This window comes from Roseinatronobacter bogoriensis DSM 18756 (genome assembly GCF_004366635.1).
In the GTDB taxonomy this organism is placed as follows: domain Bacteria; phylum Pseudomonadota; class Alphaproteobacteria; order Rhodobacterales; family Rhodobacteraceae; genus Roseinatronobacter; species Roseinatronobacter bogoriensis.
Genome location: NZ_SORN01000002.1, coordinates 557,293 through 671,572 on the forward strand (window position 1 = coordinate 557,293; position 114,280 = coordinate 671,572).

At 58.9% G+C, this 114,280-nt stretch carries 108 protein-coding genes, 2 tRNA genes and 2 pseudogenes (1 of these 112 cut by a window edge); 45 read left to right on the top strand and 67 right to left on the bottom strand.

The window, feature by feature from the left end; genetic code table 11:
* Together EV660_RS18820 and EV660_RS07470 are read left to right on the top strand one after the other, a co-directional pair.
* Positions 1-288: pseudogene (locus EV660_RS18820) on the top strand (hypothetical protein); the annotation flags it as partial.
* An 83-nt stretch (positions 289-371) separates the two neighbouring features.
* A tRNA-Pro gene (locus tag EV660_RS07470) sits at positions 372-448 on the top strand.
* A gap of 45 nt (positions 449-493) precedes the next feature.
* On the opposite strand, the gene EV660_RS07475 is transcribed toward EV660_RS07470, so the two are convergent.
* Positions 494-772 (bottom strand): sll1863 family stress response protein, encoded by a 279-nt coding sequence (locus tag EV660_RS07475; protein WP_071481064.1) that lies wholly within the window; start codon positions 770-772, stop codon positions 494-496.
* Positions 773-923: 151 nt separating this feature from the next.
* On the opposite strand from EV660_RS07475, the gene EV660_RS07480 reads away from it, so the two are divergent.
* Both EV660_RS07480 and EV660_RS07485 read left to right on the top strand, forming a co-directional pair.
* A complete protein-coding gene (locus EV660_RS07480; protein WP_071481065.1) occupies positions 924-2,006 on the top strand; it encodes a 2'-deoxycytidine 5'-triphosphate deaminase in 1,083 nt (360 codons plus the stop codon).
* A 4-nt stretch (positions 2,007-2,010) separates the two neighbouring features.
* Positions 2,011-2,670: a MarC family protein gene (locus tag EV660_RS07485; protein WP_232727284.1), complete on the top strand. Its 660-nt coding sequence runs from the start codon at positions 2,011-2,013 to the stop codon at positions 2,668-2,670.
* 33 nt (positions 2,671-2,703) lie between these two features.
* On the opposite strand, the gene EV660_RS07490 is transcribed toward EV660_RS07485, so the two are convergent.
* The 3 genes from EV660_RS07490 to prfA form a co-directional block, all read right to left on the bottom strand.
* Positions 2,704-3,492, bottom strand: coding sequence for a DUF4167 domain-containing protein (locus EV660_RS07490; RefSeq protein ID WP_071481066.1), 789 nt, complete (start codon positions 3,490-3,492; stop codon positions 2,704-2,706).
* Positions 3,493-3,717: 225 nt separating this feature from the next.
* Positions 3,718-4,554: a peptide chain release factor N(5)-glutamine methyltransferase gene (gene prmC / locus EV660_RS07495; protein WP_375781717.1), complete on the bottom strand. Its 837-nt coding sequence runs from the start codon at positions 4,552-4,554 to the stop codon at positions 3,718-3,720.
* Complete coding sequence (gene prfA, locus EV660_RS07500; RefSeq protein ID WP_071481068.1) at positions 4,554-5,609, bottom strand: peptide chain release factor 1; 1,056 nt, start codon at positions 5,607-5,609, stop codon at positions 4,554-4,556. The genes prmC and prfA overlap by 1 nt, the downstream gene beginning before the upstream one ends.
* Positions 5,610-5,736: 127 nt before the next feature.
* On the opposite strand from prfA, the gene EV660_RS07505 reads away from it, so the two are divergent.
* A complete protein-coding gene (locus EV660_RS07505) occupies positions 5,737-7,065 on the top strand; it encodes an HlyC/CorC family transporter (RefSeq protein ID WP_071481069.1) in 1,329 nt (442 codons plus the stop codon).
* A gap of 22 nt (positions 7,066-7,087) precedes the next feature.
* Here EV660_RS07505 and EV660_RS07510 read toward each other — a convergent pair whose 3' ends face one another.
* Complete coding sequence (locus tag EV660_RS07510; RefSeq protein WP_071482181.1) at positions 7,088-8,023, bottom strand: ABC transporter ATP-binding protein; 936 nt, start codon at positions 8,021-8,023, stop codon at positions 7,088-7,090.
* A 103-nt stretch (positions 8,024-8,126) separates the two neighbouring features.
* Here EV660_RS07510 and EV660_RS07515 point away from each other — a divergent pair, with 103 nt between their 5' ends.
* Positions 8,127-8,324, top strand: coding sequence for a zinc-finger domain-containing protein (locus EV660_RS07515; RefSeq protein ID WP_071481070.1), 198 nt, complete (start codon positions 8,127-8,129; stop codon positions 8,322-8,324).
* Between the two features lie 32 nt (positions 8,325-8,356).
* Positions 8,357-11,182, top strand: a complete 2,826-nt coding sequence (gene polA, locus EV660_RS07520; RefSeq protein WP_071481071.1) for a DNA polymerase I — start codon at positions 8,357-8,359, stop codon at positions 11,180-11,182.
* A gap of 60 nt (positions 11,183-11,242) precedes the next feature.
* Here the strand turns inward: polA and ade are convergent, their stop codons facing one another.
* The 4 genes from ade to EV660_RS07540 all read right to left on the bottom strand — a co-directional run bounded on the left by ade (position 11,243) and on the right by EV660_RS07540 (position 16,655).
* Complete coding sequence (ade, locus tag EV660_RS07525; protein WP_071481072.1) at positions 11,243-12,931, bottom strand: adenine deaminase; 1,689 nt, start codon at positions 12,929-12,931, stop codon at positions 11,243-11,245.
* Positions 12,932-12,993: 62 nt separating this feature from the next.
* Complete coding sequence (locus EV660_RS07530; RefSeq protein WP_071481073.1) at positions 12,994-13,602, bottom strand: hypothetical protein; 609 nt, start codon at positions 13,600-13,602, stop codon at positions 12,994-12,996.
* Between the two features lie 363 nt (positions 13,603-13,965).
* Positions 13,966-15,912, bottom strand: a complete 1,947-nt coding sequence (locus EV660_RS07535) for a glycosyltransferase (protein ID WP_484334501.1) — start codon at positions 15,910-15,912, stop codon at positions 13,966-13,968.
* A 134-nt stretch (positions 15,913-16,046) separates the two neighbouring features.
* The gene (locus EV660_RS07540) at positions 16,047-16,655 is read right to left on the bottom strand and encodes a CDP-alcohol phosphatidyltransferase family protein (protein ID WP_071482183.1); all 609 of its coding nucleotides are present in this window, start codon (positions 16,653-16,655) and stop codon (positions 16,047-16,049) included.
* A gap of 293 nt (positions 16,656-16,948) precedes the next feature.
* Between EV660_RS07540 and EV660_RS07545 the strand changes: the two genes are divergently transcribed.
* Positions 16,949-18,760, top strand: a complete 1,812-nt coding sequence (locus tag EV660_RS07545) for an aminopeptidase P family protein (protein WP_071481074.1) — start codon at positions 16,949-16,951, stop codon at positions 18,758-18,760.
* Between the two features lie 90 nt (positions 18,761-18,850).
* Positions 18,851-19,189: a DUF427 domain-containing protein gene (locus tag EV660_RS07550; protein WP_071482184.1), complete on the top strand. Its 339-nt coding sequence runs from the start codon at positions 18,851-18,853 to the stop codon at positions 19,187-19,189.
* Positions 19,190-19,316: 127 nt separating this feature from the next.
* Here EV660_RS07550 and aroB read toward each other — a convergent pair whose 3' ends face one another.
* Together aroB and EV660_RS07560 are read right to left on the bottom strand one after the other, a co-directional pair.
* Positions 19,317-20,438 carry a 3-dehydroquinate synthase gene (gene aroB, locus EV660_RS07555; RefSeq protein ID WP_071481075.1) on the bottom strand — a complete coding sequence of 374 codons (1,122 nt, stop codon included), beginning with the start codon at positions 20,436-20,438 and terminating at the stop codon, positions 19,317-19,319.
* Positions 20,435-20,980: a shikimate kinase gene (locus EV660_RS07560; RefSeq protein WP_071481076.1), complete on the bottom strand. Its 546-nt coding sequence runs from the start codon at positions 20,978-20,980 to the stop codon at positions 20,435-20,437. Before EV660_RS07560 ends, aroB begins: the two co-directional genes overlap by 4 nt.
* Positions 20,981-21,124: 144 nt before the next feature.
* Between EV660_RS07560 and EV660_RS19015 the strand changes: the two genes are divergently transcribed.
* Genes EV660_RS19015 through EV660_RS07570 form a run of 3 tightly spaced genes read left to right on the top strand, consistent with a single transcriptional unit; the run spans position 21,125 to position 23,783 of the window.
* Positions 21,125-21,259, top strand: coding sequence for a hypothetical protein (locus EV660_RS19015; RefSeq protein WP_260162105.1), 135 nt, complete (start codon positions 21,125-21,127; stop codon positions 21,257-21,259).
* A gap of 44 nt (positions 21,260-21,303) precedes the next feature.
* Positions 21,304-22,842, top strand: coding sequence for a hypothetical protein (locus EV660_RS07565; protein WP_134013881.1), 1,539 nt, complete (start codon positions 21,304-21,306; stop codon positions 22,840-22,842).
* Positions 22,839-23,783 (top strand): site-specific tyrosine recombinase XerD, encoded by a 945-nt coding sequence (locus EV660_RS07570; protein WP_071481078.1) that lies wholly within the window; start codon positions 22,839-22,841, stop codon positions 23,781-23,783. The genes EV660_RS07565 and EV660_RS07570 overlap by 4 nt, the downstream gene beginning before the upstream one ends.
* On the opposite strand, the gene lpxB is transcribed toward EV660_RS07570, so the two are convergent.
* The 13 genes from lpxB to pyrH all read right to left on the bottom strand — a co-directional run bounded on the left by lpxB (position 23,740) and on the right by pyrH (position 36,181).
* Positions 23,740-24,900 (bottom strand): lipid-A-disaccharide synthase, encoded by a 1,161-nt coding sequence (lpxB, locus tag EV660_RS07575; RefSeq protein WP_071481079.1) that lies wholly within the window; start codon positions 24,898-24,900, stop codon positions 23,740-23,742. The genes EV660_RS07570 and lpxB overlap by 44 nt on opposite strands.
* Complete coding sequence (locus EV660_RS07580; protein WP_071481080.1) at positions 24,897-25,724, bottom strand: LpxI family protein; 828 nt, start codon at positions 25,722-25,724, stop codon at positions 24,897-24,899. The genes lpxB and EV660_RS07580 overlap by 4 nt, the downstream gene beginning before the upstream one ends.
* A complete protein-coding gene (gene lpxA, locus EV660_RS07585; RefSeq protein WP_071481081.1) occupies positions 25,721-26,515 on the bottom strand; it encodes an acyl-ACP--UDP-N-acetylglucosamine O-acyltransferase in 795 nt (264 codons plus the stop codon). The genes EV660_RS07580 and lpxA overlap by 4 nt, the downstream gene beginning before the upstream one ends.
* 7 nt (positions 26,516-26,522) lie before the next feature.
* Positions 26,523-26,993, bottom strand: coding sequence for a 3-hydroxyacyl-ACP dehydratase FabZ (gene fabZ / locus EV660_RS07590; protein WP_071482185.1), 471 nt, complete (start codon positions 26,991-26,993; stop codon positions 26,523-26,525).
* A 132-nt stretch (positions 26,994-27,125) separates the two neighbouring features.
* Positions 27,126-27,734, bottom strand: a complete 609-nt coding sequence (locus EV660_RS07595; protein ID WP_084634931.1) for an OmpH/Skp family outer membrane protein — start codon at positions 27,732-27,734, stop codon at positions 27,126-27,128.
* The gene (gene bamA / locus EV660_RS07600) at positions 27,734-30,088 is read right to left on the bottom strand and encodes an outer membrane protein assembly factor BamA (protein ID WP_375781713.1); all 2,355 of its coding nucleotides are present in this window, start codon (positions 30,086-30,088) and stop codon (positions 27,734-27,736) included. The genes EV660_RS07595 and bamA overlap by 1 nt, the downstream gene beginning before the upstream one ends.
* Before the next feature lie 213 nt (positions 30,089-30,301).
* Positions 30,302-30,442 carry a hypothetical protein gene (locus EV660_RS18605; protein WP_157798941.1) on the bottom strand — a complete coding sequence of 47 codons (141 nt, stop codon included), beginning with the start codon at positions 30,440-30,442 and terminating at the stop codon, positions 30,302-30,304.
* Positions 30,443-30,691: 249 nt separating this feature from the next.
* The gene (gene rseP, locus EV660_RS07605; protein WP_071481082.1) at positions 30,692-32,026 is read right to left on the bottom strand and encodes an RIP metalloprotease RseP; all 1,335 of its coding nucleotides are present in this window, start codon (positions 32,024-32,026) and stop codon (positions 30,692-30,694) included.
* A 30-nt stretch (positions 32,027-32,056) separates the two neighbouring features.
* Positions 32,057-33,220 (bottom strand): 1-deoxy-D-xylulose-5-phosphate reductoisomerase, encoded by a 1,164-nt coding sequence (dxr, locus tag EV660_RS07610; RefSeq protein ID WP_071481083.1) that lies wholly within the window; start codon positions 33,218-33,220, stop codon positions 32,057-32,059.
* A 10-nt stretch (positions 33,221-33,230) separates the two neighbouring features.
* Entirely contained in the window at positions 33,231-34,031 is an 801-nt protein-coding gene (locus EV660_RS07615; RefSeq protein WP_071481084.1) for a phosphatidate cytidylyltransferase, read from the bottom strand.
* Positions 34,028-34,771 (bottom strand): polyprenyl diphosphate synthase, encoded by a 744-nt coding sequence (gene uppS, locus EV660_RS07620; RefSeq protein WP_071481085.1) that lies wholly within the window; start codon positions 34,769-34,771, stop codon positions 34,028-34,030. The genes EV660_RS07615 and uppS overlap by 4 nt, the downstream gene beginning before the upstream one ends.
* 25 nt (positions 34,772-34,796) lie before the next feature.
* The gene (gene frr, locus EV660_RS07625) at positions 34,797-35,360 is read right to left on the bottom strand and encodes a ribosome recycling factor (RefSeq protein ID WP_071481086.1); all 564 of its coding nucleotides are present in this window, start codon (positions 35,358-35,360) and stop codon (positions 34,797-34,799) included.
* A 95-nt stretch (positions 35,361-35,455) separates the two neighbouring features.
* Positions 35,456-36,181: a UMP kinase gene (gene pyrH / locus EV660_RS07630; protein ID WP_071481087.1), complete on the bottom strand. Its 726-nt coding sequence runs from the start codon at positions 36,179-36,181 to the stop codon at positions 35,456-35,458.
* 112 nt (positions 36,182-36,293) lie between these two features.
* On the opposite strand from pyrH, the gene miaA reads away from it, so the two are divergent.
* Both miaA and EV660_RS07640 read left to right on the top strand, forming a co-directional pair.
* Positions 36,294-37,205 (top strand): tRNA (adenosine(37)-N6)-dimethylallyltransferase MiaA, encoded by a 912-nt coding sequence (gene miaA / locus EV660_RS07635; protein WP_071481088.1) that lies wholly within the window; start codon positions 36,294-36,296, stop codon positions 37,203-37,205.
* Positions 37,206-37,320: 115 nt separating this feature from the next.
* A complete protein-coding gene (locus EV660_RS07640) occupies positions 37,321-38,160 on the top strand; it encodes a helix-turn-helix domain-containing protein (protein ID WP_071481089.1) in 840 nt (279 codons plus the stop codon).
* 23 nt (positions 38,161-38,183) lie between these two features.
* Here EV660_RS07640 and EV660_RS07645 read toward each other — a convergent pair whose 3' ends face one another.
* Both EV660_RS07645 and EV660_RS07650 read right to left on the bottom strand, forming a co-directional pair.
* Entirely contained in the window at positions 38,184-38,345 is a 162-nt protein-coding gene (locus EV660_RS07645; RefSeq protein ID WP_084634934.1) for a DUF2256 domain-containing protein, read from the bottom strand.
* Positions 38,346-38,380: 35 nt separating this feature from the next.
* Entirely contained in the window at positions 38,381-39,793 is a 1,413-nt protein-coding gene (locus EV660_RS07650) for an MORN repeat-containing protein (RefSeq protein WP_071481090.1), read from the bottom strand.
* Between the two features lie 195 nt (positions 39,794-39,988).
* On the opposite strand from EV660_RS07650, the gene EV660_RS07655 reads away from it, so the two are divergent.
* The 10 genes from EV660_RS07655 to EV660_RS07700 all read left to right on the top strand — a co-directional run bounded on the left by EV660_RS07655 (position 39,989) and on the right by EV660_RS07700 (position 50,150).
* Positions 39,989-41,647, top strand: coding sequence for an NAD+ synthase (locus EV660_RS07655; RefSeq protein ID WP_071482188.1), 1,659 nt, complete (start codon positions 39,989-39,991; stop codon positions 41,645-41,647).
* A 269-nt stretch (positions 41,648-41,916) separates the two neighbouring features.
* Positions 41,917-42,894 carry an SPOR domain-containing protein gene (locus EV660_RS07660; RefSeq protein ID WP_071481091.1) on the top strand — a complete coding sequence of 326 codons (978 nt, stop codon included), beginning with the start codon at positions 41,917-41,919 and terminating at the stop codon, positions 42,892-42,894.
* Positions 42,895-42,923: 29 nt separating this feature from the next.
* Complete coding sequence (locus EV660_RS07665; RefSeq protein ID WP_071481092.1) at positions 42,924-44,114, top strand: D-alanyl-D-alanine carboxypeptidase family protein; 1,191 nt, start codon at positions 42,924-42,926, stop codon at positions 44,112-44,114.
* Entirely contained in the window at positions 44,111-44,758 is a 648-nt protein-coding gene (gene tmk, locus EV660_RS07670; protein ID WP_071481093.1) for a dTMP kinase, read from the top strand. The genes EV660_RS07665 and tmk overlap by 4 nt, the downstream gene beginning before the upstream one ends.
* Positions 44,755-45,864 (top strand): DNA polymerase III subunit delta', encoded by a 1,110-nt coding sequence (locus EV660_RS07675; protein WP_071481094.1) that lies wholly within the window; start codon positions 44,755-44,757, stop codon positions 45,862-45,864. Before tmk ends, EV660_RS07675 begins: the two co-directional genes overlap by 4 nt.
* Positions 45,865-45,884: 20 nt before the next feature.
* Positions 45,885-46,670: a TatD family hydrolase gene (locus tag EV660_RS07680; protein ID WP_071481095.1), complete on the top strand. Its 786-nt coding sequence runs from the start codon at positions 45,885-45,887 to the stop codon at positions 46,668-46,670.
* A complete protein-coding gene (locus EV660_RS07685; protein ID WP_071482189.1) occupies positions 46,670-47,467 on the top strand; it encodes an MBL fold metallo-hydrolase in 798 nt (265 codons plus the stop codon). The genes EV660_RS07680 and EV660_RS07685 overlap by 1 nt, the downstream gene beginning before the upstream one ends.
* Position 47,468: 1 nt before the next feature.
* Positions 47,469-48,398 carry an AEC family transporter gene (locus EV660_RS07690; protein ID WP_071481096.1) on the top strand — a complete coding sequence of 310 codons (930 nt, stop codon included), beginning with the start codon at positions 47,469-47,471 and terminating at the stop codon, positions 48,396-48,398.
* A gap of 71 nt (positions 48,399-48,469) precedes the next feature.
* The gene (gene hemB, locus EV660_RS07695) at positions 48,470-49,468 is read left to right on the top strand and encodes a porphobilinogen synthase (protein WP_071481097.1); all 999 of its coding nucleotides are present in this window, start codon (positions 48,470-48,472) and stop codon (positions 49,466-49,468) included.
* A 121-nt stretch (positions 49,469-49,589) separates the two neighbouring features.
* Complete coding sequence (locus EV660_RS07700; RefSeq protein WP_071481098.1) at positions 49,590-50,150, top strand: lipid-binding SYLF domain-containing protein; 561 nt, start codon at positions 49,590-49,592, stop codon at positions 50,148-50,150.
* Positions 50,151-50,233: 83 nt separating this feature from the next.
* Here the strand turns inward: EV660_RS07700 and fabD are convergent, their stop codons facing one another.
* The gene (gene fabD, locus EV660_RS07705) at positions 50,234-51,163 is read right to left on the bottom strand and encodes an ACP S-malonyltransferase (RefSeq protein WP_071481099.1); all 930 of its coding nucleotides are present in this window, start codon (positions 51,161-51,163) and stop codon (positions 50,234-50,236) included.
* Positions 51,164-51,356: 193 nt separating this feature from the next.
* Entirely contained in the window at positions 51,357-51,785 is a 429-nt protein-coding gene (locus EV660_RS07710; RefSeq protein ID WP_071481100.1) for a SufE family protein, read from the bottom strand.
* Between the two features lie 210 nt (positions 51,786-51,995).
* Between EV660_RS07710 and EV660_RS07715 the strand changes: the two genes are divergently transcribed.
* The gene (locus EV660_RS07715) at positions 51,996-52,463 is read left to right on the top strand and encodes a hypothetical protein (protein ID WP_071481101.1); all 468 of its coding nucleotides are present in this window, start codon (positions 51,996-51,998) and stop codon (positions 52,461-52,463) included.
* Between the two features lie 104 nt (positions 52,464-52,567).
* Here EV660_RS07715 and EV660_RS07720 read toward each other — a convergent pair whose 3' ends face one another.
* Entirely contained in the window at positions 52,568-53,518 is a 951-nt protein-coding gene (locus tag EV660_RS07720) for a Gfo/Idh/MocA family protein (RefSeq protein ID WP_071481102.1), read from the bottom strand.
* Positions 53,519-53,643: 125 nt separating this feature from the next.
* Here EV660_RS07720 and argS point away from each other — a divergent pair, with 125 nt between their 5' ends.
* From argS to EV660_RS07745, 5 genes are all read left to right on the top strand, one after another.
* On the top strand, positions 53,644-55,389 hold the full coding sequence (gene argS, locus EV660_RS07725; RefSeq protein ID WP_071481103.1) for an arginine--tRNA ligase: 1,746 nt from the start codon (positions 53,644-53,646) through the stop codon (positions 55,387-55,389).
* A 459-nt stretch (positions 55,390-55,848) separates the two neighbouring features.
* Positions 55,849-56,724, top strand: coding sequence for an SPOR domain-containing protein (locus EV660_RS07730; protein ID WP_071481104.1), 876 nt, complete (start codon positions 55,849-55,851; stop codon positions 56,722-56,724).
* Positions 56,721-57,740 (top strand): beta-N-acetylhexosaminidase, encoded by a 1,020-nt coding sequence (gene nagZ / locus EV660_RS07735; protein ID WP_071481105.1) that lies wholly within the window; start codon positions 56,721-56,723, stop codon positions 57,738-57,740. The genes EV660_RS07730 and nagZ overlap by 4 nt, the downstream gene beginning before the upstream one ends.
* A gap of 22 nt (positions 57,741-57,762) precedes the next feature.
* Positions 57,763-58,647, top strand: a complete 885-nt coding sequence (locus EV660_RS07740; protein ID WP_071481106.1) for a LysR family transcriptional regulator — start codon at positions 57,763-57,765, stop codon at positions 58,645-58,647.
* An 88-nt stretch (positions 58,648-58,735) separates the two neighbouring features.
* Positions 58,736-58,825 (top strand) — tRNA-Ser (locus EV660_RS07745).
* A 153-nt stretch (positions 58,826-58,978) separates the two neighbouring features.
* Here EV660_RS07745 and EV660_RS07750 read toward each other — a convergent pair.
* A pseudogene (locus EV660_RS07750) lies at positions 58,979-59,509 on the bottom strand (recombinase family protein); the annotation flags it as partial.
* On the opposite strand from EV660_RS07750, the gene EV660_RS07755 reads away from it, so the two are divergent.
* From EV660_RS07755 to EV660_RS07765, 3 genes are all read left to right on the top strand, one after another.
* Entirely contained in the window at positions 59,485-59,694 is a 210-nt protein-coding gene (locus EV660_RS07755) for a hypothetical protein (RefSeq protein ID WP_375781714.1), read from the top strand. The pseudogene EV660_RS07750 and the gene EV660_RS07755 sit on opposite strands and share 25 nt — an antisense overlap.
* 83 nt (positions 59,695-59,777) lie before the next feature.
* A complete protein-coding gene (locus EV660_RS07760) occupies positions 59,778-60,032 on the top strand; it encodes a ribbon-helix-helix domain-containing protein (RefSeq protein WP_071481109.1) in 255 nt (84 codons plus the stop codon).
* A 4-nt stretch (positions 60,033-60,036) separates the two neighbouring features.
* A complete protein-coding gene (locus tag EV660_RS07765; RefSeq protein WP_071481110.1) occupies positions 60,037-60,354 on the top strand; it encodes a type II toxin-antitoxin system RelE/ParE family toxin in 318 nt (105 codons plus the stop codon).
* Positions 60,355-60,981: 627 nt separating this feature from the next.
* Here the strand turns inward: EV660_RS07765 and EV660_RS07770 are convergent.
* The 13 genes from EV660_RS07770 to EV660_RS07830 all read right to left on the bottom strand — a co-directional run bounded on the left by EV660_RS07770 (position 60,982) and on the right by EV660_RS07830 (position 74,164).
* Positions 60,982-61,428: a hypothetical protein gene (locus tag EV660_RS07770; RefSeq protein ID WP_100319169.1), complete on the bottom strand. Its 447-nt coding sequence runs from the start codon at positions 61,426-61,428 to the stop codon at positions 60,982-60,984.
* Positions 61,429-61,438: 10 nt separating this feature from the next.
* Complete coding sequence (locus tag EV660_RS07775) at positions 61,439-62,878, bottom strand: GMC oxidoreductase (protein ID WP_100319170.1); 1,440 nt, start codon at positions 62,876-62,878, stop codon at positions 61,439-61,441.
* A 305-nt stretch (positions 62,879-63,183) separates the two neighbouring features.
* Positions 63,184-64,068 carry an intradiol ring-cleavage dioxygenase gene (locus tag EV660_RS07780; RefSeq protein ID WP_071481112.1) on the bottom strand — a complete coding sequence of 295 codons (885 nt, stop codon included), beginning with the start codon at positions 64,066-64,068 and terminating at the stop codon, positions 63,184-63,186.
* Between the two features lie 11 nt (positions 64,069-64,079).
* Positions 64,080-65,831 (bottom strand): FAD-dependent oxidoreductase, encoded by a 1,752-nt coding sequence (locus EV660_RS07785; RefSeq protein ID WP_071481113.1) that lies wholly within the window; start codon positions 65,829-65,831, stop codon positions 64,080-64,082.
* Positions 65,824-66,909, bottom strand: coding sequence for a branched-chain amino acid ABC transporter permease (locus tag EV660_RS07790; RefSeq protein ID WP_071481114.1), 1,086 nt, complete (start codon positions 66,907-66,909; stop codon positions 65,824-65,826). The genes EV660_RS07785 and EV660_RS07790 overlap by 8 nt, the downstream gene beginning before the upstream one ends.
* A complete protein-coding gene (locus EV660_RS07795) occupies positions 66,909-67,772 on the bottom strand; it encodes a branched-chain amino acid ABC transporter permease (RefSeq protein WP_071481115.1) in 864 nt (287 codons plus the stop codon). The genes EV660_RS07790 and EV660_RS07795 overlap by 1 nt, the downstream gene beginning before the upstream one ends.
* Complete coding sequence (locus tag EV660_RS07800) at positions 67,769-68,476, bottom strand: ABC transporter ATP-binding protein (RefSeq protein WP_071481116.1); 708 nt, start codon at positions 68,474-68,476, stop codon at positions 67,769-67,771. Before EV660_RS07800 ends, EV660_RS07795 begins: the two co-directional genes overlap by 4 nt.
* A complete protein-coding gene (locus tag EV660_RS07805; protein ID WP_071481117.1) occupies positions 68,476-69,195 on the bottom strand; it encodes an ABC transporter ATP-binding protein in 720 nt (239 codons plus the stop codon). Before EV660_RS07805 ends, EV660_RS07800 begins: the two co-directional genes overlap by 1 nt.
* A 64-nt stretch (positions 69,196-69,259) precedes the next feature.
* Positions 69,260-70,540: an ABC transporter substrate-binding protein gene (locus EV660_RS07810; RefSeq protein ID WP_071481118.1), complete on the bottom strand. Its 1,281-nt coding sequence runs from the start codon at positions 70,538-70,540 to the stop codon at positions 69,260-69,262.
* Between the two features lie 44 nt (positions 70,541-70,584).
* The gene (locus EV660_RS07815; protein ID WP_071481119.1) at positions 70,585-71,655 is read right to left on the bottom strand and encodes a maleylacetate reductase; all 1,071 of its coding nucleotides are present in this window, start codon (positions 71,653-71,655) and stop codon (positions 70,585-70,587) included.
* Positions 71,652-72,311 (bottom strand): alpha/beta hydrolase, encoded by a 660-nt coding sequence (locus tag EV660_RS07820; RefSeq protein WP_084634935.1) that lies wholly within the window; start codon positions 72,309-72,311, stop codon positions 71,652-71,654. Before EV660_RS07820 ends, EV660_RS07815 begins: the two co-directional genes overlap by 4 nt.
* 3 nt (positions 72,312-72,314) lie before the next feature.
* Entirely contained in the window at positions 72,315-73,274 is a 960-nt protein-coding gene (locus tag EV660_RS07825; RefSeq protein WP_071481120.1) for a VOC family protein, read from the bottom strand.
* Positions 73,274-74,164 (bottom strand): dioxygenase family protein, encoded by an 891-nt coding sequence (locus tag EV660_RS07830; RefSeq protein ID WP_071481121.1) that lies wholly within the window; start codon positions 74,162-74,164, stop codon positions 73,274-73,276. Before EV660_RS07830 ends, EV660_RS07825 begins: the two co-directional genes overlap by 1 nt.
* Positions 74,165-74,274: 110 nt before the next feature.
* Between EV660_RS07830 and EV660_RS07835 the strand changes: the two genes are divergently transcribed.
* Positions 74,275-75,225: a LysR family transcriptional regulator gene (locus EV660_RS07835; RefSeq protein WP_071481122.1), complete on the top strand. Its 951-nt coding sequence runs from the start codon at positions 74,275-74,277 to the stop codon at positions 75,223-75,225.
* Positions 75,226-75,257: 32 nt separating this feature from the next.
* Here EV660_RS07835 and EV660_RS07840 read toward each other — a convergent pair whose 3' ends face one another.
* Positions 75,258-77,093: an SLC13 family permease gene (locus EV660_RS07840; protein WP_071481123.1), complete on the bottom strand. Its 1,836-nt coding sequence runs from the start codon at positions 77,091-77,093 to the stop codon at positions 75,258-75,260.
* Between the two features lie 327 nt (positions 77,094-77,420).
* Positions 77,421-77,717 carry a hypothetical protein gene (locus EV660_RS07845; RefSeq protein WP_134013879.1) on the bottom strand — a complete coding sequence of 99 codons (297 nt, stop codon included), beginning with the start codon at positions 77,715-77,717 and terminating at the stop codon, positions 77,421-77,423.
* Between the two features lie 484 nt (positions 77,718-78,201).
* On the opposite strand from EV660_RS07845, the gene EV660_RS07850 reads away from it, so the two are divergent.
* The 10 genes from EV660_RS07850 (at position 78,202) to EV660_RS07895 (ending at position 90,836) form a co-directional block, all read left to right on the top strand.
* Positions 78,202-78,927: an ABC transporter ATP-binding protein gene (locus EV660_RS07850; RefSeq protein ID WP_071481125.1), complete on the top strand. Its 726-nt coding sequence runs from the start codon at positions 78,202-78,204 to the stop codon at positions 78,925-78,927.
* Positions 78,924-81,284, top strand: coding sequence for an ABC transporter permease (locus EV660_RS07855; RefSeq protein WP_071481126.1), 2,361 nt, complete (start codon positions 78,924-78,926; stop codon positions 81,282-81,284). The genes EV660_RS07850 and EV660_RS07855 overlap by 4 nt, the downstream gene beginning before the upstream one ends.
* 20 nt (positions 81,285-81,304) lie before the next feature.
* Positions 81,305-82,507, top strand: coding sequence for an efflux RND transporter periplasmic adaptor subunit (locus EV660_RS07860; RefSeq protein ID WP_071482192.1), 1,203 nt, complete (start codon positions 81,305-81,307; stop codon positions 82,505-82,507).
* A 257-nt stretch (positions 82,508-82,764) separates the two neighbouring features.
* Positions 82,765-83,934, top strand: coding sequence for an ABC transporter substrate-binding protein (locus tag EV660_RS07865; protein WP_232727408.1), 1,170 nt, complete (start codon positions 82,765-82,767; stop codon positions 83,932-83,934).
* A complete protein-coding gene (locus EV660_RS07870) occupies positions 83,918-85,606 on the top strand; it encodes an ABC transporter permease (RefSeq protein WP_071481128.1) in 1,689 nt (562 codons plus the stop codon). Before EV660_RS07865 ends, EV660_RS07870 begins: the two co-directional genes overlap by 17 nt.
* Before the next feature lie 44 nt (positions 85,607-85,650).
* Positions 85,651-86,241, top strand: coding sequence for an ATP-binding cassette domain-containing protein (locus EV660_RS07875; RefSeq protein ID WP_232727286.1), 591 nt, complete (start codon positions 85,651-85,653; stop codon positions 86,239-86,241).
* A 204-nt stretch (positions 86,242-86,445) separates the two neighbouring features.
* Entirely contained in the window at positions 86,446-87,429 is a 984-nt protein-coding gene (locus EV660_RS07880; protein ID WP_084634939.1) for a TAXI family TRAP transporter solute-binding subunit, read from the top strand.
* Complete coding sequence (locus EV660_RS07885) at positions 87,426-87,884, top strand: DUF1850 domain-containing protein (protein ID WP_071481130.1); 459 nt, start codon at positions 87,426-87,428, stop codon at positions 87,882-87,884. The genes EV660_RS07880 and EV660_RS07885 overlap by 4 nt, the downstream gene beginning before the upstream one ends.
* Before the next feature lie 12 nt (positions 87,885-87,896).
* Entirely contained in the window at positions 87,897-89,927 is a 2,031-nt protein-coding gene (locus EV660_RS07890) for a TRAP transporter permease (protein WP_071481131.1), read from the top strand.
* Between the two features lie 282 nt (positions 89,928-90,209).
* Positions 90,210-90,836 (top strand): hypothetical protein, encoded by a 627-nt coding sequence (locus tag EV660_RS07895; protein WP_071481132.1) that lies wholly within the window; start codon positions 90,210-90,212, stop codon positions 90,834-90,836.
* Positions 90,837-90,852: 16 nt separating this feature from the next.
* Here EV660_RS07895 and EV660_RS07900 read toward each other — a convergent pair whose 3' ends face one another.
* The 15 genes from EV660_RS07900 to dusB all read right to left on the bottom strand — a co-directional run bounded on the left by EV660_RS07900 (position 90,853) and on the right by dusB (position 107,203).
* Positions 90,853-91,299: a YqaA family protein gene (locus EV660_RS07900; protein WP_071481133.1), complete on the bottom strand. Its 447-nt coding sequence runs from the start codon at positions 91,297-91,299 to the stop codon at positions 90,853-90,855.
* An 87-nt stretch (positions 91,300-91,386) separates the two neighbouring features.
* Positions 91,387-92,247 carry an ATP-binding protein gene (locus EV660_RS07905; RefSeq protein WP_071481134.1) on the bottom strand — a complete coding sequence of 287 codons (861 nt, stop codon included), beginning with the start codon at positions 92,245-92,247 and terminating at the stop codon, positions 91,387-91,389.
* A complete protein-coding gene (gene tatC, locus EV660_RS07910) occupies positions 92,244-93,125 on the bottom strand; it encodes a twin-arginine translocase subunit TatC (protein ID WP_071481135.1) in 882 nt (293 codons plus the stop codon). The genes EV660_RS07905 and tatC overlap by 4 nt, the downstream gene beginning before the upstream one ends.
* Complete coding sequence (gene tatB / locus EV660_RS07915) at positions 93,122-93,670, bottom strand: Sec-independent protein translocase protein TatB (protein ID WP_071481136.1); 549 nt, start codon at positions 93,668-93,670, stop codon at positions 93,122-93,124. The genes tatC and tatB overlap by 4 nt, the downstream gene beginning before the upstream one ends.
* Before the next feature lie 92 nt (positions 93,671-93,762).
* Positions 93,763-93,990, bottom strand: a complete 228-nt coding sequence (locus EV660_RS07920; protein WP_071481137.1) for a twin-arginine translocase TatA/TatE family subunit — start codon at positions 93,988-93,990, stop codon at positions 93,763-93,765.
* A gap of 131 nt (positions 93,991-94,121) precedes the next feature.
* Positions 94,122-94,961 carry a GGDEF domain-containing protein gene (locus tag EV660_RS07925; protein ID WP_071481138.1) on the bottom strand — a complete coding sequence of 280 codons (840 nt, stop codon included), beginning with the start codon at positions 94,959-94,961 and terminating at the stop codon, positions 94,122-94,124.
* A gap of 224 nt (positions 94,962-95,185) precedes the next feature.
* On the bottom strand, positions 95,186-96,496 hold the full coding sequence (gene hflX / locus EV660_RS07930; RefSeq protein WP_071481139.1) for a GTPase HflX: 1,311 nt from the start codon (positions 96,494-96,496) through the stop codon (positions 95,186-95,188).
* Positions 96,497-96,504: 8 nt separating this feature from the next.
* Positions 96,505-96,738: an RNA chaperone Hfq gene (hfq, locus tag EV660_RS07935; protein WP_071470717.1), complete on the bottom strand. Its 234-nt coding sequence runs from the start codon at positions 96,736-96,738 to the stop codon at positions 96,505-96,507.
* A 158-nt stretch (positions 96,739-96,896) separates the two neighbouring features.
* A complete protein-coding gene (locus tag EV660_RS07940) occupies positions 96,897-98,405 on the bottom strand; it encodes a TrkH family potassium uptake protein (protein ID WP_071481140.1) in 1,509 nt (502 codons plus the stop codon).
* A gap of 31 nt (positions 98,406-98,436) precedes the next feature.
* Positions 98,437-99,813: a Trk system potassium transporter TrkA gene (gene trkA / locus EV660_RS07945; RefSeq protein ID WP_071481141.1), complete on the bottom strand. Its 1,377-nt coding sequence runs from the start codon at positions 99,811-99,813 to the stop codon at positions 98,437-98,439.
* 92 nt (positions 99,814-99,905) lie between these two features.
* A complete protein-coding gene (gene ntrX, locus EV660_RS07950; protein ID WP_071481142.1) occupies positions 99,906-101,291 on the bottom strand; it encodes a nitrogen assimilation response regulator NtrX in 1,386 nt (461 codons plus the stop codon).
* Positions 101,288-103,543: a sensor histidine kinase NtrY-like gene (locus EV660_RS07955; protein ID WP_100319171.1), complete on the bottom strand. Its 2,256-nt coding sequence runs from the start codon at positions 103,541-103,543 to the stop codon at positions 101,288-101,290. Before EV660_RS07955 ends, ntrX begins: the two co-directional genes overlap by 4 nt.
* A 149-nt stretch (positions 103,544-103,692) precedes the next feature.
* Entirely contained in the window at positions 103,693-105,084 is a 1,392-nt protein-coding gene (locus EV660_RS07960) for a response regulator (RefSeq protein WP_071481144.1), read from the bottom strand.
* Entirely contained in the window at positions 105,084-106,178 is a 1,095-nt protein-coding gene (locus EV660_RS07965) for a two-component system sensor histidine kinase NtrB (protein ID WP_071481145.1), read from the bottom strand. The genes EV660_RS07960 and EV660_RS07965 overlap by 1 nt, the downstream gene beginning before the upstream one ends.
* A complete protein-coding gene (gene dusB, locus EV660_RS07970; protein WP_071482194.1) occupies positions 106,175-107,203 on the bottom strand; it encodes a tRNA dihydrouridine synthase DusB in 1,029 nt (342 codons plus the stop codon). The genes EV660_RS07965 and dusB overlap by 4 nt, the downstream gene beginning before the upstream one ends.
* A 192-nt stretch (positions 107,204-107,395) precedes the next feature.
* Here dusB and EV660_RS07975 point away from each other — a divergent pair, with 192 nt between their 5' ends.
* Positions 107,396-108,559: a bifunctional 2-C-methyl-D-erythritol 4-phosphate cytidylyltransferase/2-C-methyl-D-erythritol 2,4-cyclodiphosphate synthase gene (locus EV660_RS07975; RefSeq protein WP_071481146.1), complete on the top strand. Its 1,164-nt coding sequence runs from the start codon at positions 107,396-107,398 to the stop codon at positions 108,557-108,559.
* 132 nt (positions 108,560-108,691) lie between these two features.
* On the opposite strand, the gene EV660_RS07980 is transcribed toward EV660_RS07975, so the two are convergent.
* The 7 genes from EV660_RS07980 to EV660_RS08010 form a co-directional block, all read right to left on the bottom strand.
* Complete coding sequence (locus EV660_RS07980) at positions 108,692-109,201, bottom strand: MarR family winged helix-turn-helix transcriptional regulator (RefSeq protein WP_071482195.1); 510 nt, start codon at positions 109,199-109,201, stop codon at positions 108,692-108,694.
* 274 nt (positions 109,202-109,475) lie between these two features.
* Complete coding sequence (locus EV660_RS07985) at positions 109,476-109,907, bottom strand: DUF934 domain-containing protein (RefSeq protein ID WP_071481147.1); 432 nt, start codon at positions 109,905-109,907, stop codon at positions 109,476-109,478.
* Complete coding sequence (locus EV660_RS07990; protein WP_071482196.1) at positions 109,904-110,635, bottom strand: phosphoadenylyl-sulfate reductase; 732 nt, start codon at positions 110,633-110,635, stop codon at positions 109,904-109,906. The genes EV660_RS07985 and EV660_RS07990 overlap by 4 nt, the downstream gene beginning before the upstream one ends.
* Positions 110,625-112,286, bottom strand: coding sequence for a nitrite/sulfite reductase (locus tag EV660_RS07995; protein WP_071481148.1), 1,662 nt, complete (start codon positions 112,284-112,286; stop codon positions 110,625-110,627). Before EV660_RS07995 ends, EV660_RS07990 begins: the two co-directional genes overlap by 11 nt.
* Positions 112,287-112,328: 42 nt before the next feature.
* Positions 112,329-112,640 (bottom strand): DUF2849 domain-containing protein, encoded by a 312-nt coding sequence (locus tag EV660_RS08000; protein ID WP_071481149.1) that lies wholly within the window; start codon positions 112,638-112,640, stop codon positions 112,329-112,331.
* The gene (cysG, locus tag EV660_RS08005) at positions 112,637-114,016 is read right to left on the bottom strand and encodes a siroheme synthase CysG (RefSeq protein WP_071481150.1); all 1,380 of its coding nucleotides are present in this window, start codon (positions 114,014-114,016) and stop codon (positions 112,637-112,639) included. The genes EV660_RS08000 and cysG overlap by 4 nt, the downstream gene beginning before the upstream one ends.
* Before the next feature lie 244 nt (positions 114,017-114,260).
* Positions 114,261-114,280 carry the end of an ABC transporter permease gene (locus tag EV660_RS08010; protein WP_071481151.1) on the bottom strand. Its footprint extends 754 nt past the window's final position, so the window shows 20 of its 774 coding nt (coding positions 755-774); the start codon falls outside the window, past its right edge; the stop codon is at positions 114,261-114,263.

Below are 114,280 nucleotides of genomic sequence, written 5' to 3' on the forward strand. Positions count from 1 at the left end.
GAGGAAAGTCGCCCCTCCCCTGCGCCCGCGCAACCAGATTCCGCGGCGAAAGCCGAGGTGTTGCCATTCCCCGTTCCCGCTGCGCCAGCGCCTGCCCCGGTGCCGGAAGCCGGACCCCGAAATGCGTTTGCCAATCTGAGCCGTCCAAAACCTCGCGCGCCCGCGCGACCGGCGGAACTGGCACAACGGATCAGAGCGCAGCCACCCTCTGCCGAACGGCTGCGCCAAGCCGCACCCTTGGTCACAAGACTGGAAGCGCTGCTTGAGCGTATGGGCAAAGCGAACTGAAATCTTGGACGGAAATTGACAGTCGCGCCGGAATTCGCCCTTGCCCTCAGGTGTGAATCGGGTAGATAAGCCGCACAGAGCGTCGGGCTATGGCGCAGTCTGGTAGCGCGTCCGTCTGGGGGACGGAAGGTCGCAGGTTCAAGTCCTGCTAGCCCGACCACTTATAAACAGAGTCACCTTCTTGCTTGGACGCGGCAGCGCGCGATCAGCGTTTCATTGCGCTGTCAAAAGCTGCGGCCATGTCACGCCACGCTTTTTCGAACCCGTCTTGAATATCGCCCCAAGCTTTCTCGTTGCTGTCGCGCGCCTCACGCAACTTGGCCTCAAACGCGTCGCGTTGCGCCTTCATCTCTTCAAGCTGTTCTTGATATTTTAGCGTCATATCGGCCTGAGCAGCGCGCGCCTTTGCCTCTTGCTTGGCAATCTCGGCGTTCCATTCATCAATCTTGGCCTTCATCTTTTCGACATACGCATCGCGGTCCATATCATGTCCTCCTCTCCATGAATGAGGTTGATGCTACGACCGGGGCATTCTTCTTGCAACCGGGCTGTGCTTGTCCAGCGCGCTTGGGCTTCCATGAACAGCCTTGCTTGTATATGCACAGGAACAAGCAACAGTGTATCGGGAACATACCATGTCGGATTTCGGGGTCCTGCCCGCACAAACCTTGCGCGAGATGGTCGCTCGCGGGGTCATCAGTGCCGCGCCTGCAGTGACCGAGGCACAGATTCAACCCGCCAGCCTCGATTTGCGGCTTGGGACGCGGGCCTGGCGGGTGCGGGCCTCGTTTCTGGCTGGTAAGGGGCGGCGCGTGGCAGATCGGCTGTCCGAGTTGGAAATGCACCAGATGGATCTGGCGAATGGGGCAGTTCTGGAAAAGGGCTGTGTCTATGTTGTGCCGCTGATGGAATCTTTGAACCTGCCCGCCGGGATACAGGCCGTTGCGAATGCCAAAAGCTCGACCGGGCGACTGGACCTGCTGACCCGCGTCATCACTGATGAAGGGGTGGAGTTTGATCGCGTTGCAGAAGGGTATCAAGGCCCGCTTTATGCGGAAATCTGTCCGCGCTCCTTTTCGGTGCTGGTGCGCCCGGGGATGCGGCTGAACCAGATCCGGTTTCGGAACGGGCATGCGGTGCTGAGCGATGCGGAATTGCACGAGCTGCACAAGGCAGAAACCCTTGTTCCGGATGTGCCGGTGATTTCCGAAGGGCTGGGGTTTTCGGTCGACCTGCGCCCGGCGGCGGGCACCTTGGTCGGCTACCGCGCAAAGCCTCATACCGGCGTGATCGATATGGACCGCATCGGGGCCTATGATCCGGCAGAATTCTGGGAAGAACTGCACAGCCGGGATGGCCAGATCATCCTTGACCCCGGTGCCTTCTATATTCTGGTCAGCCGCGAGGCCGTGCACATTCCGCCCGATTATGCCGCTGAAATGGCCCCTTATCTGGCCATGGTCGGCGAATTCCGCGTGCATTATGCTGGTTTCTTCGACCCCGGTTTTGGGCATGTCGCAGCCGGTGGCGCCGGGGCGCGCGGGGTTCTGGAAGTGCGCTGCCACGAAGCGCCTTTCGTGCTGGAACATGGCCAGATCGTGGGCCGCCTTGTATATGAACGCATGGCCAAGCGACCAGAACGGCTTTATGGCGCGGATATCGCGTCAAACTATCAGGGCCAAGGTTTGAAGCTGGCCAAGCATTTCAAGGCGGTTTAGTCGGGTGCTGGAACTTGTCGATATCGCCTTTGTGATTACCGCCTTCGTCACCCTGTTCGTGGTGATCGACCCTATTGGCACCGCCCCCTTGTTTTTGGCTTTGACACAGGGAATGAACCCCGCCAGACGGCGCGCAATCGGGCTGCGTGCCTGCATTATCGCGGCAATCCTGCTGGCATTATTCGGCGTAGCAGGCGAGGATTTTCTGCGCTCTATCGGCATTTCCATGCCTGCTTTCCAGATTGCAGGCGGCATCCTGCTGTTCCTGACAGCGCTGGACATGCTGTTTGATCGCCGCACACAGCGGCGCAAGGATCACGCCGATGAAGGCAGCGGTGTACAGGCCGATGACCCTTCGGTTTTTCCGCTCGCCATGCCGCTGATCGCGGGTCCGGGGGCAATGGCGACGATGGTGCTGCTGATTGGCGAAGCAGGGCGCACAGCACAGGGCGTGGCACTTGTGACCGCCGTGATGTTGGTTGTGATTGCGCTGGTGCTGCTGGCGTTTCTATCTGCAGGCTTGATCGAGCGGTTGTTGCGCCGCACTGGAACAATGGTGATGACGCGACTGTTCGGCCTGTTGCTGGCCGCACTATCGGTTCAATTCGTATTGAACGGCGCTACGGCAATCGGAATTCTGCCAGCGGCCGCCATGACAATGTAAGGTCGGAACCCGGCGTGACTCCGGGTGCCTGCCTTATTCAGCCGCCGAAGACGTCTTGTCCTTATCTTCCGCCTCAACCTTGGCTTCAGCCTTTCGCGGTTTTCTTGGGGCGCGGCGAGGTTTCGGCTTTTCCTCGGCCTCGGCGGGCTGTGGTGCTGGCGCATCTACGGCAGGCTCTTGCACAGGTTTTGCAGTCTTGGGTTTGCGGCGATTGGCAGGCTTTGCTTCGGCCTTGGGTGCGGCCTCAACTTCGCTGCTGGCTGGGACTTCGGCCACATTCTGCGAAGACTTGCTCTCTGGTGTTTCTACCAGCGTTGCTTCATCCGCGTCCTGATTGAAATCCTGCACAGCAAACGCGCCCTGCGCCCCATTGCCGCTGGCATAGCCAGAAGGCTGAGATTGCTGCCCGTTGTCATCATGCTGACGTCGATTATCGTGCCGACGTGACGATTGCTGGCCCCGATCATCGGAGTGACCATTGCGGTTGCGATCGTCACCCTGTGCCCGATTGCGCTCATCATGCTGGCGGTTGCGATCATCCTGCTGCTGCTTGCGCGCTTCCTGTTCGGCCTGCATCTCGCGCTGTGCCTGCGCCAGCATACGCGTGTAATGTTCGGCATGCTGCTGGAAATTCTCTGCCGCAACACGGTCGTTGGACAATTGCGCATCGCGCGCGAGGACCTGATATTTTTCAATAATCTGTTGCGGCGTTCCCCGGACCTTGCCTTCCGGGCCGGAACTGTCGAACACGCGGTTGACAATATTTCCAAGCGACTTGGGGCGGTTCGTTTTAGAACGCGAGCGTTTGTTGGTAGATCTCATGCTTTAATATATCCTGCCTGTCATGGCATGAAGCGCAGTCTTGGCCCAAGCAAATCGTTGTCGAAATACCCAGACTGCTATGAGGGATTGCAAGGCACGGCGCATCCCCGCGGCCGCGTCTTACCTGTGCATGTTGCACGGCACAGAGCCTAAGACAAGCCCCCGCGCAATAAAATATGGATTAATGGCGATATAGTGCGGATTTGCGCCGGTTTTTCACCATTATTACGCCTGCGCCACAACAACCCGACCGCGCCCCGACAGATCTGGCAGAATTTGTCCTCGTTTCAGCCCGGCTTGTGTAAACAGCGCCAAGACATCAGCCCCCTGCCCCACGCCGATCTCGACCATCAGCCAGCCTTGCGCAGCCAGATATTTCGGCGCCTGCGCCGCAATCACGCGGTATGCAGCAAGCCCGCTACCGTCGCATCCATTGGGCACAAGTGCCATATGGGGTTCCCAGTCGCGCACTTCTGGGGCCAGCCCCGCGAAATCCGTGGCAGCAATATAAGGCGGGTTAGAGACAATCAGATCAAATTCGCCCTCAACCTCGCTGAACCAGTCTGAATGCACAAACCGTGCGCGCGCTGAAAGGCCCAGCGCCTCGGCGTTTTGTCTGGCCACCTCCAACGCGTTTGGCGACAGATCGACACCCAGACCTGTTGCCTCCGGGCGCTCTGCCAACAGGGTGAGCAAGATCGCGCCGCTGCCAGTGCCCAGATCAAGAACACGCCCGACAGGGTGTCGCAAGGCCGCTTCGACCAGGGTTTCCGTTTCCGGGCGCGGGTCCAGAACATCCGGGCTTACTTGAAATGACCGCCCCCAGAACAGGCGCGCCCCAATAATCTGGGCGACAGGCTGGTGACGCGTGCGGGCCATGATTGCCTGCCGGAACAGGGTTTCCTGATCCGCTGTTACGGGGTCATGCAATGCCAGAGTCAGTCGGTCGCGCTCTATGCCCAGCGCATATGCCAACAGCCAGCGCGCGTCACGCGCACTATCTTCGATGCCCGCAGCCTTCAGCGTGTTGATACCCTCGGCCAGCAATGCCTGCGCATGCATCATGCCTCCATCTCGGCCAGTCTTGCGGCCTGATCGGCGGCGATAAGCGCATCAAGCACTTCGTCCAACTCGCCTTGCAAGACGGCATCCAGCTTATACAGCGTCAGATTGATGCGATGGTCCGTCATGCGCCCTTGTGGGAAATTATAGGTGCGAATGCGTTCTGACCGGTCACCGGAACCGACCTGAGCCTTGCGCACATCTGCACGATCAGCCGCCGCGCGCTGGCGCTCCATGTCATAAAGTTTTGCCCGCAAAACCTGCATGGCAATGGCCCGGTTCTGGTGCTGCGACTTCTCAGAGGAGGTCACGACAATCCCGGTGGGAATATGGGTAATGCGAACGGCGCTATCGGTCGTGTTCACATGCTGCCCCCCTGCCCCAGAGGCGCGCATCGTATCGATGCGGATATCCTGCGCGGGGATGTCTATGTCCACCTCTTCCGCTTCGGGCAGCACAGCAACTGTCGCGGCGGATGTGTGAATCCGCCCGCCAGATTCCGTGACCGGCACGCGCTGCACACGGTGCACCCCCGATTCGAATTTCAACCGCGCAAAGACGCCTTCACCCTCGATCCGCATCACGGCTTCGCGCAGCCCGCCCAATTCGGTTTCGGAATGGCTGACCATCTGCACCTGCCATCCACGCGCCTCGGCGTAGCGCTGGTACATACGCAGCAGGTCGGCGGCAAATAGGCTGGCTTCCTCTCCGCCAGTGCCGGGGCGCAACTCGATCAGCGCGGGGCGTGCATCGGCAGCGTCCTTGGGCAAAAGGGCCAGACGCAAATTCTGCTCCAGCCGGGGCAGTTCGTCGTCCAGTTGCGCCAATTCTTCTTCTGCCAGCGCGCGCATCTCGGGGTCGCCGCGCATCTGTTCAGCCTCAGCCCGGGCCGTTGTCGCCTGCCGATAGGCTGCAATCTGGGCCACAACTGGTTTCAGTTCCGAATACTCGCGCGTCAGCGCCGCAATATCAGACGGCGCGACCCCCTCCATCAGGCGGGCCTCAAGGAATTGGAACCGTCGGGTTATCTGGTCGAGCGTGTCATCGGAAAACATAGCTGTTCTAGTGACCAAACTCTCGCACAGGGTCAAGCCATGAAGGACTTGTGCTGGACGCGAGCGCGTCAAGGACTTAATACGAGGTTGGACGTAATTGCGTCTTCACATCGGGATTTTTGAACACATGGGCGAATACGCCGCGTATCTTGATACGGCATTCTGGGTCAGCGTCGGCGCGATTCTGTTGCTTCTTGTGATCTCGGGCTTCTTTTCAGGGTCTGAAACAGCACTGACAGCCTCAAGCCGTGGCAAGTTGAAAGCACAGGCTGACAAGGGTGCGACAGGAGCAAGAAAAGCACTGGCCCTGACAGATGACAGCGAACGCATGATTGGTGCGATCCTGCTGGGCAACAATATGGTCAATATTCTTGCCGCTTCACTGGCCACAGCCCTGTTCACGCGCATCTTCGGGGAAAGCGGGGTTGCGCTGGCCACCTTGGTGATGACGCTTCTGGTGCTTGTCTTTGCCGAAGTCTTGCCAAAGACCTACGCCATCTCGAACCCGGAATCTGCGGCCACGCGTGTCGCGCCACTGCTGCGCTGGGTGGTCGCGATATTCTCGCCGATCGTCAGTGTCGTGCGCTTTGTGGTGCGCCGCGTGCTGGCGCTTTTCGGCGTCACGATCGACCCGGACAGCCAGATCATGTCTGTGCATGAGGAGATAGCAGGCACATTGGCGCTTGGACATTCTACAGGGTCCGTGGAAAAGGAACATCGTGACCGTTTGCTGGGTGCGCTGGACCTGTCAGAGCGCACAGTTGAAGAGATCATGCGCCACCGCTCTCAGGTGGAAACCGTGAATGTTGATGACCCGATAGAAGAAGTCATCGCGCAATGCATCAATTCTCCGCATTCGCGCCTGCCCATGTATCGCGAAGACCCCGAGAATATTATCGGAATTCTGTATGTCCGCGATCTGGTGCGCGAAATGCACGGGCTGGTCACGCAGGCGGGGGGCAGCTATTCGGCCATCGCCAAGCTGGACCTGGATGCGCTGGCCCGCCCGCCTTATTTCGTGCCCGAAACCACCCCGCTGGATGAACAGATGCAGGAATTCCTGCGGTTGCGCCGACATTTTGCGTTGGTGGTGGATGAATATGGGGCCTTGCACGGGCTGATCACGCTCGAAGATATCCTCGAAGAAATCGTGGGCGAGATCGAGGATGAATACGATACCACACACGCCCCAGAGGTCGAGCGTGGCGAGGGTGGTGAGGTGCTGGTGGACGGGGCCATGACCATCCGCGACCTGAACCGCACACTGGACTGGTCACTCCCCGATGAGGAGGCGGTCACAGTTGCGGGACTTGTCATTCATGAAGCCCAGTCCATACCCGAGGAAGGACAGGTGTTTTCATTCCACGGCTGTCGCTTCAAGGTTCTGGCCCGCGATGGCAACCGGATCACCCGGATCAGCCTTAGGCGCTCTGATGATCAGTCAGGGACGAGCTGAATGTCCGGGCTGAAGCTTGCCATCAGCCCGCTGTTCCAGAGGTGAGCGACAGGAACACATCTTCCAGATCAGGGTCTTCGCTGGTTACATCGAGGATGACCCCACCCGCCGCAGAAACCGCACCCAGAATATCACCTGCCGTGTTCATGCTGCGCCTGTATGTCAGTGCAAGTAGCCCGCTCTCGCGCTGTTCCTGCCGCACCTGAGGGGGCAATTGCAGGTTTTGCAAGGGCTGTTCCAGCCGGAACAGAAGCGTCTTGGCATCCAGCCGGCCCACCAGTGCCGAGGTTTTGTCGCGTACGATCACCTGCCCATGATTGATGATGGCAATCTCGTCACACATCTGTTCGGCTTCTTCCAGATAATGTGTGGTCAGGATGATCGTCATTCCCTGTTCATTCAGCTTGCGGACATTGGACCACAGCATCTGGCGCAACTCGATATCCACCCCGGCGGTCGGTTCGTCCAGAACAAGCACATGGGGCGCGTGCACCAAAGCTTTGCCCAGCAGCAACCTGCGCCGCATCCCACCCGACAATGTCCGCGCATAGGCTTCGGCCTTGTCCGCAAGCCCGATCATCTCAAGAATCTGGTCCGTTCGGCGCTGGGATTTCGGCACACCATACAGCCCTGCCTGTACCTCTAGCGCGCCGCGCGGGGTAAAGAAGGGGTCCATGTTCAACTCTTGCGGCATCACACCAATGGCAGCGCGCGACTGGCGCGGGTTGATGTCCTGATCAAAGCCCCAGATCCGCACTTGCCCGTCAGTCTTGGTAACCAGCCCGGCAAGAATATTGATCAGCGTCGATTTGCCTGCACCATTTGGCCCCAGCAAACCGAATATGCTGCCCGCTGGAATGGACAAGTCGACACCTTTCAACGCGTCTTTCGGGGCCGCCCCCTTTTGTCCTGCATAGGTCTTGCGCAGGCCGGTGATTTCAATGGCCTGTTGGGTCATCCTTGCCTCGTCTTTCCTTGCCCCGCTCTTGTCGCGGCTTGCGTTTTCAGTATGATGCAGCATCTAAGGTACAAGCCGCTCAGCGACAAGGACAAGACAGATCATGACATCGCCGTTTTCCCACGACGCCCCGGAAACCGAAATCGTCACTGCGATGCGCGTCTGCTGCGATGGCGGCGAAGGCGCGTTGGGGCATCCGCGCGTCTGGCTGTCACTCAGCCATGAAACAGGCGCGGTCGAATGCCCATACTGTGACAAGCGCTTCATTCATCGCGATTACGCAGAAGATAACGCCGCATAAACCGCAATGGACAAATATAAAAAAGGTCAGCCATGAGCAATCGCGAAACGGGCTTTGGAAAAGGCTGCCATCTGCATCTGATCGACGGATCAGCCTATATTTTCCGCGCTTACCATGCACTGCCACCGCTTACGCGCAAATCTGACGGGCTGCCGGTGGGGGCCGTGGCCGGGTTTTGCAATATGCTCTGGCGTTACCTCGGCGAGAATGGCGCCAGCGCCGACGCGCCGACACATGCCGCCGTGATCTTTGACTACTCGTCCAAAACCTTCCGCAACGAGATTTATGAACTCTACAAGGCCAACCGACCAGAGCCGCCCGAAGACCTGCGCCCGCAATTTCCGCTGACGCGCGATGCCAGCCGCGCCTTCAACCTTGCCACGATAGAGATCGAGGATTACGAGGCCGATGACATCATCGCCACCCTTGCCCGACAGGCGAGAGAGGCAGGCGGGCGCGTCACAATCATCTCCTCCGACAAGGACCTGATGCAGCTTGTGGGCGGCGGGGTCGAGATGCTGGATGCGATGAAAAACAAGCAGATTGGCGTCGATGAGGTACGCGAGAAATTCGGCGTCGGTCCCGAGCGCGTGGTCGATGTGCAGGCGCTTGCAGGCGATTCGGTAGATAATGTGCCCGGCGCACCGGGGATCGGGATCAAGACCGCCGCCCTTCTGATCAATGAATATGGCGATCTGGAAACGCTGCTGGAGCGCGCAGAGGAAATCAAACAGCCCAAGCGCCGCGCAGCGCTGATCGACAATGCCGAGTTGATCCGTATCTCGAAACGGCTGGTCCTGCTGGACGACCAGACGCCGCTGGATTTCACGCTCGATGATCTGGAAGTGCGCCCACCGGACGAGAAAGCGCTTCTGGACTTCCTCAATGAAATGGAGTTCCGCACCCTGACGCGGCGTGTGGCAGACCATTTCGGAACCGAACCACCCGCTGCCCCGACCTTATCGCCGACCGCGTCAGAGAGCGATGCCGCGCAGGCTTCGACCGAACAGCCGGATTTCAAGAGCGCGGACTACGTCTGCATCCGTGATCTGGACACGCTCAAGACATGGATCGCAAGGATTGAGGAAATCGGCCATGTGGCAGTCGATACAGAAACCACATCGCTGGATGAAATGCGCGCGGAACTGGTGGGTATTTCGCTATGTATTGACGCAGGTCATGCGGCCTATATTCCGCTGACACATCGCGCCGGCGGTGGGGATCTGTTTGGCGCAACCGAACTGGTCGAGGGGCAATTGCCGCTGGAACAGGTTCTTGAAATACTCAAGCCCGTTCTGGAAGACCCCGCCATCCTCAAAATCGGCCAGAACATGAAGTATGACGCCAAGATTTTTGCAAATCGCGGCATCACGATCACGCCGATAGATGACACGATGCTGATGTCCTACGCGCTGCACGGGGGCTTGCACGGGCATGGCATGGACACACTTTCGGACCGCTATCTGAACCATCAGCCGATTTCGATAAAGTCGCTTCTGGGAAGTGGAAAATCTGCCATCACATTCGACCGTGTCGGAATAGACGACGCGACGCGATACGCCGCCGAGGATGCCGATATCACCCTGCGCCTGTGGCAGATGTTCAAGCCGCGCCTGCATGCCGCACAGGTCACCCGCGTTTATGAAACACTGGACCGCCCCCTTGTGCCGGTTCTGGTGCAGATGGAACGCAGTGGGATCAAGGTCGACCGGGATGTGCTGTCGCGCATGTCGAACGCCTTTGCGCAGAAGATGGCCGGTCTGGAAGCGGAAATCTACGATCTGGCGGGCGAGCGTTTCAATGTAGGCAGCCCCAAGCAGCTTGGCGAAATCCTGTTTGACAAGATGTCACTGGAAGGTGGCAAGAAAGGCAAGACCGGCGCTTATGCGACGGGCGCGGATATTCTGGAAGATCTGGCCGCTGAAGGCCATGACCTGCCCGCGCGCGTTCTGGATTGGCGGCAGCTTTCAAAACTGAAATCCACCTATACGGATGCACTGCAAGATCATATCCACCCGGACACAGGCCGGGTGCATACATCCTATGTGATCACTGGCGCCGTCACAGGGCGGTTGGCCTCAACCGACCCGAACCTTCAGAATATTCCGATTCGCTCCGAGGAAGGCCGCCGCATCCGCACTGCCTTTGTCGCCGAAACAGGCCATAAACTGGTCGCCCTCGACTACAGCCAGATCGAGTTGCGGATTCTGGCACATATTGCCGGGATCGACAGTCTGAAACAGGCCTTCCGCGAGGGGCAGGACATCCACGCCATGACAGCATCAGAGATGTTCAATGTGCCGATGGAAGAAATGACCCCCGAAATCCGCCGACAGGCCAAGGCCATCAATTTCGGTGTGATCTACGGAATTTCCGGTTTCGGGCTGGCACGCAACCTGCGTATTCCACGCAGTGACGCACAAGGGTTTATCGACCGCTATTTCGAGCGTTTTCCGGGCATCCGTGCCTATATGGACGACACGGTCGAATTCGCGAAACGCGAAGGCCGGGTCGAAACACTGTTCGGGCGGCGCATTCACACCCCCGAGATCAATGCCAAAGGCCCCGGCGCAGGCTTTGCCAAACGTGCAGCGATCAATGCGCCGATTCAGGGAACCGCCGCCGATATTATCCGCCGCGCCATGATCCGCGTGCCACAGGCCATAGCCGATCTGCCCGCAACGATGCTGTTGCAAGTCCATGATGAACTGGTCTTCGAGGTGGCAGAAGACGCCGTTGACACAGTAACAGCACGCGTGCGCGAAGTCATGGAGGCCGCGGCCGAGCCGGTTTTGCGTCTGGATGTGCCGCTGGTCGTGGATGCAGGTATGGGCGATACTTGGGCTGAAGCGCATTGATACAGCCCCGGGGCGCTGCCCCGGACCCCGGAGTATTTTCAGCAAGAAAATGAGGTTGGATCAGAGGACTTCGAAACGGTCAACATCGACCATGCCGAAATCGGTGATCTTCAGATGCGGGATAACAGGCAAGGCGATGAAGGCCAGTTGCAGGAACGGTTCCTGCAAGGTGACGCCCAAAGATTTGGCGGCTTTGCGCAGATCGACCAGCGTGGCATGCACGGATTCGTAGGAGTCCAGCGACATCAGCCCGGCAACAGGCAGGGGCAGTTCGGCCAGGACCTTGCCCTGAGACGCCACGACGAACCCGCCTTCGATGTCTGACAGGCGGTTCACCGCCAAAGCGATGTCGTCATAATCGGCACCGACTGCGACGATATTGTGGTGATCATGCGCCACTGTGGCTGCGATTGCGCCCTGCCCCATACCAAAGCCGCGCACGAACCCGGTGGCGATGTTTCCGTTCTTGCCATGGCGTTCCACCACAGCAACGCGCAGCAGATCGCGGGCAGGATCGGGGCGTTTGTCGCCCTGATCCGGCACAATCGTTTCGCGCAGATGTTCAGTAATGATTTTGCCTTCGATCACGCCGATGACAGAGGTTTCCGGCGTATTGGCAGCATGGCGAAAATCTTGCGCCACCACCTTTGGCGCGCGGACCGAATTTCGGGCGACAGGGTCAATCACCTCTCGTGCAGCGAAACTGGCATCGTTTACCACCCGCCCTGCGCACAGGACCAGAGAGGCGCGGCACTCCGCAAGGTTTGGCAGCGCAACGATATCGGCGCGTTTGCCCGGCGCGATCTGGCCGCGATCTTTCAGTCCGAAAGCTTCGGCGGCCGACAGTGTTGCCGCGCGATAGACCGCAAGCGGGTCACACCCCAGGGCGATCAGCGATCGGATCATGTGATCGAGATGGCCGTGCTCGGCTATGTCCAGCGGGTTTCGGTCATCTGTGCACAGGCACATGTAAGGGGCAGTGATTGGCGTCAGCAGCGGCGCAAGTGCGACCATGTCCTTGCTGACAGAGCCTTCACGGATCAGGCAGCGCAACCCTTTCTGGAGTTTTTCGCGCGCCTCCTCTGCGCTGGTGGATTCATGTTCCGTGCGGATACCTGCCGTGACATAGGCGTTCAGGTCACGCCCAGAAAGCAGGGGCGCATGTCCATCTATATGACGCCCGGCAAAGGCATGCAATTTTTCCATACAGCCCGGGTCGCGGTGAATGACACCGGGGAAGTTCATGAACTCTGCCAGACCGATGACTTTCGGATGATCGGACAGGGCGATCAGCGCCTGCGCGTCCAGATCAGCGCCTGCCGTTTCCATATGCGTAGACGGGACACAGGACGACAGGTTCACACGAATATCCATGACGGTCCGCAAAGCTGCGTCAAGAAAGTATCGGATCCCCGCGCTTCCTGCGACATTCGCAATCTCGTGGGGGTCACAAATCGCTGTTGTGACCCCGCGCGGAGCCACGCAGCGGTCAAACTCGAACGGAGTGACCAGCGAGGATTCGATGTGCAGATGGGTGTCGATGAAACCCGGCACCAACACCTGCCCTGACAGGTCGATCACCTCGCGCCCGTCATAGCTGTCGCCAACCCCGATGATGATGCCTTCGGAAATCGCGACATCGCCCTTGAGCAAGGCCCCGGTAACTGTGCAAAGAACCTCTGCACCGCGCAAAACCATATCTGCGGGCACTTCGCCGCGGGCCTGTGCGATGCGTGTCTCCAAGCTCATGTTATCCCCCGAGATTTGACCAAGTCTTATTGTGCAGCCTTTCGGATGCACAAGGCAAGCCTTCAGCCCGGATGTTTGTCCAAAGCCATGTCGTAAAGCGCATAATCTTCTGCATAGCGTTGCTCCAGTCGAGAGCGTAACGCGGGATCAAGGCGGAGTTCCTTCTCGGGCGAGACGTTGAGGCGTCCAAGGGTGATCGTCGTGGCAAGACGCTGGCCAAGAAATGCGACGAATTCGGACATTGCGTCGTAGCGGTACAGGTGGGTCACTGTCTCACCTGTCTTGGGATGGGTCAGGAACCGCGCCTGCTGCCCGACCGCTGCGAAAGCGGGCTGTGGCTCGGCCAGATAGCCATCAACGAACTGATCAAAACTCAACCCTCGCGTGCTGCGCGTCGTGCCGTTCAGCCAGCTGCCGTGGCGAAACCGGAACCAGCTTCCCAACCAATCTTCGGGATGGCGGATCAGCGCGGCAGTTTGCGGCGGTTCATCCTCGAAGATCTGGATGAATTTCTCCATCCGCCACTTGTATCGCTGAAAGGTGCAATGCTTGATACGCGGGTCACCCTGCAAGACCATATCGGCCAGCGGCGCCAAGGCCTGTTCCAGCGCCGTGCTCCCCGTCTTCGGGGTCGCCAGAAGCACCAGCTTATGCTTGAGAAAATACAACATTTTGGAAATGCCACCTTTGAAGTTGTGAGAATGTCGTATCGTGAAGCGGCCCCAAGGTCCACATCTCTGGATTGGTGTTTCGTACCTGACCCAAGGTGGCACAATGAGTGAGTGGTGCAGTTCTTCGGGGGTTTGGCGACATATCAGCATAAAGAACGAAGCCGCGTAGCGTCGGGCCGCGGTGCGGCGATCCAACGTTGAATCAGTAGCGCTTTATGCTGGCCAAATCCGCGAAAGATCAGATCGTTGCACTGGGGGCGGCCCGGCGATGCGCGGCGGCGCTTTGCGCCTTGATTCCGCGCTGCTCAAAGTCGGCAAAGCCCCTCAGATCGGCCACAGAGTATCTTGCATCTAGTGCTGTATCTAGCTGGCGGTGCGCACCATCTGCAAGTTGTCACAGGCGGCTTCGTGACCGCTATGGGCGGTCTTGTCCCAATAGAATGGTGCGACAATCAATTCATAAAGCGCCTTGTAAACGGCCAGTACAGCCAAAGGGAAATATCCGTGCAATGCAGGCAGCCATGGCCGCAAATGACGATGTCCTCGCGAACTGAGCGCCAGAAAACCGACGCTTATCGTCACGGCCTCTGCAAGCAGAAAAACGGTCACAAACCCTATCATGACCGCAGAGCCAAGTTGTGCCTGCAACGGGTGGCCCAACCCGATGAGCATCAACCAGAAACTCCAGAGCAAAGGTGCCAACATGAATTGCACCAATGTCCCAAGGAACAAGACCTGAACCCCGAAAAACTGCCAGGCCCCAAGCTGGCGCCATAGCTGCAGCGGCGCGCGCATATGAACAAGCCATGTCACCGCATAGCCCTTCAGCCAGCGCGAGCGTTGTTTGACCCAAGGAATGGCGCGGCAATTTGCCTCTTCCAGCGTCACAGTGTCCAGTAGCTGCGTATAATAGCCGTGTCGTGCCAGCCGGATGCCCAGATCCGCATCTTCGGTCACATTATGCGCATCCCACCCGCCCAGAGAGTCCAGAATGTCGCGCCGGAAGAACAGCGTTGTGCCGCCCAGCGGAACCGCCAGCCCCAAGCGCTGCATCCCCGGCAAGACAATGCGGAACCAGGTTGCATATTCAATAGTGAAACACCGCGACAACCAGTTCTGGCGGGCATTGTAGAAATCGAGCACGCCCTGCACACAGGCCAGATTGGGCGGGCCATTCTGGAAACACGCGACAACCTTGTGAATCTGCGCTGGCTCGGGGGCGTCTTCTGCATCATAGACGCCGATAATCGTGCCCCGCGCGAACAGCATCGCATAATTCAGCGCGCGCGGTTTGGTCTTTAGGGGCGCATCTGGTACTGCGATTACCCGCATCCAGCGCGGCAACTCACACGCGGCCAGTGCGGCGCGCGTGGCATGATCATGTTCTTCCACTACCAGCAGAATATCCAGCAACTCGCGCGGCCATGTCAGGCGGGACAGTCGATTGACCAGTCGCCGGACGACCATCGGTTCATTGTGCAATGGCACAAGGATAGAGACCACAGGCTTGCGTTGTCGTACAAGCTGGTCGGTTGGCCTAAGTAGCGGGACGCATTTCTGCCGGTGGCTGTGAATAGCAAAAGCTGCGGCCAGCTTGAGCAGAGAATTTACCAGCAGAAAGAATGACGCCAGAAAGGTAAGCGACATCATAACGCCCAGCGGATAAACCACCGCCAGCGCAATCAGCGACGCAGCGCACAGGCACAAAACATTGCCAAACCAGCGCGAGTGTAGTTTGCGGCAACTCTCGGCTTCCGACACGCAGGTTTCGGCCCAAAGTTTCATGCGGTTGCGGCGTGTTTTCAGCAAGGCGTTGTGAAGGCAGGCTTCGCTGATGATGACCAGCGCCAAAGGGCCGAACAGCAACTCCAACTCATCACGATGCCTTTCAAAATGTGCAGGACGCGCAGAGGCAACCACGGTCACATCACCGGCGCGCAGCCAAGGCAGGCATTGCAACTGAAGGCAACGCTGCAAGCCCAATCGGTCGATCAGGGTCGGATCGGGAAGTGGCTGGGACTGGGAGAAGTAGCTTGTTTGATACTGGTGCGCCAAAGCAGCGGTTAACTGATCTTCGGTGATCAGGTTGCGGGCGATCAGAATATCGCCCAGATAACCGACCTGCTTTGATTGGTCTTCGAGCGCGCGCAGCAGGTTGTCACTGCTGACCAACCCCATATCCAACAAAATCTGGCCCAGAGGTTTGCGCGATTGGGGTGGTTTGGCCCTGATAGCATGCTCTAGCACGGGCTTGGTCTGTGCGCGCGACGATATACTATGACCATATGCCACGCTGCACCCTATCAACACACAACTTTACTAACGGGCATTAACGGCAAAGTTGGTAAATAAAAGGTTAAGCATGTTGGTGCGCCAAGTCAGAGTGAGCGCGCCAATGATGTGTTGAAACCATCGCTTACAAAGGAATACGACCGGATTGGACGTCAGCCGCGGAAAACTTTCGCGGCCAACAGTACACGCGCCAAGGCGGTGACCAAGCATAGCACCCCAAACCCCAAGGAAAGCGGTACAAAATAGGCCGGGAACAGACAAAGAAGCAGAAAAAATACAATCGTTTCCGTCCCCTCCAGCAATCCCCCCGTGAAATAGAGTGTTTTGACACCATGCGCATCACTGCGCATCTTTTTCTTTTCTGCCAACACAGCGAAACCAAGGAAAGACCCGGCATTCACATAAAAGCTCAGAAGCAGGAAAGCACCAGCGACACCATGCGCCTGCGGGTCAAGAACCACAAAGGCCAGCGGGATTGTCGCGTAAAACACATAGTCACAGGTTATATCCAGATAGCCGCCAAAATCTGTCACGCCGCGCGCCCGCGCAACAGCCCCGTCCAGCCCATCCGCCAGTCGTGAGGCGAGGATGAAAAGTATGGCCACAAAAAACGCTTCAAGAACAATTGCCAGCCCGGCAGCAAGCCCAAGTGCCAACCCGGCAAGCGTCACTGTATCTGCACGCAACCCCATACGTGCAGCGCTGCGCCCAAGTTTGTTAAGGGGCGGGTCAATAAAGGGGCGGATATGACGGTCCAGCATCGTTTCTGCGCATGCCTTTCTGGTTACAATGGTCTTACGTTGGTAAATTGCAAAGGGTTTCAAAAAATAGCGCGACATAGCATATTTGCGCGCCGGGCAAACACAGCGTTCCGCATGATACTGCGACGATGCGTTGAAAGAATATCCCATGTCGGCGAGATTTGCTATCGGCACTCTGACCTTCGTCGCGTTTCAGGTTGGGCAGGAGTGCCATTGACCAACCCGCCAGCCAACACTACCACTTACGCAGGCCCCGTCAGGACCACCAAGGCCCAGTTCACCAAGGATACCCCATGTTTCAGACCTACACCGCCTCTACCCGTCCCGAAGACGGCCCACCACGGCTGGCAGCCCTGCGTATGGCGTTACGGGACCTGGGGGTGGATGGCTATATCGTGCCCCGGGCCGATGCGCATCAGGGCGAATATGTCGCAGCATGTGACGAAAGGTTGGCCTGGCTGACGGGTTTCACCGGATCGGCGGGGTTTTGCATCGTGCTGCCAGATCGCGCGGGGTTATTCGTAGACGGGCGCTACCGCGTGCAGGCGCGGCTGCAATGCGCCACGGATTTCACACCCGTCAACTGGCCCGAAACCACGCCCGCCACCTGGGTTAGCACCGCTTGCGCGGATGGGGCCGTCATTGGCTTTGACCCCTGGCTTCACACCCCCAAAGAGATTGATACCCTGCAAGCGGGGCTTTCGGACAGCAGCGTAACCTTGCGCCCCGTAACCAATCAGATTGATCCGCTCTGGGCAGACCGTCCTGCCGCGCCAATGGTCCCGGCACGCAACTACCCAGAGGCTTTGGCTGGCCGGTCATCGCAGGAAAAGCGCGCAGAACTGGCAAAAGCGCTTCAAAAGAACCGAGAACGCGCTGCCGTCTTGACCCAGCCAGACAGCATTTGCTGGCTGCTCAATATTCGGGGGGGCGACTTGCCGCGTCTGCCCGTCTTGCAAGGGTTCGCAATCGTGCATGATGACGGGCGCGTCGATCTGTTCACCGCACCGTCCAAATGTGCCGATCTGGATCTGGACGAAGGGGTCAGCATCCGTCCGTCCGAGGCGTTTGCGCCTGCGCTGCGGACCCTTTCGGGTATGGTGCGGCTGGACAAGGCCACTGTGCCGGTTGCCGTGGTCGATATCTTGCGTGAAGCCAATACCGACATCTCTTTCATGCAAGACCCCTGCACCATGCCCAAGGCCCGCAAGACCAAGGCCGAACTGGCTGGCGCACGCGCGGCCCATCTGCGCGACGGCGCTGCAATGGCAGAGTTTCTGTGCTGGCTGGATGGACAGGCGCGACTCCTTCTGGACAGCCCCGATCATGTACTGACCGAGATCGACATCGCGCGCCAGCTGGAACAATTCCGCATAGCGACCGGCGCATTGGAAGATATCAGCTTTGATACGATCGCAGGGTCTGGCCCGAACGGGGCAATTGTCCATTACCGCGTGACCGAAGGCAGCAACCGCCGCCTGATGCCGGGCGATCTGATGTTGGTCGATTCCGGCGGGCAATATCTGGATGGGACCACTGACATCACGCGCACCATTGCAATAGGCCCTGTCGGCACCCACGAGGTCGAATGCTTTACCCGTGTTCTGCAAGGCATGATCGCAATCTCTCGGGCACGGTTCCCGCGCGGCGTGGCCGGCAGTCATCTTGATGCACTAGCGCGCTACCCGTTATGGCTGGCAGGGCAGGATTACGATCATGGCACCGGGCATGGTGTGGGGGCTTTTCTGTCGGTGCATGAAGGGCCGCAGCGGCTGTCACGTGTCAGCAATGTACCACTTGCAGAGGGCATGATTCTGTCCAACGAGCCGGGCTATTACCGCGAAGGTGCATTCGGCATTCGCATCGAAAATCTGATCGCCGTGCGCAAAGGAGAAACCCCAGACGGAGGCGATGCGCGAGACTGGCTTGAATTCGAAACCCTCACCCTTGCCCCGATTGATCGCAGGCTGGTGCAGACCAGCATGCTTTGCCCGCAAGAGCGTGCGTGGCTTGACGCCTACCATATGCGCGTGGCAACCTTGCTTCAGCCAATGGTCAGTGAAACGACCGCTGCATGGCTGAGAGAAGCTTGCAAACCCATGTAAATGACCAAATGCGCGCTTTTGCCCGCTTTGCCTTTGTGTGCAGAGCCTGCGATAGTGCGGCGGAACGATAATCGAGAGGAACGAAGCAAGATGAGCAATGTCAGAATTTACCCGGCGGTTGGCAAATGGGTCGTTCGCGCCAACGGATCGGTTATTGGCGAAAGCACCCGCGCGCTGGAACTGCTGCAACGCGACTACCCTTTCGTAATCTACTTTCCGCGCGAGGATATTGCTTCTGCTGTGCTGGACGCATCTGACCGCCCATTTATCTGTGATGACCGTGGGACTGGCGTGCATTTCCACGTCTCCAGCCCGGAAGGCGTGATTCAGAATGCGGCCTATAGCCTGACCGACCCCACGCCGGAAGCCGCAGAATTGCGCGAGTACCTGGCCTTCGATGCAGGCAAGGTCACAGTCGAGCGGGTCTGAACCAGTCAGCCAAGGCAGGTGTTGCGATCATGCTGCCTTGGAAGAATGACTTTGCGACGGGGGCCAGTTCGGCCCCTTTTGCATTACGTGAGAGGGCAAGCGGCAATATCGCTTGCACCGCCCCGCCTCAACTTCGCGCCGCCAGTGCCTCAACCAGAATGTTGCGCAGAACGTCACCGGGCACGTCATCACATACAAAACTTTCGCCGATCCCGCGCGCAAGAATGAATCGCAAGCGACCGTCCTGCACCTTCTTGTCTTGCGCCATCAGCGCGACAAGTGCATCTGCATCAGGCAAATCGCCGGGAATATCGGCCAGATCAACCGCCATACCCATGGAGCGCAGATGCGCGCGCACGCGGCTGGGGGTTTCCTGCGCGCATAACCCCATCCGGGCAGAAAGTTCATAAGCCAGTGCGCAACCGATCGCCACGCCCTCGCCATGCAGCAACCGTTCGGAATAGCCTGTCGCGGCTTCCAGCGCATGACAGAACGTATGGCCAAGGTTCAAAAGCGCGCGCTCGCCTTGTTCCGTCTCGTCACGCGCGACGATCCCGGCTTTCATCTCGACCGACCGGCGTACGGCATATTGGCGCAAGCCCTTGTCACCCTGTGCCAATGCAGGGCCATTGATCTCCAACCACTCGAAAAACGCGGCATCGCCCAACAGGCCGTATTTCACCACTTCCCCATAGCCCGCCAGAAAATCCCGCCTCGGCAAGGTATCCAGCAGGTCGATATCGGCCAGAACCAGGCTGGGCTGATGGAACGCACCCACAAGATTCTTACCGTGATATGTGTTGATACCAGTCTTGCCCCCGACAGAGCTGTCCACCTGCGCCAAAAGCGAGGTCGGCACCTGCACAAAGCGCACACCACGGCGCAGTACTGCCGCGGCAAAACCGCCAAGATCCCCGATCACCCCGCCGCCAAGTGCGACAACAATATCACGCCGCTCCACTTTTTCGTCCAACAGCCATTCGACCGAAGCGCGCAAGCCTTCCCACCCCTTGGTCGCCTCGCCCGGCGCAAGGGCATGTGCGGCGCTGCTGATACCTTGCGCCAACAGGCCCGCCTTCAACCCCTCCAGATGCAAGGCCGCAACGCGGCTTTCCGTCAGCACAGCCACCCGCTTTCGCGCTAGCAAGGGCTGCATCAGGGCACCTGCCTGCGCCAGCAATCCCTGCCCGATCACGACATCATAAGCCCGCGCGCCCAATGGCACATGCACCCGGTCAATCTGCGTCATGTTGATACACCTTCCAGAACATCCGCGCGCGAGGCGAGTTTTGTCAGCACGGCGCGGGCCGTGTCAGCGATGGCATAAGCGGGCAATGTCTCGACCACCAGATCAGCCTTGGCATATAATGGCTCTCGCTGCGCCAGCAGATCGGCTAGGGTCGCACGCGGGTTCGCCGTCATGAGCAAGGGACGGGTCGTTTTCTGTCGCACCCGCGACCACAGCAACTCAAGATCAGCCCGAAGCCAGACGGAAACACCCAAATCCGAAATCAAGGCGCGTGTTTTCGCGTTCAGGAACGCGCCACCGCCGACAGACAGAACACCCGGCGTCCCGCGCATCAACCGTGCAATGACCTCTGCCTCGCGCGCGCGGAAGAAATCTTCGCCATCACGTTCAAAAATCTCTGAGATGCTCATTGCAGCGGCAGCAACAATTTCTTCGTCCGAATCAAGGAAAGGCACCGCAAGCATGCGGGCCAGTTCCTTGCCGACAGCCGTCTTGCCTGCCCCCATCATCCCGACGAGGACAACTGTCTTGTGCAGTTTCATGCCAGTGTCGTCCCCTCGTCATTCAATTTTCAAGTTTTCGTAGCCTGCCTGTTTATTGTCGTGATATTGCGTCATTGTCGACCGGTAAACCCCCAGAGTCATCTCGCATCACAGAGGGGTAGGAATTAAGAAAGGCAGGCCCGAATGCGCTATATTTTTCGTTTTTTGCTGGTGCTGGTGCTGCTGGCCGCAGTCGCTGTCGTCGCATATTCATATGTTGGCGACCTTACCGCGCAGCGCACACCGACCGAAACCCCTGTGACATTGGAAGTGAATTGAAAAGACCTCGGTCACAATATCGCGCCCTCTGGCTCTGTGCTGCATTGATCAGCATTCCCGTTGGTCCCGCTGCCCTTGCGCAGGATATGGGCACACCGCTCAGCGCGATCGACTGGCTGGAACAGGCGATGACTGCGCCGCTGCCCCAACCCGGGGACCCGCAGCCACCGCCTTTAGCGCCTGACGACACGATCATAAGCTTGCCCGCCCCGCATTTCGAAGAAATATCCACCGCGCCGCTGGGCAGTTCGGACCTTGAAACAACCGGCCTGTTCACCGCAGAGCGCGTTGGCCTGCCGCGCGCGCTTTGGGGGCCAACGCCCACGGCAGAGATTATCTCCGCGATCATTGATCTGCCCTCGGACACAATGCCTGCCGCAGCGCGACTGGCGCTGCGACTGCTTATGGCAGAATTTGCGCCCCCCTTGCAAAATATCCCCGAAACGCGCGGCGCATTGCTGCTGGCGCGGGTTGACAAGCTGGTTGAACTTGGCGCGCTGGAACAGGCGGGGCAACTGATCGAAGCCGCACCCGAAACAAGTGCCGCGCTGAATGCGCGTGCCTTCGATATCGCGCTGCTTCTGGGCGAAGAGGATCGGGCCTGCGCCCATATGAGCGGCCAGATCAGTGCGCAACACAGCCATTCTGCCCAGGTTTTCTGCATGGCGCGGCGCGGCGATTGGCAAGCCGCCTATACCAGCTTGCAAGTTGGCAGAAGCCTTGGCTTGCTGGACGAAGCCGAGGCCGCATTGCTGACGCGCTTTCTTGAGGAAGAAGAAGGTGATGGCCAGACAGCACCGCCCCAACACATCACCCCGCTGGGCTGGCGGATCATGGAGGCTTTGGGCGACCCGGTCACAACAGCAAGCCTGCCAGTGGCCTTTGCCCATGCGGACCTGCGGGGCACCTCCGGATGGCGCGCTCAGCTTGACGCGGCTGAAAGGCTGACCCGTGCAGGTGTGTTGCAGCCCAACCGCCTGCTTGGGCTGTATACGCAGCGCCGCGCGGCGGCTTCGGGCGGGTTATGGGAACGTGTCCGGGTGATTCAGCGCCTCGATCGAGCAATCCAGCAAAGAAGTAACGCCGCCATCAGCGAAGCATTGATCGACGCCTGGCCGCTCTTTACCGCCGTCGAACTGGAAGTTGCGTTTGCGCAAATGAAAGTGGACGCACTTTCTGACGCGACCTTGACGCCTCAGGCGTCTGACATCCTGTGGCAAATGATGATGGTGTCACAAGAACCTCATGAACGGGCAATTGACTTGACCCCGGATACAGGCTTGAGACGCTTTGTCATGGCTTTGGCATTGAATGATGACTTGCCTGAGCTGAGCAATTCTTCAATGGCGGGCGCAATACAGGCCGCGTTTTCCAGCACAGAGCTTCCGCAGCAAGTGCAAGCAGCCCTTGACGCTGGCGCCTTGGGGCTGACCTTGCTGGGCGCGTTATCCCAGATCGCGGATGCTGCCGCAGGCGATTTGCATGCGGCAACCCTTGGGTTGCAACGTTTGCGCGCATTGGGGCTGGACCCCGTCGCCCGTCAGATAGCAATCGAATTGTTATTGCTGGAACGGCGCGGATGAAATACGCCGCCGAACAGGATGCGTTGCGCTGGATTTCTACCTTTCTGGAAGCCCACGCTGCCGAGCAAGGTTCTGCACGCAATACGCAATTGGCCTATGCGCGCGACTTGCGCGATTTCGGGGAATGGTGCGCAAGTCGTGGCCATGCATTTGCAAATATCACCCGCGCAGAGATCGAATCCTATCTGATGCATTGTGACGCGCAGGGGCTTGCACAATCCACCCGTGCGCGGCGTCTGGCCTCTATCCGGCAACTGTTTCGCTTCGCCTATGCTGAAAACTGGCGCGGCGATGATCCTGCCAGCCGGATCGCAGGCCCCGGAAAATCCAAAAAACTGCCGCAGACACTCAGCGCGGATGATGTGGATGCCTTGCTTCATGCCGCGCGAACAACCGGGCGCAGCGCGCGCGACAGGTTGCGCAATACCTGCCTGCTTGAACTGCTCTATGCGACAGGTTTGCGTGTCACCGAGTTGGTCAGCCTGCCTGTTCTGGCTGTGCGCGGTGACCCGCGTATGATCCTTGTCCGCGGTAAAGGGGACAAGGAACGTATGGTCCCGCTGTCAGAACCAGCACGACAGGCGTTATCCGCATGGTTACAGGACTGGGACGAACAGGCTGCCGAATTGCGCGCCAAGCGCCGTGCAGAGCCGCGTTTCCTGTTCCCGTCAAGTGGTCGAGAGGGGCATTTAAGCAGGGTCGGTTTCTATCTGATCCTGAAAGACATTGCGCTGGCAGCCGGGTTGGACCCGACACGCATCAGCCCGCATGTGTTGCGCCATGCCTTTGCCACGCATCTTCTGGCGGGCGGGGCCGATCTTCGGGCAATACAAACCCTTCTCGGTCATGCCGATGTTTCGACTACAGAAATCTACACCCATGTTCTGGAGGAACGGCTCAGGACACTGGTGCTGGATCACCACCCGCTCGCAAAGCCATGAAGTTCAGGACCGAGCGCGCGGCGCGCAGTCCGGGTGCCTCTTTTCCCTGTCCCAGCCGGGTCATGGTCACCCGCATCGCCTGATGCTGCGCATCGCGGGCGGATGGTGTTTCAATCAGGGCTTTCAACGCGGGTGCAATCTTGTCCGGGGTGCAGTCATGGCCCAGAAATTCCGGCACGGCGCGCGTCTCTGATACCAGATTGACCAGAGTGACCGTGTCCAGCCGGATCAATCGCTTCGCCAGAAACCGCGTCAGCGGGTTCACATCATAAGCAATGACCATAGGCGTTTCACTCGCCGCAAGCTCTAACGAAACAGTACCCGAAGCAGCCAGCGCCAATTCTGCCGCAGCGAATGCCGCGCGTTTCTCGATCTTGTCGGTCAGAACATGCGCAGAGACTTTCCAGCGCGCGACTTCGGCGCGCATTGCATCGGCCTGAGACAGGACAGTTGGAACCAACACCTGCATGCCATCGGGGACCACCTTTGCCAGCGCCGCCCCGAAACGTGGGGCCAGCCGCGCAATCTCGCCCCTGCGAGAGCCGGGCAAGGCCAGCATGATCCGGCCAGAAAAACGCGCGCGCAAGCCCGCTATCTCTGATTCAGAAGCGCGTGGCTCTGACACAACCGGGTGGCCAACAAAATCGCAACTCATGCCAGCGGCATGCATAAAGGGCGGCTCGAACGGAAGCAGGGCCAGCACGTGATCCACCAGCGGTGCCATGCGCGCAGCCCGCCCCGGACGCCACGCCCAGACCGACGGGGCGACATAATGCACCACCGGCAGATCAGGACGCGATTTGCGCGCAAGACGCAGCACGCGGAGGCAGAAATCTGGGCTGTCTATCGTGACGACAAGATCAGGCTGGTGTTCCTCTATCGCGGCGGCAGTCTGCGCGATGCGCTGGCGCAACAAACGAATGCGCGGCAACACCTCTGCCAGCCCCATCACTGACAGGTCCGACATCGGAAAGAGAGAGGACAGCCCTGCGCCTTCCATCCCCTCGCCGCCGATTCCGGCAAAAGTCATATGTGGATCAAGTTCGGTCAATCCCGCCATCAAAGCCGCGCCAAGCTTGTCGCCCGACGGCTCGCCTGCGATGATGAAAACCTTCACGCGCCCTCTCGTGCCCAAAGGAACAGGCCAAGCGCATTGGCACGCGCAACCATCTCGTCACGGTCGATAAGCAACACGCCACCCGCCTCAAAGGCTATACCACGCAGCCCGGCAGAATGGGCCGCCAGAACCGTTTCCGGGCCAAGCGCGGGCAGATCAATACGACGGTCCTGCCCCGGTTTGGGCGCCTTGCAGAAGACCCCGCCTTCGGGCAGTGCAAGGTCACCCGCACGCAATTCTGCCAGATGTGCCAGCATCGCATCTGTTCCCGGCAACGCCTCAAGTGCCAGACATTGGCCGCGCGACACAACGCAACCTTGCCCAACATCCGCGGCACCTGTCATGCGCAAGATCTCGAAGCCGCGCGCGGCATCTTGCTTGTCCGCGCCCTTGGGTTCAACGTTGCTCAGCATTGACGCCGGCGCGACCAGATCGGGGCAAATATCCTGCGCGCCAACCACATCCAAGCCCCATTCGCCCATCAAAGCAATCACTTCGCGCAATGTGCCATCATCGCCACGGTTCATTGCAGCCATGATGCGCGGCAAAAGCTGCATCGTAGCAGGGTCAATCAGTGCAGGGTCAAGGCGGGGGCGGTGGACGCCACCTGCAAAAACAGCCTGCGTCACCCCCATATCCTGCAACTTGTCCAGAAACGGCACAAGGCGTTCCAGCCGAAAGCGCAGCACATCATCGCGGGTGGAACTCAGGCTTTCAAAGCCTTCCATCTCTGCCAACACATAGGCACGCCCATCGGCCTGAAGATGATCCGCCAGCACATGTGGCAGCCGCCCCCGACCAGAGATCAGAGCAATCTTGCTCATGTCGGGCGCAGGAAGTTGCGCCCCGCCTCGCCCGTAAAGAAGCGCGCGACTTGTGCCACAACATCCGAGTCGGCGTCATTGAGCAGGTCTTGTGCAAGATCCCCCAGCGCGCCGTCTTCAGTGGCAAGGCGTTTGTAAGCGACCCGCAGCGCGGCTATGTCTTCGCGCGCCATGCCGCGCCGTTTTAAACCAATCAGGTTCAATCCGTGCAAAACCCCGTCAGGGCCAGACACCAGACCAAAGGGCATGACATCATGCGTCACCCGCGTCAGCGCACCGATCATGGCCCCCTCACCCACGCGGATATGCTGGTGTAACCCGGCAGAGGCGCCGACGATCACGCGATCCTCAATCGTGACATGGCCTGCAACACCGGCATAATTTGCCAGAATCACGCCATTCCCAACCTGCGCGTCATGCCCGACATGCGCCCCGGCCATGACAAGACAGCCATCCCCCACGCGGGTAATGCCGCCGCCCGCATCCGTCCCCAGATGAAGGGTCGCATTCTCTCTGATCCGGCAGTTCCGGCCCACAATCAGACGCGTCCGTTCACCTGCATATTTCAGGTCCTGCGGCACCTCACCCACCGAGGCGAATGAAAACACGACCGAACCTTCGCCGATCTCGGTCCAGCCAGTGACCAGCGCATGTGGCTTGATCGTCACGTTTTCGCCCAGAACAACCTCGGGCCCGATGATCGCGAACGGCCCGATATTGCAGCCGGCCCCTATGGTCGCGCCGGGCTCGACCACGGCCATGGGATGAATGACAGCGCTCGGGTCAATCATGGTTTGCTCACTCTGCCGCTTGTGTTGATGCGTCGATCATTGCGGCAAATTCCGCCTCGGCGGCGATCTGGCCATCCACCTTGGCGACGCCTTCAAACTTCCAGATCCGTGTTGACCCGCGTTTGACAGTGACATGCAACTCCAGCACATCACCCGGCACCACCTTGCGGCGGAATTTCGCCTTGTCAATCGACATGAAATAAACCAGCGGCGCGCGTTCGCCAAACCCGACCGACAGACCAACCAGCACGGCAGCGGTCTGCGCCATCGCTTCGACAATAGTCACACCGGGCATGATCGGCGCGCCGGGGAAATGACCCTGAAAATGCGGTTCGTTAAACGTGACATTCTTGATCCCGACCGCCGATTCGCGGGCCACCACATCGCGGACCTTATCGACCAGCAGAAACGGGTAGCGATGCGGAATGATCTTCATGATCGTGGTCAGATCGGCCTCAGTCTGGACAGGGGTGGTCATCGAATTCCTTTCCGTCAACGGACGCTGGGCTGTGCCCATCAGTTTAGTCAAACACTGTCGCATCGCATGATCGCGCCGCGCGGTTGGCTGTAGCAACTGGGCCAAACTCTGGCAAGCGCGGCGTCCAAACCTTCAGGGTAAAGCCGCAGGAAAGGGTGCTGGCCCGCCATCGCCAATTGCGTCGTCGATTGCGGCAATAGCCTCATCGGTCATGTCCATCTCAGGCAAGCCGATAATCACGGCACGCGCATCTATCAGCACTTGGCCGCCCAGACTCTCCAAAACGTCCTGCAGGATTTCTGGTGTGCTGGAGAAAAAACGCCTGCGTTCTGATTCTTCGAACTGTACCAGACGCTGACGCTTTTCAGCCTGATTGCGCCGCACGGTTTCGGCCTGAACATCAAAAGCATTCGCCGCCGCGCGAAATGCCTCAACAGTCATTTCATTGCGCAACTCGGTCAGTTCAGCTTCGCGTGCTGTCAGTTCTTCCAACAGACGGTCATTTTCTGCTTCAAGTGCGCGGGATGCAGACTCAATCTCTGCGGCGACCCTTTCGCCAAACAGTGACCCGCGAAACAGGCGCTCATCATCAATAATTCGCACAGAAAGCTGGCCGCCTGCCCCCTGCCCTGACACGGTTTCCCCCAAGGCAAACCCTAGCGTCTGCTGCGCAGGCGAAGGGGCGGGGGACAAAAGTCCCGCCGCCCCAAAGAACACCGCAAAACCTGCGGTCCGAAGCATCAGAATTGCGACACGATCGAGAAGTCAAAATTCTGAGAGCGGTCACGATCCAGTTTGCGCACAGGGCGCGAGAAATCGAACCGCAACGGCCCAAGCGGGCTGTCCCAGAACAGTGACACACCAACGGCCGCACGGACATGCATCTTGTTGTAGTCAGTGCCACCATCGGTCATGTTGATGCCGCCGACGCTGTCCACACCCCAGACCGACCCCGCATCTGCAAAGACGCCGCCACTCAACCCATATTCCTCGGGGGTGCCCAACGGGAATTGCGCTTCAAGCTGGACTGAGAAATACCGATTGCCACCAAGAACGTCGTTGCTGCCTGACGCAAAATCCCGCGGCCCGGAATCACCCGGGGCAAAGCCGCGCATGACATCCGACAATTGATAGCGTTCGCGGTTGCGCGACTTGCCATTGATCATATGCAATGCACCGGCACGGGCATCAGCACGCAGGGTCACATCTTCATTGAAGATGCCCATTTCATATCCGGCACGACCTTCGGTTTTCACATAGCGACGGCTTTGGTTGCCAAGGCCGAAATCTTGACTGAAGGACAGGATCGCACCTTGTGAAGGGTCAATCCCGACATTGCGTGTGTCGAATGTATAGGTATATCCCAGCGACCCGGTGACAGCCGTTCCGGCATCTGCATCATCTTGCAGGCGCTGCGAAGGGTTCCCGGACAGCCCCGACAAACGGTCCAGAACAAGACCCTGCCGCAGTTGAAGCCGCGCATATTCAGCAACCGGAAAGCCGATCGAGTTGTTCAGGAAACCTTCGCGCGTATCGAAATCCGAGAAGAAGGATTTTGTCTCACGGTAGCCAATGCCAAGCGAGTAGCGCAGATCACGGCCAAACAAGGCTGGTTCGGCAAACTGCAAGGAAATATCGCGTGACCCCTTGACCGTATTGAAGCTGACCGCAACCTGTTGACCGCGCCCCAGAAAGTTCTGCTCAGAGAAGGAAATACCGAACCCGATCCCCTGCGCGCGGCCATAACTGACCGAGAACCCAAGAGAACCGGTGGTCGTCTCTTCAACCTCGACATCGACAATTGCCTGATCAGGCGCACTGCCGCGCCGTGTATCAACATCGACATCCGAGAAATACCCAAGCGCCCGGATACGTTCGGCAGCTTCGCGGATTTCACGCGGATTCAGTGGGTCGCCTTCAGCCGATGTGAACTGACGACGTACAACGCGGTCGAGCGTGGTCGTGTTGCCCTGAATGTCGATACGTTCGACAAAGACGCGTTCTCCGCGCACGATAGCGAATTCAACATCAATCGTCTGGTTGCGGTTATCGCGCGTGAATCTGGGTTCTGCACGAATAAAGCGCAACCCGCGCTGCTCTGCCAGACGTTCGATGCGTGCGATATTCTGGTCAAGGACTGTGGGCGAGAAGATTGTGCCGGGGCGCAGGCGCAATTCACGCTCATAATCGGCAGCGTCAATCCCCTCGACTTCGCTGACGACAGAGACATTGCCGAAACGATACTGTAACCCTTCGCGGATATTAAACGTCAGGAAGAAGCCATCCCGCTCTCGCGCGAGTTCAGATGTCACTGAGAGGATTTCGAAATCGACATATCCGCGCGACAGGTAGAAATCTGTCAGCAACTGACGGTCAAGGCCGATACGCTCGGCAACAAAAGTATCGCGCTGTACCAGCCAGCGAAACACGCCAGCTTGTTTGGTGTTCAACACCTGACGCAGGCGATAGCTGGAATAGGCGCGGTTGCCGACGAAAGACAGACGCTCGATTTCGACAACATTGCCTTCACGAATCTCGAAAGCCAGATCAACACGGTTATTCCCGCGTGGGATGATGCGCGGGGTAATCTCAGCCGCGCTGCGCCCACGCTGGGCGTAAAGCTCGGCAATGGCCCGCGCATCCGCTTCCACCTGAGAGGGCGACAGGACGCGGCCGGACCGCGTCTGCACAATCGGCGTGATGTCTTCGTCATCAATGCGACGATTGCCTTCAAAATTGACGATATTGATGATTGGATATTCACTCACCCGGATCAGCAGCGTGTTGCCTTGCGGCACGAATTCCACGGTTTCAAACAAACCCGAAGCGGCGATATTGCCATAAGCCGCGTTCAACTGCCCGGCGCTGACAGTCTCTCCGCGACCGAACCCGGCCAAACCGAAGAGGGTGGAATCATCCACACGGATATTTCCTTCGATGGCGATGTTATTGAACCGATAGGTTTGCGCGTCAGCAGGAGTAACAAACGCTGCGTTAGCCAATGCAAACAAACAAAAAACCACCGCTGAAAAGACGTGCAGGCGTCGCGCCCCACCCCTTTTGCGCGATGGCAGCATCGTGTGAATTCCGCGCATATCGGGCCCCGTATTACCGCTTTTTTATAGTGTCGTGAGTATCGGGTAACGGGGGCGTTGTCAAAGCAATCAAGCTGATAAGACGCTGCATCTGTTGGGTTGTTGTAAATTGACCCTAGCGCGTGCAGAGATCGGCGGGTGCGTACGCCCCGCGCATCCATTCAGGTTAAATTTTTCAATCTTTGCGCTTTATGCTGTACTGTCGAGGCGCGATCAGGGTGCAAGACCCAAAAGCACTGCCAGTATACTGGCCACAGCCATTCCGGCGAAGATCAGGCCTATCGCAAACACTTTACTGGCGACATTCAACCAGATCAGGCGGAAATTTTTAATCTCTTCGTCGATATATGCCATGATATTCTCCTCGCCGTAGTGATGCCCGTCAAATCGGGCAAAACTACGGCAAGAAAGTGGAGTATTCTGGGGAGCGTTATACCGCAGTTACGCGTGCACCGATAACCGCCAACAATCAGCATTTCGGACCGATTCCAAGCGAGGCATCGCCGTCTTAGCGGACATCCAGCCTTTCACCAAGCTGTCCACCCACAGCGCGACCAGAAAAAGCCCGACTGCCTTCGGTTATCGGGACTTAGCCAATGAGGGCTAGCATGTCAGGTCATTGAACAACGCGAAAGCGAACAGGGTGAGCACCAGCGCCAGACCGACAGTTATCAGGATCTGCATCGCCTTGTCGCCAGCCGGCCTGCGCATCACCGCCTCATAGGCATGAAACACCAGATGGCCCCCATCCAGCGGCGGGATCGGGAAAAGGTTCAGCAGGCCAATAGCAACCGAAAGCACTGCTATGAACCAGACGAATTCAATCAAACCATCGCTGGCCATGGCCACCGACGCCTCGGCAATTCCGATAGGACTGGACAGATTACAGGTGCTGATTTGCCCGATAATCATGTAATACAGCCCCTCGACCGAGGTGCGTATAACACGCCATATCTGCTGTACTGCAATCCCGGAAGCCTCGACCAGTCCCGGTGTGCGGGTGCCATATTCGAAAACCGCGCCGGATGTCAGACCGATCAGATAGCGTGTCTCAAAGCCGCCATCTGCAAGTGGCAGGTCCGTGCTGCGCGGGGTCATCACCAGTTCCAACTCGCGCCCGCCGCGCCATACGTTCAGGTCCAAAGGCGCCCCGCCTGACTCTGCGACTAGCTCACGCAATTCAGCAAAAGTCGCAATTTCTGTGCCGTTGATGGCGGTAATCACGTCTCCGGGCTGCATCTGCGCTTCACGTGCCGCGGATTTCAGGGCAACACTTCCCGCCAGCGGCGGTTGGGGATGCGGACCTGTCACATCTATTACGCGGCCCGCACGCTCGACAGTGTAGCGCAGAACCGACTGCGCGGGCATGTCTTGTGCGCTGCGCAGGAAATCGGCAAGGGTTTCTGTCTCCTGCCCCTCAACAGCGAGAATGCGGTCACCTGGGGCCAATTCGAAGGGCTGCGCAGGAAGGGCCGTAATCTCACCCACCACAGGTTCGTCCACCGCCACCCCTTCATACATGAGAAGTGACGCGAAGACGAAAAACGCAAAGATGAAGTTGAACATAGGCCCAGCAGCAACTGTCGCGGCCCGCGCCCATAGCGGCGCGCCATGCATGGTGCGTCGGCGCTGCGCGGCATCCATCTCGGCCATCCCGTCAGCATCCTTGCCGGAAGTGGCACCGCTATCGCCTGCGAATTTAACGTAGCCCCCCAAGGGAACGGCCGCGATCTGCCAGACTGTACCGCGCTTGTCTGTGCCTTTAAGAAGAACAGGCCCGAACCCTATCGAAAACACATCCGCATGAATACCGGACCAACGCCCGACGATATAGTGGCCGTATTCATGCACCGCGACAATGATTGACAAAACAACAACAAAAGCGGCAATCGTATAGAAGAAGTTACCGAAACTCGGCAGCAGTCCGATCAGGTCCAAACTCTTTCCCCTTGTGTGTTTCGCGTCAGGTCAAGCCATCTGCTTGGCGATGCGTGTCGCTGTATTCCTGGCTATCTGGTCCATTGCCTCTACTGTTTCAAGCGCTTCTATGGCGTCAGTAAGGGCAGAGTCGGACAAAAGAGTGTCAATTGTCCGCTCAACCAACACAGCCATGTCCGCAAACCCGATGTGACCGGCAATGAACTGATCCAGCGCGATCTCTTTCGACGCATTGAACGCCGCCCCCGAATGACCGCGCAAGTCCATCACTTCGCGCGCAAGGCGAAGGGCAGGAAAGCGTTCGGCATCGGGTGCCTCGAAACTCAACTGCGCCAGTTGCGCAAGTTCCAGCCGCGCGACTGGCAGGGCCGCACGGTCTGGCCAGTTCAGTGCATAGCCGATTGCATGGCGCATATCCGGCGCGCCGAGATGGGCCATCAAGGCACCATCGCGAAACCCGACCAGCGCGTGAATGATGGATTGAGGGTGGATGATCACCTCGATCTGATCGGGGTTAAACCCAAAATATTCACGGGTTTCAATAAGTTCCAACGCCTTGTTGAACAGGCTTGCGGAGTCGATCGTGATGCGTTGTCCCATTGCCCATGTCGGGTGCGTCCCGGCCTGCGCAAGGGTTGCTGTGGCCAGTTGCTCCTTGCTCCAGCCGCGAAACGGCCCGCCAGAGGCCGTGATGATCACCCGCTCGACCGCTGAAATCTCTTCACCGGTCAATGCCTGAAACACCGCCGAATGCTCGCTATCGACAGGCAGGATTCGCGCGTTGTGTCGTGCGGCCTCGCGCATCAGAAGCGGGCCAGCAGTGACAAGGGATTCCTTGTTTGCAAGGGCGAGTGTCGCCCCTTGCGCCAAGGCCCGGAAACCAGGCGCAAGCCCCGCCGCACCGACAATCGCGGACATGACCCAGTCTGCGGGGCGTTCCGCCGCTGCGATCAGCGCATTTGTTCCCGCCGCCACCTCGATCCCGCTTCCCGAGAGGGCTTGCTTCAATTCCTGGTAGCAATCGTCATATGCCGTGACCGCCAATTGCGCGGACAGGCTTCGCGCCTGATGGGCAAGCCGCTCAATATTGCGCCCCCCCGTGAGGGCTACTGTCTTTATATCATCACGACGCGAGAGCAGATCAAAAGTGCTTTCGCCAATAGACCCGGTCGCGCCAAAAACGGAAACTCGCATGAAATACCTGTCAGTTCAGCAGCCGGGCGATCAGCCCCGCCTCGGTCAGCACCAGCATCATCAACGCGGCGGCAATCATCGCGTCGAACCGGTCCATAACGCCACCATGCCCGGGAATGAGCGCTGAACTGTCCTTGACACCCGCATGACGCTTGATCGCACTTTCGCCAATATCACCGGCCTGCCCCGCCATCGCAACAAGGATCGATGCCAGCACCAGCCCCGACCCCGCGTTCAGGACCGGCATGAACGCAGCCCCGATGATGGCCGCAAGAATCCAGCCCGCCACTGTCCCCGACCATGTCTTCTTGGGGCTGACACGCGGCCAGAGTTTTGGGCCGCCCAGCACCCGCCCGGCAAAATAGCCCGCCACGTCAGAGCCGATAACAAGCAAGACCAGCCACAGCACCCAGACCCAGCCGAAACTGTCCCGCAATGCAATAAGCCCCAGCCCTGCAAACAGGATCAGCGCCAGATAGGCAGCGGCCATGCCCCGATCCCTCGGAAATCGCCACGCCAGCAGAACAACCGAAAGCGCAAGCGTACCCAGCAACCAAAGCCCCGCAAGCTGCAACCAAAAGACCAGCAAGGCCACAGCGGCCGTCAGGCCCGCGCCTTCGGCCTTGCCGTATGGGGCTGTCTGGTCAAGCATCCGCGTCAGTTCCCAGACCATCAGGCCGCACAAGGCGCACACCAGCAAAGTGAACCATAGCCCACCCGCCCAAACGGCAGCTATTCCGACCGCAGCCATGGCCAGCCCCGACAGGCTGCGATCACGCAAATCTGCAAAACTGCCAGATGTGCCAGTCATTTGAGGACCCCGCCAAACCGGCGTTCACGCTGCCCAAAGTTCTGAAGGATCGTGTTCATGGTCTGGGGGGTGAAATCCGGCCACAAAACCGGAGTGAAGACATATTCGGAATACGCAGACTGCCATAGCAGGAAATTCGACACTCGTGTTTCACCCGACGTGCGCACCACAAGATCGGGGTCAGGCAGGAAATGCGTATCCATATAATCCGAGAGCGTTGCATCGCTGACGTTTTCCGGCTCTAACTTGCCCGCAGCGACATCGCGCGCGATAGCCTGTGTGGCCCGACGGATTTCATCACGCCCACCATAATTGACGGCAACCGTCAGGTGCACGCGATCATTGCCTGCTGTTTCCCGTTCAATCCAGTCGAACAATTCGCGCAGCTTGCAGTCAAGCCGTGTGCGGTCGCCAATGACCCGCAAACGCACGCCTTCGCGGTTCATGCGCCCGGCCTCGCGTTTGACGTAGCGCGCGAATAGCGACATCAGCCCCATCACCTCTTCGGTGCTGCGCTTCCAGTTTTCGGTCGAGAATGCGTAAAGCGTAAGATACTTTATTCCGATATCGGGGCAGGCATCGACCAGTTCGCGCACGCGCTCTGCCCCCTTGCGATGTCCGACCAGCCGTGGCCAGCCACGGTTTGTGGCCCAGCGGCCATTGCCATCCATGATCACTGCGACATGCAGTCGATTTGAATGCGCCGGGTCTTCCGCGTGGCTGGGTTGATCGAACGTCATGACAGTTCCTTCTGGCGGCCCGTCTTCAGACCTGCATGATCTCTTCCTGCTTGCTTTCCAGCGCCTTGTCGACCTTGCTTATATAGCTGTCTGTCAGTTCCTGGATTTCCTCGGACCACAGCTTCTGCTCGTCCTCGCTCATTCCGGCGGCTTTGGCTTTCTTGATCTGGTCCATTCCGTCACGACGCAGGTTGCGTACGGCCACGCGCGCATGTTCGGCATATTGTGCGGCCACCTTGGTCAGTTCGCGGCGGCGTTCTTCGTTCAGTTCCGGGATCGGCAACATGATGATGGTGCCGTTCAACTGCGGATTGATCCCAAGCCCCGATTCACGGATAGCCTTTTCGACCTTGCCGACCATCGACTTGTCCCAGACATTCAACGTGACCATGCGCGGCTCTGGCACGTTGACGGTGCCCACCTGGTTGATCGGGGTCATCTGGCCATATGCCTCGACCATGATCGGTTCCAGCATTGAGGCCGAAGCCCGGCCTGTGCGCAGCGATCCGAATTCGGTTTTCAGCGCGTTCATGGCCCCGTCCATCCGGCGCTTGAGGTCATCCAGATCAATCTCGATTTCATCTGACATGTGGTATCTTCCTCGTGATGTGCAGCATATGTGCTGGCCTTGACTGGCCTTCTAGCGCGACGCTGCTGTTTTTGTAAGCCTCTTGCGTCACATCTTCAGGCATGGACGCGGGTATATGTGCCCTCACCGTTCACAATCCCGCTGAAACCACCCGGTTCATCCAGCGAAAAGACGATGAGCGGCATCTTGTTGTCACGACACAATGCGATGGCCGATGCATCCATCACCTTGAGATTGGCGCGCAACACCTCATCATAGCTGATATCATCGAAGCGTTTGGCGGCGCTGTTTGTCTTTGGGTCACTGTCATAAATCCCATCGACCTGCTTGCCCATGAAGATCGCCTCACAGGCCATTTCCGATGCGCGCAATGCAGCCGCTGTATCGGTGGTGAAATAGGGGTTGCCGGTGCCCGCCGCAAAAATGCATACGCGCTTTTTCTCCAGATGGCGCACGGCGCGGCGGCGGATATAGGGTTCGCACACCTGATCCATCGGAATGGCGCTGATCACACGGGTATGTACGCCCAGTTCTTCCAGCGCAGTCTGCATGGCCAGCGCATTCATCACTGTGGCCAACATGCCCATGTAATCGGCCTGCGTCCGTTCCATCCCCTGTGCCGAGCCTTGCAGCCCGCGAAAGATATTTCCCCCGCCGATAACCATGCAGATCTCGACGCCCATCTCATGGACTGACTGAACCTCGCGCGCGATGCGCTGCACTGTGGGCGGATGCAGCCCGAACCCCTGATCCCCCATCAGCGCCTCGCCCGAGATTTTCAGCATGACGCGCTTATACGTGGTCTGGGGTGTATCGGGCATTGTTGATTCCTTTCAGTAAAGCGCGACAGCCTCACAAGTTGCGACCCACCGCTTTCAACTGGCGGCAAAATGTCGGAAAACGGGGACAGGTTCAATCTGAAAGCAAGGCAGCATGGCTAAAATACCAGACCCGCTTGCGCTGACGCTGGACAGGGTGCTTGAAAACCCGCCAGACATGGCCCATCCGGTCTTGCTGGCTGGACCGACGGCAAGTGGAAAATCGGCATTGGCACTTGCATTGGCGCGCGCGCAGGGCCGGGTCATCGTGAATGCGGATGCGCTACAGGTCTATGATATGTGGCGCATTCTGTCCGCGCGACCCGACGCGGATGATTGTGCGCAAGTGCCGCATTATCTGTACGGGACCGTAACGCGCGGGCAGGATTGGTCCGTCGGGCATTGGTTGCGCGCTGCTGCGAAGGTTCTGGAGCACCATCGCAACGCAATCATCGTGGGCGGCACTGGCCTGTATTTCCGCGCCCTGACTGAAGGCTTGGTCGAGATACCCCCTATCCCTACCCATATCCGACGACAGGCGGATATGTTGCGCGACTCGCAAGGCGCAGAGGTATTGCTGCACCAGCTTGATCCGCAGACCCGCACACAGATCGATATGGCAAACCCAGCGCGCGTGCAGCGTGCATGGGAAGTGTTACAAGCAACCGGAACCGGCCTTGCCGCATGGCAGGCGCAGACGCCACCGCCCTTGTTGCCGCTATCACAGACAACTGCACTGGTCATGCGCCCTGACGTTGACTGGCTGAATGAACGAATCGATTCGCGCTTTGCGACCATGATGGAGCAAGGCGCATTGCAAGAGGCCCGCGACGTCCTGCCTTACTGGTCACCGCACGCGCCTTGGGCAAAAGCTATTGGCGCGCCAGAATTGATTGCCCATCTGCAAGACCAGATATCGTTGTCGCAGGCCCAAGAGGCCGCAACACTTGCCACAAGGCAATATGCAAAGCGCCAGCGCACTTGGTTTCGCAACCGCATGAAAAGCTGGACAGTTCTTGACCAATAGAGTCACCAAATTGCAACGCCCCCTAATGTCTGAGACAAAACTCACGGCTGCGTGAAGGAAATATCTTTCCCTGTCGGGATCGTGGGGTCATCTTTGCCTCTTACAGGGGGTGAAGATGACGATAAACATACCTGAGCAACCAAAACGCCTGCGCCTGATGCAGATCAGCAAACTTGCAGCCGCACCAAAATGGCAACTTGAGACGATGCGCGCCTTGCGCGAACCCTTGTTCCTATGGGTCACGCATGGGCAGGGTCGGATATCTATCGGACCAAGGACACGCGGTTTTCACCCACATAACGCCATTTTCATCCCGGCTGGCACATTGCACGGGTTTCAGGCCATGACCCGTGTGCAGGGCACAGCCATTTATTTCGGTGACAAACACGGGCTGGACCTGCCCGATACACCGCTCCACCTGCGCCTGCGCGATGCGTCACAGCACGCCGAAGTGTCGCAGCTTGTGGATTTCGTGCAGCGCGAAGTGGAAGGCCGCCGACCAAAAGCCGAACAGGCAGCCTATCATCAGCTTGGCTTGCTCGCCATCTGGCTGGACAGGCATCAGGCCGCGAATGAAAGCGAGAATGGGGGCAATCTAACCCGCCTTAACGCAAACGAACGCCTGACCGCGCGCTACGCCTCTCTGCTGGAGCGTGAATTCGGCTCTACGCTGAACGTCACAGATTATGCGACAGCGCTTGGCGTCACACCCACTCACCTGACACGCGCATGCCGCGCAAGTTGCGGGCAAACGGCACTGGATATGATCCAGACCCGCCGCCTTTTCGAAGCAAGACGGCTTTTGATAGAGACAGACATTCCAGTACAGGAAATCGCGCGCAATCTCGGTTTTTCAACGCCCAGCTATTTTTCGCGTGCCTTCTCGCAACAAATTGGTCAGCCGCCATCAAGCTATCGCAAGAAACACGAAGCAAAGACACGCCTGACGCACTAAGCAAAACTGAACGATTGCGATGGTCATTTGCCGCCCACAGCGCGCCGCCCATCGTTACGGCAACGGTCCGAGCAGTAGCGCACCTCATCCCAGACGCGTGCCCATTTTTTGCGCCATGTAAATGGTCGGCCGCAGGCAACACACACTTTTTCGGGCAAATCGCCCTTACGCCGCATTTTGGGCATCAGCCGCTGCGCCCCGTCAGGATAAGAAAGCGCGTTCAGTCATCATCGCGCACAATCATTCGCCCGTCTTCCCAATCCCCGGAAAGGACTTCGCCCGAGGCGTAGCGCAGCACGCCAGAGCCGTGGCGCTGACCGTTCAAGAACTCACCCTCATACACATCACCGGTTGAATAGGTCGCGATCCCCTCCCCCGTGATTTGTCCGCCAGTCCATTCCCCTTCATAAATAAACCCGTCGGTCAGCTCGATCCTGCCTTGCCCTTCACGCGCGCCTTCAGTGAACTGGCCCTGATAGACAGAGCCATCGGGATAGATCATCTCACCCTCTCCATGCAACTCGCCCCCGGCAAAAGCGCCGGTATAGACGCGACCATCGGCAAAATTCATGACGCCTTGCCCCTCTGACAGGCCGCGGACAAATTCGCCTTCATAGACGGCCCCATCCGCGAAAACAGCGCGGCCCTGCCCGTGAAACTGGCCCTCGCTCCATTCCCCTTCATATGTAGCGCCATCGGCGTAAGCAATGGTGCCCTCACCATCCGGCAGGCCCGCACGAAACTGGCCTGTATAGACCGAACCATCAGGCTGCTCCAGCCGCCCTTCGCCTTCGATCTGCCCTGCGACCCATGTGCCTTCGTAAAGGTAGCCGTCCGGCCCACTCAGCCGCCCTTCCCCGTCACGCATGTCATTGACAAATGTGCCTTCAAACACCAGCCCATCCGCCTGCTGGACCTGCCCCGGACCTTCGCGCAGCCCCGCACGGAAGCTGCCTGTAAAAACATCCCCATTGGCCTGACGCAACTCTCCTTCGCCATGCAATTGGCCTTCCAGCCAAGCCCCCTCGTAGCGCAACCCATCCGGGTTGGTCAGAACACCTGTGCCATGTCGCTGGTCAGCCAGCATCTGCCCTTCATAGATACTGCCATCGGCATAGGTGATACGCCCCTGCCCTTCACGCAGCCCATCGACCCATTCCCCTTCATAGCGGTAGCCATCAGGGCGCGTCAGCACGCCTTCACCATGTGGTTGGCCATCCATGAAACTGCCCACATAGACCGAGTCATTGGCATATTGGCGTTCTCCCTGCCCCTCTATCCGGCCCTCGACCCAAGCGCCTTCATAAGTTGACCCGTCGGCGAATGTCATCACGCCCGTCCCATGCGGGCGGCCTTCGGCAAAAGTCCCTTCATAGATCGCGCCGGAAGGGTAGCGCGCTACCCCGGTTCCGCTGATCTCTCCATCAATCCATTCGCCGGTGTATTCAAATCCATTCGGCAGCCGATATGTGCCCTGACCATGCTGCAACCCGTCGCGGAACTCGCCTTCATAAATGCCGCCATCTTCATATTGACGGGTCATGACCCCATCCGTCTGGGCGATAGCAGGCACTGCCAGACCCAAGCCCACGGCCAGAAAAATCGCACGTGAAAAACCACAGCCTGAGGACATGATGCAGATCTCCTTCTATTTCGGGGCCAAGCCTATTGCGGGGCGCGCAGGCTGGCAAGAGGTTTGGGGTCACGCGGCAGGCATAGGATAACAGAGGACGCGCGTCACAGCCGAGTCTGCGGGAAGCCCCCTCTTTCCTTGGACAGCCAGCGTGATATGTGGGGCGAAATGTTTGCCCGCAAAGGCCCCCCTGACATGTCTGATCGTTTTCGCCTGACACTTGCACAACTCAATCCCACCTTGGGCGACATTGCTGGCAATGCAGCCAAGGCGCGCGCGGCGTGGACCACCGCGAAGGCCGAAGGTGCCGATATGGTTGCGCTGCCAGAAATGTTTCTGTCGGGCTACCAGACGCAAGATCTGGTCTGGCGGCCCGCCTTTCAGGCAGATTTACGCGATGCGCTGGAGGCTTTGGCACAGGACTGTGCCGACGGGCCAGCCCTTGGCATAGGCGCTCCACTGGTCGAGAGGGGTGCGCTGTTCAATTGCTGGGCGGTGCTGTCTGGTGGCAAGGTTGCAGCGACAATCCGCAAACACCACCTGCCCAATTCTTCGGTTTTCGATGAAAAACGCCTGTTTTCTTCTGGTGAAATTTCTGGCCCCTATCGCGTTGGCCCGATCCGCATCGGCTCTCCCATCTGCGAGGATGCGTGGCTGGAAGATGTGGCCGAGGCACAGGCGGAATCGGGGGCCGAGATGCTGCTGGTTCCAAACGGCTCTCCTTACGCGCGCGGGCGGTATGACACCCGCATGACCCATATGGTCGCGCGGATGGTCGAGACAGGCTTGCCGCTGGTGTATCTCAATCTTGTCGGCGGGCAGGATGATCAGGTGTTTGACGGTGCGAGTTTCGTGCTGAACCCCGGCGGCAAACTGGCGCTGCAACTGCCCGCACATGAAGAAGCGATTGCGACGCTGAATTTCACACAGACAACCGAGGGCTGGCGCGCACAGGTGGGCACGCGCGCCCACCTGCCGGATGCGTGGGAGCAGGATTACCAAGCGATGGTCGTTGGGCTGCGCGACTACTTGCGCAAATCCGGCTTTAACAAAGTTGTGCTCGGCCTGTCAGGTGGGATTGATTCGGCGTTGGTTGCCGTCATCGCGGCAGATGCCATCGGCCCACAAAATGTGCATTGCGTGATGCTGCCCTCGGAATACACCTCGCCCCATAGCCTTGAAGATGCATCGGACCTCGCCCAGCGCGTGGGTTGCAAGTTGGATGAAATCAGCATCGAAGCGCCGCGCACCGCAATCGAGGCCGCATTGGCACCACTTTTCACTGGCCTTGCCCCGGATGTGACCGAAGAGAACATTCAGTCCCGTCTGCGCGGAACACTGTTGATGGCCCTGTCGAACAAGTCGGGCGCCTTGCTGCTGAGCACAGGCAACAAATCTGAACTTGCTGTGGGGTATGCCACGATCTATGGCGATATGAATGGCGGCTACAATCCGATCAAGGATCTTTACAAGACGCGTGTTTTTGACACCTGCCGTTGGCGCAACGCCAATCACCGTGACTGGATGGCCGGCCCTGAAGGTGAAATCATCCCGACGCGCATCATCGACAAACCCCCATCTGCGGAATTGCGCGCCGATCAGCGTGATGATGACAGCCTGCCCCCCTATCCAGAGCTTGACGCCATCCTCGAAGGTTTGATGGAACATGACCTGTCCGTTGCCGACCTTGTCGCGCAGGGGCATGACCGTGCAACGGTCAAACGCGTTGAACATCTGGTCTATATTTCTGAATGGAAGCGTCATCAGGCCGCGCCCGGTCCACGGCTCACCATGCGCGCCCTGTGGCTGGACCGGCGTTACCCCTTGGTCAACCGCTGGCGCGACACACGCTAGAGCTGCGCCGCAGATAGAGGAACCCCCGCTGATCTGATGACAGCTTCAAAGCGTCACATAAATCAAGGCGATCGGCCCAAGAGCACTGCATCGCGTCCCAGCACCGCCGAAGGCCGATCACACCCGCGCTACAATACGCCATTGATCGTTGCATTCGTGCTTTAAGGGCTGTTGAAACCACATGTTTGGTGTAGGATGGCGCCGTACAGGCGGTCGTCTGTGTATACCTGACGGCAGATCAGGACGTCCAAAATGCGGAGAGAGGCAGAATGCGCAGTGTCACGTTTCGGTTTCTGGGCCTTGGGCTCGTTGCAAGTGTCGGCCTTGCGGCCTGCATGAATGGCGAAAACGCCACGTCGTCACGCGCCGACCCGGCGACATCGCGCAGTGGACAGATCGTCGAGCGCGACATTGAAGATGCCAGCGTATTTTCACGGCGCGAACCAGCGCTTTGGGACGGACGCCCATCGCTTGGTGGCGCATGGGTTGCGCATCCCGATGCAAAGACGCCTGAGCGTGTGATTATTCGCAACATGACCAGTGGACAGGAAACGATCGGGGCACTGTTCCGGCGTGAACGGATGAACCCCGGCCCCGCCTTTCAGGTCTCTGCAGAGGCGGCAAATGCCATCGGGATTCTTGCTGGCGCACCGACAGAGATTGAAGTCGTGGCCCTGAGAACCGAAGAAGTCCAGATCGCGGCGGCAGCAACACCTGCCGCAGAGGCCGGACCGGCAGGGCAGCCCGAAGCAGAACAAACACAGCAGGTGCAAGCTGCCAGCCCCGAAACACCCGACGGAGAAGATGGCCCCATGGTCGCGGCGGCGTCACAGGAAACCCGGCAGTCGCGCGGTGGCTTTTTCGGTCGGATATTCGGGCGCGGCACCACAGAAGCGCCTGCAACAGACCAGATTGAAACACAATCGCTTGATGACCAGATCGCAGCAGCACCACAGCCCGATACTGCGGCGGCGCAACCTGCCCCACAGCCTGCCCCGCAAGCGGCCAGCACATTGGAACGCCCCTTCATCCAGTTGGGTATTTTCAGCGTAGAAGCCAATGCACGCGGTGCAGAGGCAACTGCGCGAGATGCCGGGCTTCCTGCGCGAACAGTCGAAGGGCAAACACAGGGCAACGCCTTCTGGCGCGTTGTGATCGGCCCGGCGCAAACACCGACCGAACAAAGCCAGATGCTTGCGCGCGTCAAGTCGTTGGGCTTTACTGACGCCTATACCGTGCGCCGCTAAGCGCCACTCAAGCTTCGGGGAACACAGACATGAACAGAACCCTACGGCAAGCAGTTGCCATTTCCTGCGGTGCGTTGGTTGCTGCCATTAGCCTGCCGGACCAGATCTCGGCCCAGGCTGTCGGCGGCTTTGAAACCAACGCCAGCTCAGCCTATGTGCGCGACCTGACCACGGGCACAGTGTTGCTGGACAAGGCCGCAGATGTCCCCTTGCCGCCGGCTTCCATGTCCAAGCTCATGACATTGCTGATGCTGTTCGAAGCCATTGAGGAAGGGCGAACAACGCTTGATACAACCTTCACCGTGTCAGAGCGCGCCTATCAGATGGGCGGGTCACGCATGTTTCTGGAACCCACCGACCGCCCAACCGCCGAAGATCTGATCCGCGGCATCGCAGTGCTTTCGGGCAATGATGCAACTGTCGTTGTGGCCGAGGGGCTGGCAGGCACGGAAGAGGCATTTGCGCAACTGGCAACCCGGCGCGCGCGTGAACTGGGGATGCGCAATACCACACTTGCCAACTCTTCCGGCTGGCCGCACCCGGACCATCTGATGTCCAAGCGTGATCTGGGCATACTGGCCGAATATATCATCACCAATTTTCCGCAGTATTACCCCTATCTGGCGGAACGCGAATTCACCTGGAATGGCATAACCCAACCCAACCGCGTGCCGCTGCTGGGCGCCGGTGTCGGGCTGGACGGGTTGAAAACCGGCTTCACCTCTGCGGCGGGCTATTCGCTGACCGGGTCGGTAAGGCAGGGAGATCGGCGGATTGTCTTTGCCTTTGGCGGACTGGACAGCGAGCGCGCGCGCGTGCAGGAAGCTGAAGCGATCATCAACTGGGCGTTTCGCCAATTTGCCAAAGTCAGTGTAGGCGAGGTCGGGGCCGTTATGGCAGAGGCACCCGTCTGGCTGGGCGAAAGCGATTCGGTTCCGCTGGTTCTGGCTGAAAGCGCCGAGATACTGGTCCCGGCCATTGGCACCCGTGCGCTTGAAGCGCGTGTTGTCTATGACAGCCCCTTGCCTGCGCCTATTGTCGCGGGCGAGACCCTTGGAACGCTGATTGTTGATATACCCGAGATGGGCGAGGCGCGCCTGCCATTGGTCGCAGGGGCCGATGTGGCAGAGGGGGGCTTTGGCGTACGTGCCACCGCATCGGCGCAGCGCCTGTTCAATATGGTGCTGGGGTCCGCGCGCGAGGCGATGAATCAGGAATGAGACAGGCAGCTCACGCAGGCGTCTTTGTCAGCTTTGAAGGGATCGACGGGTCTGGCAAATCGACACAGGCGCGCGCCTTGGCAGACCGCTTGCGCGCCCAAAGCGATAACGTGGTGCTGACGCGTGAACCGGGTGGCGCAGCAGGGGCCGAGGATATTCGCCGCCTGCTGGTCGAAGGTGATCCGGACCGCTGGTCGCCTGAAACGGAAATCCTGCTGTTCAACGCGGCGCGGCGCGACCATCTGGAAAAGACCATCCGCCCCGCGCTGGAGGCCGGAAAAATAGTGATATGTGACAGGTTTGCCGATTCCACGCGCGTATATCAGGGGGCTGCACGTGCCAGCCTGCGACCACTGGTGGACAAGCTCCATGATCTGGTGATCGGGGTTGAACCTGATCTGACCTTCCTGATCGACATGGACCCGCAAGCCGCGCTCGCGCGGGGGTTGGCGCGCCAGTCGGGCGAGGACCGTTTCGAGGAATTAGGGGCAGAGTTTCAAACCCGGCTGCGCGCCGGTTTTCTGGCACTGGCCCAAGCGCATCCAGAGCGAATCCGTGTGATTGACGGTGCCCATTCCCCAGAGATTGTCGCTGATCAGATCGAGGCAGAGATGCGCGACTGGCTGCGCGCGCGCGCAGCATGAGCGCGACCGCAGACCTGCCTGCGCCCGACCAGATTGACGGGGCACCGCACCCCAGAGAGACTCCCGTCCTCTATGGTCAGAGCGCGGCCGAAGCCGCTTTTCTACAAGCGTTCAATTCCGGCAGGCTGCATCATGGCTGGCTGTTATGTGGGCCGCGCGGGGTGGGCAAGGCGACACTTGCGTGGAAGCTTTCGCGGTTCCTGCTGGCCACTCCGGCGCAGGATGGAGGGATGTTCGCTGCTCCAGAGCCTGACAGCCTGGACATTCCCGAAGATCACCCTGTGGCGCGGCGTCTGCGCGCGGGCGCGGATGGGGGATTGCTGGTCATCCGGCGCGGACATGATGACAAAGGCAACCTCAAGCGCGACATCACCGTGGATGTCATGCGTAAGCTGCAAGGGTTCTTTGGGTTAAGTGCACCCGATGGTGGACGGCGCGTTGTGATCATCGATGCCGCAGATGAAATGAACCCCAATGCCGCCAATGCGCTGCTCAAGGCGCTGGAAGAACCCCCCGCAAATGCAACCCTGCTGCTGATCGCACATCAACCCTCGCGCCTTTTGCCCACAATCCGGTCGCGGTGCCGCGAATTGCGCCTGTTGCCGCTTGACGCACAGGATATGGGTGCCGCGCTGGCACAGGCAGGGGTCGAGGCTGACAGCGCGGCAATGACGGAATTGTCCGGTGGATCTGTGGGCGCGGCGATCAGTCTGGCGCAAGCGGGCGGAGCCGAGATTTATGCCCAGCTTGTTGCGCTGTTTCAAGGAATGCCGCGACTGGACAGGCAAGCCGCACTTGCCCTTGCTGAAAGCGCCACAGGCAAGGCCAATGATACCCGGTTTGCCATGATCCTCACGCTGTTTGACCTGTTCATGGCGCGGCTGGCGCGCGCAGGGATCACCGGTCCGGGGCCAGAGGCCGTGCCCGGAGAAGCCGCATTATTTTCGCGCCTTGCACCGCATGCCGGTGCAGCCCGCGCTTATGCCGATCTGAGCCAGCGCATGGGTGCACGCGCGCGTCACGGGCGCGCTGTCAACCTTGACCCTGCCGCACTGGTGCTGGATATGGTGTTACAGACCGAAGCAGAGGCACGCAAATTCCTCTGACCCTGATACCCGGAGAGTTCATGTCCCTGCCTCAGATCGTCGACAGCCATTGCCATCTCGACTTTCCTCAACTGGCTGACGAGATTGATGATGTCATCGCCCGTGCACGCGCGGCCGGTGTCACCCGTATGGTGACGATCTGCACCAAACTGCGCGAGGTCGGGCGGGTTCGCGCCATAGCAGAGGCTCATGAGGGTGTGTTTTTCGCAGCAGGCACCCACCCGATGAGCGTTGCCAGCGAGCCAATGGTCTCAGTCGCGGAACTGGTCGCACTGGCCGCGCATCCTAAAATGGTGGGCATAGGCGAATCTGGACTGGATTATCATTACACGGCTGACAGCATGAAAGTGCAGCAAGACAGCCTTCGCGTGCATATAGAAGCCGCGCGCCAGACCGGCCTGCCGCTGATCATTCATGCCCGCGATGCAGATGATGATATGGCCCGCATTCTGACCGAGGAATACCGCGCAGGGGCCTATACCTGCGTGATGCATTGCTTTTCTTCCAGCGCCGCACTGGCAGAAGCGGCCCTTGATCTGGGGTTTTACCTGTCGATGTCGGGCATCGCCGCCTTTCCCAAAAGCACCGAATTGCGACAGATTTTCGCGGCTGCCCCGATAGATCGTATTCTGATGGAAACCGACGCGCCCTATCTGGCCCCGCCCCCCTACCGTGGCAAACGCAATGAACCATCCTACACTGTCCACACGGCGCAGGTTGGCGCAGATCTGTTCGATATGGATCTGGCCAGCTTTGCGGCGGCCACTTCGGCCAATTTCGACCGGCTGTTCTGGAAGGCTGCATGATGGCTGAATTGCGCGCCACAATCCTTGGCTGCGGGTCGTCAGGTGGAGTGCCGCGCCTTGGCGGAGATTGGGGAAATTGCGACCCTGCCAATCCGCGCAACATCCGCCGTCGCTGCTCGCTGTTGTTGGAACGGGTTAGCGATACCGGGCGCACTCAGGTGTTGATCGACACCTCGCCCGATATGCGGGCGCAACTGCTGGATGCAGGCGTCGGTCGGCTGGATGCTGTGGTGTTCACACATTCCCATGCCGATCATGTCCACGGGATCGATGATCTGCGCCAGATCGTCTTCAACACCCGCGAAAGACTGCCCGTCTGGGCCGATGGCCCCACACAAGAGGCGCTTTATTCACGTTTTGGCTATGCGTTCATCCAGCCCGCAGGCTCACCCTACCCGCCCATTCTTGACATGCACACGATAGATGGCGCGATCACGATCAAAGGTGCTGGCGGCCCGCTGACACTGCACCCCTTGCGGCTGAACCACGGCAGCATCGATGCGCTAGGGTTTCGCGTGGGCGGGTTGGCCTACACGCCCGATGTGGTGATGATCTACCCTGAAAGCTGGCAGATGCTGCAGGGGCTGGATCTGTGGATCGTTGATGCCTTGCGCCGCAAGCCGCATCCGACTCATGCCCATCTCGACATGACGCTGGACTGGATCGCGCAGGCAAAGCCCGCGCGCGCCGTGCTGACCAACATGCATAACGACATGGATTACGCGACAATCACCGCTGAAACCCCAGAGCATGTCACACCTGCCCATGACGGTATGGTGCTGACATTGCCCCTGTAACATGCAGGCACTGGCCAATGTCATCTTGCCGGTCTTTCTTGTGATCGGCTTTGGCTATGTTGCGCGCTGGCGCAATCTGATTTCTGACAGTCAGGTGGATGGGGTGGTCTGGTTCACCCAGACCTTTGCGATCCCATGTCTTTTGTTTGTGGCAATTGCCCGGCTGGATCTGGGGCAGGAGTTTAACTGGCGGCTGCTGGTCAGCTTCTACACTGGTGCAGTCGCGGGATTTGCGCTTGGCTTCTGGGGGGCGCGGCTGATCTTCAAACGCGATTGGGAGGATTGCGTCGCTATCGGCTTTGTCGCGCTCTTCTCCAACTCGGTGCTTTTGGGGCTGCCAATCACGGAACGCGCCTATGGGGCAGATGCGCTGGCCCCGAATTATGCGATTATCGCTGTCCATTCTCCGATATGCTACGCAATCGGGATCACCACGATGGAATTGATCCGCAATCGCGGCGGGCGGTTGCGCGATAGCGCCGCGCGGGTTTTCTCTGCAATGTTTCGCAATGCGCTGGTCATTGCCATTGGCCTTGGCTTCATCGTCAACCTGACCGGCCTGCCCATGCCCGGAGTGGTCGATCAGGCGCTGGACATGATGGTACGCGCAGCCCTGCCTGCCGCGCTGTTCGGGCTTGGCGGCGTGTTGTATCTTTACCGCCCCGAAGGCGATCTGCGCACCATTGGTTTTGTCGTGGCCCTGTCACTGGTGGTTCACCCGGCTATCACCCTTGGCCTTTCCTATGCACTGGGCCTGAGCACAGAGGCCATGCGCTCTGCAGTGGTTACAGCAGCAATGGCACCGGGCGTGAATGCCTATGTTTTCGCCAATATCTATGGCCGGGCAAAGCGCGTTGCCGCCTCTTCGGTGCTGATCGGCACGGCTGGGGTGATTGTGACGGGCTGGGTCTGGCTGCAAATCCTGCCCTGAGGGCAAAAGCAGGGCTTTTCTTCAACGCCGCCTCATGGCACCTAGTAGGAAAACCTTGAAAGGCCGCCACAATGACCCCTGCCCCGTTTCCTGCCGCCCGCATGCGCCGTTTGCGCCGGACCAATGCCCTGCGCGAGATGGTGCAGGAAAACGGGTTGAGCACGCGCGACCTGATCTGGCCGGTTTTTATCCGAGATGGCGAGGGGATCGAAGAACCCATTTCCTCACTGCCCGGCGTGAACCGGCTGTCCCTGGACAGACTTATGCCCGCCGCCGAGAAAGCGCACAGGCTGGGCATTCCGGCGATATGCCTGTTTCCCTATACCGACGCGTCGCTGCGCACGGAGACATGCGAAGAGGCGTGGAATCCCGAAAACCTGACCAACCGCGCCATACGCGCGCTGAAGGCAGAGTTTCCGGAACTGATGGTCATGACGGATATTGCGTTGGACCCGTATAATGCCAATGGCCATGACGGCTTTGTCGTGAATGGCGAGATCGTCAATGATGAAACCGTGAATGCGCTGGTCAAGATGGGCCTTGCGCAGGCCGAAGCGGGGGCGGATATTCTTGGCCCGTCGGACATGATGGACGGGCGCATCGGGGCGCTGCGTCTGGCACTGGAAGAGGTCGGCCATCGCGATGTGGCGATCCTGTCCTATGCCGCAAAATTTGCCAGTGCATTTTACGGCCCGTTCCGCGACGCAGTTGGCGCTTCTGGGCGTCTGGTGGGCGACAAGGCGACCTATCAGATCAACCCTGCCAATGCATCCGAGGCACTGGCCTGTGTAGCACGTGATCTGTCAGAAGGGGCCGATATGGTCATGGTCAAGCCCGGAATGCCCTATCTGGACATTTGCCGCGCAGTCAAGGACCGCTTCGCGCGCCCGACATTTGCCTATCAGGTGTCTGGTGAGTATGCGATGCTGATGGCGGCAGCACAAAATGGCTGGCTGGATGGCGACAAGGTGATGCTGGAAAGCATGATGGCTTTCAAGCGTGCAGGCTGCGATGGTGTGCTGACCTATTTCGCACCGCGCATTGCTGCGGCGCTGCACGGCCAAGGCTGAACCGGCAAGACCACGCCCAGTTTTGACCCTCAGTTACCTAAAAAGGTGACATGTCATGGTTTTCGCTGTAAAATAGCGGAAAAAATCGCGCGGTAATGCGCCAAAATAAAAGAGGCAGAGCATGACACATATAAACCGGCGCGCCTTCACGCTGTCTGGATTGGCGGGTATCGCAACACTTGCGGCCTGCGCAAACCCGATTGGTGGAGAGGGCGCATCAGAGCTTGACGCACGCGTAGATGCCGCACGTGACTATTTGCGAAACAATTTTGGCGGTTTAGAAGAATTGTTTCAAAATTCGCGCGGTATTCTTTATATCCCGGTGGTCACCGAGGCGGGGCTTTTTGTCGGTGGGGCCTATGGTCGGGGTGCCTTGCGCATCAATGACGCAACCGTAGACTACTATTCCGCCACGCGTGCCAGCTTTGGCCTGCAAGCTGGCGCACAGCAATACGCCCATGCGCTTTTCTTCATGACGGAACAGGCCTTGTCAGACTTCCGGTATTCCCCCGGCTGGGCAGCCAGTGCTGATCTGCGCTATGCAACCCCCACACAAGGCGGTTCAATGGGGACAGAGACAACGACCCAGTTCGCGCCTGTGATCGCTGTCGTGTTTGGCCAGTCCGGCATTCTTGCCGGGGCCTCACTGGCCGGTGTGAAATACTCGCGCATCATTCCCTAAGCAAAAACGCTCTCCCGTGTTGAAACACGGGAGAGCGTTAAAAAAGCTGACCGCGCTGCGGCCTCTGCGCACACTTGCGACTGTCACGCCTTTAGCGAAGCAATATCCTCGGGCGTGCCAAAATTACGGGTTCCGGTGCCTTTTGCGCTGCGTTTGATCAGCCCTGACAGGGCTTTTCCTGCGCCAATTTCCCAGAACTCGGTCACACCTTGCGCAGCCATCCAGACCACAGACTCGCGCCAGCGCACCGCGCCTGTCACCTGTTGAACCAACAAACGCCGAATGGTTTCAGCATCGCTCACGGCTTCGGCCAGGACATTGGCAACCAGCGGCACGCGCGGCGCTGCAAGCGCCACATCTGCCAAAGCTTCGGCCATGCGGTCGGCTGCGGGCTGCATCAGAGCACAATGAAACGGCGCTGAGACGGGTAACAGAACCGCGCGTTTCGCACCACGCTCTTTTGCGATTTCAACAGCACGCTCGACCGCTGCTTTATGTCCCGACACAACGACCTGAGACGGGTCATTGTCATTCGCGGCCTGACACACATCACCCTGCGCGGCCTCCAGCGCGACTTCGACGACCGCGGCAAGATCCAGCCCCAGAATTGCAGCCATCGCCCCCTCGCCCACAGGAACAGCTTCTTGCATCGCGCGTCCCCGGATACGCAAAAGCCGCGCCGCATCTGAAATGCCCAAAGCGCCGGATGCGGCCAAGGCGGAATATTCGCCAAGGGAATGCCCCGCCACGAAAGCGGCATCATCCAGCGACACGCCTTCGGATTCCAATGCGCGCAACGCGGCAAGCGATGTTGCCATCAAGGCGGGCTGCGCATTGGCTGTCAGGGTCAGATCTGCAATATCACCATCCCAGATCAGGCTTGAAAGGCTTTCGCCCAACGCATCGTCAACTTCTTCGAAAACGGCTTTTGCCGCCGGATATGCCTGAGCGAGGGCTTGGCCCATGCCAATGGTTTGTGCCCCTTGTCCCGGAAAAACGAATGCGCGGCTCATCTTGCTCTCCAACCTTGAAAATCTTGGGACCACATGCCGCAAAGACCGCCCCTGCGCAAGTATCGCGCCGACGAATGACCAACCACAGGCACCGGGCCGCAGATTTACCGGCGGAAATCAGGTCAACACAGCAGCGCCCAACCCAAAAATCGCGGCCAGCATATCTGGCGTCTTGCGCGGTATATCCAAAAAGCTATTGGCCTGCCGATTGCGCCGCGACGGATTGGATGCGCACGATCATCGCGCGCAACCCGTTAGAGCGTTGTGAGGACAGATGTTCGTCCAGCCCCAGCCGCCCAAGCTCTGCCAAAGCATCCACTTTTGCGACCTGCTGCACGGTAAGGCCAGAATAAAGCGCATGAAGCACGGCAATAAGCCCGCGAACAATCATGGCATCGCTGTCCCCTTTGAAGTCAAAGCGAGCGTCAGGGCCATCGCCGTCCAGAGCAGGCTGAATCCAGACTTGGCTGGCACAGCCATCGACCTTGGTGAACGGCGTCTTCAGCGCCTCTTCCATCGATGGCATTGCGCGGCCAAGCTCTATGACATGGCGGTAGCGATCTTCCCAATCATCCAGAAAGTCAAAGGTTTCCGCGATCTCTTCGAAGGCTTCGGTCGCCATGATGTTTGCCTCTCTCTAACCCCTGACAGAGCTAAGCCGCCTTGCCCGAAAGGTCCAGCCCGAAGCGATGCTTTGCCACACGCAGGCGGTGCCGCACCTTCAATTTGCGTCAGGCGTGGTCTGTTACTGTGCTGGGCACTTTTCAAAGCCGCCGGATTACGCTAACCCAAGAGAAACAGTTTTCTTCTGACACACCGAGAGGAACCCCGAATGCAAAAGCCCGTCCTTGCCGCTTTGGCCTTGGTGCTCGCACTCGGTGCCTGTGGGTCCGTCCGGGACTCCCGCTTGAACCCGATGAACTGGTTTGGCCGCGAGAGCACAGAGACATTGGCCCCTCGGGGCGGTTGGGGTGGCGAAGTGGACAACCGTGCATTGGTCACGGTGGTCACGGATCTGGAAGTAATCGCGACAACTGGTGGAGCGCTGGTGCGCGCCAGCGGTGTTACCGCGACACAAGGATGGTGGGACGTGGAATTGCGCCCCCTCAATGACGAACGCCCCATCGACGGCGCGCTCGTCTATGAGTTTGTGGTAGCTGCGCCGCGCGGTCCTACGGGCGTTTCCACCGAAGCATCTCGCACAGTGACCGCAGGGGTAAAGCTGTCAAACAGTAGGCTTGCCGGGGTTCGCAGTATTGTCGTGCGTGGCGCGCAGAACCAGCGCAGCGTCGCGCGCTGAACACGGCTGCAGCGTTATCCGCCCTGCCCCCGTTCCGGGCTTGTCATGTGTTTTGCGCAAAAAAGCGGGCTGACGCTGACCTGCTGGTCACGGACACCCTCAGATTAGCGCGCATTCTCAAAAATGGCGTCAATCATGGCCTGGTTTCCGCGTGACATTTCCAACGGACAGGCAAAGGGCGAGCCATTGCGTGCACTGTCAACAAATGCCTCGATCATCAAGGCATATTGGTTGACGTTGTTGAACCGTTCGACCTGCACAGTGTCGCCCGCCTTCCATTCAACACAGGTATCGCCGTAAACCGGGCCATTGAACGGCGCAGACATGGTGATCCAGCCATCCTGCCCGTGAAACACCATTTGCTGACGCCGCGCCTGCATCATGCCGCAATAGAATGACATGGTGAATCCCGGAAAATCGGCCCAAACACGGGCGAAGATATCAACCCCGTTCTGAAACCTTATATCTGCGAGCAGCCTCTCAGGCTCGGCCCCGGTCACCATACGGGTGGTGATACAGGGATAGACCCCGACATCCCGCAGCCCGCCACCGCCCATCTCGGCGCTGTGTCGGATATTGCTCAGGTCGCGGTTGGTATAGGTGAAGCTGCCCTCAACATGTTCCAACTTGCCGATCACCCCATCCGCCAGAAGTGTGCGCACGCGTTCCCATTGCGGGTGATGGGCGACCATGAAGGCCTCTGCAATCAGCTTGCCCGTCTTCTCGCGCGTGGCAATCAGCGTATCAACCTGCCCGGCCTCTAGCGCGATGGGCTTTTCGCACAATACATGTTTGCCTGCCTCTGCCGCCCTGACAGACCATTCGACATGCAGGTGGTTCGGCAGTGGAATATAGACCGCATCCACAGTCGGGTCATCAAGCAGGGCCTGATAGCTGTCATGCACGCGCAGACCGGGCACAAGTGCCTGAAACGGGGCCGCACGGGCCGGGTCGCGCGTGGCAACCGCCACCAGTTCGGCCCCGCGCGCAAGCTGAATGGCCGGGGCCAGATCTGTCCGCGCAATCTTGGCTGCACCCAGTATTCCCCAACGCATCCTCTGCCCTCCCTGCTTTTGGTAGCGCTACCTTACACCCGCGTTGCGCCGCTGCAACCCCCGCGCCCCCATTGACGCGCGCGCAGTCGCGGCGTAGGGCAAAGGCAACAAAAAGGACGGACGCGATGAACCTGTTTTCTGATATTCGCACGCTTGTCATTGCCTGCCTTGACGCGATGGTACGTGACGGCGCCCTGCCCGCCGGGCTTGATTTTGCCAATGTCGCAGTCGAGCCGCCCCGCGATGCGGCCCATGGCGACATGGCCACCAATGCCGCAATGGTGCTGGCCAAGCCCGCCGGCCTGAAACCAAGAGAGATTGCCGATGCGCTGGTCGCGCAACTGCTGAATGATGATCGCATTGCGGCAGCCGAAGTGGCAGGGCCCGGCTTTTTGAACTTGCGCCTTGCGCCGTCTGTCTGGCAAGGGATCGTCGCCACAGCCCTCGCGCAGGGCAATGATTTCGGGCGCTCCGCGATGGGACAGAACCTTCGGGTCAATGTCGAGTTTGTCTCGGCCAACCCCACCGGACCGATGCATGTAGGCCACACGCGCGGGGCCGTTGTGGGCGATGCGCTGTCAAACCTGCTGGCGTTCGCGGGCTATGACGTGACACGCGAGTATTACATCAACGATGGTGGCGCGCAGGTTGATGTGCTGGCGCGTTCCGCATATGAACGCTACCGCGAAGCGCATGGCATGTCGCCCGAAATTGCCGAAGGGCTCTACCCCGGCGAATACCTGATCGAGGTCGGCGAGGCGCTGAAGGCGGAATTTGGCGACCGGTTCCTTGACAAGCCGGAATCCGTCTGGCTGGAAACCGTGCGTAATTTTGCGACTGAGCGCATGATGATCATGATCCGCGAGGATCTGGCAGCGCTTGGTGTCAGGATGGATGTGTATTCCAGTGAAAAAGCGCTTTACGGCACGGGCGAAATCGAAGCGGCAATCGAACGGCTTAGCGCGCAGGGTTTGATTTATGAGGGCGTTCTTGAACCGCCCAAAGGCAAGACGCCAGAGGATTGGGAGCCGCGCGAGCAAACCTTGTTCCGCTCGACCGCGCATGGCGACGATGTCGATCGTCCGATCAAGAAATCGGATGGGGCCTGGACCTACTTTGCGCCGGATATAGCTTATCATTACAACAAGATCACGCGCGGCTTTGACATGCTGATCGACATTTTCGGCGCAGATCATGGTGGCTATGTCAAGCGGATGAAAGCAGCCGTCTCGGCGCTGTCGGATGGGCAGGTGCCGCTGGATATCAAGCTGATCCAGCTTGTGAAGCTTTACAAGAATGGCGAGCCGTTCAAGATGTCGAAACGCGCGGGCACATTTGTGACCCTGCGCGATGTTGTCGAGGAAGTGGGCGCCGATGTGACCCGTTTCGTCATGTTGACACGCAAGAATGACGCAACGCTGGATTTCGATTTCGACAAGGTTCTGGAACAGTCCAAGGACAACCCGGTTTTCTATGTTCAATATGCCCATGCACGCGTGTGTTCGGTGCTGCGCAAGGCTGCCGAGTCCGGGATCGACACGTCAGACGCGGCCCTGTCGCAGGCGACGATCGCCAGGCTGGACCACGAGGCAGAGCTTGCGATGATGCGCAAACTGGCTGAATGGCCCCGAATTGTAGAGCTTGCCGCCCGCACACAAGAGCCGCATCGCATCGCGGCCTATCTGTCAGAGCTGGCCGCAGAATTCCACGGATTGTGGAATCGGGGCAATGACATCCCGGCTTTGCGTTTCGTCCAAGAGGGCGATCCGGCAACAACTTCTGCAAAACTTGCGCTTGCGCGTGCCACAGGCGTTGCGATTTCTGCCGGTCTTGCTATCTTGGGTGTCACACCAGTCGAAGAAATGCGCTGAAGACGTTACGCGCTGGTGTCAGATACTTTATGCCTGCGGCAACTGATGTCGCGGGCGAAATTATAAAAAGCCGCAAAATGCGGCACTATGGATGGCAATGTCGAGCAGGCATGCTGCCAAATACGTTCAAATTGTGTGTCCGGTCGCAGGATTGCGCCGGGCAACAGTGAGGTTGGCATGAAAGAGAGCAGAGAATTTTCAGCTTGGGGCGCTCGGTCACAGCCGACGCAAGCATCATGGCACGCGGACTCGCAAGGCTTTGGCCCGCCAGATTTCGGCTCTCCCTATCCTGATCAGCCTTATTCTTCTGGCCAATACGCGCCATCTTATTCCGATCAGAACAGGTATTATAACGCACCAGAGCCAAGGCTGAGTCGGCCATCCCATCTCAGCCAGAACCAGTCTTACGCCCACAACGCATGGTCTGCTTCGGGTACGCGCCTTCCACGATCTCGTGGCATGCAGACCAAGGCTGTCCTGCACAGTTTGGGCGCGGTCCTGTCCCTCGCATTGATGATCGGAACGGCAGCTTGGGTCTGGCAGTTGATGCAGCGCGATGTGGCTGGCGTGCCAGTTGTGCGCGCGCTTGAAGGTCCGCTGCGGGTTGCCCCCGAAAACCCCGGTGGACGCCAGGCAGCACATCAAGGCCTGTCCGTAAACGAGCTTGCGGCCTCAACCGATGCCATCGCCACGGGCGACATTATTCTTGCACCGCCTTCGCCGGAACTCGCCGCAGATGACATTGTGCCAACACAAGATACGCCCGCCCCCCCGGTGCGAGAAGTTCTGTCGGACGAAATGCAACCTATTCAGGTGGCGTTGCAACAGGCGCTCGACTCGTCTGAACCCAGCGCTGAACCACTGGGCATCGTGTCGGCCACGCGTCGTGCAGTCACGTCCTCGCCGCGGCCCCCAAGCCGGAATTCAGACGTCATCGCACAAGCCCGGACTGCCGCTGTGGCATCCCCTGCCCGCTCGAATGGTGCGGCTTCTGGCGATGATCTGGCCGCTTCGGTCGCCATGAGTGTGGCAGCCGGAATAGGCACTGTCCGCGATATTGACGTGGACCCCGCATCCCTTGGGCCGGGCACACGACTGGTGCAGCTTGGTGCCTATGATGATGCAAGCAGCGCACGGGCGGCTTGGGACCAGCTTGCACGCAGGTTTTCGCCGCTGCTGGACGACCGTGGCCGCGTGATCGAGGCCGCGCAAAGTGGCGGATCCGTCTTTTACCGACTGCGCGCGCATGGGTTTGAAGATGAACGTGACGCAAGGCGGTTCTGCTCTGCCCTTGTCGATCAGCAAATTGATTGTATCCCGGTCCTGATTCGATGAGCCGGCCCCCCGCGCGCGCCGTCATTTTTGGCTGCGCTGGCCTGCGCCTTTCGCCTGAGGAACGCAAGCTGTTCGCAAAGGCGCAGCCTTGGGGCGCGATTCTTTTCGCGCGCAACATCGCTGACCCGCAACAGCTCTGGGCGCTGACATCAGAGTTGCGCGATGCCGTGGGGCGCGATCTACCAATATTGATAGATCAGGAAGGCGGCCGCGTTCAGCGGATGCGCTCACCCCACTGGCGTGACTGGCCGCCCGCGCTTGAGCAATGCCAGCGCGCGCACGACCCCGCGCGCGCGATGTATCTACGCGGCAGGCTTATCGCATCAGAACTGCGTGCCTGCGGCATTGACGTCAACTGCGCGCCACTGGCCGATATCGCGACTGACCACACGCACCCGGTGCTGCAGAATCGCTGTTATGGCACCGAACCTGCTCAGGTTGTGGCAAATGCTCTTGCAATGGCGCGCGGGTTGATCGCTGGCGGAGTTCTGCCTGTGCTGAAACACATTCCGGGGCATGGGCGCGCACAAGCGGACAGCCATCTCGACCTGCCGGTTATTTCTGCGTCTCATGCGGAATTGGCGCAGAGTGATTTCGCGGCGTTTCGCGGGCTCGCAAACCTCCCGCTTGGGATGACTGCGCATCTGCTGTTCAAGGATATCGACCCAACCCAACCGGCGACATTGTCCCCGACCATGATCCGCTTGATCCGAGAGGAGATTGGGTTTCAGGGCTTGCTGATGACGGATGACATATCAATGCAGGCGCTTGACGGCCCGGTTGTTCAACGCGCGGATACTGCCTTGTCTGCGGGGTGTGACCTTGTATTGCATTGCAACGGTGATTTGCACGAAATGACAGCGCTGGCAGACATCTGTCCCCTGCTGGACGATGCCTCACTTGCACGTTCCAATGCGGCCCTGTCGCAGCGTCGCCCTGCGGAAACCTGCGATCTCGACGCACTTGATACAGAATATGCTACACTGACAGCGTGGCGGAACACAGCAAGAATTTGACCAAACCGGGAATGGAGTCAGGATGGGACTAGAGCCTTGGGACGAGTTGCGAACCGCCCTGCATGTCGCGCGTGCCGGGACGGTCAGCGGTGCTGCAGCGACACTGCGTGTCCATCATGCGACCGTGATCCGCCATATTGACGCACTCGAAGATCGCGTCAGCGTCAAACTGTTCCAGCGCCATGCCAAGGGCTATACCCCGACCGAAGCCGGGCGCGCCCTTTTTGAGACTGCCGCCGAAACCGAAAAACGGTTCGAGCAGCTGGCGGCCCGGCTGCAAGACATGCAAGAGAGGATCTCGGGGCAGATGATCATCACCACGATCCCCGAACTCAGTACCCTTCTGTTACCCGCCATTGCCCGGATGATGCGTGAATACCCGTCCCTGAGGCCCTGCTTGCGGACAGAAGCGCGCGTGTTGCGGCTGGAATATGGCGAGGCGCATGTCGCCATTCGCGCAGGCTCAAAACCACAAGAGCCGGACAATGTGGTTCAGAGCCTCGGCGCGCTGTCGGTCGCGCTCTATGCAAGTGCCGAGTATGTCGAACGCAAAGGGACTGCGCAGACCGACGAGGATCTGCGCGATCAGGATTTCATTTCCTCAGGCGACAAGGACAGCCGGACACCCTATGATCAATGGCTTGCCGAACATGGCAGGCGCGTTGTGATGCAAAGCAACGATCATGCGACCCGCGTGGCCGCTATCTCGGCAGGTCTGGGCATGGGTTTCCTTCCTGTCGGGCAAGGAGAGGCAGAGGGATTGCAACAGATCATGGGCCCGCGTGCAGAGTGGGGCACAGATTTATGGCTTGTCACTCATGTTGACCTGCATCGCAGCCCCAAGGTTCAGGCCTGTGCAAATCTGTTGCGCGCGCATGTAACTGGCCTGACCGTTGCGCAAAACTGAACCGGATCAAACCCGCGTTCAAAACCTATCTGAAATCAGGACCATTTTCCCCTTGCGGGGCTGCCACGACATCATTAAACGAGGCGACGGAGACGTGGCCGAGTGGTCGAAGGCGCTCCCCTGCTAAGGGAGTAGGCCCGAAAGGGTCTCGTGGGTTCGAATCCCATCGTCTCCGCCACTTGCCCCCGCGAAAGCGTTCTCCCGATCCGGCTGCGGCCGGATTTTTCCTTTGTTTTCGAGGGTTATGCGGGAGGGGCTGAGCACCGGCCCCCGCGCCAGGAGGCCCGGAAGCGGTTTCTCCGAGCCGATATTCTCCGGACCTGGACCTGTCGCGGTCGGTCTGCAGCCTTTTCTGCTCACCGCGCGACAGCTCGCCCTTCGGATTGCCGTGCTCGTCGATCAGCACGCGCCGTAGCCTGTAGCCCGCTGCGCCGCCCTGTCGACAGCCGAGTTCCACGAGGCGGCACTGTCCGGCGAAGACCTTGACCGATAGCTCGCGGCTGTATTCGCCCGCCATCACCCGTTTGACTGTTTCAGAAGGTTCGAGCCGATGCTGCCGTCATTTTCGAACTGCTCGCCGCAGTAGTCGACCCGGATCCCGGCGCGTGAACAAATGCTCGTGGTAGGCGCCCTCGTCGGCATCCTGAAACCGCCCCCGGCGGCTGAAGTCATAGACAAGAATCGCCTTGAAGTTGGCCTGGCCGGATTGAACCTCGGCCATCAGGTTCTGCATCGCTTCCCGCCCGTCGAGCCGCAGCCCGGAACGTCCTGAATCCTCGAACACGCGCAGGATCTGCAGTCCGCGGGCGGCGGCATCGAACAGCGGAGGCGCGGGCTTTGCACGAGGAACTGGGCGAAACACATCGCGCGATCAAGATGGCCATGCGCTGGACGGGCGCCAGCGAGCGCACCGTGAAATACTGGTTCTCGGGCGAGCGGGGGCCAAGCGGTGACCATCTGATCGCTCTCACGCGTCACTCGGATGCCGTGCTGTACGTGTTGCTTGCCCTTGCGGGCCGCCACGTTGTCGAAGATCCAGACGATTGACGGGGTCGGCAAGGGGTATGACAGCTTGTTTTGTGTGCTTTTTTGGTTATATTGAATACGCACGAGATGAGAGGTGCAGCGCCATGTCCCGAACGACCACAATGACCGTCCGCATCGGTGGAGCCTTGAGCGACTTCGTCTCGGCCAATGTTGGCGATGAGGGGTCCTATGAGAACGTCAGCGAGTACATCCGCGACTTGATCCGGCGTGATAAGGAGCGGGTTGAGGCCGAGGCCTTAAACAGGTTGAAGGCAGAGTTGACCCATGCCTTTGCTGCTCCGGAGGAGACATACAAGCCGCTGACTGCGGCAGAGGTGATCGCGCGGAACCGGGGCTGACCCGGTGCCCGCCATTCGCATCCAGGAAGGGGCGTCCCATCGCCTCGACGACATCTACCGTTACACCCGCGACAGGTGGGGTGATGCGCAAGCCGAGACATACATCACCGGCCTGTTCGCAGCCTTCGAGAGGATTGCAGCTCACGGGGTCGCATCAAAGCCCATCCCGGCAGAGTTCGGCGTCGAAGGGTTCTTCTTTCGATACGAGCGCCATTTCGTGTACTGGCCGCATCTCTCGAATGGCGACATCGGGATCGTGACCATCCTGCATGAACGCATGCACCAAATCGACCGCTTTCGGGATGACTTTGGCCCAGGCTGACAAACCGATTTTCCAAGGTCCGTCAGATTTGCGCATGGTTTCGCAACCAACACGCTAGGGCGGACACTGGCACGGGAGAGAGTTTGGCATTTGTTACACTTCCTCCGCCACCTGCCCCCGCGAAAGCGTTCTCCCCATTCGGCTGCGGCCGGATTTTTCCTTTGTTTTCAAGGGTTATGCAGGAGGGGCTGAGCACTGGCCTTGGCGCCAGAAGGCCCGAAGGCGGTCTCTCAGGGCCGATATTCTCCGGACCTGATGACTGCGCAGCTTTGGTTCAGACCACTACGCCGATGTTTTTACCGCTTTTTTTCGCTCCACACGAGAGCCTCTTTGTAATTGCCATATGCACCCGAACGGTACTGGCGTCCACCAGCACGGAGTCAGGACCGACAGATACGCCCGACGATCCATCCCGCCCCTTGAAGATAAATTTAGGTTATTTGTCAGACCATCAGCCCCGACTCCCCTGGCCCACGCCCAAGGCTACATCACTGATTGCCCTGATTGAAAAGCGGAACTGCCCCACTTATGGCGAGACAATTCCACGGATCATCCGTCCCGGTCTGATCTGGTTGCGCGTGTCATGATGAAACCGACACGATCCGCGCAAAGGACAGCTCTGTTTGATCAAACCAACTGCGCGAAGGGGTTCATGCAAGCCTCGGCGCCAAGGTATTTTACCGGCTCTGACAGATCAGTGCGAAACATGAAATCTGTTTGCGACAGGAACGCCGCAACAAGATGCCTTTCAAATTCTTGAAGACTATCCCCCCGTGCGCCCGGCAAAACCAGATGCAAGGGCCCCATCAGATTCAAACGCTCCGCGGCACCGTAGATCATGGCCAGCTTTGCCGGTGGGAAGCGCCCATGTTGCAGATCCAGAAAATCTGAAAGGAAGGCCGCGACATCTGCACGTTCCATTGTGAACTGGCCAAAATGCCGTTCCAATACCGCCTTCACAAGATCCTCATCATGAAGTGCGACATGCATCACACCCGCACCCGTGGCGAGCGCGACGCCGCCAATCACGCCGCCGGCAATTACTGTGAGGGTCGATCTACGGGAAAGTTTCATCGCAGCTCCTTCAGAGTATCGCGCGCGCGGCACGAAGTGAAAGCGCCGCAGCGGTCAAGCTGGGATTCGCGCAAGATGACGAGGAAAAAGTGCTGGTCCCAACGATGACGAGGTTGCGCAAACGATGATGCAAAAGGTTTCGATCCACAACCGATGTTGACGGATCAAGCCCCATCCGCAGCGTTCCCTTCAAGTGCGACTCGGTCCCGCGCACGCCCTTGTCGAATATCTCCTCGACCGGGAGGGGCGACAGCAAGTCAGGCAATTTGCGAACTGCCTCTCTCATTCCCTTCAAGGCGTAGTCTGACGGGCCAGCATATTCGACAAACGCGTTCTCATTGTCATCAAGCGTGACGCGGTTATGATCTTCAAGCAGATCTTCAGTGACAATGGCGATCGGAAGCGTCTCGCGCATTCGCCCTGCTTCAAGTCGCATTCCATGTGGCCAGCGGTTCTCGAAATACACAAGGGCAGCGCCATGCTCCGCCCGATGCGCGCCATCATAGAGGCCGAAATTCAACCCGGTGGTGATGGTGCTCCCATCAAAATTCTCGACCCCGTCCAGAAAAACTTCGAAATCGGCACCATAGGCTTCATGCAGCCCCAGACCCACAACCCCTTCACCTAGCCCCGAGCGCTTCAGAATCGCAGGGCTTTGGATGGCATTCGCGCCAAGCACGAACAGATCACCCGTCACGGTGTAAGAATGTCCATTGGCTTGGAATGAAACCGATTGGACACTATTGCCCGTATACCCCAGCCGCCGAACCTCTGCCCCTAAAACGACAGAGACTTCTGGCGCGTCAAAAAGATGCATCAACCCATTATTGGCGGTGAATTTTGCGTCCACGGGGCAGATGCGGCATCTGTTCGATGCGCAACAGGCATTTCGGGTCTGCGTCGCCTGTCTGGCGCGCGCGGTCGGCATGGCGAAATGCTGATGTGGCTGTGCGGCCTTCATGATCCGGTCGGGATGGGACATGCGATGTGGCGGCTGTGGAAAAGGGCGCGACATGGGCATGATCTGTCCCATATCAGGATCGCCAGAAATCGACATGATCGCCTCGGCATCACAATAAGCCTCTTCGAGATCGCCATAGTCAATTGGCCAATCCTGACCAACGCCATAAAGGGACTTCATTTTGAAATCACTCGGATGCATCCGTGGGGTCTGCCCATACCAACAGTTGGTCCCACCGCCCAGACCGATGGTATAATCCCAGGGCTTTTTCGAATTCGATCCAAATGTTGCGGCGTTGGAAATGGCGCTGTTCGCGCGGTTTTCGAGCTGCCAATCGTGCCTGTGATGCCCCCCCCATTCCAGGACCAGAATCCGTCCGGCGCGCCGCTGCATCAATTCATGCAGGAAGAATGCCGCGCCGAAGCCTGAACCGATCAGAATAAAATCAAAATGCGCGTTTGCAACGTCTTGCGGGGGAATGTTCAACATGATCTGCAATCCCTTGCGACTTGCAACTTATCCAACCACGTCTTGACCTCTCACCGATTACGCTACACCAGCGGCACAACAAATCATGCCATGCGAGTAGACCTGCACCTTCGTTTTCCAGCAGCGCATTCGCCGGAAACGCCAGATTATTTGTGCCATTAAAGCTTAATTTAAGCAACAGGCACTGCCGCATAGCGATCTTGAAGCACCATTTGGCGCTGAATTGGCGTCATGATTCAGAATCTCGCGCTCCTCTGCCCTGCAACGGCACGACCCACATGAAACCATGCCGTGGCGCAATGCGCCTAGTTGCGAGGGGCCAGCACGAAATCATGCGCCACTTCAAAGAATGGGCTGTCAAACCCCGCCTCATTCTGGCGCACAGGGTCGGTGATCTTGTCGAATTTCGCCATCAGGCTGGCCTTGACCCCAAAAACAGCATCGCTGTCGATATATGGATCATCTGGATCAAAAATATGCGTGGTCAGTGGCTCGAAACCTTCTGCCTTGATAATGTAATGCAGATGTGCAGGACGGTAAGGATGACGCCCCAGCGAGGCCAGTAATTTGCCCACCGGCCCGTCATCGGGGATCGGGTAGTATTTGGGCTTCACGCCTCGAAACCAGTATTCGCCCTTCTCGTTCGTGCGAAACACCCCGCGCAGGTTGAAATCCGGCTGAATGCCCTTTTGCTGGACATCGTAAAAACCCTCGTCATTGGCCTGCCAGACATCAATACGCGCATTGGCAATCGGGTTGCCATCGGTTGACAGGATGCGCCCGCGCACAAGCATCGGCTCCCCTTTCTGATCAAGGCAGATATCTGCGCCCAGCGGCAATTCCGGCGCGTCAGCCACATGAAACGGGCCCAGAACTGTCGATTCCGAAGCGCCAGAGGGTTTGCGATTGTTGATTGCATCGACCAGCATCGAAACACCCAAGGTATCCGACAGCAAGATGAACTCCTGACGCCACTCGTTGCACATATGCCCGGTGTCGGTCAGGAACATGATCGCCTTGAACCATTCCTCTTCGGTGGGTTCAATCTCTTTCACCGCTGCGTGCAGGTGGCGCACAATCACCTCCATCACTTCGCGCAGGCGCGCATCCTTCGCAGCCGCGTTGCGGCTGATGACCACATCGGCAGAGTTTTCTTCGGTAAAATAGCCCTGTTCGACTGACGCTGACATCGTGTTCCCCTTCACGCAAGAATTGTGGTCATGACGCGGCGCAACTCTGCCAGCGGATCGGCGGGCAGCGCCGCAATGCGGTAGCACACGTGCTGGTCAGGCCGTGTCATAACCGCGCCTGTATCTGATGTTTCGCGTATGCGCGCCCAATCGCCCAGATGGTCCTGCACCGCCATGCGCGGGCCAATCACATGAACAGCTATTTTTATGCCCAGCTCTTCTTCAACGCTTTCTGCCGCTTGTTGCCAGACCTCGCCGCCGATGCCGGTAAAGAGGGTAAACCGCCCCTTCCCCGCCAGATCGAGCGTTGAGTGACGGTTCCCTGCGGCGTCGAAAAGCCAGCAATGCGGCAGTCGCGCACCGGGCCATGTGGTGGGTTGATAATGCAGTTCCATATCGTCATTGGGCGCGGGTTCAGGCTGGTCATCGCGCACCACTGCTTGCGAACTGTAGCGCTGGTTCATCTCGACCCCATGGCAGTCGAATTCGTATTTCTTGAAAGCGATGGCATTGCGCAGGGCCTCGCGCTGTGCTTCGGCCGCCGTGTCGGTGTTGCAGCGTTTATCCATGTTTTCCTGCATCTTGACCGGGTCGACCGACCCCAAGAGCCCAAGCGCTTCGAAGATCGGGCCGAATTCTCCAATCGACTGATTTGCGCGGGTCACAATCTGCTTTGCAACCGGCGCGCGTTCCTCTGAATAGGTTTTCAACAGCCCCGGCCCCGCTTGCCCACGCACAGACAACGCAAGCTTCCACGCCAGATTATAGGCATCCTGAATCGAGGTGTTGGACCCAAGCCCGTTTGACGGCGGATGGCGATGCGCCGCATCGCCCATGATAAAGACGCGATCTGTCTGCATATGGGTGGCATACATGTCATTCACCGTCCAGACACTGGCCGAGAGCAACTCAATCTCCAGATCCGGATCGCCGACAAGCTGGCGCGCGACCTTGGTGGCAAAAGCGGCGTCAACCTCCGGTGCGGGCTGGTTTATGTCATAGCCCCAGACAATCAGCCATTCGTTCCAGGGCCGCACCATCCGCACCAGCCCCATGCCGATCCCACCGACATTGGCACCGGGCTGCATAACCCAGTAGAGCACGCTGGGCCGATGGGCGACATATTTTGACAGATCCGCGCGGAACAGGATATTCATGGACCCGCCGACCCCCATCTTCCCCTCGAAGGGCAGACCGCAGTTTTCAGCGACCAGAGAATTGCCGCCATCCGCGCCAACCAGATATTTCGAACGCACGGTCAGGGTCTGCCCGGTCAAGCGGTCCCGGCACGTCGTGGTGACGCCGGTTTCATCTTCGGTATGGCTGAGATATTCGGTCGACATGCGCGCCTGCGTGCCGCGCGAACAGGCGGTCTTGAACAAAAGCGGCTCCATGAAAGTCTGCGGAAGATCATTCATGAAAGTGGGTGACGATAACAGATGTTCCGCCTTCGAATTCGGGTGGGTGCCCCAGGAATTCAGCCGCCCCAGCTCTTCCCCCGCAAGGCTTTCGCAAAACACGTTATTGCCCATCAACTCCTGTTCCGTGGCGTGCATATAGGCCTCTTGCTCGACCTCGTGCCCAAGATCGCGCAGCACCTCCATGGTGCGCTGGTTGGTAATATGGGCGCGCGGTGTATTGGCCAGCCAGCGATAACGGTTGATCGCCACATTCTCTATTCCATAAGACGACAGCAGCGCAGCACAGGCCGAACCGGCAGGGCCGGTGCCTATGATCAGAACCTCGGTGGTGATGTCAGCCATTGTCTTTCTCCCTTATGGTCGCCCCGTCCTGCCCCGTCACGATCAGGCGACGGCGGATCGGGAAAAGTTGAATTCCGGTCTTGTCTGAAAACAGGCCCCATAGCCCGCGCGGTGCAAACAGCATAATCACGATGCCAAATGCGCCCAACAGCATCAGATACCACGTGCCATAGCCCGCAAAGACGCTTTGAAGTGCGAAGAATATCAGCACCCCGATGATCGGCCCCTCAATGGTGCCAATGCCACCAATCACGACAATAAAGATCACGATCGCGGTCCAGTCCGTCACCGAGAACGCCGCATCGGGCGAGATGCGCCCCTTTTGCAGATAGATCAGCGCACCCGCGACCCCGGTGCCAAAGGCAGAAGTCAGAAAGACCAGCCATTTCATTCGAAGCGCATCAACGCCAAGCGATTTTGCTGCCTCGACATTGTCGCGCACAGAGGCCAGCGCAAGACCGCGCTTGGTGCGCAACAGCCAGTAAATCCCGCCAATCGTCAGCACGGCCAGAATGACCGCCAGCCAATAAGCCAGAATATCGCGCGCAGCGGCCGCCCGCACGCCGAACAGATCCTGCACCAGCGCCAGACCCAGCATGTCCCCTATCACATCGCGCGGCAGCGAAGTGCCTGAACCGCCGCCCACTGCGCGCCATTGCGCAACCGACAGCCGCACGACCTCTGCCACGACCCATGTGCCGATCGCGAAATAGGCCCCTTGCAGACGAAACACGAAAAACGCAGTCGGGACCGCCAGCAGCAACGCCGCAACACCAGCGAGGGGTATCGCCAGAACGGGGTCCAGCCCCCAAAGGATGGCTGCACCAAACATGGCATAGGCCCCAAAGCCCACAAAAGCCTGCTGCCCGACACTGACCAACCCGCCATAGCCTGCAAGCAGATTCCAGAATTGCGCCAGCACCAGCATTGTCAGGATAAAAAACAGATCCTGAATCAAACTACGGCTGGCAAATGCAGGCAGCGCGAACAGCACGACAATGCAAATCAACGCCGCAATCCCTGCAATTCGGGCCGCGGGAGTGCGTGTTTCCACGCGGAATGTCACATCTTGCGCCATCAGTCATTCGCCCTTGGAAACAGGCCACGCGGGCGAAAAGCCAGCACGACCAGAAATGCCACATGTCCGGCAAGGATTTGCCATTCCAGGTTGATCGCTGCGCCGACTGTCTGCGCAACCCCGATGATAACGCCACCGACCAAAGTCCCCCACAGGCTGCCCAGACCGCCAATAATGACCGCCTCGAACGCATAGATCAGCCGCGCCGGTCCGATAGTCGGGTCGAAATTCGCGCGCATCCCCAGATACATCGCAGCGATTGTCACCACGATCATCGCAATCCCCGTGGCCATCGCAAAGACGCTTGCAGGCTTGATCCCCATCAACTGCGCAGTCACCGGGTCATCCGAGGTTGCGCGGAACGCCCGCCCAAGGGCGGTACGGTAGAACAGCTGGTTCAGCGCCACGATCACCACCACCGCTGAAGCAAATGTCAGAAGCGGCATCACCCCCACTGTCACAACGCCCAGATCGAGCGAGGCAGATTCAATCGGGCCGGGGCGCAGGCGTTGACTGTCAGCAGAATAGCCTTGCATCAGTGCATTCTGGATCACCACCGACAGGCCGAATGTGACAAGAAGCGGCGGCAGGATATCTTCGCCCAGAACACGGTTCAGCACGACGCGCTGCAACACCCAGCCGATGGTGAACATGATCGGCAAGGCGACAAGCGCCGCCAGAAACGGGTTCAAACCAAGCGCCGAGACGATGATCAGAATGACATACGCCCCCAGCACGATCAAATCGCCATGCGCAAGATTGACCAGCCGCATGATGCCGAAAACAAGGCTCAGCCCGGCAGCAAACAGCGCGTAAAGCCCCCCCAGCAGCACGCCTTGCACCAATGTATCAATCCACATCATGCCGACACCCCGAAATATGCGGCATGAATGGCATCGCGGTTCAACTCTGTTGGCCGGCCTGTCAGGGTCACGCGCCCTTCCATCAGGCAATAGACCCGGTCCGCGACCTTCAACGCCTGACTGATATCTTGTTCCACGATAACCACGCTGGCACCGCTTTCGCGGATTTGCGGCATGGCCGCGTAGATGTCGCGGATCACAACCGGGGCGAGGCCAAGGCTGATCTCGTCGCACAGCAACACACGCGGGTTGGACATCAGCGCGCGGCCAATTGCGACCATCTGCTGCTGCCCCCCCGACAGCGCCGTAGCAGGCGACTTGCGCCGCTCTCTCAGGATTGGAAACAAGGCGGTCACTGTGTCAAAATTCCAGTACCCGCTCACCTTGCGCCCATAGGTGCCAATGCTCAGGTTCTCTTCGACCGAAAGCGAAGGAAAAAGCCTGCGCCCTTCGGGTACCATCACCAGCCCGCGCCCCATGATGTCTGCGGCGGGCAGATGGCCGATCTTCTCGCCATCAAAGACCACGGCTTCGGGACGGTTGCGCAAGACACCAGAGATCGAGCGCAAGGTGGTGGTCTTGCCTGCCCCATTCGCCCCGATAATCGCGATGCACTCGCCTTCCTGAAGGTCCAGATCGACCCCGAACAGGGCTTGAAAATCCCCATAATGCGCTGTCAGCCCGCGTGTGTGCAAAAGTGTCATCAGATTTCGATCCCCAGATAGATTTCGCGCACTTCGCGGCTGTCCATCACCTCGGCCGGGTCGCCCATGCCGATGATCCGCCCGAAATCCAGCACCAGAAGCCGCTCGACCACGGAATTCAGCGCGTGCAACACATGTTCGATCCAGATGATGGTGACGCCTTCGGCATGAATCGCGCGAATGGTATCGATCAGCGCGTCGCATTCGGCCTCTGTCAGCCCGCCTGCGATTTCATCCAGCAACAACAGCTTTGGCCCGGTGGCCATCGCGCGCGCCAACTCAAGGCGTTTTCGCTGCAACAGGCTAAGGCTGCTGGCGGGTTGATTGGCACGACCAAGAAGTTCAGTACGCGCCAGAACGTTGGCGCAATGCTCGGTCACCTGCGCTTCGGCAAGGTTTTGACCATGTGTCGCGGCGACAACCAGATTCTCGAATACTGTCAGATTGCCGAAAGGCTGTGGAATCTGAAAGGACCGTCCCATCCCCGCCAGACAGCGCTGCATGGGGGGTGTTCGGGTCACATCCTGCCCGTCAAATTGCACCGCGCCCCCATCGGCGCGAATATTGCCCGTAATCAGGTTGAACAGGGTCGATTTGCCCGCACCATTCGGCCCGATAATGCCCAGCGCCTGCCCCTTGGGGACATCAAAGCTGACATTATCTGTCACTTTCAGCGCCCCGAAACTTTTCGAGACATTTTGCAGTGCAAGGATGGGCATGGGCAATGTTCCGCAAATTGGCCCTGCCCGAAAACATTTCGGGCAGGATGCGTTCAAACGTGGCTTAACTGATTTCTTCCATCTGGCCACCAGTCGGAATATCGGGGGCCGTCTGGTTATCAACGATGGTCAGGTCATAGCTGCCATCATCCTGACGCCGCCATTGCCCCCCGACCAATGGCGTCTTGCAGACATTCTGTGCAGCGAAAGGGGGAACCCCTTCGCCATTCCAAGCCACGCGCCCGACAATCGTGTTCAGGTTCGTGGCCGCAATGGTCTCAGCGACGCCTTCGGGATCGGTGGGATCATCGGCACGCTTGATCACATCGGTCGCCACTTCAAACAGCGAATGCACAAACCCGATGGGTTGCGTCCAAGGCCGGCCAGAAAATTCTGTGAACCCATCCGCCAGATCAGCCGCGCTTTCCCCTGTCAGAGACGACGTGAACGGGTGATTGCGTGACCACCAGACTTCCGAGGACAGGTTATGGCCATTCTCGCCCAGCGCTTCGACAGCCTGCGGAAACAGGATCGCCTTGGCCACAGTCGCAGCCTTGGGAATGAAGCCCTGTTGACGCGCCTGATTCCAGAAAGTGGTGAAATCAGGCGGGATCACAACCCCGGTGACGATCTCGGCATTGGCCTGTCGGAAGGCATTGATCTGCGCCGAAAAATCATCTGACAGGTTCTGGTAGCGCCCCGGATCAACAGTTGTATAGCCCGCCGCCGCAAAGCCCGGCGCAACGCCAACCTCCGGGTCGCCCCAGGCATTGCCGTCCGCATCATTGGGGAACAACCCGCCGACCTGCATATTCGTGTCCAGCTGGTTCCACATGTTGGTAAAAACCGCGATCACATCTTCCAGCCCCCAGAAATAGTGGAAGGCGAAATCAAACGGACGCCAGCTTTCGGGATTGCCAGGGTTGCCCTGCTGACCAATGAAAAACGGCTGCCACGGCGCCTTGGTGGAAATGACGGGAATCCCTTCGTTTTCGCACACAGTGGCGACCGGATTGGTGGTTTCCGGAGTGGAAGCAACCAGCATCAGATGGACCTCATCCGAGATGATGGCCTCCTGTGCGACATCGGCAGCGCGGTTGGGGTTGGACTGGCTGTCCTTGACGACAACCTCTACGTTCAGCCCTTCTTCGGCCATACGGCGCGTGAACATGTTGAGCGTATAGGCATCGGCTTCGGCAAAACCGGCAAGCGGGCCAGTTTGCGGGCTGACATAACCGATCTTGATGGCGCGGTTTTGTGCCAGTGCTGGCATAGCCAGCCCCGAGGCCCCCAGCACAAGGCCGGAAGCGGCGGTGGACTGGATCAATCTGCGTCTGGTAATCATCTTGGGCTCCTCCCTTCGATGGTTGCTGATAGGTGATCAGGTCTTCAGGTTTCTGGCCGCGCGCCCTCCCATGCGGCCTGCAACAGCGCCCGGATATCGCCCGCGTCAAACGGGCGCGGATTGTGATAGGGGTTGCGGGTGGCGATGTCTGCGGCACGGTCCAGATCGGCCTCGGACAGGCCCAGATCGCGCAGGCGCATAGGGGCACCGGTTCGCTGCGCGAAATCCCAAAGCCCGCCGCCGACGGACCCGCCGAATATCTCGGCCACTGGTTCCATCACATCGCGGAGTGCTGCGGCGTTGAAACCGGCTGTATGCGGCAACAGGATGGCATGGGTCTGGGCATGGGGCATGTCAAAACTGCCACCAAGCACATGGGCCAGTTTGTGGTGAAGCGCCATCGTCACGTAGCCCAGCGCGGTTGAGCACAACCATGCGCCATACAGAACCTGTGCGCGCGCCGCCTTATCAGCGGGCGCATCTGCAACGCGCGGCAACCCATCGCGGAACGCGCGCATGGCATCCAGCGCCATCAGGGTTAGGATCGGGTTCGCATCTGGCGCATAAATCGCCTCGACCCCATGCGCGATAGCGTTCAGCGCCGAGGTTACGGTCATCTGTGCAGGCAGGCTCAGCGTCAGATCGACATCATAGATTACCACTTCAGGCCGGATCGAAGGGTCGCGGCGCGTGGTTTTCTGCCCGCCTTCGGTTTCGCCCAGAATATCGGTCATTTCCGACCCGGCATAGGTTGTCGGTATGGCGATTTGATCCGCGCCTGTGCGCGTGGCGATAGCCTTGCCCAGCCCGATGGTGGACCCGCCACCAATCGACACCACGCAATCGGCATCCAGATCGCGGTACTGCGCGACGGCGCGTTCGCTTATCGCAACTGGCGTGTGCATCGCGGCGTCGCAGAATGTACCCACGCACAGGCCGCCAAGGCGCGCTGCCAATGCCTTTGCCGCATCTGCCTGTTCAGGCGTTGACAGCACAAGCGCACGGCTACGCGACAGTTTCCCGATTTCTTCGGCCGTCTGGCCAAGTGTCCCCGCGCCAAAGATGACACGTGAAGTGATGCCGGGAAAGGTGAAGCCGTGCGCCAGATCGGTCATGTCCCCTCCGAAAACGCGGGCTGCCCCGCGATCAGATTAATCAACATGCTGCGCAATTCGGCAATTTCGCCGCGCGATATTTCATGGTCGCGCGCCGGAAACAGGTCAGCGCGCAGCCGCGCGCCAGCCCCTGTCAGTGTGGTCAGCATCTCGAAGAATTGCGCCTGGGGAATCCACGGGTCATCATCGCTGCATGTGGCGTAGACGGGCATGTCGGTCAAACGTGAAATGGGGCGGCTATCGGTTTGGTGACCTATCCGACACCCTGTCAGCACCGCCGCCCCAGAAAGCTGCGGCGCACGCCGCAACAGCAGTTCCGTCAACAGGCAGGCCCCTTGCGAAAACCCAACCATAACCACAGGAAGTTCGGGCCGCAGCGCAGCGATATCCGCCACAAGCCCCTCAAGCAGATCAAGCCCTGCATTCATCTGCGACAGCGTGGTGTCTGTGATCGGGTCGATTGCGCGAGCATCATACCACCCCGCCCCGCCCGACGCGGGCAGCACATAGCTTACCCCATCCAGCGCAAGGGGTGCGACAACCGCACGCAGCATGTGGTCGGGGGTCTGTCCCCGCCCATGAACAAGCACGCAAGCAGCCTGTGCCTGAACCAAAGGCACACCTGAAAACGCACTGATGTCTAACCTCTGCTGCATGGATTACTCGAACGTCGCCGGTTCAAGACCGTCGATCATTTCCTGCTTGCGGTCCTCGAACCAGGGCGGAAAGACCAGCGTCTTGCCAATGGCATCGGCGGGTTCATCCATCGCCCAGCCCTTTGGAACGGTCCAGGCCAGTTCGAACAGCGCACCACCCGGCGACCGCACATAGCAGGACTTGAAATATAGCCGGTCTTTCTGTTCGGAAATGTCGGTAAAGCCCAACCCCTCGATATGGGCGCGCAGTTTTAGCTGGTTTTCTTCATCGCCTGTGTTCAGCGCCAGATGGTGGATCGTGCCACCTGCGAGGGTCCATGTGCCTTGGGCGACATCGGGTTCATGCAAGACCTCAACCATTGCGCGCGGGCCGTCACCATTCGGGACCGAAAACATCAGCCCCTCGTGATTGTCGCCCTCTTTTTTCAACGGCAGCGCGATGGTCAGAAAATCATCCATCGCCGCGCGGTCCATAACCGACACGACGGCCCCGTAAATCCCGCGTATGCCATGCTCAGGCCCGATACCCTGTGCGTCATTGGTAATTGGTTGGCGTGTATCCCCCGGATTTTCGACCAATTCGTGCGGAATACCACAAGGATGGTCAAATCCGACCCGGTCCAGCCCAAATCGAGTAAACTTATGCGCCTTGATGCCGCGTGCATTCAGCCGGTTGACCCAAAATTCTGACGCCCCTATCGGGATTGCCTGCTGCACAACCTTGGACTGGTTCGACCCGCGCCGCCCATAAACACCGGGCTTGCGAAAGGGAAAAGTTGTGATGATGGTCGACGCATCGCCGTTCTTTGCACCGTAGTAAAGGTGATAAACCGGCAAAACCCCATCAAACAACACTGTTCGCTTGACCGAATGCAAGCCCAGCGCCTTGGTGTAGAAATCAAAATCCTCCTGCGCGCCGTCGGTGGACAGGGTCAGATGGTGATAGCCGCTAATCATGGACATTACGAATTCCCTCCCTTGGTGAAGTGGTGCTGTTTTCCGGCGCTGCGCGGCTGGCGTGCCAATACAAAGCAATACTCTGCGTACCACTCAGCACCCTGCTTGCGCTTGAACTCGATCAGCAATTGCGGATGCACCGCAAAAAGTGGGTCTGCCGCGATGGCGGGATCAGACGCATCGAAAACATGTGTGGTCAGAACGTCGAATCCCGGCGCTGTAATGCGGCAATGCAAATGTGCCGGGCGTTTCAGTGACACGCCGAGGCTGGACATCAGCCGCCCCACGGGGCCGTCGCTGGGCACATCATATCCCGCCGGACGTATCGTCCGTATTTGAACCTGCCCGCGCTCATCCGTGGTGTAGATGCCACGCAGGTTGAATTCAGGCTGATGATCCGGGTCTTGGTTTTCGTAAAGCCCCGCGCCGTTTGCGTGCCAGATTTCCAGACGCGCGCCCGAAACGGGCTCTGAATCCAGATCGGTCACCCGAAACTCCAGCGTCAGGGGTGCCCCGACACCATCCAGCGAAATGGAAGCCCCGTTCGCACGCACAGGTGCATCGGCGCGGTAAAACGGGCCAGGCATGGTATTGGGCGTCGACCCATCAGGCCTGCGGGCAATACTATTCTCGACGCAACTGGTCAGACCAAGCGTATCGGCCAGAAGCACCCATTCCTGACGATGCTCCGAACAGGTTTCGCCGACTTCCGTCAAGAATTCGAGGATAGCGCGCATTTCTTCGCGTGACACCCGGAATTCATCCACCATTTCCGACAGGTGACCCACCAGCCCGACGAGGGCCTGCGCCAGACGCTGGTCTGGTGCGCTTTGCAACCGCTCTGCGAAAGCGCGCGCCGGCGCCGCACCAAGAGATGACCCAAGTCGCACGCTCATTCTTTCCTCTACAGGTGGTCTGACTGCATAAAATATGATCCGTTAATATACATTAACCGTCGAATTCATCTTGTGGATTATTTCATTCGCTGCCAGCATACCAAATTGTTATGAAGTTCGAGGAGCGCCACCTTGCCCAACTTGCGGCTGTCGTCGATGTCGGCGGCGTGACCGAGGCTGCGAGCATGCTGGGCATGAGTCAGCCTGCGGTGTCGCGGACCTTGTCGAATATGGAGAAGCGTCTGGGAGAGCCGCTGTTCATCCCCGGTCGCCGCCCGCTGACACCGACGCCTATCGCGCGCCAACTCGCTGCGCATGGCAAGGTGATCCTTGAAGCATCACGCAAAGCGTCACAGGCCGTGCAGAGCTTTCAGCGGGGCACGAAAGGTGTGGTGAAAATTGGTGGTGTGCCGTTCTTCATGGATGCCTTTATCAGCCGCATGATCGGCGAATTTCAGACTGGTTTCCCCGACATCCGCGTCGATCAATCCTATGGAAATGTTCCCGAATTGCAGGCAGCAATCCGCACCAACCAGTTGGACCTTGCGATTTGCCCAATGGCCCTGATGCAGGCCGATGACGGATTCGAATTCATCGAAATTCTGCCGGGGCGCAATGTGATCGCCTGCCGCGCGGGTCACCCATTGTTGCGCAGGCGCCGCCATAATCCAAAGGATCTGCTGCAATTCCCATGGATCACGCCGCTGCCGGGATCGCCCTTGCTTGCGGATCTTCATACGATCCTGCTGTCGATCGGCGTGTCAGAGATCGCGATACGCTACTCGGGCGGCTCCCTTCTGTCGGTGCTGAATTACCTTGAGGAAACGGATGCGCTGACAGTCCTGCCCCATTCCGTGATCTTTGCCTTTCGGCACTCTGGCAAGGTCCGTGTCTTGCCCGTCCAGATACCACAGCCTGCACGTTCACTGGGCATCATTCATATGAAGGGCGGGCCAAGTATTCCGGCGGCAGCGAAACTTTCGGACCATATTCACACAAAATTCAAAGACCTGCGCCATCTGATTTTGCGGCATGAAAACTCTGTCGTCTGGGGCGGATAGCAAACTTTGCCCGCGCTGCTGCGCTGAAAACCTCAGAAAGGAAAAACCAAAGGCACCAGCACCACGCTTGTAATCAGGCAGATTACCGCAAAGGGCACACCGATGCGCACAAAGTCGGAAAACCTGTAATTTCCCGGGCCCACGACAAGCGTGTTTACGGGCGACGAAACAGGGGTCATGAAGGCCGCAGAAGCCGCCAGCGCAACCGCCATCGCAAACGGATATGGAGACGCGTCGAGTGCCGAGGCGACAGCAAGCGCGACGGGTGCCATAAGGACCGCTGTGGCCGTGTTGGAAATAAACAAACCCAAGATGCCCGTGACCGCAAAGATTGCGGCCAGCACCAACCGGGGGGAGGCTGCGTCAAGCCAGCCCAACAAGGCTTGCGCGGCAATATCGACCCCGCCCGTCCGTTGCAAAGCCAGCGAAAACGGCAGCATCCCCACGATCAGGATCAAGCTCTGCCAGTGGATAGAGCGATATGCCCCTGCCATGTCGATGCACCGAAACAGGCCCAGCAGCAGGCACCCCAGAAGTGCCGCCTGCACATTTGGCACAATCCCCCACACCATCAACACAACGACCAGCGCCAGAACCCCCACGGCAAGCGGCGCGCGGTGCCGTGCAGGCACGGCCTCGTCGGATTCGGCGGGCAAATCCAGCAGCACCAGATCACGCCGCTCTTCTTGCAATTTGCGAATAGCGCGCCACGGCCCAACGGTCAGCAGCGTATCGCCTGCACGCAGGTTTTCGTTCGCGATTTCCGCAGCCACAGGTTTTGTACCATGTTTAATGCCGATAACCGACAGGTCATAGATGTTGCGAAACCGTGCCTTGGTGACGGTCTTGCCGATCAACCTAGAGGTCGGCGGCACAATGACCTGCGCCATGCCGATTTCCTGTGCCGTGTCGGTGAACCATTGGCCCGTGACTGGCAGCACACTCAAGTCATGCTGCTGCGCGAAGGCATCAAGGTCAAAATCTGGCGCGGCATCTCCGGCACGATGATCAATCAACAGGATATCGCCGCCATGCAGAACCGTTTCGGCCCGCGGTTGAAGCAATTTGCGACGAAACCGGCTGCCGCGCTCGATGGCGACAATGTTGATCCCGGCGCTTGCGCGCAGGTCCAGAACATCCAGACGCTTGCCTGCAAGCCCAGAGCTTTGATGCAGCCGTAAACGGTGTTCGCGCCCGGCAAGGCTATAATCCTCGACCCAATTGGCCAGCGCTGCGCGTTCGGGCCTTGCCGGTGCCGGACCGGGGGCAAGGAAACGGCGTGCGACCAGCATATATACGACCGCCATGACCAGAATAGGCACGCCAAAGGGGGTTAAAGCGAAAAAGCCAAACCCTTCATACCCCTGCCGGATCAATTCGGAATGAACGATCAGATTGGGCGGGGTGGCCACCAGCGTCATCATCCCGCTGATAAGGGCGGCGATGGACAGGGGCATCATCAACCGTCCCGCCGGTATTTGCGCCTTGTGCGCAATGCGCAGCACGATGGGAATGAAGATAGCCACGACACCCGTCGAGGACATGAACGACCCTATTCCCGCAACGATGACCATAAGCAAAAAGATCAGCTTTGCTTCGCTGGCACCGGCCCGCGCGGTCAGCCAGTCACCCAGTCGTTGCGCCACACCCGTGCGCACCAGCGCTTCGCCGATCACAAACAAACCGGCGATCAACACGATATTAGGGTCTGAAAACCCCATCAATGCCTCGGACATGGAAATCACGCCAGTCATCGGCAATGCGACCATCATGATCACCGCGACCACATCCATGCGCGGGCGGTTGATGGCAAACATCACGACCGCAACCCCAAGCAGCGCAAGGACCATTGCAAGTTCGGACATCATCCTTGCCCGCAACAGTTCAGGGTGATCGGTTGAAAGTCAAACCATGTTAAAACTGATCGCATTGGCCTTATCCCGAATTCAGAAAACTATATCAGTCAACAGCTTCCTAGCAGGGATCAGTTTACAGCTTCCACCCCTCAAGAGAGGCGGAAGCGTTCTGAGGCGGCCAACACACAGATCATACCGGCTGAAGTATCATCACCGCTACCGAGTAAATTGCAGTTCCAGCAAAGAATGCCGCCACCAGCCAAAGACGCAGAGACTCCATCTGCAAATTCCTTATTTAGCTTGTCAGAAAGGCCCGCTCAGCAGGCCCACTCGATCCGCTCAGGAGATTTGCGGTGGCGCGCGCGCGAGATGGCCAGAAATGTGGCCGTTCAGATCAGGGGTGCCAAAGTTTGCCCTGTAGGTGGTGTCGCGGCATTTCGGCGCGGCAAGGAGTGGTGCATCTGGAAAGAAACCAGCCGTATCCGCGTTTGCCGATGGTTCAGGGTCAGACCGCGCATCAATGCGCCCTGCCTGCTCGACCAGCATCAGACCAAGGACCGGAACTTGCGATTGGCCCTCAGACCCGGTTCCGGCCGAATGGACATGCGCCTGCCCCAGCCCGGTCAAGGTCAGCATCAAAACCAGGAGAGGGACAAGAAAGCGCATGTCAGCCGAGCTTCACATAGGTGTTTAAACCTATGCGTAATTTCCAAGGCTTGTCCATCTGACTTTACCACGCAACACGGAAATTTGCGCATGCCGCGATATCCTTGGCCGCATGGAGTATGATGACACTTGGTCAGAGCTCAGGAAGGGTTGATGCCGGTTTTCGTCGAAGACAAAAGGGCACGTAATCGCCACCTGACAAAGGATGCCCGATAGGGTCACTTGAGAGGGTTTTTCAGACGGTGGATGAACACAGCAAGCCGCGTCGCGTCGGGCCGCGGTGCGGCGGCCTTCGGCGTTGGTTCCCCGCAACTCTATATCCCGTTAGTTCCGCAAAGCTGACTTTGATAACTCATGGCAGCTATTCAAGTCAGACTTTGACGATCATGGCCAAGTTTTCGACAGGCTTGATCTGGCTCATGTGTCCGGCAGCACCGTGTGATAAAGTGCTAATATGGCGCGTGACACAAACTTGACCTTGCCGATCTTCAGGGCAGAAGGCGTGACCCGGGTTTACCGGTCAGGCACAGTTGAGGTATGGGCGCTGCGCGGGGTTGATCTGGACCTTTCCGAAGGTGAAATGGTGGTGCTTCTCGGGGCATCGGGTTCGGGAAAGTCAACGCTGGTCAATATCCTGGGCGGGCTGGACCTGCCCTCGGGGGGGAAAGTCTTCTTCCGGGACACGGAATTGACCAAGGCCACCGACAGACAGCTGACCGCCTTCAGGCGCGACCATGTCGGGTTCGTCTTTCAGTTCTACAACCTCGTGCCAAGCCTGACCGCGCGCGAGAATGTGGCGCTTGTGACCGAAATCGCGCAGAATCCGATGTCGCCCGAAGAAGCGCTGGATCGGGTGGGTCTGGCCCACCGGCTGGACCACTTCCCCGCAGAGTTGTCGGGCGGGGAACAACAGCGCGTCGCAATCGCGCGCGCGATCGCCAAACGCCCCGATGTGCTGCTTTGCGACGAACCGACAGGGGCACTTGACAGCAAAACAGGCATTCAGGTTCTTGAAGCGCTCCATGAGGTCAATCGCGACCTTGGCACAGCGACGGTTCTGATTACCCATAACGCCAGTATCCAGCGCATTGCCCATCGTGTTGTTGTGCTGGCCGATGGCAAGGTGCTGCGCGATGAAGCGAACGCTGAACGCGTGCTGCCATCCGGGATAAGCTGGTGAACGCGCTGGACCGCAAATTGCTGCGCGACCTGCGCCGGTTATGGGCACAGGTTCTGGCCATATCGCTGGTGCTGGGCTGTGGCATTATGGTTCTGGTGGGGGCGCAAGCCACTCAGGCAACACTGATCCAGACTCAGGCGGCCTATTATGAACGCCACCGCTTTGCCGATGTCTTTGCTGGCGCGACCCGCGCGCCTGTCGATCTGGTGCAGGCCGCAAGCCTGATCCCCGGCGTGGCTCAGGCTGAAGGGCGGGTCAGCTTTGCAGCGGTGCTCGATATTGACGGGATGAGCGAACCCGCCACCGGGCGCATACTGTCCCTGCCCGAAGCCGGACCGGGGATGAATCTGCCGCTTATACGTCGTGGCCGTCTGCCCTATCCCGACCGCGCGGACGAGGTCGCACTGGCAGAGCCGTTCGCTGAAATTCATGGCCTGACCCCGGGCAGCCGCTTCAAAGCCGTCTTGAATGGTCAGTTGCGCGAATTGACCGTCAGCGGCTGGGTGCTCAGCCCTGAATTCATCTACACCATGCCCCCCGGTGCCATCATGCCCGATGATCGCCGCTATGGGTTGATCTGGATGAATGAAGCAACCGCTGCTGCGGCAATGGACATGACCGGCGCGGTGAACGAGATCGTCTTGCGACTGACCCGTGGCGCAGATGAGCGCGCGGTGATCGCCGCAATGGACCGGCTGCTGGACCCCTATGGCGGCACAGGTGCCTATGGCCGCGACCGACAGGTTTCGCACGCCTTTCTGGATGGTGAGTTGCAACAACTGGGCGCGATGGCCGCTTTCATTCCACCAATCTTCCTGATCGTCGCGGCATTTCTGGTCAATATGGTGCTGGGCCGTCTGATAGCGATGGAGCGAACGCAAATCGGCCTGCTGAAAGCGCTTGGATATGGACGGACAAAAATTGCCGGGCACTATCTGAAGCTTGCCTTGCTGATCGGGGTCATCGGGATAATAGCGGGCTGGGGCTTTGGCTGGTGGATCGCAGATGCCATGATCGGCCTGTATGGCGATTTCTTCCGCTTTCCCTTCATCATCCGTGAATGGGGACTGCAGGCATTGGTAATCTCTGCCCTTCTGGGACTGACGGCGACAGTTCTGGGCGGGTTGCGGGCGGTCTGGTCCTCACTCAAACTGCCCCCGGCAGAGGCAATGCAGCCCCCTGCCCCGCCCAATTTCGCGCGCGGCAGGGCCGATCGTTGGCTGGCCGTATTCAGATTGCGCCAGACGACAATGATGATCTTCCGCTCGATCCTGCGCTGGCCCGGACGGGCGGCAATCACGCTCTTCGGGGTGTCGGCCTCGGTCGGGGTTCTGGTGATGAGCTATTTCATCTTTGATGCAGTCGATCAGTTGGCCGACAGTGTGTTCCAGCAGGCCAACCGCCAGCAGGTCACGCTGATGCTGGCCAATGCGCAGACCGATCAAGCGGTCAGCGATGCACGCAACCTGCCCGGCGTTCTGCACGCCGAGGGGACCTATGCGATGCCCGTTCGTGCGGTCTACGGTCACCGCGCGCGCCTGACTTCGCTGCAAGGGCACTTCCCGGATGCCGAATTGTCGCGATTGGTCGATGACTCGGGTCGGGTCGTGCAGCCAAGGGCGGACGGTTTGATCCTGCCCGAAATGCTGGCGCGGGCGCTGGATATCGGCGTCGGGGATGAACTCCAGCTTGAAATGCTGGCCGCGCCCCGCGCTGAATTGCGGCTGCCAGTTGCCGAAATCATCGCCCAGGGGATGGGGCAAGAGGCTCATATTTCAGCCACCGCCCTGTTTGCCGCAATGGACAGTGCCCCGCAGGTAAACATGATCCATCTGGCGGTGCGATCCGACCAGATGGATGCACTGCACGCGGCCATCAAGCAGACCCCCGCCATCGCAGGGCTGTCCGACTGGGCAGAGTTGCGCCGCCAGTTTGATGCCTCGCTCAGTGAAAACCTGCTGACAATGGTCGCCATCTACACCTTGATCGGGGTGCTTATTGCAGTTGGTGTCGTCTATAATGCCGCCCGTATCCAGCTGTCTGAACGCAGCTATGAACTGGCCAGTCTACGCGTACTTGGCTTTAGCCGGGCAGAGGTTGGCTATGTCTTGGTGGGTGAGATGGTACTTCTGACCTTGTTGGCGATTCCAGTGGGTTGGGTACTGGGGTACTGGCTGGCGGTCGGGCTGGTCGGGGCGATGTCCACCGATATGTTCCAGATCCCCTTCCATATCACCCGGCGCACATTTGCCTTGGCGGGTCTGGCAGTGTTTCTGGCCGCAACCGGGGCGGCCTTGATGGTGCGACGGCGGCTGGACCGGGTCGATCTGGCGACAGCGTTGAAAGCGCGGGACTGAAAGAGGGCAAGATGGGCATCATGCGAAAACTCATAATTGGAATGGTTGGCTTTGCAGCCCTCGGCGCGCTGGTCTGGGCATTCTGGCCGCAACCGCAACAGGTTGATCTAGACATTGTCACCCGTGGGCCAATGCAAGGCACAATCGAGGCGCAGGGCGTGACCAGAGTGCGCGCACCCTATACGATCACAGCGCCGATCACCGGCAATGTGACCCGTTCACCTGTCGAAGTGGGCGATCATGTCGTTGCGGACGAATCACTGGTCGCTATCATGTTGCCCGCCGATCCCACACTCATGGACGCACGCAGCCGCGCGCAGGCCGAGGCAGCAGTGGCCGAGGCTCAGGCCGCAGTGGCCCTTGCCGAAAGCAATCTGCGTCAGGCCGAAAGCGGGCTTGCACATGCCGCGACGCAGTTGGAGCGCGGTCGCGCACTTGCGGCACGTGGAACCATTGCCCAACGGATGCTGGAAGATATAGAGGCCGCCTATGAAACCGCAGTTCAAGCACAGGCCTCAGCGCAATCGCAACTGGAGTTGAACCATGCAACGCTGGAGCGTGCGCAAGCGCAGTTGATGGGGCCACAATCGGCACTTGGCGACGCCATTTTACCCGGCGAATGCTGCCTGCGCATACTTGCACCCCAGACGGGAATTGTCCTGTCGGTAACCGACCAGAGCGCGCGTCTGGTCCAGGCCGGAACCCCATTGCTGACAATCGGCAATCTGGAAGAGATGGAAATCGTGCTTGATCTGCTCTCGACCGATGCGGTGCAAGTGCCCCCTTACGCGGACGCTGTGATCGAGCGTTGGGGCGGGACGGGCACATTGGAGGCACGGCTCAGGCGCATTGAACCGGCGGCATTTACCCGCGTCTCTGCACTGGGGATCGAAGAACAACGTGTGCGCGCGCGCCTTGACCTGTTAAGCCCACCTGAAATGCGCGCGGGTCTTGGCGAAGGGTTTCGCGTCCATGTACGCCTGACATTATGGCAAGAAGAAGACCTGTTGCGCGTTCCGCAAGCGGCCTTGTTTCGCGATGGCGATGAATGGGCCGTCTTTGTCGAAGACGCTGGCAAAGCGCGGCAGGCAACCGTCACACTCGGTCGGTTTTCGGATGGGCAGGCGGAAGTTCTTGACGGTTTGGCCGAAGGCACGCGCGTTATTCTTTACCCATCCAGCGATCTTTCTGATGGCATTGCGGTGACCCAACGCGCACCGTGATTGGGGAACGCGGGATTGAAGCCTAACCGATTGTCGGCAAGGGACAGCGGGTCAGTCGGGGCTTTCCTCCTGAAAAACCTCGCCAAAAGCGGCGTATGCGCCGCTTTATTCATGCGACACATTATTGTCTTGCGATCCGGGCTGCGCTTTTTGAGAAACAAATCTATATGAGCTTACGTATAGGCCGGTGAACCACAAAACGGGATTGATCTTCCATGAAAAAATATCTGACAACTGCGGCGCTTCCCATCTTCCTGATGTCGCCAATCCATGCAGACACCCCTGACCCCACCAATTGGGACAGCATTGTAGACGCGGCGCGCGGTCAGACTGTTTACTGGCACGCATGGGGGGGCGATCCGCGGATCAACGCCTTTATCACATCGGTCGGGGAAGATTTGCAGGCGCGCTATGGTGTCACGCTGGAACATGTCAGGCTGGCCGACACAGCCGATGCCGTAACCCGCGTAATTTCCGAGCGCCAGGCCGGACGCGATAGCGGCGGCGCGGTCGATGTCATCTGGATCAACGGGGCCAATTTTGCTTCCATGAAAGATCAGGGGCTTTTATTCGGCCCCTTTGCCGAGGCCCTGCCCAACTGGCCGCTTGTCGATACAGACGCGAACCCCGCCATTCTGGTTGATTTCACCTTACCAGTCGAAGGCTTTGGCAGCCCTTGGGCCATGTTCCAGATGGTGTTCGAATATGACAGCGCCACCTTGCCTGAACCGCCCCGCTCACTGGACGCGCTGCGCGCGTGGATTGCAGAAAATCCCGGTCGCTTCACATATCCACAGCCCCCTGATTTTCTGGGCACCAGTTTTCTGAAACAAGCGCTTTACGGTGTGCTTGATGATCCCTCTGTACTGATGGGGTCTGCGGAAGATGTTGATTATGATGACGTGACCGCCCCGCTTTGGGCATTTCTGGATGAGATTACACCAAACCTGTGGCGTCAGGGGCGCGCATATCCGGCCAATGAGCCCGCGCTGGGGCAATTGCTGGCGGATGGAGAGATCGACATCGCCTTCGCCTTCAACCCCGGTCGGGCATCGGGTGCGATTGCAGATGGTGAATTGCAGGATACAGTGCGAACCTTCGTCTTCGAGGAAGGCACATTGGCCAACTCTTCTTACCTGTCGATCCCTTATAACGCTTCCAATACCGAAGGCGCGCTGGTCCTGGCCAATCTGATACTCGACCCCGAGATACAGGCACGTGCGCAAGACCCGGATGTTTTGGGCTTTCAGACCGTGCTAGGCTTGCATCTGCTGGAAGAGGCCGACCGAGCGCGTTTTGACGCCTTGGATCTGGGCATCGCCACGCTTGCCCCCGATCAGATGGGAACCGGCCTGCAAGAACCACACCCGACATGGATGACCCGTATCGCCGAAGACTGGGTCGCGCGATATGGCACTGGCCAGTAAACCTGCACATTTCGGGCTTTGGGCCGCGCTTGCACTGCTGTCCCTGCCAGTTCTGGCAGGGCTTGTTGGCGTGATTGGTCCTGCCTTCGGTTATCTGCCTGCCTTGGGCGGCACCGGGCTGAGCCTTGCGCCGTGGCGCGCCTTGCTGGCATGGCCGGGGCTGGGGCAGGCAATGCGCCTGTCAATTGTCACTGGCATGCTGGCAACGGCCCTGTCACTTGTGCTGACGCTGCTGATCGTAGCGGCATGGCAGGGCACGCGGTCTTTCACATGGATAACACGCGCGCTTGCGCCGCTTCTGTCCCTGCCCCATGCCGCCGCAGCATTCGGACTGGCCTATCTGATCGCGCCGTCGGGCTGGATTGCACGCGGGCTTTCCCCCTGGGCCACAGGCTGGGAACGCCCGCCTGATCTGCTGATCGTCAATGACCCTTGGGGGCTGGCACTGGTGGCGGGGCTGGTCATCAAGGAAGTGCCATTCCTGTTGCTGATGACCTTGGCCGCGCTGCCCCAGACCGACAGCCTGCGCAGCCAGATGGTCGCGCGCTCTCTGGGCTATGGCCGGGTCACAGGCTGGCTGAAAGCCGTAGCGCCGCGTGTCTATGCGCAAATCCGCCTGCCGGTCTATGCGGTGCTGGCCTATTCCATGTCGGTGGTCGATGTGGCGCTGATCCTAGGGCCAACGCGCCCCCCCACCCTGGCGGTTCAGATCCTCGACTGGATCACCCATCCTGACCTTGCCATGCGCTTTCAGGCAGCGGCGGGGGCGCTGTTGCAACTGGCGCTGGTCCTCGGTGCATTGGCAGCATGGCGTTTGGCAGAGGGACTGGTTGCGCGCTGGGGGTCCGGCTGGGCGGCAGCAGGCGGGCGCGGTGTGGCCGCAGACAAGTTACTGCGCCCGATTGGTGCGGCGGGCGCTTTGGCCATCGGGCTTGCAGTGGGGCTGGGATTGGCGGGGTTGCTGGTCTGGTCCTTTGCGGGGCTGTGGCGCTTTCCTTCCCTGCTGCCCGATATCTGGACCCTGCGCAACTGGGCCGGACAATCCGACAACCTGCGCCGGATAGGCATGGACACGGCCCTGATCGCATCTGGCGCAACGCTGGTTGCCCTGCTGCTAAGCATCGCAGCCCTACAGGCACAGAACACCGGCCGCACGCGTGGCTTGGGGCTGATCTACCTGCCGCTTGTCGTGCCGCAGATCGCCTTTCTGCCGGGGCTTGCCACATTCGCGCTGCTACTGGGCGCGGACGGCACACGCATGGCAGTTATGGCGGTTCATCTGGTCTTTGTGCTGCCCTATGTCTACCTGACACTGGCTGATCCCTGGCGCGCATGGGATGCACGCGCGGGGGTTGCCGCCGCAGCGCTTGGGGCACGCCCTGCCCGCGTGTTGTGGTCTGTGCGCCTGCCGATGTTGACGCGCGCCCTGCTGATCGCGGGGGCGGTCGGGTTCGCCACATCGGTGGCGCAATATCTGCCGACGGTGCTGATCGGCGCAGGCCGCGTGAGCACCGTCACGACAGAGGCGGTTGCGCTGGCCTCTTCCGGGAATCGGCGGTTGATCGGGGTCTGGGCGGTGGTGCAGATGGCCTTGCCAATGGCCGTCTTTGCAATTTGCCTTGCCGTGCCTGCCTTGCTTTTCCGCAACAGGCGGGGCATGCAAATCGCATGAGCCTGCGCCTTGAACAACTAAAGATAACTCATCAGGGCGCGCCCATGGTCGCGCTGGACCTGGAGGTCGCATCGGGCGAGGTGTTGACCATCATGGGGCCATCGGGCTGTGGCAAATCCACGCTTCTGGCCGCCTTGATCGGGGCCTTGCCGCCAGCCTTTAGCGCCAGCGGCAAGCTGTTTCTGGATGGACAGGACATTACGCATCTGCCCACACATGCCCGCAAACTGGGCATTCTGTGTCAGGATGACATCCTGTTTCCGCACTTGAGCGTTGCGGGCAACCTGGGATTTGGCCTGCCCAAAACCACCCCAAACCGCCAACACGCAATAGAACAGGCTTTGGCAGAGGCTGGACTGGCCGGGATGGGCGCGCGCGACCCGGCCACTCTGTCGGGTGGACAGCGCGCACGCGTGGGTTTGATGCGCACTTTGCTATCGGCGCCGCGCGCGCTGTTGCTGGACGAACCTTTTGCAAAACTCGACAGTGATCTGCGCGTTCAGATGCGTGAATTTGTTTTCTCAGCCGCACGCACACGCGGCTTGTCCGTCATCCTTGTGACGCATGATCGCGAAGATGCCCGCGCGGCTGGCGGAGCCGTGATTGACGTGAGCGGGGCCGCGCTGAACGTCTAGAATTGGCCTGAATTCAGGCCAATTGCGCGCCCGCTTGCCCCTTTTCAGAGCCTGTCAATCAATTTACCAATCTGCGCCACCCCGCCAAAAGGTTGGGATTTTTGAATGAAAACTTGTTTCGAACAGGAAAATCTGTGTCTATCATGAGGTGTTCCCGAAGGGACTAGGGACGCTTCGGGTGCAAGTTCGACAACGGAGGAAAAAATGAACAACTGTTTTGTAAATGGGCTGCGTGCGCTGGTAGTGCCAGCTGCGGCGCTGGCCTTTGGCATGGGCCAGGCGGCACAGGCGCAGGAACTGTCCATCGCGACCGGGGGAACGGGGGGGGTCTATTTCCCTTATGGCGGTGGCTTGGCCGAGGTCATTAACAATCACGTCGAAGGTGCCAGCGCCAGCGCGGAAGTGACCGGCGCATCGGTCGAAAATGTCGCCCTGATCTCGCGCTTCGATTCGGATCTGGCGCTGGCACTTGCCGATACCGTCTATCAGGCATTTCACGGTGAAGGTGCATTCGAAGGGCGGCAGGTTGACGAATTGCGCGCGCTGGCCTCGATCTATCCCAATGCCGTGCAAATCGTGACGCTTGCCGATAGCGGCATTTCCAGCATCGAGGATTTGCGCGGCAAGCGCGTGTCCGTCGGCGCGCCCGGTTCGGGAACCGAAGTCAGCGCGCAGACCCTGCTGGCGGCCAATGGCATCACCTATGATGATTTCGAGCCGCAGCGCCTGAACTTCAACGAAACTGCCGATGCGCTGCGCGATGGCGATATTGACGCAGGATTCTGGAGTGTGGGTCCACCCACCAGCTCGATCATGAACCTTGCAACCACGCGCTCTATCAGTCTGATTGAATTGACCGCAGATCAGATCGCAGCCGCTATAGATGCAGAACCGACCTTTGCGCCCTATACACTGCGCGCGGGCCTGTATGACGGCATGGCGGAACCAGTTCAGACAATCTCGACCCCGAATGTCCTGATCGTTCATGCCGATATGGACGAAGAATTGGCCTATAACATCACAAGGGCGATGTACGAGCATGTTGATGAGCTGATCGCCATCCACCCGGCGGCCAATGATACGACGGTCGATTTCTCGGTCGATTCAACCCCTATTCCCTTCCACCCCGGCGCATTGCGCTATCTGGAAGAAACGGGTGCAACGGTACAAGATCATCAGCGCCCGTGACGGGCTATCTTGCAGGGCGGCTGGCTTTGGCCGCCCTTTTTCTGGTGACCGCAGCGCAAGCCGATCCTGTGTTGCACGCACTAGGTGACGGTAACGCCGTGCTGGCAGAGTTTCCCATGGCCGAAGGGCAGGAAATCTGCTTGCATTGGGCGCATTCCGTAACCGGCGGCGATGTGGCGGATTGCTTCGAGAACCGCGCCGGACACTTGACCCTGACGCGCAGTTATCTGCATGATTTTGCAGCAGGACTGGGCGAGGTAGAGGGGCGCGGCACCTTGATACCGGATCCGCAGGGCGGCTACTGGATCATCGAGATGAACGAAGCGCTACCAGACAATCGCTTGGCATTGCGCACTGGCGCGGCTGACGTCGGGCACAGACTGGTAGCGGGCGAGCACAGCATCGCCTTGCCGCTGCAAACATCCGTATCGCTTATTCTGACCCTTTCAAACTAACAGGCTGGTCCGATGACGTCCCAAGTCGATCCGACAAACCTCTCTGGCACCGATCAGGTCGAAGGTGGAACCATTCCGGGCAACCTGCGCTCTGCCGACAGGTTCCAGCCAAAGCCCGTGCTTTGGCTGATTACGGCGGTAGCGGTGGCTTTGTCTCTGTTTCAACTTTACACGGCAGGGATCAAGCCGCTTGGCCTGTTCTATCAGCGCACAGCGCATCTGGGTTTTGTGCTCTTTCTGGCCTTTCTGATCTTTCCGGTATTTGGCCAAACCCGAAGGCGGGGCGTACTCGGCTGGGTCATAGACGCGGGTTTTCTGACGGCGGCGTTTTTAAGCGGATTTTACATCATCTGGTATCTTGACGATATCATTGCGCGCGCCGGTTGGTGGACATCGACTGACGTTATGGTGGGTATCATCTGCATCATTGCCGTGCTGGAAGCCAGCCGCCGCGCAGTCGGGCTGGGCCTGACCGTGATCGGTGCCTTGGCTATTTTATACGCGCTGGCCGGGCCACGCGGCGCTTTGCCCGGTCTTGGCGAGTGGATGCCCGGTGTGCTGGCCCATCGCGGGGCCAGCGTGGACCGGCTGGTGGGCCAACTTTATCTGGGGCAGGAAGGTATTTTCGGCCTTCCTCTGGGCGTCGCTGCAACCTTTGTCTTCATGTTCGTTCTGTTCGGCGCGTTTCTGGAAAAGACGGGCGCGGGCAAATTCTTCATTGATCTGGCCTTCGCCGCAACAGGGCGCAAACCCGGCGGCCCTGCAAAAGCCGCAGTTATCGCCTCGGCGGGGATGGGGTCGATTTCCGGCTCTGCCATTGCCAATGTGGTGACAACAGGGGCATTCACGATCCCGCTGATGAAACGGCTGGGCTACAAGCCCAAACAGGCTGGCGGGATAGAGGCCGCCGCCTCAACCGGCGGACAAATCACCCCGCCCCTGATGGGGGCCGGTGCCTTCCTGATCTCGGAATACACACGCGTGCCTTATATCGAGATTGTCATGGTCTCGATCTTCCCGGCGATCCTCTATCTGGGGACGGTTTATCTGTTCGTGCACATTGTGGCGATGAAACAGGGCATGAAAGGCATGTCGCCAACGGAATTGCCTATCGTGCGGCAGGTTCTGAAAGCGGGTTGGCAATTCATTGTGCCGCTTGTTCTGCTGGTCTGGTTGCTGGTCAACAACATCTCGCCCATGCGGGTAGGGTTCTGGGCCATTCTATCGGTTATCGGCGTGGCGGGATTGCGCGGGGTATGGGCGCTTTGGGCTGACGGGCCACTCTCCAGCGCGCGAATACAGGCATCCATCATGCGCGGGTTGCGGATGATTTTTGAATCACTCGAACTGGGCGCGCGCAACGCGGTCGCCGTTTCGATTGCCTGTGCCGTTGCGGGGATCATCGTGGGCGTTGTCGGGCTGACCGGGCTGGGCCTGAAATTCTCATCCATGATGATCTCGCTCTCAGGCGGTAACATCGTGATCGCGCTGGGTTTGGTGCTGATAGCCTCGCTGATCCTCGGGCTGGGCCTGCCAGTGACGGCCAGCTATATCGTGCTGATCGTGCTGGTCGGCCCTGCCTTGCATAATGAGTTCGGCATTCCGCTGCTGATCGCGCATCTGGTCGTGTTCTGGTATTCGCAAGACAGCAATGTCACCCCCCCTGTCGCCCTTGCAGGCTTTGCAGGTGCCGCCGTCGCAGGCGCGAAACCCATGGAAACCAGTGTGCAGGCATGGAAATTCGCCAAGGGACTGTACCTGATCCCGGCATTCATGGTGTTCAACCCTGTCATCATCACTGGCGGCGAAATGTGGCATGTGCTGCTGACAGGCACGATCATCATCATTGCGCTTGTAGCCTTTGCCGCCGCCATCGAAGGGTATCTGTTCACATGGATCGACCCTGTCTCGCGGCTGGCAATGGTGCCTGCTGTTATTGCGGTGTTCCATCCATCGCTGAGTGTGGAACTGGCGGGTGCAGGGGCACTGCTGGCCTTGTTGGGCTGGAACTGGCTACAAGCGCGACGCAGCGTCACGGCCTGATGATCGTCATTTGATAAAAGCTACCCGATGACAGCTTTGAGCCCATTGTGGATTGTGACCGGCGCGGAACCAAGGCTGAAGGCCGCCGCGCAGCGGCTAAAATCCGCGCGCGCCGTGTCAGAATGCCAAACTTTTCATCTGCCCCAGACTTGACAGATATCATCAATCACACTGATCTGAATTGCACGCGCGCGCAACCTAGGCACTTCGAATCGCGCGGCACGACAACGATAATCAAGGCCGGGCAAAAGCCCCGTCCAGTCAGGCATTCGAGGCGCACCCATGCAGATCAGACTTCTGGTTTATGCGGCATTACTGGCCATCACCGGCACCAGCACGCTGCATGCAACCGCAACCCAATGTGAAACCAAGATCGACGGAGAGCCCGTCACAATCTTCTATGACACCGAAGACCCCACATTCTCATCTTTTCGGGAACGGTTTTTGCGCCGTGGTCACCAATGCCCCGGCGCTGTGGTCATCACCTATCTGATGCCCGATCTGTCGACTTCTGAACGCGAGGTGTTCTGCGCAAATTACGACCCCGAGACCCGCAGCCATTCAATGCCCGCACAAGGGCGGCGCGATGCCTATGGCCGCTGTGTGGAACCCTCCAGAACCTGCGCCCTGGTCAACACCACCAAGCAAGAGGCAATGGCGCTGATGGGGGCGGTCAAGCGCGCTGAAGAGGGCAACCGCCCCGGCTTGCTGTCGTCAACAATCACAGCCGTCACACATAGCTCTGGCGCGATGATCCTTTCGGGCAATGCGGGCGCGTTGACAAGTATGTTAACGTCTGCGGGCGCAACGGTCGGCGCAGCCGTCAGCGCGCCTGCCGTGCTGGCAGGAGCGGCGGCCAGCGTGGTTGTCATCGGGGGTGCGGTCTATCTATGCAGCGACGAGGAATAAGCCCGTCACGCGCGGGCTAAGCGACAAGCACCATCGCGCGCGATGTCAGCCATGCCAGAACCGCGTAACGCCCGGTCTTGGCGATGGCTACAAGCAGGGCAAACTGCCACAAAGGGGTGCGCATGACCCCTGCAACCAGCGTGAACCATCCCAGAACAGGTGCCCAACTGAACAACAGTGACCACACGCCGTAGCGGCGGAACCAGATTTGTGTGCGTTCAAGCTGCTCTGGTCGCATCGGGAACCAGCGGCGGTCGCGATAAGTCTCGACCCGCATCCCAACTGCGTAATTCACGAAAGCGCCCAAGGTATTGCCCAGACTGGCAACGCCGACCAGAAGCACCAACCCTGTCACATTGCCAAGCTGCAAGGCGACAAATACCGCTTCGGACTGAAAGGGGATAATCGTCGCAGCCAGAAATGCCGCGGCAAACAAGGTGACGAGGGCAGTCAGGGTAATCATGTGTTGTTTTCTGGCAGATGCGCGCGCACGGCAAGGGCATGATGCTGCCCTTTCGGCAGCAAACCCGGACACACCCAAACGGGCAGGCTAAATCCGTACACCTTCGCGCCCGGCAAGATCGGTGAAAAACTGCCACGCAACGCGCCCCGACCGGCTGCCCCGCGTTGCCTGCCACTCTATGGCTTCGCTGCGCAAGCGTGCGGGATCTATGCGCAGCCCGTATGCCGCACAATAGCCGTCAATCATCGCAAGGTACTCGTCCTGATCGCAAGGATGAAAGCCCAGCCACAGACCGAAACGGTCTGACAAGGAAACCTTTTCTTCAACCGCCTCTGAAGGCGAGATTGCCGAAGAGCGTTCATTCTCGATCATGTCACGCGGCATCAGGTGGCGCCGGTTGGACGTGGCATACAGCACCACGTTTTCCGGCCGCCCTTCTACACCACCATCCAGCACCGCCTTCAGCGATTTATAATGCTGGTCGTCATGGCTGAAAGACAGATCATCACAAAACAGAATGAACCTGGCCTGAGAGGCGCGCAAATGCCCCATCAGACGACCGATCGACGGCAAGTCCTCACGCTGGATTTCCACCAGTTTGAGAACAGAAGAAGGCTCCAGTTCCAGCACGCGCGCATGGACCGCCTTGACCAGTGAGGATTTCCCCATCCCCCGCGCGCCCCAGAGCAGCGCATTATTCGCAGGCAAACCTTTTGCAAATTGCACGGTATTGTTCAAAAGCGTGTCGCGTGCACGTCCGATGCCGACAAGCAGATCAAGAGCCACGCGGTTCACTTGCGGAACAGGATGCAGATGATCAGGTGCCACATGCCAGACAAAGGCATCGGCAGAATTCACATCCGGGGCCGGAGCGGCTGGCGGCGAAATCCGCTCCAACGCGTCGGCAATACGGCGCAAGGCATCCCCCTGCTCGCCTGCAAATGTCATTTCTCGTCTTCCAGTTCGTCTTGGAAAATCTCGTCATCCTCGTCATCCAGCAGCCCTTCGCGGCGCAGCTCTTCGTTGCGCTTGCGCTCGACATAGCCAACAAGGCGGATCGAGATTTCATAGAGGCCATAGACAACAGCAAACAGGATGACTTGGGTGATGACATCAGGCGGGGTCACAAGCGCCGCCAATGTCAGAATGCCCACAATCGCCCATTTCCGCCCGGCCCGTAGCCCCGCTTCGGAAACAAGCCCTGCCTTGCCCATCAAGGTCAGTAGAACCGGCAACTGGAAACACAAACCAAAGGCGACAATAAACTTGATGGTCAGGTTCAGGTATTCCTGCGCAGACCCCTGAAACACGACGGAGAGCGGCGCCGCCCCCGGCACACCTTCGATAACCTCGCCCCCTGCCCCAAATTGCTGGAAACCAAGGAAAAAGTTGTAAGCCAGCGGCGTGACCACATAAAATGCAAAAGACGCCCCCAGAAAGAACATGAAGGGAGAGGCGACCAGGAAGGGCAAAAAGGCATTCTTTTCAGAGCGATACAACCCCGGCGCCACGAACCGCCACATCTGCGCCGCGATCACCGGGAAGGACAACATGAAGCCGCCGAGAAGCGAGACCTTGATCGCGACGAAAAACCCTTCCTGCGGACTGATGAAGATCAGGTCACAATCCTGCCCCCGAGAGGCAAGTGCGTCACAAAGCGGCGCGGTCAGGAAGTTGAAAATCGGTGTCGCGACGGTAAAGCACAGCACCATACCGACAACGAAAGCAAAAACAGACTTGATCAATCGGCTGCGCAATTCCGCCAGATGTTCGATCAGCGGCGCGCCCTTGTCGTCAATGTCATCACGCGGATTGGTTGTGCTCATGCTTTGCTCTTGTCCGGCGTATCGTCACTTGGGCGATCCGAAGGTTTCGCGGCCCGCTGCGCTTCAGCCTTCGCAGGGGCAGGTTCAGCTTCGGTGACGGGTTTGGCTTCGCTCGCTGTTGCGGGTTTGGCGGATGGTGCCGGTGTCGCTGTCTTTCGCACACGTTCCTTGCGCAGGTTTTCCATCTCTGCCGAGATGCGGTCCATCGCTTCTTCGTCGTCATCGGAAGTATCTGCCGGGGCATCAGATTTGGCTGATTTCTTCTTTCCCGGGTCTTTCAGCGGGTCCCAGTTGCGCATCTTGTTGACTTCGTCCAACCCCATGCTTTGGGGGTCCGTCGCTTTGCGCAAATCGCGTGCAACATCCTTCACGCCGGTTGAATCTGCTGCATCATCCATGGCACGCTGAAATTCACGCGCCATCGACCGGGCCTTGGCGGTGAACTGGCCAAGCGAGCGGAACATCTTGGGTAGATCTTTCGGACCGACCACGATCAACGCGACGATGCCGACCACCATCAGCTCTGTCCAGCCGAGATCAAACATCACATCCCCTTTACACCTGACCACTCAGGCTTACGACAGCCAAAACCGATACGACGAACACTCACCTCCGAAGATTTCAGTGAGAGGACGGATCAGACCTTGTCCTTGTCGTTTTCAGGAGTGATGTCACGCACGGTTTTCGTGCCTTCATCATCAGACGCTTTCTCAATCTCGTCAGAGCCGTCCTTGAGGCCCTTCTTGAACGACGTAATCCCTTTGCCCACTTCGCCCATCAGCGCGCTAACCTTGCCGCGACCGAAAAGCACAAGCACGACAACCGCAATGATAATGAAGCCAGCAGGCCCGATATTGTTCAGCATGAGTGTCTCCCTCTGCCGCGCCAGCCAACAGGACTGCGCAGTCATACGCATTCCATTTATGGATTATCGACGCCAGATCAAAGCCCCAAATTGAATATCGGGACAATTTCCTGTGCCTAACAGGGGTAAATTCAGTCCCAAAGCTCACAAGCGGCCGCATGTACCGGCCCCATGACGCGATTGCGCCCTGCTTCCTTGGCCTGATACAGGAATTCATCGGCGGCTGACATCAGCGAATCCCGTGTGTCGGTCTGCGCACTGCAAGAGGCCACGCCAAGGCTTGCTGTGAAGTCGATTGAAGGAAAGTCACGCACGATTGTTCCTTCTATGACCGCGCGCAAACGTTCGGCAATTTCCATCGCGGCCTCTACATCAGCCAACAGGATAACGCCAAATTCCTCACCCCCAAGCCGACCCAGCCGGTCGCAGGGGCGCAGCTCCGATTGAACGACATGTGCAACTGCACGCAGTACCGCATCGCCAGCGGCATGGCCATATGTGTCATTGACCTTCTTGAAGTGGTCTAGATCGAACACAATCAGCGAGCAGGCAACACCGCTGCGCGACCATGTGGCGACAGCGCGGCCAAGATCGACCATGAATGCGCGCCGGGTCAGTGCACGTGTCAGCATGTCGCAATGCGCAACCGACCATAATGCATGGTGTTCAGCGGCGAGGACGGCGAACCCCGCCAGCATATGGGCAGCACCAGATTCGAATTCATGCGCATAAGCCCGCAGAATACCGATACGCCGCCCCTGATGTACAAGCGGGGCCTGAATGCAGGCAAGACCCTCTGGCGCCGGATGCGTCGGCGCACCATCGAACTGAATAGTGACATGCCGCGCGCCCGTGGTCTGACGAACAAGGTAAAAGATGGTGTCATATTGCTCTTGCACGGAATCCGGGGCTGCAAAAGATGCATCCTGCCCTGTAGACGCTTGCGAAGGTAAGTCATATGCCATCGTCATTTTTCTCGCTTGTTGCCTAAAAACCTAAACAGTTTCGCGCGGTGTTCCGTAAAATTCACACTGACATTTAATTAGATTTTAATTATGGCGTTTTGTAGGCCAGACTGGGCCGTATTGAAGAGAAGGTTAACTCGGTCGCGCATACGATTTCTAGCTATGTGCTGCGGACAAGTGCTCTAGTGAAGCAGTGTTGCCGCGCAAGTGCGGGCGCTGCGATATCAGTGTCAATCTTGCTCCAGCAAGGACCGAAACTGACGTTTTTGCTTGTCTGTCCAGGTCACCTGTAGCTTGTAGCCATCTGCGTCCTGCTGCTCTTGATCCACCACACCTTGCGCAAACAGCCATGCGCGCACGCGACCTTGTGCAAAACTCAAGCTAACCTCTGACGCGTAGCGCGTATCGTCCAGTTGTTCGGTCAGGGCAGCAAAAAACGCCTCCAGCCCTTCGCCCGTGACGGCAGAGCCAAGATAGACATCCTTCTCCAGCTGCGCGCGCTCTTGCAAGGCGGTGCGTTGTTCTTCGGGCAGCAGATCGGCCTTGTTCCAAAGCGATATCTGGCGTGTCTGCACCCCCACCCCCAGATCAGCCAGAATATCGCGCACATTGCGCGCCTGTTCCTCTGATTCGGGATGGGCAATATCGCGCACATGCACGATCAGATCCGCCTCCAGCACTTCTTCCAATGTGGCGCGAAAGGCCGCAATCAGTTGTGTCGGCAAATCCGAGATGAAGCCCACAGTATCCGACAGAATCACATCCTTGCCCGTAGGCAAGCGCACAGCGCGCATGGTTGGGTCCAGCGTCGCAAACAGCATGTCCTTTGCCAGAACTTCAGCCCCGGTCAGGCGGTTGAAAAGCGTGGATTTGCCTGCATTGGTGTAACCCACCAAGGCCACGACCGGAAATGGCACCTTTCGCCGCGCCGCCCGGTGCAATTCGCGTGTTCGCGTCACTTTGCCAAGCTGTCTGCGCAACCGCACCATCTGGGCATCAATCGCGCGCCGGTCCGCCTCAATCTGAGTTTCACCCGGCCCACCGACAAAGCCAAGCCCACCGCGCTGGCGCTCCAGATGGGTCCAGGCCCGTACAAGGCGCGTGCGCTGATAGCTCAGCGCTGCAAGCTCGACCTGCAAGACACCCTCGCGCGTGCGGGCACGATCGGCAAAGATTTCAAGGATCAGCCCTGTTCGATCGAGAAGTTTGACCTTCCACGCCCGCTCCAGGTTACGTTGCTGCACAGGCGTGACGGGACCATCTATCAGAACCAGATCAATCTCGGAATCCTGAATGGCCTGCGCCAGTTCCTCGACCTTGCCGGAACCGAACAGCATACCGGGATGCGCTTTTGGCAGGCGGACGATTCGGTCATCCACCACATCCAACCCTGGCAGGGCTTGCGCAAGCGATACCGCCTCGGCCAAGGCAAGCTCTGGGTCGCGCAGTCGTACATGGGCCTTTATCTCTGGATGCAGCACCATAGCGCGGGTCGGCTTTGCCCCCGTTTCAATGCCACGTTCCACAGGTTCAGAAGGCATTTGAGAAATCAGCCTTCACCCTCATAGAGTGAAATCGGCTGCCCCGGCATGATGGTCGATATGGCGTGCTTATAGACAAGCTGGCTTTGTCCATCGCGGCGCAAAAGCACGCAGAAGTTGTCAAACCAGGTGATCACACCTTGCAGCTTTACACCGTTAATAAGGAATACGGTAACTGGAACCTTGTTTTTGCGAACATGATTAAGAAACGCGTCTTGCAGATTTTGTTTGTCACTGGCCATGCGCTTGCCTTTTTGTCAGGGCGTGTTTGATCTACGCAGAGAGCCTCGTCTCCCCATAAGTTGATTATGGGCTGCGATTTGGAAAACTTCCAGCCCCGAAACCTGATAAATTGCGATACAGACGAAATTTTATTTCTCACCCGCCAGATAAAGCTGCATTAGCGACGCCAGAATATCGAAAGCAGCAGCAGTAGTTCAAGGCGTCCAAGCAGCATTCCGAGTGCCAGAATCACTTTCGCGGCATCCCCAAGTTCTGCCCAGTGCAGAACCTCTGGCCCTGCGATATGGACGAGTGGCCCCGTTGTGGTCAGCGCAGCTACCGCAAAGATTGTGGCATCTTCCAGCCGCAACCCTGTGAAGGTCAGGAGTGCTGTTAGCGCCGTCAGGGTAAAAATGAAGATCATCAGAAAGAGCCACGCCGAAAATGCCCCGTCACGGCGCAGGCTGCGCAGGCGCTCGCCATCACCACCGACACTGTCTGGATAAACCAGTTTCGACACTTCCCGCCGTGCCTGCCATGTCAGGGCAAAGATGCGCATCAGTTTAAGCCCGCCCGCTGTCGTCGCAACGCCACCGCCCAACATGGCCAGCCCCAACACCACAATCCCAGCCGCACCCACGAAAATACCCGAAACGCCGCCTCCAACCTCGCTGATGAAACCTGTCGTGGTAAGGAATGACAGGCTTGTAAACACATGGCCCCAGATCGTCGCCAATTGCGCCCCCAGCCCAGATGGCGACGACATGAACGAAGCACGCAGGATCAGTGCCACAAGGATAACCGCAAGAATGACTGCCGCCAGTCGCAATTCAGGGTCATGCAAACGCGGTCCCTGCATTTGCTGCATGCTCTGCGCGCCCGGCCATAGACGACGACTCAGCGCGAATATCAAGAAGCAGGCGATCAACATCTCTGAAGCGAGGCCATTTATCGCGCCTTCAGGCGCGATTCCAGAGGTCGACAATGTGGACATGGCCAGCATAAGCGCCACAAGCGGCGGATTGCCCGCGATGGACAGCGCGACCCAAAGAAACAGGGTCACCCCCACATAGACCGGCGCGATCACCCGAAGTTGGTCTGCCAGACGCGACAGAACCTTGTCATCATAGCTTTCATCTATCCTGATGGATTGGTGCATCTCGCCCCTGCCAAGAGAAGCACCGACAACCCCGGACTGGTTGCGAAACAACTCAAATCCACCCAAGTTCAGCGGCGCAAGCAGCGCAACGGCAATCGACATCAGGAATAACCCGCCGCCCCAGGCAACGGTCGCGCGCCACAGGTGCAGGCTGCGCGTCACCTCGCCTTCCAATATGCTGGCGCCAGTGGTGGTAAAGGCGGACAACATCTCAAACCAGGCATCAACAAAGCGGATACCTGGCACGGCCTCGGTCAGTGGAACGGCCATCAGAACCGGCAGGAAGACATAGGCGAAAGACAGGTAAAAGAACGGATGCGCACTTGTCATCTTCTCGACAGAGCCAGAGCGGTTGGCAAGATGCACAAACAGTGTCACAGCGCCCAGCAATAGCGCAGAGTACAGAAAGGCGCGTGCAAGCTGATGCTCGCGCAAAGTAAACCCCACGGCTGCGGGCAACAGCATGGCCAGCGCGGTCAGCCCCATCAGGGCAACCAAAATCACCACTCCATGCGATCTGCGCGGCATCAAGGCCTCTCTCTCGCGCTTGGGTGCGACACTAGAAAAATTCAACCGCGACTTGCAGCAATTCATCGACCTTCGGCACATCCCCGGTCAGCGAGAAGATCACCACAAGATCCCCTTCGCGCAGGACCATATCACCGCTAGGTCGCAAGAACTCTCCCTTGCGAGAAACCCCGATCAGCAAGGCCCCTTCTGGAAAGGAAATGTCGCGCACCCGTGCATTCGACAATTGCGAGGTGCTGAGAACCTGTGCCTCGATCACCTCGGCCTCTCGGTCGCCCAACAAATAGACCGAACGCACACGCCCATGCCGCACATGGCGCAAGATGGACGAAACTGTGAGCGCACGCGGGTTGATATGCGCATCAATCCCCATTGCATCGGCCAGCGGGACCATACCAGGGTCATTGATCAGCGAGATGGCCTGTGTCGCCCCAAGGGATTTTGCGCGCACCGCCGCCAGAAGATTGGTGCGGTCATCATCTGTCAGCAGCAAGACAGAGTCGATCTTGCCGATACCGGCCTCATCCAGCAGGTTTGCATCCATGCCATCGCCATGCAGCACGATAGAGCGTTCCAGCCCGTCAGCTGCAGCCTCGGCGCGGGCGCGATCACGTTCAATGACTTTGACGCGGACGCGCACAGGCTGGTTCTCCAAGGCACGCGCAACCGACAGCCCGACATTGCCGCCACCGACCACAAGCACCCGTTCCTGCCGAGCTGGTGATTTGCCGAACACCTCAAAAGCGCGCGGCACATCGCGGGCATCGACCAACACATAGATCTGGTCGCCCGCATAAAGCTGATCTTCGGGTTCGGGCGCAAATAGCCGTTTGCCACGGCGTACACCTGCCACCATGATCCGCAAGGTCGGGAACAAATCTGACAACTGACGCAAGGATGTGTTGAGAACCGCGCATTCCTCGTCCAGAGACAAGCCAATCAGCAGCGCCTTGCCCTGAAAATACTCCTGCACATCGAAAGCTTCGGGATAAGCCACCCGCTTCAGCGCCGCCTGAGAGACTTCACGTTCGGGGCTGATGATGACATCAATCGGCATATGCTCGCGCCGGAACAGGTCCGAATAGCGCGGGTCCAGATAGGACAGTTCGCGCAGCCGCGCGATCTTGCGGGTTACGCCGAAAACCGAATGCGATACCTGACAGGTGACCATGTTCACCTCGTCAGAATAGGTCGCAGCGATGACCATATCGGCATCCCGCGCGCCAGCCTGTTCCAGAATGTTGGGGTGGCTTGCAAAACCTACAATGCCTTGCACATCCAGCGTGTCGGTCGCGCGGCGTACAAGTTCGGGCTTGCTGTCAACAAGCGTGACGTCATTTCTCTCACTCGAGAGATGGCGCGCGATCTGCAAACCGACCTGACCCGCCCCGCAGACAATAACCTTCATGGCGAAAATCTTTCCTTATCTGGCGGCAACCTGACGCGTCATGTGTCAGCAAGGCCTGTCTAGTTCAAGCCTTTGCAATAGTTCGCGCCGCATCACCCCTTCATTTCGGACAGTTTAGCCGTATTGACACCAAGCGATTTCAACTTGCGATGCAGCGCCGAACGCTCCATGCCGACAAAAGATGCAGTGCGGCTGATATTTCCGCCAAAACGCTTGATCTGTGACAGCAAATATTCCCGCTCGAACAATTCGCGCGCCTCTCGCAAGGGCAAAGTGGTCAGACTTCCTGACAAAACCAGTTTCGGGTCACTCTCATCGCCTTCGGATGGGGTTTCGGATTGCAGATCACGAATGTCGATTGGGCGACCTGCATCGCCCAGAATCATCGCGCGTTCAATCACATTGCGCAACTGGCGAATATTTCCCGGCCAGCGCATCGCTTGCAGATGCGCGCATGCAGCATCGGACAATGTCCGCTTCGCTAGTCCCTGCCCCCGATGCAGATCGTCGATGAAATACTCGGCCAGCAGCGGAATATCCTCGCGCCGTTCTTCAAGACCGGGCACTGCAATGGGCACCACACTCAACCGATCGAACAGCTCTTGCCGGAATAGCCCTTCGCGGACCCGACCGGACAAATCCTGACTGGTCGCACTCATGACGCGCAAATCCACGCGGACCTTGTCGGCGCCGCCAACACGGGTGAACTGCTGTTCAACCAGTACCCGCAATATCTTGGACTGGGTGCCCATCGGCATGTCGGCCACTTCATCCAGATAGACCACGCCGCCATGCGCCTGCTCCAGCAGACCCGGTTCTACGCCGCGTTCGGGGCTTTCGCGGCCAAACAGCACCTCTTCCATGCGCTCAGGCTCTATCGTGGCGGCGGATACGCAGACAAACGGGCTGGACGCGCGGTCGGAGTGTTCATGCACATAACGCGCTGCCGCTTCCTTGCCGCTGCCTGCCGGTCCGGTGAACATGATCCGCGCATTGGACCCTGTCACCTTTTCAAGCTGTGCGCACATGGTTCTGTAGGCATGGCTTTCACCCAGCATCTGCGCACTGCTGTTGTCACGCCTGCGCAACGCCATATTCTCGCGCCGCAGACGCGACGCTTCCATTGCACGACTGACAACCACCATCAGCTTGTCGATATTGAAGGGCTTTTCGATGAAGTCATAAGCCCCTTGCTTGATCGCTGCGACCGCAATTTCCACATTGCCATGCCCCGAGATGATAACGATTGGAATATCCGGGTTTGACCGTTTGACCGTCATCAGAATGTCGATACCATCCATCTTGCTGTCCTTCAGCCAGATATCGAGCACCATCAGGGCAGGTGGGTTTGCATTGACCTCGGCCATCGCCTCGTCAGAGTTTGCCGCGCGACGGGTTGTAAAACCTTCATCCTCAAGAATATCCGAGATCAACTCGCGGATGTCACGTTCGTCATCGACAATCAGAATATCACTCATGCGTCACTACTCGCCATTTTTGTCATGTCTTCCTCGGTCATCTGTTGGGGGGACAGGCGCGGCAATCGGATCACAGCCTTTGCGCCAGCATGGGTGTCGCCCTCAAAAATCTCTGCATCTTCAAGCCGCAAGGTGCCGCCGTGTTCTTCCATAATTTTCCGTACAATCGACAGGCCAAGCCCGGTTCCGGCTGCGCGGGTCGTCACATAAGGTTCGAACAGTCGCGCGCGATCCTCTGGAAGGCCGATCCCGTTGTCAGAAATCGTGATGCGCAATTCTGCATCCTGCGCCTCGAAACACACCCGTATTTCTGGAACAAATGCTGGCGTGTCTTCATTTTCTAACCTTGTTTCAATAGCTTCCCCGGCATTCTTAATCAGGTTTGTAAAGGCTTGCGCCATCATCGTTTCATCAACTTCAACGATTACAGGGGTATCGGGCAGCTTCGTTTGGAACCTGACATCCGGCTGCCCGCTTTCCTGCAACAAGGTGCAATCGCGCAGAATTGCCGCCAGATCATGCGGACGGCGATCCGGCTCCGGCATGCGTGCAAACCGGGAAAATTCATCAACGATGCGGCGTAAATCATTGGTTTGGCGAACAATTACAGATGTAAGCTGCGACAGGCTTTCTGCGTCTTCTGCGTCCAGCTTGCGCGAAAATTTTCGTTCGATCCGCTCAGACGAAAGCTGAATCGGGGTGAGCGGGTTCTTGATTTCATGCGCGATCCGGCGCGCCACATCCCCCCAAGCGGCCATGCGCTGCGCAGAGACAAGTTCGCTTACATCGTCAAAGGCCACAACATAGCCTTCCAGTTGCGCATCACTGCGACGGCGTTCGGCCATGCGCACCAGCAAAGTTTCCAGCCTGCCAGAACGCGAGAGCCTGAGTTCTTCCTGTACGCGGCCAAGATTGGTTGAGGTGCTGCGCAAACGATCCAGAAGCGGCGCAAATTCCGGCACGACCTGGTCGAGCGGCTCGGCCGGGCTGGCTGTCTCGTCCAACTCCAACATAGCGACCGCCGCACGGTTGATGAACTCCACCCTGCCCTCAGCATCCAGTCCGATCACGCCCGCAGTTACAGACCCAAGCACCGAGTCGAACAAGCGCCTGCGCGCTTCGATCTGGCGGTTATTTTCAAGCAGGGTTTCGCGCTGGCCCTTCAATTGCCGCGTCATCTGATTGAAAACGCGCCCCAGCAGCGCAATTTCATCATCATCGCGCGCGACTCTCACCTGCACGTCCAGATCGCCGCTGCCCACCTGCCCCGCGGCCTCGGCCAAACGCCCGACAGGACGCGCAAGCCGTTCGGCAAAATTCAGCCCCAGCCAGATGGACCCCAGAATGAGAATAAGCGCGAACCCAAGATAAAGCGCACCGAATTGAAACAGCAATCGCCCGCGCTCGCGTTCAAGCTGCTGGTAGAACACAACTGTTTCACGGGTTTCATCCAACAAGCTCAGGATATTGCCATCCACCTCTCTGGCAACATAGAGATACCGGTCAAAGTAATTATCCAAGGCAACAAGCGCACGGAATTCATTGTTGGGCCAATCGCGGATAATCACAATCTCTTCCTGAGCCTGCGCGATCTGTTCTGGCGTCAGCGGGGTGAAATTGAACCTAAAAGACCGCTCTCCGCGCGCGCGGATCTCACCCTCGCCATCGACGATGAAGGCCACGCGCAGGCCACGCTGAATCTGCGCTTGCGCCTCGGACAACAAGCTGCGCAATTCACCCTCTTCAAGCAGCGGAAAGACACGGCGCACAGTTTCAAGATATGCGGCCAATTCGCCCGCATCCGTGCGCAAATCGCGTTCCTGCTCGAATTGGTACGCCTCTGCGGCGGCAAGCGAATTGCCGACCACGCGCTGCACCCGATCCGAAAACCACCCCTCAAGCCCGACATTCAGTGTAAGTGCCGCAAAAACGGCCACTGTCACCGTTGGCACCAGGGCGATGGTCGCGAACAGCGTAGACAGCCGCAAATGTAGCCGCGACCCGGCCGAATCCGACCGTCGTGCCGCGACCAGCCGCGCAACGCGCATGGCGACCAGCGCCGCGATAATCAGGACATAAACAAGATCAGCCAGCAGGACCAGCAACAGGCTGCGCGAGTCGAACACCTGCCCCATTGGCCCCAAAGCCATAAGGGTCAGAAATACAAGCAGCGGTCCTGTCAGAACCAGAACCAAAGCCATGCGGTTGGACAAGCGTCCATCCCCCATTCCGGTCATCGCCGTCTTCAACATGGGCGATCTGGTTCCCTGATCACGCGCACCCCCTCCGCCAGCATCTTTTCCGTCAAAAGGGATAGTCCTTTTGCACGATGCGTTGCGGCGAGTTTGCCACATGACCTGTGGTAATTCTACATCAAATCACAATTTGTCAGACGCGCAGATCAAGTCAGTTTTCGTCTGCGCGAGACGGCAATATCAAGCTCGGTGATTTTCTTGCGCAATGTGTTGCGATTGATCCCCAGAAGGTCAGCGCAACGCGCCTGATTTCCGCCTGTCGCGTCCAAAGCCAGTTCTATCAACGGGGTTTCCACTTCGCGCAGAATGCGCCCATACAATCCCGGGGGCGGCAAATCCTGCCCATGCAGATCGAAATATCGGCGCAAATGTCGCGCGACGGACTCTGACAGGGTTTCATCGGTGAAACGATCCCCGACTGTCACAGCACTTGGCTGGCTGTGCAACGCCGCCTCAATCTCCGCGCGCGAGATGATCGGGTCCGTGCTGGTCAGCCCAAGGCGGCGCAAGGTATTTTGCAACTGTCGCACATTGCCGGGCCACGAATACAGGCGCACAACCTCCATCGCTTCGGGCGAGAGGCTGCGCAGGGTCGCACCTTCATCCGCAGCTTGTGACAGGAAGTGACGCGACAGTGGCTCCAGATCATCGATCCGTTCGCGCAGCGTGGGCACATTCAGCACCACACCACCCAACCGATAATACAGATCCTCGCGCAAGCCACCTTCGGCCAAAGCGCGTGTCAGATTGCCCTGTGCGGTTGCCATGACGCGCGGCCCGTCCTCGGGCAAGGCATCCAGCAGACGCGCTGCGCGCAGTTGCGCATCCGTGTCGTATGACAGGATTTCATCAAACAACAGCGTTCCCCCGCGCACACGCGACATCAGCACCTGCGCGCCGTCGAAAGTGTTCAGGTCTTCGGCTGTGGCGGCCACAAAGGGCTGATTGCGCCGATCCGACAGGTCATGCAGGGTGCGTGCGATCAGGGATTTCCCTGTCCCGGATTCGCCCAGGATCAGCACAGGCATGGCAGAGTTGATGACCCGCGCGATCAGCCGGTACAGCTCCTGCATGACCGGTGTGCGGCCAACCAGAGGCATGGACTCCATGCTCAGCATATCGCCGCGCGGCGCCGGGCTTGGCCGGGCAGGTGGTTCATTTGACCCAACGCGACGGCGGTTCTTCATGGCCGCCCCCGCCCGCTTCAACAGGTCAGGCAGGTCGAAAGGTTTCGGCAGGTAGTCATGTGCATCCACCTCATTGGCCTGGATGGCGGTCATGATCGTATTTTGCGCCGAAATCACTATAACAGGCAGGTCGGGGCGCTCCTGCGATATCTTGGGGATCATCTCGATCCCATTGCCATCGGGCATCATCACATCTGTGATCACCAGATCGCCGCGCCCCTCTTCGACCCAGCGCATCAACGTGGTCAGGCTGGAGGTGGCATGCACCTTGCAACCCGCGCGTGTCAGCGCCTGTGTCAGGACAGTGCGGATCGTGCGATCATCATCTGCCACCAGAACTGTGCCGTCCATCAGCGACTCTCCTTGCTGTCAGTCATCTTGGGTGCCCGAGGCAGTGATATCCGAAACACCGTGCGTCCGGGCCTGCTGTCAACCGAGACCCAGCCATCATGCGCTGCGATGATTTTCGACACCAATGCCAGACCAAGGCCTGTGCCGTTTTCACGCCCGGAAACAAAAGGGTCAAATACCTCATCTGCAATCTCGGCAGGTAATCCGGGGCCATCGTCGATGATCTCGACATGAATGGGCAAGGCGACGTCCTGCCCACTGGCACCGCGCAACCGCAGAGATTGCTCAAAAAACGTCTTGATGCGAATGCGCCCGCCCATCATCTGTGCGTGCGCGGCATTCTTCAGCAGGTTCAGGAATACCTGTAAAAGCTGGTCTGCATCTGCCCAGACCGGCGGAAGCGAAGGGTCATAGGAATCGCGGATCTGCATATGTGCCGCAAACCCCACCTCAGCAGAACGGCGCGCCCTTTCCAGAACATCGTGAATATTCACAGCACGACATTCAGGGGGGCGCTGGTTGCCGAACTGCTCAACCTGATCCAGCAATTTGACGATGCGCTGCGTCTCGGCCACGATCAGATCGGTCAATGCGCGATCCTCGCCACTTAGCCCCATTGAAAGAAGCTGCGCCGCACCCGTTATTCCCGCCAGAGGGTTCTTGATCTCATGCGCCAGCATCTGCGACATGCCAATCGCAGAACGTGCGGCATGGCGAATGCCATCCGCCTTGCCCAGCTTTCCTGCGATTTCGCGCGGGGTCATCAGCATCAGAACCAGATCACGCCTATCCCCCAACAGCGCAAGCTGGATTGCGCAATGCACACTCGGGCGCTCGCCCTGCGTGACGGGCACATCATTGATGAAAACTGGCGCGCGGTTTTCGCGGCATCGTTGCAATGCCGTTTCTATCGGCGCGTCAATCTGGACAATCTGCGCCAGGGGCCGCTCCAGCACCGACCGACGCGACAGGCTGAGGAATTGTTCTGCTGCCGGGTTACAATCGATAATACATTCCGCCCCGTTCTTCTGTCCGATCATCAGGGCGGGAACAGGCAAGGCAGACCAAATCGTCCCCGTGGGCGGCGGTGTCATGCTGCGCGCTCCAGATCCTGCTGAGGCGCCAATGCATCGGGCAGCAGGCGCAACACCTCTGCAGGATCGGTCGCCGTCAATAGCTTGTGTCGCAGCACAGTCGAGCCATGTGCCGCATCGCTATACCAGCCCAAGTGCTTTCGCGCGGTCTTGAGGCCAAGCTCACGACCATAAAACGAAAGAATCGCTTCATAATGCGCGCTGACCAGGGCAACCAGTGCTTTTGCCTCGGGAACCTCAGGCGGCGCATATCCGAACAGATCGGCGGCAACCTGCGCCAGCAGCCAGGGCCGCCCCTGCGCACCACGTCCAATCATCACGCCAGCCGCGCCTGACTGTGCCAGGGCCGTGCGCGCCGTTGCACGCGATGTGACATCGCCATTGGCGATCACCGGCACAGGACAGGCCCGCACTACATTACCGATAGCGGCCCAATCGGCCTTGCCTTTGTAAAACTGGCACCGCGTGCGACCATGGATTGTGACCATGCGAACGCCCGCATTCGCTGCGCGCACCGCAAGCCCTGCCGCGTTCAGGCTATCATCATCCCAGCCCAAACGGGTTTTGAGCGTCACAGGAACATCAACAGCAGAAACCACAGCCTCAATCAGGCGCAGGGCAAGATCAGGCTCGCGCATCAGGGCAGACCCGGACATGCCGCCGACGACTTTCTTGGCCGGGCACCCCATATTTATGTCAATGATCTCGGCCCCGTTATCGGCGACCATGCGCGCGGCCTCGGACAGCCAATAGGCGTCACGACCAGCAAGCTGAACGGCAGTGCGCACCTCGCCCAAACCCAGTTCGGCGCGCGCTTTGGCCCGCATCGAGGGCTTGGCTTGCACCATCTCCTGACTGGCGACCATCTCGGACACGACCAGCCCCGCGCCAAAACCCGCGACCACTCTGCGGAAGGGAAGATCGGTTATTCCTGCGAGAGGCGCCAGCAGTACAGGCGGGTTGATTCCCAGCTCTGCCAATGGCCCACCATCGGGGGCGCGATCAGTTTTGTGGTCTTCGTGCATCAAGCTGCCCTGTACTCTCATGTGCTTTGTCCTAGCCCTGCATATCCCTTGACGCAAACCAGATCAGCGGAAATCTGGCGAGAATTTCATCAAATGATTAAATTATAGGCACAAAATTTAGGCTATCGCGCGGATTGTCAGCACGGGTTGCTTCGGCCTATAGCAGGTTCGTATATTTCAAAGGGACACCATATGCACCACAACATTGCAGCACTTATCGTCGCGGCAGGGCGCGGGACACGCGCGGGTGGCGACCTGCCCAAGCAATGGCGCGAATTGGCAGGGCGCAGCGTTCTGGAACATACATTGGATGCATTCCGACGCGCTGGCATCAAGCGCATCATTCTTGTGATTCACCCGGATGACCGAGAGAAGGCAAATCGACTGGTGGCCCCGGACGTGACCCTAGTAAACGGGGGGGATACGCGGGTCACATCGGTTCGTGCAGCACTTGAGTCACTTGTGACCGACGCACCGCAGCATGTCCTTATTCATGACGGTGCGCGCCCGCTGGTCAGCGCAAGCGTGATCAATGATGTCCGCGATGCCTTGCGCCATGCCGAAGGCGCTGCCCCCGCCTTGCCTGTCGTCGATGCGCTCTGGCGTGGCACTGACGGGCATGTTGCCGCCGCAGTACCCCGCGCTGGTCTTTTCCGGGCACAAACACCCCAAGGTTTTGGTTTTTCTTTCATTCTGCAAGCCCATCGCGCCTATGAAGGAGAGGCGGCAGATGATGTCGAGATCGCGCGCGCTGCGGGTATGGAAATCGTCATGACACCGGGTTGTGAAGATAATATAAAGCTGACCTATCAGGCAGATTTCGACCGTGCAGAACGGCTGATTACACACAGACAGGAACGCGACATGGATATTCGGCTGGGCAATGGATATGATGTGCATCGCTTCGGGCCGGGCGACGGCTGTTGGCTATGCGGTATAAAAGTGCCCCATAACCGCGCGCTGCAAGGCCATTCTGACGCAGATGTGGGCATGCATGCCCTGACAGATGCGATTTATGGCGCGCTGGCAGAGGGCGATATCGGGCGCCATTTCCCGCCCAGTGACCCGCAATGGAAAGGCGCGGACAGCCGGATATTCCTGCGCCATGCTGTCGAGTTGATGCGCGAACGGGGTTTTCGGCTGAACAATTGCGATGTGACCTTGGTCTGCGAGCACCCGAAGATCGGACCACACGCGCGGGCCATGCAGGCGGAACTTGCTGAAATCATGGGTTGCGAAGTGCATCGGGTCAGCGTCAAGGCCACCACGTCCGAGCGTCTGGGCTTTACCGGCCGCGAGGAAGGCATTGCTGCGATTGCCACGGCCTGCCTTGGCCGCAATGCTGGCGACACCTGATCCGGGGCAGCTGGACTAGCTGTGTTGCGTTGCCCCTTCTACAGAAAGCAACACGGCAAAGGCAAACAGGGCACTGCTATCTTTGGCAGGCTTGAACGCCCTGCTGGCCGACGTCGCTGCATAAGGTCACGCTCAGTAGATATACCTGATCTGGTCGCCCCAATACCGCTCCAGCTTTTTCAGGCTACGCGCAACAGTGTCGAGTGTGCTGTAATCGACAATTTCGTCCTGCTGCATTTTACGCGCATGCTGCGAGAACATATCAGCAAGTTTGTCGCGGACTTCCTGTCCTTGTGGCGTCAGGCGCACGCGCACAGACCGCTTGTCGACCGCACAGCGTTGGTGATGCATGTAACCAAGCTCAACCAGCTTCTTGAGGTTATAGGTCACATTTGACCCCTGATAATAGCCGCGTGATTTCAGTTCCCCTGCCGTCACCTCATTGTCACCAATGTTAAACAGCAACAAAGCCTGAACCGGATTGATCGTCATGACACCCAAGCGTTCGAATTCATCTTTTATGACGTCAAGCATCAGGCGGTGAAGTCGTTCCAACAACGCAAGATTATCCAGATATCGCGACAAGTATTCATTCCGAAGCGAAGGCCCAAATTGCTGCTGAACGCTCACCAGTATCTCCATCATGGTAAAACTTACAGAACCATCTCAGCAAGTGGCAAAGAATTCGTTAAAATGCCGCTGTCACGGGGTGATTTTTTCTAAAGTTTGAACAATAGCCAAGCCGCACAGAACACCGCGCCCTCCATTGAAATGGACGGCGCGGCGCTCGTGGTTTTCGTCATCTGGGGAAAGGTGCCGCCTTGAGTGACGAGGGACAGCTTGGCGGGACAAAACCGCAGCGCAATGGCGGAGGGGTCAAGGCAGCCACGCATCGCCGGGTTGCGAACACTGGGCGCTAAGGGGCCGTCTGCTGCATCAGTCGCGTCTGATAATGTGGCGCCCCCCAATGGGCGTTGGATTGCCAGTCGGCTTGCGGCTGACGTTCGGCAAGCGCATCTGAAATTTCGACCTCATCAAAACCCGACCGCCGCGCCATTGCATATTGATCAGAGATCACATGCCCCCGCGCCCGCAACCGCCCCGCATACCCCATGCGGCGCAATTGGCGCGCAATGCTGAACCCCCGCCCATCTGAAAAAGCCGGAAAATCAACACGGATCATCAAGATCCCATCCAGCCGCCCTTCCAATGCCTCTGGCGCGACATCAGAGGGCAGGTCCAGCGCAAGCGGTTGTTCGTCCGGGTCCGCGTCAAATGCCTCCAGCGGTGTGAAGCCCGCGCGCCAATCATCCGGGCCAAAGCCAGTATCCGTTACGATAATCGTCATGCTGCATCTTCCTGTCTGATGGGCCGTGGCACGCCGCCGGTGAAATGAATACCACATTCCGTTTTCGCGGAGCCCCGCCAACGACCGGCGCGCGGGTCTTCGCCCTTGTTCACCCGCGTTGTGCAAGGCGCGCACCCAATGGACGGGTAGCCCTGCGCCACAAGCGGATGGCGCGGCAGATCATACGCGTCAAGATAATCCGCAACGCGATCTGCGTCCCAATTTGCCAGCGGGTTAAGTCGAATGCGCCCGGTTGCGGGTTCCACCTCGGCGCGTTCAAGCAGGGCGCGGGTATCAGCCTGATAGCGCTTGCGCCCCGTGATCCAGCCATCATAGCCTTGCAACGCGCGACCCAGCGGTTCGGATTTTCGCAACTGGCAGCAGGATTCAGCATCGCTACGGTGCAACAACCCGTCCGGGTCGCGGGTAAACAGTTCCGACCTGTCAGGTGTGATCGACTGCACATTGCTCAGGCGCAGATGCGCGGCAAGGTCGCGCTGATAGGCCACGGTTTCAGGAAACAGTGCCAATGTGTCGATAAACAGCACCGGCAAGGCGCGGTCGATCTGCGCGACCATGTGCAACAGCACCGCCGAGTCGGCCCCGAAGGACGACACCAGCGCCACCCGGTTCAGACGCGCAATCCCCGCCGCAAGAAATTGCTGCGCGGACAACGCTTCAGAGCGGGACAGAAGAACCCCGACACTGTGTTTCGGATCAGGCTGCATCTGCCCGCCCTCCTGTCTGATACAGCGCATCCTTGAACGGCTTGGGACCAAGACGGCGGAAAGCCTCGATAAAGCTTTCGCCCTCGCTGTCGCGCAAGTCCAGATAAGCTGTGATCAACCGGTCTATCGCCGGGATGATCTGGTCATAGGCAAAGCCCGGACCTGCACGCTCGCCCAATGCGGCTGTTTCAGTCCCGTCACCGCCAAGGGTTATCTGGTAGTTTTCCACCCCCGCACGATCCAGCCCCAGAATCCCGATATGGCCGACATGATGGTGGCCACAGGCATTGATGCAGCCCGAAATCTTGATCTTCATCGCGCCGATATCCAGTTCGCGTGCGCGAAAGGCTTGTGCAATCTCCTGTGCCACGGGGATTGAACGGGCCGTCGCCAAAGCGCAGTAATCCATGCCGGGGCAAGCAATAATGTCCGAGATCAGGCCGATATTGGCCGTCGCAAGCCCCGCTGATTGCAACGCGGCATGAACGCTCGGCAGGTCGGATTTATGGACATGCGGCAGGATGACATTCTGTTCATGGCTGATGCGCAACTCATCATGGCCATATTGCGCTGCCAGATCCGCCATGACGCGCATCTGATCGGCGGTCGCATCACCGGGGGTCGCGCCATGCGCTTTCAGGCTGACCGTTACTATAGCGTAATCCGGGTGGCGATGCTGTGCAAGATTGGTGTCCGCAAAAGACCTAAACACCGGGTCATGCGCATAGGCCGTATCATATGCTGTCGTCGGCGCGTTACGAAAAGCAGGGGGCGCGAAAGCCGCGCGCAGATCGCGCAAGATAGCCTGATCGGCCCCGCCCCATTCGGCGCGCAGGGTCTTGAACCGCCGCGCAACACGGGCACGCACCTCTTCCAGCCCCAATTCGTTGACCATGATCTTGATGCGCGCCTTGTATTTGTTATCGCGCCGCCCAAAGCTGTTATAGGTGCTCAGGATCGCCTCGATATAGGGCAGCAGATCGGCCTCGGGGATGAACTCTGCCAGAACCTTGCCGATGACGGGTGTCCGACCCAGCCCACCGCCGACGACCACTTCGAAGCCCGGTTCGTCGCCCTGCAAAACCATACGCAAGCCGATATCATGTGCGCGGGTCACGGCGCGGTCATTGGGGCTGCCAGTGATGGCAATCTTGAACTTGCGCGGCAGGAACTGGAATTCGGGGTGATCGGTTGACCATTGGCGTAACAATTCGGCCACCGGGCGCGGGTCGGCAATCTCGTCCGCCGCGGCCCCTGCGAAATGATCGGCGGTGACATTGCGCACGCAATTGCCCGAAGTCTGGATGGCATGCATGCCCACCTCGGCCAGCGAATCCAGCATATCGGGCACATCGCGCAGGCGCGGCCAGTTGAACTGGATATTCTGGCGCGTGGTGAAATGGCCATAGCCCTTGTCCCAACGCTCGGCAATCATGGCCAATTGGCGCATCTGGGCGGAATTCAGCGTGCCATAGGGAATGGCCACGCGCAGCATATAGGCGTGCAGTTGCAGATACAGCCCGTTCATCAGGCGCAGCGGCTTGAATTCATCTTCCGTCAAGGCCCCGGAAATGCGCCGCTCGACCTGCGCGCGGAACTGGGCGTTGCGGGACTTCAGGAATTCGTGGTCGAAACTGGAATAGGTGTACATGGCAGGCAATCCTTGTGTCAGTAGGGCAATTCAGGCGCAGGGTCAGTTACGACACATGCCATCTGCCTGTTTGCCATGCCGGTAGTTTGACGGGCCGCGCGCGCGAAAGGCTTCGCGGAAATGTGCAGGCTCTGGCCCATTGGGGCCGCGATGCGCAGGTGCCAGATAGGGACCGACAAGGCGTTCTGGCTGGCCCTGTGCGGCAGCCAGCGCCTGTGCGGCAGCATCTGCGTCATGGAATAGCTGTGCCTCAGTGTGCATGCGCGACCAGCCGCCCGAAGCGGTCAGATAAACGACATCCCCTTCAAAAAGGTCATTGGCTGTCAGGACCGAGGGCGTGAAATCACGGCTCATTTCGCCACCTCCTGCAAGGTAAGGGTCTGCTGTGCTGCCCGTGGGGCCAGCCCCAGCAGGATAACGGCAGGCCCGCCCAGTGCAGCGGCTTTTTGCGGCAAGGTGGCCAGCGTCGCGCCAACAATTTGCTGATCAGCGCGTGACGCATTCTCAACCAGCGTGACCGGCATGTCCGGGGCGGCACCATGCATCAACAAACGCCCCTGTACAAAACGGGCCGCGCGCTTGCCCATATACAGCGCCGTGACTGCGCCCGGCTCGGCCAGACCTTGCCAGTCCTGATCTGCATAGCCATTCATGTCATGGGCCGTGACCAGACGCAGCGCATGATTGCGCCCGCGCGAGGTCAGGCTTTGCCCGATACTTGCCGCAGCACTCGAAGCGGCTGTCACCCCCGGCACCACTTGCCACGGGATTCCGACCTCTTCCAGCGCGGCGATTTCTTCGTCCAACCGACCAAAAACAGAGGCATCGCCCCCTTTCAGCCGCACCACATGCGCGCCCTGCCCTGCATGCTCGATCATCAGCGCATGGATCACCTCTTGTGCGGTTGACGGGCCAAACCCTTCCTTGCCAACCGAAATGATCACAGCCTCGCGCCGCGCCAGTTCCAGAATCTCCGGTGTGACCAGACGGTCATGGATCACGACATCTGCGCGGTCCAGAAGATTGCGCGCCTTCAGTGTCATCAATTCTGGATCTCCGGGTCCGGCACTGACAAAATCAACATGTCCGATCGGGGACGGCCGTTCGAGATGCTGCGCCAGCAGATCATCCAGCGTTTGCGCCACACCGTCTTCGCCACTCCGGGCAAATGCACGCGGTCCATAGGAGTCGTAATATTCCGCCCAGAATGCACGACGACGCGGGCCTTGCGGCAAGGCCTCTGCCATCTTGCGAAATGACTTGCCGATGCGTGCAAGAACCCCAAGCGAGGGCGGCAGACTGCTTTCAAGCTGCGCCTTGATCTGGCGCGCAAGCACAGGCGCCGCACCTTCAGTGCCAATCGCCACCACAACCGGGTCACGGTCCACAATCGCGGGGGTAATGAAGTCGCTGTGTTCCAGATCGTCTACGATATTGACCAATGCGCCCGCCGCATGCCCAAGTGCTGCGATGCGTGCATCTTCGTTTTCATTCCCGGTCGCGGCATAGACCAGACGCGCGGCAGACAGATCGCAGGCCAGAACAGGCCGGTTTACAAGCGTCACCCGCGGCGTAAACGCCCGGATCTCTGGCGCAATATCAGGGGCGCAAATCGTGATCTGCGCCTCGGTCTTGAGAAGCAGCCGCAGTTTGGCAAGCGCCATCTCTCCACCACCACCGATAACCACATTCGCGCGGGCGAGATCTAGAAAGACGGGAAAATGCTGCATGGTGCGACTCCTTACGCTCTTGCAGCATTTTAGGACATTTTCCCCTCACATTGCCATATGTCTGAGTTTATAAGAACAATTTTTCACTCATTAAGTGGTTTAATGAACAAATTTATCCAACATGTACACAGGCGAACACAACAGCGTCCGCAACCCCTATGAAGTTGATGTTCTGTTTTACCTTTCCTCCAACGAAAAGACCCCGGACCAAGTCCGGGGTCTATTACCGTGTCGCAAGTTGAGATCAGCCCGGCGCGCGTTCGG

Bases quoted from the DNA above. Each gene is read 5' to 3' on its own strand.
- EV660_RS07475 (WP_071481064.1), bottom strand. From the start codon at position 772: ATGGACCGCGATGCGTATGTCGAAAAGATGAAGGCCAAGATTGATGAA.
- EV660_RS07480 (WP_071481065.1), top strand. From the start codon at position 924: ATGTCGGATTTCGGGGTCCTGCCCGCACAAACCTTGCGCGAGATGGTC.
- EV660_RS07490 (WP_071481066.1), bottom strand. From the start codon at position 3,492: ATGAGATCTACCAACAAACGCTCGCGTTCTAAAACGAACCGCCCCAAG.
- prmC (WP_375781717.1), bottom strand. From the start codon at position 4,554: ATGCATGCGCAGGCATTGCTGGCCGAGGGTATCAACACGCTGAAGGCT.
- prfA (WP_071481068.1), bottom strand. From the start codon at position 5,609: ATGTTTTCCGATGACACGCTCGACCAGATAACCCGACGGTTCCAATTC.
- EV660_RS07505 (WP_071481069.1), top strand. From the start codon at position 5,737: ATGGGCGAATACGCCGCGTATCTTGATACGGCATTCTGGGTCAGCGTC.
- EV660_RS07510 (WP_071482181.1), bottom strand. From the start codon at position 8,023: ATGACCCAACAGGCCATTGAAATCACCGGCCTGCGCAAGACCTATGCA.
- EV660_RS07515 (WP_071481070.1), top strand. From the start codon at position 8,127: ATGACATCGCCGTTTTCCCACGACGCCCCGGAAACCGAAATCGTCACT.
- polA (WP_071481071.1), top strand. From the start codon at position 8,357: ATGAGCAATCGCGAAACGGGCTTTGGAAAAGGCTGCCATCTGCATCTG.
- ade (WP_071481072.1), bottom strand. From the start codon at position 12,931: ATGAGCTTGGAGACACGCATCGCACAGGCCCGCGGCGAAGTGCCCGCA.
- EV660_RS07530 (WP_071481073.1), bottom strand. From the start codon at position 13,602: ATGTTGTATTTTCTCAAGCATAAGCTGGTGCTTCTGGCGACCCCGAAG.
- EV660_RS07540 (WP_071482183.1), bottom strand. From the start codon at position 16,655: ATGCTGGACCGTCATATCCGCCCCTTTATTGACCCGCCCCTTAACAAA.
- EV660_RS07545 (WP_071481074.1), top strand. From the start codon at position 16,949: ATGTTTCAGACCTACACCGCCTCTACCCGTCCCGAAGACGGCCCACCA.
- EV660_RS07550 (WP_071482184.1), top strand. From the start codon at position 18,851: ATGAGCAATGTCAGAATTTACCCGGCGGTTGGCAAATGGGTCGTTCGC.
- aroB (WP_071481075.1), bottom strand. From the start codon at position 20,438: ATGACGCAGATTGACCGGGTGCATGTGCCATTGGGCGCGCGGGCTTAT.
- EV660_RS07560 (WP_071481076.1), bottom strand. From the start codon at position 20,980: ATGAAACTGCACAAGACAGTTGTCCTCGTCGGGATGATGGGGGCAGGC.
- EV660_RS19015 (WP_260162105.1), top strand. From the start codon at position 21,125: ATGCGCTATATTTTTCGTTTTTTGCTGGTGCTGGTGCTGCTGGCCGCA.
- EV660_RS07570 (WP_071481078.1), top strand. From the start codon at position 22,839: ATGAAATACGCCGCCGAACAGGATGCGTTGCGCTGGATTTCTACCTTT.
- EV660_RS07580 (WP_071481080.1), bottom strand. From the start codon at position 25,724: ATGAGCAAGATTGCTCTGATCTCTGGTCGGGGGCGGCTGCCACATGTG.
- lpxA (WP_071481081.1), bottom strand. From the start codon at position 26,515: ATGATTGACCCGAGCGCTGTCATTCATCCCATGGCCGTGGTCGAGCCC.
- fabZ (WP_071482185.1), bottom strand. From the start codon at position 26,993: ATGACCACCCCTGTCCAGACTGAGGCCGATCTGACCACGATCATGAAG.
- EV660_RS07595 (WP_084634931.1), bottom strand. From the start codon at position 27,734: ATGCTTCGGACCGCAGGTTTTGCGGTGTTCTTTGGGGCGGCGGGACTT.
- bamA (WP_375781713.1), bottom strand. From the start codon at position 30,088: ATGCGCGGAATTCACACGATGCTGCCATCGCGCAAAAGGGGTGGGGCG.
- EV660_RS18605 (WP_157798941.1), bottom strand. From the start codon at position 30,442: ATGGCATATATCGACGAAGAGATTAAAAATTTCCGCCTGATCTGGTTG.
- dxr (WP_071481083.1), bottom strand. From the start codon at position 33,220: ATGCGAGTTTCCGTTTTTGGCGCGACCGGGTCTATTGGCGAAAGCACT.
- EV660_RS07615 (WP_071481084.1), bottom strand. From the start codon at position 34,031: ATGACTGGCACATCTGGCAGTTTTGCAGATTTGCGTGATCGCAGCCTG.
- uppS (WP_071481085.1), bottom strand. From the start codon at position 34,771: ATGACGTTCGATCAACCCAGCCACGCGGAAGACCCGGCGCATTCAAAT.
- frr (WP_071481086.1), bottom strand. From the start codon at position 35,360: ATGTCAGATGAAATCGAGATTGATCTGGATGACCTCAAGCGCCGGATG.
- pyrH (WP_071481087.1), bottom strand. From the start codon at position 36,181: ATGCCCGATACACCCCAGACCACGTATAAGCGCGTCATGCTGAAAATC.
- miaA (WP_071481088.1), top strand. From the start codon at position 36,294: ATGGCTAAAATACCAGACCCGCTTGCGCTGACGCTGGACAGGGTGCTT.
- EV660_RS07640 (WP_071481089.1), top strand. From the start codon at position 37,321: ATGACGATAAACATACCTGAGCAACCAAAACGCCTGCGCCTGATGCAG.
- EV660_RS07645 (WP_084634934.1), bottom strand. From the start codon at position 38,345: ATGCCCAAAATGCGGCGTAAGGGCGATTTGCCCGAAAAAGTGTGTGTT.
- EV660_RS07650 (WP_071481090.1), bottom strand. From the start codon at position 39,793: ATGTCCTCAGGCTGTGGTTTTTCACGTGCGATTTTTCTGGCCGTGGGC.
- EV660_RS07655 (WP_071482188.1), top strand. From the start codon at position 39,989: ATGTCTGATCGTTTTCGCCTGACACTTGCACAACTCAATCCCACCTTG.
- EV660_RS07660 (WP_071481091.1), top strand. From the start codon at position 41,917: ATGCGCAGTGTCACGTTTCGGTTTCTGGGCCTTGGGCTCGTTGCAAGT.
- EV660_RS07665 (WP_071481092.1), top strand. From the start codon at position 42,924: ATGAACAGAACCCTACGGCAAGCAGTTGCCATTTCCTGCGGTGCGTTG.
- tmk (WP_071481093.1), top strand. From the start codon at position 44,111: ATGAGACAGGCAGCTCACGCAGGCGTCTTTGTCAGCTTTGAAGGGATC.
- EV660_RS07675 (WP_071481094.1), top strand. From the start codon at position 44,755: ATGAGCGCGACCGCAGACCTGCCTGCGCCCGACCAGATTGACGGGGCA.
- EV660_RS07680 (WP_071481095.1), top strand. From the start codon at position 45,885: ATGTCCCTGCCTCAGATCGTCGACAGCCATTGCCATCTCGACTTTCCT.
- EV660_RS07685 (WP_071482189.1), top strand. From the start codon at position 46,670: ATGGCTGAATTGCGCGCCACAATCCTTGGCTGCGGGTCGTCAGGTGGA.
- EV660_RS07690 (WP_071481096.1), top strand. From the start codon at position 47,469: ATGCAGGCACTGGCCAATGTCATCTTGCCGGTCTTTCTTGTGATCGGC.
- hemB (WP_071481097.1), top strand. From the start codon at position 48,470: ATGACCCCTGCCCCGTTTCCTGCCGCCCGCATGCGCCGTTTGCGCCGG.
- EV660_RS07700 (WP_071481098.1), top strand. From the start codon at position 49,590: ATGACACATATAAACCGGCGCGCCTTCACGCTGTCTGGATTGGCGGGT.
- fabD (WP_071481099.1), bottom strand. From the start codon at position 51,163: ATGAGCCGCGCATTCGTTTTTCCGGGACAAGGGGCACAAACCATTGGC.
- EV660_RS07710 (WP_071481100.1), bottom strand. From the start codon at position 51,785: ATGGCGACCGAAGCCTTCGAAGAGATCGCGGAAACCTTTGACTTTCTG.
- EV660_RS07715 (WP_071481101.1), top strand. From the start codon at position 51,996: ATGCAAAAGCCCGTCCTTGCCGCTTTGGCCTTGGTGCTCGCACTCGGT.
- EV660_RS07720 (WP_071481102.1), bottom strand. From the start codon at position 53,518: ATGCGTTGGGGAATACTGGGTGCAGCCAAGATTGCGCGGACAGATCTG.
- argS (WP_071481103.1), top strand. From the start codon at position 53,644: ATGAACCTGTTTTCTGATATTCGCACGCTTGTCATTGCCTGCCTTGAC.
- EV660_RS07730 (WP_071481104.1), top strand. From the start codon at position 55,849: ATGCAGACCAAGGCTGTCCTGCACAGTTTGGGCGCGGTCCTGTCCCTC.
- nagZ (WP_071481105.1), top strand. From the start codon at position 56,721: ATGAGCCGGCCCCCCGCGCGCGCCGTCATTTTTGGCTGCGCTGGCCTG.
- EV660_RS07740 (WP_071481106.1), top strand. From the start codon at position 57,763: ATGGGACTAGAGCCTTGGGACGAGTTGCGAACCGCCCTGCATGTCGCG.
- EV660_RS07760 (WP_071481109.1), top strand. From the start codon at position 59,778: ATGTCCCGAACGACCACAATGACCGTCCGCATCGGTGGAGCCTTGAGC.
- EV660_RS07770 (WP_100319169.1), bottom strand. From the start codon at position 61,428: ATGAAACTTTCCCGTAGATCGACCCTCACAGTAATTGCCGGCGGCGTG.
- EV660_RS07775 (WP_100319170.1), bottom strand. From the start codon at position 62,878: ATGTTGAACATTCCCCCGCAAGACGTTGCAAACGCGCATTTTGATTTT.
- EV660_RS07780 (WP_071481112.1), bottom strand. From the start codon at position 64,068: ATGTCAGCGTCAGTCGAACAGGGCTATTTTACCGAAGAAAACTCTGCC.
- EV660_RS07785 (WP_071481113.1), bottom strand. From the start codon at position 65,831: ATGGCTGACATCACCACCGAGGTTCTGATCATAGGCACCGGCCCTGCC.
- EV660_RS07790 (WP_071481114.1), bottom strand. From the start codon at position 66,909: ATGGCGCAAGATGTGACATTCCGCGTGGAAACACGCACTCCCGCGGCC.
- EV660_RS07795 (WP_071481115.1), bottom strand. From the start codon at position 67,772: ATGATGTGGATTGATACATTGGTGCAAGGCGTGCTGCTGGGGGGGCTT.
- EV660_RS07800 (WP_071481116.1), bottom strand. From the start codon at position 68,476: ATGACACTTTTGCACACACGCGGGCTGACAGCGCATTATGGGGATTTT.
- EV660_RS07805 (WP_071481117.1), bottom strand. From the start codon at position 69,195: ATGCCCATCCTTGCACTGCAAAATGTCTCGAAAAGTTTCGGGGCGCTG.
- EV660_RS07810 (WP_071481118.1), bottom strand. From the start codon at position 70,540: ATGATTACCAGACGCAGATTGATCCAGTCCACCGCCGCTTCCGGCCTT.
- EV660_RS07815 (WP_071481119.1), bottom strand. From the start codon at position 71,655: ATGACCGATCTGGCGCACGGCTTCACCTTTCCCGGCATCACTTCACGT.
- EV660_RS07820 (WP_084634935.1), bottom strand. From the start codon at position 72,311: ATGCAGCAGAGGTTAGACATCAGTGCGTTTTCAGGTGTGCCTTTGGTT.
- EV660_RS07825 (WP_071481120.1), bottom strand. From the start codon at position 73,274: ATGTCCATGATTAGCGGCTATCACCATCTGACCCTGTCCACCGACGGC.
- EV660_RS07830 (WP_071481121.1), bottom strand. From the start codon at position 74,164: ATGAGCGTGCGACTTGGGTCATCTCTTGGTGCGGCGCCGGCGCGCGCT.
- EV660_RS07835 (WP_071481122.1), top strand. From the start codon at position 74,275: ATGAAGTTCGAGGAGCGCCACCTTGCCCAACTTGCGGCTGTCGTCGAT.
- EV660_RS07840 (WP_071481123.1), bottom strand. From the start codon at position 77,093: ATGATGTCCGAACTTGCAATGGTCCTTGCGCTGCTTGGGGTTGCGGTC.
- EV660_RS07845 (WP_134013879.1), bottom strand. From the start codon at position 77,717: ATGCTGACCTTGACCGGGCTGGGGCAGGCGCATGTCCATTCGGCCGGA.
- EV660_RS07850 (WP_071481125.1), top strand. From the start codon at position 78,202: ATGGCGCGTGACACAAACTTGACCTTGCCGATCTTCAGGGCAGAAGGC.
- EV660_RS07860 (WP_071482192.1), top strand. From the start codon at position 81,305: ATGCGAAAACTCATAATTGGAATGGTTGGCTTTGCAGCCCTCGGCGCG.
- EV660_RS07865 (WP_232727408.1), top strand. From the start codon at position 82,765: ATGTCGCCAATCCATGCAGACACCCCTGACCCCACCAATTGGGACAGC.
- EV660_RS07870 (WP_071481128.1), top strand. From the start codon at position 83,918: ATGGCACTGGCCAGTAAACCTGCACATTTCGGGCTTTGGGCCGCGCTT.
- EV660_RS07875 (WP_232727286.1), top strand. From the start codon at position 85,651: ATGGTCGCGCTGGACCTGGAGGTCGCATCGGGCGAGGTGTTGACCATC.
- EV660_RS07880 (WP_084634939.1), top strand. From the start codon at position 86,446: ATGAACAACTGTTTTGTAAATGGGCTGCGTGCGCTGGTAGTGCCAGCT.
- EV660_RS07890 (WP_071481131.1), top strand. From the start codon at position 87,897: ATGACGTCCCAAGTCGATCCGACAAACCTCTCTGGCACCGATCAGGTC.
- EV660_RS07895 (WP_071481132.1), top strand. From the start codon at position 90,210: ATGCAGATCAGACTTCTGGTTTATGCGGCATTACTGGCCATCACCGGC.
- EV660_RS07900 (WP_071481133.1), bottom strand. From the start codon at position 91,299: ATGATTACCCTGACTGCCCTCGTCACCTTGTTTGCCGCGGCATTTCTG.
- EV660_RS07905 (WP_071481134.1), bottom strand. From the start codon at position 92,247: ATGACATTTGCAGGCGAGCAGGGGGATGCCTTGCGCCGTATTGCCGAC.
- tatC (WP_071481135.1), bottom strand. From the start codon at position 93,125: ATGAGCACAACCAATCCGCGTGATGACATTGACGACAAGGGCGCGCCG.
- tatB (WP_071481136.1), bottom strand. From the start codon at position 93,670: ATGTTTGATCTCGGCTGGACAGAGCTGATGGTGGTCGGCATCGTCGCG.
- EV660_RS07920 (WP_071481137.1), bottom strand. From the start codon at position 93,990: ATGCTGAACAATATCGGGCCTGCTGGCTTCATTATCATTGCGGTTGTC.
- EV660_RS07925 (WP_071481138.1), bottom strand. From the start codon at position 94,961: ATGACGATGGCATATGACTTACCTTCGCAAGCGTCTACAGGGCAGGAT.
- hflX (WP_071481139.1), bottom strand. From the start codon at position 96,496: ATGCCTTCTGAACCTGTGGAACGTGGCATTGAAACGGGGGCAAAGCCG.
- hfq (WP_071470717.1), bottom strand. From the start codon at position 96,738: ATGGCCAGTGACAAACAAAATCTGCAAGACGCGTTTCTTAATCATGTT.
- EV660_RS07940 (WP_071481140.1), bottom strand. From the start codon at position 98,405: ATGCCGCGCAGATCGCATGGAGTGGTGATTTTGGTTGCCCTGATGGGG.
- trkA (WP_071481141.1), bottom strand. From the start codon at position 99,813: ATGAAGGTTATTGTCTGCGGGGCGGGTCAGGTCGGTTTGCAGATCGCG.
- ntrX (WP_071481142.1), bottom strand. From the start codon at position 101,291: ATGAGTGATATTCTGATTGTCGATGACGAACGTGACATCCGCGAGTTG.
- EV660_RS07955 (WP_100319171.1), bottom strand. From the start codon at position 103,543: ATGTTGAAGACGGCGATGACCGGAATGGGGGATGGACGCTTGTCCAAC.
- EV660_RS07960 (WP_071481144.1), bottom strand. From the start codon at position 105,084: ATGGACGGCACAGTTCTGGTGGCAGATGATGATCGCACGATCCGCACT.
- EV660_RS07965 (WP_071481145.1), bottom strand. From the start codon at position 106,178: ATGACACCGCCGCCCACGGGGACGATTTGGTCTGCCTTGCCTGTTCCC.
- dusB (WP_071482194.1), bottom strand. From the start codon at position 107,203: ATGCACGAAGACCACAAAACTGATCGCGCCCCCGATGGTGGGCCATTG.
- EV660_RS07975 (WP_071481146.1), top strand. From the start codon at position 107,396: ATGCACCACAACATTGCAGCACTTATCGTCGCGGCAGGGCGCGGGACA.
- EV660_RS07980 (WP_071482195.1), bottom strand. From the start codon at position 109,201: ATGGAGATACTGGTGAGCGTTCAGCAGCAATTTGGGCCTTCGCTTCGG.
- EV660_RS07985 (WP_071481147.1), bottom strand. From the start codon at position 109,907: ATGACGATTATCGTAACGGATACTGGCTTTGGCCCGGATGATTGGCGC.
- EV660_RS07990 (WP_071482196.1), bottom strand. From the start codon at position 110,635: ATGCAGCCTGATCCGAAACACAGTGTCGGGGTTCTTCTGTCCCGCTCT.
- EV660_RS07995 (WP_071481148.1), bottom strand. From the start codon at position 112,286: ATGTACACCTATTCCAGTTTCGACCACGAATTCCTGAAGTCCCGCAAC.
- EV660_RS08000 (WP_071481149.1), bottom strand. From the start codon at position 112,640: ATGAGCCGTGATTTCACGCCCTCGGTCCTGACAGCCAATGACCTTTTT.
- cysG (WP_071481150.1), bottom strand. From the start codon at position 114,016: ATGCAGCATTTTCCCGTCTTTCTAGATCTCGCCCGCGCGAATGTGGTT.